The organism is Sinorhizobium fredii USDA 257, assembly GCF_000265205.3.
GTDB classification, from domain to species: Bacteria; Pseudomonadota; Alphaproteobacteria; order Rhizobiales; family Rhizobiaceae; genus Sinorhizobium; species Sinorhizobium fredii_B.
Window position 1 is genome coordinate 962,360 of record NC_018000.1, and the last position, 114,528, is coordinate 1,076,887.

Here is a 114,528-nt window from a genome sequence, read left to right on the forward strand (position 1 = left end):
TTGACCTCCACTTCCGTTGAGCCGCCGACGCGGATCACCGCAACGCCGCCGGCCAGCTTGGCGAGCCGCTCCTGCAGCTTCTCCCGGTCGTAATCGGAGGTTGTTTCGTCGATCTGCGCCTTCAGCTGGGCGACACGACCGCTGATATCCTGCTTCGTGCCGCCGCCGCCGACGATCGTGGTTGCGTCTTTCTCCACCATGACGCGCTTTGCCCGCCCGAGGCTTTCCATCGTCGTATTCTCGAGCTTGATGCCGAGCTCCTCCGAAACGACCGTGCCGCCGGTCAGAATGGCAATATCCTCCAGCATGGCCTTGCGTCGATCGCCGAAGCCAGGTGCTTTGACGGCGGAGATCTTCAACCCACCGCGCAGCTTGTTGACCACGAGCGTCGCAAGGGCTTCGCCCTCGACGTCTTCGGCGATGATCAGCAGCGGCTTGCCGGCCTGGATCACCGCTTCGAGAATCGGGATCATTGCCTGCAGGTTGGAGAGTTTCTTCTCGTGGATGAGGATGTAGACATCCTCCAGCTCCGCACGCATCTTGTCCTGATTGGTGATGAAGTAGGGCGAGAGATAGCCGCGATCGAATTGCATGCCCTCGACGACCTCGAGCTCGATCTCGGCGGTCTTGGCCTCTTCGACAGTGATGACGCCCTCGTTGCCGACCTTTTGCATCGCCTCGGCAAGATAGCGCCCGATCTCCGCATCGCCATTGGCCGAGATCGTCGCCACCTGTGCGATCTCCTCGTTCTTCGAGACCTGCCGGGCCCGACTCTTGAGTTCCTTGACGAGCGCATCGACGGCGAGGTCGATGCCACGCTTCAGATCCATCGGGTTCATGCCGGAAGCGACGGCCTTGGCACCTTCTTTGACGATCGCCTGGGCCAGAACCGTCGCGGTTGTCGTGCCGTCACCGGCGATTTCACTGGTTCTCGAGGCGACCTCCCGGACCATCTGCGCGCCCATGTTCTCGAACTTGTCCTCGAGCTCGATCTCCTTGGCGACGGAGACGCCGTCCTTGGTGATCCGCGGCGCGCCGAAAGACCTGTCTATGACCACGTTCCTCCCCTTGGGTCCAAGGGTGACCCGGACCGCGTTGGCCATTATGTCGACCCCGCGCAGCATTCGGTCGCGCGCATCGGCGCTGAACTTGACGTCTTTGGCAGCCATGGATCCCTCCCTCAACACAAAAAAATTCAGGTATTCATACGCCGGCCGGCAGCGGCAGGACCTTACGATTGCACCTTGCCGCCGACCCGAGAAGCAAGACGATAGCCGCCTCCAGGGGCGGACGTTTCGCAGTCATTCCTCATCGACGTCCGGCGTCAGGATGTCGATCAGGGCGGCAACCCGGCCGGCCGGAAGATGGCGGCCCTCGCCAATCAGCGCCTCGTCGTTGTTGACCCAAGCAATCGCTTCGGCAAGTTCACTCGCTGTCGCGCCCGTCGCAAGAAGTTCGGCCATCAGGGTTTCATCGACCGGGCCGAGAATGGCGGTGATATCCGAATGCTTCAGTCCCATTGCGTCCTCCTTCCGCTTTGCTTCGGTCAGGAATGCACAAACTGCCGGCAAACCATGTCGAGATAGATAGGCCGGCGCATGCGAGCATCAAGCGCCACATCATAACATCGCGATCACAGCGACAAGAAAAAAGCCCGGCGGGAGGTCCGCCAGGCTTGAATGCGAAAGCCGCACCGCGTCGCGGTCGGCAGCGGCGCTTCGTGAAGCGTCAGTCGTTCGCCGTCACCTTGACACCGAGGACCGAGGGGATGGTGTTCGGCGCGCCCATGGCGGCCCCCATGATCATCGGGAACGGCACAGGCTTTTCCGGTTCGGCGCTGATCGTCAGGCTCTTCGGCGCGTCGAGATAGGCGTTGACCGCGGCCGACACCTGGTTCTGCAACTCCGGCAGGTTGAGCTGCGCCATCATGATCGGCACCAGGCCCTTCAGCGACTGTGCCATCTGCTCGCCGGTGACGCCCTGCTGGCTGCCGGCGTAATCGAGTGCCTTCTTGGTGATCGAGGCATCGTCGAAACGGATCGAAGCGCTGTTGAAGGTCAACTGCTGCATGAGGCCGAGCATCGCGAGGCCCATTGCCTGGTTGGCCTCTTCCTTGTTCGGATTGGCTTGGGCGGCCTTGTTCGCCTCCTGCAGCGACTTCAGGAACTGGAGCGTGTAGCCGGAGAAATCCATGGCGATGTTCAGCCGTCCGACATCCTTGAAGTCGAGGGCATATTCCTCAACAGCGAGTTTGCCGCTCTCGAGCTCCCAACTTCCCTTCATCGTCACCTGGCCGTCGATCTGCTTCAGGCCGAGCTTGTCGATGGCGTCCTTTGCCTTGGCGTCCTCCACATCCGAGAGATCCGCATTCAGCCCGGCCATCGTCGCATCGAAGTCGAATCCGGCATCATTTTCCTGACGGCTCAGATTGCTCTCGATGCTGGCGATCTTGAAGACGTCCTTGCCCTTGACCTTGACCTCCATCGGGCCGGTGCCGAAGGACTCGTAGAGCAGAATGTCGTCGATGGTGCCGCCAGAGGCATTTCCGGGAATGGAAAGGCCGCCGATCGCTATGTCCTTGACGGATACGCTGTCTTCTTTTTCGCTGACGTTGACGTCCGCGAAGGAAACCGTTTCGGCATAATAGCCGCCATCGTCCGTTTCCTCGACGCCTTCGAACGTCACGTCGCCTATGGCGATCGACTCCCCGGGCGTTGTCGCGACTTGCAGCTTGACGCCGCTCGCCGTGACCACGTCCCCGTCCGTCTCCGCCTTGTCGAAGACAAGCGAGGTACCGTTCACCTCGAACGAGGCACTCAGTTTCTTCATCATGTCCGCGCCGTCCAGGGCGAAGGCCGGGCCGGCAAGCGTGAGGAGGGCGGCGCTGGCCATCATCAGGCGGATCTTGCGCGTATGCATCATTGCGTTGTTCCTTGTGAAAAATGATAGATTGTGCGGCTGTTTCCGAGGGGTGCTACAGGTGGTTCTTGGCGGTCGGCGCGGAATGCGTCACCAATGTCGCTGGGCGCCATAGGAAGGGCTGCGCGGTAGCAACCGCTGCGACGCGTCCGGTCGCCCGCCATGTCACTTGCATTGATTCCCATCCTCAACCGACCAAATCGCAGGTGCGACCCTAATACGAAACAGGGCAAATTTATATCGCCGAGTCGAATGACGGATGTTCCCCGCGGATCATGCTTTCCGGAAAATTACCCGGGGAATTTCGATGACTGCAACCCGAGGTATAGGCAAGTGGCTGTGAAGCGTTCTCCACAGAGCGATTGACGCGGATTCTTGCCGCGGCGCGCCTGTTGCGGTAGCAAGGATGCATGGGACAAAGCCTTTTGCCGCCTTCTGGCGGGGACGACAACATTCAGCCGGTTGACCTCAAGGCGGCGCTGGAAGAGCGCTATCTCGCCTATGCGCTGTCGACCATCATGCATCGCGCGCTGCCGGATGTCCGCGACGGATTGAAACCGGTCCACCGCCGCATCATCCACGCGATGAGCGAGATGGGGCTGCGGCCCAATACCTCGTTCAAGAAATGCGCGCGCATCGTCGGTGACGTCATCGGTAAGTTCCACCCGCACGGCGACCAGTCGGTCTACGATGCGCTGGTGAGACTCGCGCAGGACTTTTCGCAGCGCTACCCGGTCGTCGACGGACAGGGCAACTTCGGCAATATCGACGGCGACAACGCCGCCGCCTATCGTTACACCGAAGCGAAGATGACCGAGGTCGCGGCCCTCCTCCTCGAGGGCATCGACCAGGATGCCGTCGATTTCCGCCCGACCTACAACGAGGAGGACCAGGAGCCGGTCGTCCTTCCCGGCGCCTTCCCGAACCTCCTCGCCAACGGCGCGTCCGGCATCGCAGTCGGCATGGCGACGTCTATTCCGCCGCACAATGCGCATGAGCTTTGCGACGCGGCGCTCCATCTGATCCGCCATCCGAACGCGACGGTTGAAGAACTGCTGTTCGATCCGGCCAATCCGCAGCGCGGCGGTATCGAGGGGCCGGACTTTCCGACCGGCGGCATCATCGTCGAAAGTCGCGCCAGCATGCTCGAATCCTACCGCACCGGCCGCGGCGGCTTCCGCGTCCGGGCGCGTTGGACTGTCGAGGATCTGGGGCGCGGCGGCTATCAGATCGTCGTGACGGAAATTCCCTACCAGGTTCAGAAGTCGCGGCTGATCGAAAAGATCGCCGAGCTCCTCATTGCGCGCAAATTGCCGCTGCTCGAGGACATCCGCGACGAATCGGCCGAGGATGTCCGTGTCGTGCTCGTGCCGAAGAGCCGCTCGGTCGACGCCAATATCCTGATGGAATCGCTGTTCAAGCTGACCGAGCTCGAAAGCCGCATTCCGCTCAATATGAACGTGCTGTCGATGGGCCGCGTGCCGCGCGTCATGGCGCTGAACGAGGTGCTGAGCGAATGGCTGGCGCATCGCCGTGAGGTGTTGCAGCGGCGATCGCGCCACAGGCTTGCCGCCATCGATCGGCGGCTCGAGATCCTCGGCGGCTATCTGATTGCCTATCTCAACATCGACGAGGTCATCCGTATCATCCGCGAAGAGGATGAGCCGAAGGCGGTGATGATCGAGCGTTTCTCGCTGACCGATGTCCAGGCCGAAGCGATCCTCAACATGCGCCTGCGCTCGCTGCGCAAGCTCGAGGAGTTCGAGATCCGCACCGAATTCGACGCGCTGTCGAAGGAGAAGGCGGAGATCGAGGCGCTGCTCGCCTCCGACGACAAACAGTGGCAGGCAGTTGCCTGGGAAATCGGCGAGGTCAAGAAGAAGTTCGCCAAGGCGACCGAGCTCGGCAAGCGCCGCAGCACCTTCGCCGACGCTCCCGAGGCGGATGTCGAAGCCATTCAGCAGGCGATGATCGAGAAGGAGCCGATCACCGTCGTCATTTCGGAAAAGGGCTGGATCCGGGCGCTCAAGGGGCACATCTCGGACACGTCTTCGCTGCAGTTCAAGGACGGCGATGCGCTGAAGGTGGCGTTCCCCGCGCAGACGACGGACAAGATTCTCGTCTTCACCACTGGCGGCAAGGTGTACACACTCGGCGGCGACAAGCTGCCGGGCGGCCGCGGCCATGGTGAGCCGTTGCGAATCATGGTCGATATGGAAAACGACCAGGACGTGCTGACGGCGCTCGTCCACGATCCGGCGCGCAAGCTCCTTGTCTCGTCCGCTGCCGGCAACGGTTTCGTCGTCACCGAAAGCGACATTGTCGCCAATACCCGCAAGGGCAAGCAGGTGATGAACGTCGTGATGCCGGACGAAGCGAAGCTCGTCGTGCCGGTCAAGGGGGATCACGTTGCCGTCGTTGGCGATAACCGCAAGATGCTGGTCTTCCCGCTGCCGCAGATACCGGAGATGGCGCGCGGCAAGGGCGTGCGCCTGCAGCGCTACAAGGACGGCGGCATCTCCGACATCCGCTGCTTCACCATGGCCGAGGGCCTCACCTGGGAAGACAGTGCTGGCCGTGTCTTCACGAAGGTGAGGGATGAGCTGATCGAGTGGATAGGCGACCGCGCCGGCGCCGGTCGCACCGTGCCGAAGGGCTTTCCGCGAAGCGGCAGGTTCAATGGTTGATTGCCCGACCTAGACTCTGTCACCTGCTGCCGGCGGGTTGCCCCGAGGTTATCCACAGCTCCTGCGTCTTTTCCCGCTGCCGCCGCAACTCCTCGATGTTTCCTTAAATCGGCCGCGATTTGACGAATGATGCGCCGGAGAGAGGAACGCGATGATCCCGGCTCTTGACGATACATTGTTGGCGCTCGCCGATCCCACACGCCGCCGCATATTCGAAGTCCTATTTGCCGGCGAATCCGCCGTTGCGGACGTCGCCGTTGCGGTCGGTGCCGAACAGGACGAGCTGTCAGGTCACATGGTGATTCTGGAGGAGGCGGGGCTGATTACCCGGCGGCACCAGGACGATCGAGAGATGATCGCCGCCGATCCGGCCCCATTGGAAGTCGCGGCGGAATGGATCAACACCAATCGCGAGCTCTGGGCGATGCGCACGCAGATTGAGGAGACGGGGCCTGCTTCTACCACCCCGCAGTGACCGGTGGGCGAGCGGCCGTCAACCGGTAAATGGCAATTCGGCACAGGGTAGCTGCGCCTTTGCCGCCTTGCTGCGCATCTGCCACAGCGAATGACCAAGCAGGGCGATGATGAGGATCGTGCCGCCGACGAGCGTCTGGAAAGTGGGCGTCTCGGAAAAGACCATCCACACCCAGATCGGTGCCAGAATCGTCTCGAGCAGGTAGAACATCCCCACTTCCGGTGCCGAGAGATAACGCGGGCCCGTCGCCAGGCAAAAGAAGGCGACAGGGATCATCACCAGCCCATTGAAGAGAATATAGCCCGGTGCGGCAATGGCGATGCCGCTCGCCGGCAAAAGCGTGAGCGCCGCCAGGGCTGGAAAGATCGCAGTCGTTAGCGGCACCAGCGCCATGTCCCGTCCGCTGGCGCGGCTGATGGCGATGGCGCTCGCCAGCAGGAAAGCGGAGCAGGCGGCCATCGCGTCGCCAAACAGGTTCCCGCTTTCGAGCCCGTCCTGGACGATCACCCCGACGCCGAGAAGCATGATCGCCATCGTCAGCAGCGTGGCGTTGGAGGGGCGCTCCTTCAGGAAGATCCAGGAGAGAATTGCCGCGAACATCGAGGTGAAGGCGAGGATGAAAACGACGTTTGCTGTCGAGGTGTTGAACACCGCGAGCAGGAAGGTGAAGGAATTGATGCCGTAAAAGAGGCCGGCGATCAGCCCGGCCTTGCCGGGGATCAGCGCAATCTGGCGGCCCAGCACGCGATTGATAAAGAACCAGGCGGCGATCGCCACCGCAAAGGTCGACAGGCTGCGCACGGCGAGAATCGACCAGACTTCGCCGTCTGCCGAACGGATCAGCGGGATGTCGAAGGAAAGCGCAAGGCCGCCGAGGCCGGTGATGGCAAGGCCGCGCCGATGCCGGGCGGCGTCAGAGGAGGGGGTCAATCGTCAATCCGTGGCGGTTTCAGGAGAATCTTCCCCGCCAGCATAACGCTCCCAACCGCGGGCCATAAGGTGCTCCTGCGGCAAAAACTTTGTTTTGTACCCCATTTTGCGCGATCCCTTGACCCAGTAGCCGAGATAGACGTGCGGCAGGCCGCGTTCCTTTGCACGGCGGATATGGTCGAGGATCATGAAGGTGCCGAGGGACCGGTTTGCAAGGCCCGGATCGAAGAAGGAATAGACCATAGACAGCCCGTCGCACATCCGGTCGGTGAGTGCCGTGGCGATCAAGGGGCCTTTGGCCTTTTCGCTGATGCCGTCGCCCTCGGCCCTCAAGCGGTATTCGATGATTTTCGTGTGTACATGGGTGTCCTCGACCATCATTGCGTAGTCGAGCACTGACATGTCCGACATGCCCCCCCTCTGGTGCCGGCAATCCAGATAGCGGCGGAAGAGGTTGTACTGCTCGCTCGATGGTTCGGCCGGGTATTCGGTGGAGACCACGTCCTCGTTGGCCGCGAGCACGCGGCGCATCGAACGGGTGGGCAAGAATTCATTGGTCAGGATACGCACCGAGATGCAGGCGCGACAGGTCTCGCAGGCCGGGCGATAGGCAATGTTCTGCGAACGGCGGAAACCGCCCTGGGTCAGAAGATCGTTCAACTCGGGAGCGCGCTCGCCCACCATGTGGGTGAAGACCTTCCGTTCCATCTCGTTCGGCAGGTACGGACAGGCTGCCGGTGCGGTCAGGTAGAATTGCGGAGACGATGTGGTCTGCGTGTTCATCGAGCGTGGGGGTCACTCTTCGCGAAGTTACTCTGCAATAGGATGGCCGAAGAAATAAAAACGTCAACACACTCGTTCCGCAAGGAGCGAGCAAAGTGCCGGCAATTCTTCGTCTGGAGATGCTTCCGGTTTGACCCGGGTTCATCCGGGCCGCGGCACAGTCGTTTTCGACGGGCCGGGCGCCGTCAATACATGTCGCGCCGGACGGTGACGGTACCGATCAGAAGGTCGTGCAGCAGCCTGCCGCGATCCGTGAACAGTCCGATCAGCAAGATGAGCGGAGTCAACAGCGCATTGGCGATCCAGAAGATCGCCAGGTGGACGATTGCCGTCAGGAAATCCATGGGCCGGCCATCCGTCCGGGCGATCGCCACACCCATGATCCTCATCCCGGGCGACGCCTGCTCGCGGCCGCCGACCGTCAGTCCGAAATACAGCATCGCCACGAGAGCGAAGAGCACGGGATAGAGGAAGAATCCGAGGCCGAGCGTCAGGATGCCGAGAAAGAACACGACGACCGCAGCCGGAATCCACAGGAGCGCGACGATCAGGTAGTCGATAATGAAGGCAAACACCCGGCGCGACAGAACACCCTGGTAAGCGCGCCAGTCCTGGCTCGGAAGTCGGAGTTCTTGGTTGTGCATGCTCATGTCAGCCTCGCGTCGTTTCGATCACATATGGGGACCGAATTCGTCAAAACAATGCGTCTCTCGCGCGAACCGGCCGCTCACCGCTTCGCCAGGATCTTAGCCACCTCGACGGCGAAATAGCTGAGGATGCCGTCGCAGCCGGCTCGCTTGAAGGAGAGCAGCGTCTCGAGCATGACGCGCTCGCCGTCGATCCAGCCGTTGGCGGCCGCCGCCTTGATCTGCGTGTATTCGCCCGAGACCTGATAGGCGAAGACCGGCAGGCCGAAGGCTTCCTTCATCCGCCAGCAGATGTCGAGATACGGCAGGCCCGGTTTCACCATCAGCATGTCGGCGCCTTCCTCGACGTCGAGCGCGGCGTCGCGGATCGCTTCGGTGCCGTTGGCCGGATCTATATAGTAGGTCTTCTTGTCGCCCTTCAGCAGCCCGCCGGTGCCGATCGCCTCGCGATAGGGGCCGTAGAAGGCGGAGGCGAACTTCGTCGCATAGGACATGATGCCGACATTATGGTGGCCGCTGGCATCGAGCGCCTCGCGGATCGCGCCGATCCGCCCGTCCATCATCTCGGAAGGCGCAATGATGTCGGAGCCGGCATCCGCCTGGACGACTGCGGCGCGCGCCACCGCTTCCACCGTCTCGTCGTTGACGATCTCGCCATCGCGCAGGATGCCGTCATGGCCGTGGCTGGTGAAGGGGTCAAGCGCCACGTCGGTAATGACGCCGATATTCGGAACGGCTTTTTTGATCGCTTGCGTCGCCTGGTTGATGAGATTGTCGGCGGCAAGGCTGTTCGAGCCGGTCTGGTCGCGGAGCGCCATCTCGATATTCGGGAAGGTGGCGACGGCGGGAATGCCGAGGTCGGCCGCCTCCTTGACCGCCTCGACGGCCCTGTCGATGCTCATGCGGTTGACGCCGGGCATTGCTTCGATAGGCTGAGCGATGCCTTTGCCCGGCACGATGAAGATCGGCCAGATCAGGTCGTCCACGGCGAGCCGGTTCTCCTGCACCAAGCGGCGTGTCCAGTCCGCCTTGCGGTTGCGGCGCATGCGACGGTGCCCGGTGATCCTGTCCACAAGATTTGTGCTGTCGTTCATCGCGCCCGCGTCCTTCTTCCTTCATCTGCGTCGGTCAAAGGCGGTTTATCACGCGCCTCGGCAGATTGAAAACCGCATCACGCGATGAGGGGCTGCGGCATTTCCTCTCCGCGCGCAGCGGCTCGGGCGCGTGCTCTTGATTTGCGGCTGGTGGATTGCCGGCACTCGGCCTATCTTGCCGGCCATGCTTCACGATTCTGCTCATGTGCCGAAGCCATCGCTCACCGAAGTGCTGTTCGGCTGGTTCCTGCGCCTGGTCTCGGCCTCCTGCTTCTGGTTCGCGCTGAATTACTGGGCGATGCTGATCGGTTTTTCCCACGGCGGCGCCGGGCGTTTCGATCTGCTGGCAGCGGAGTGGCGCGCTGCGGCAACGGCGCTCGCCGTCCTCTATCCGGTCGCCGCCATTGGGCTCTGGTTGCTCGTCTCCTGGGGGCCGGTTGTCTGGGTGCTTGCGGCCGCGATCGAAGTCGCCATGGTCGAGTTCTATCCGGGCATGCTCGGTGCCCGTCCGCTGCTCCTCGTGCTCCATGGATCGGTCGCCGTCACCTTCGTACTTTTCCGTGCGGCGATCTTCTGGCAGCGCCTGCGCCAGGCGCGGCAGGTAAGAGTTGATTCACCCTGAGACAGTGTCGACGGATAGTAAGTACATGTTAAGGCTGCGGTTTAAGTAGAATTTTATACGTATTCGATAGGGTCTCACTCAAGGCGGGAAGACAAAGAAACACCGCCAAACGAAACAGTGAGGCACGAAAATGAACACGAAGATGAAGCCGCAGGTAGCTGCTCCCCGGGACCCGCAGGAAGAGACGATCCGTGGTCTCTATATGGAATCCCTTCACCTTGTCGAGCGTCTGCATCGCCGTCTGCTCGACGTCATCAAGGACGAATTCGACCGGCAGGGCCGCAGCGATGTCAACGCCGTTCAGGCGCTGCTGCTCTTCAACATCGGCAATTCAGAACTGACCGCCGGCGAACTTCGCTCCCGCGGCTACTATCTCGGTTCGAACGTCTCCTACAACGTCAAGAAGCTCGTCGATCTTGGCCTCATCAACCATCAGCGCTCCCGCATCGACCGTCGTTCGGTCCGCATCAGTCTGACGGAAGAAGGCCAGGAGATTGCCGAGACCGTCGCCAAGCTCTACGAGCGCCATGTCGGCTCGATCCATAAGGTCGGCGGCATCGGTTCGGATGAGTTCACCCAGATGAACAAGCTCCTGCAGCGCCTAGACCGCTTCTGGAACGACAGCATCATGTATCGCCTCTAAGTAAGGCGTACGCATCTCCAGCCTCAAGGGTCGGGCGCAATCCCTGCGTGTCCGACCTTTGCTGGTTTTCTCCATCGAGTTGTCGTCCAAGCCCTCGCCGCTCTATCCGCCCGGGTAGGCCGAGACACGAATTGGCCATATTACTATGACAGCGACGCTACCATGCGGCAGGTGCGCAATTGCGTCTGTGGCGGCGATTCGTTTCGTGGCCCGCCTGCCGATTGGCTCTCGCTCGCACGATCGTGAAAGCAACTTGAGAGCCGGGTGGGCACGCGGGTTTACCTTTGTTAACCACGTTTGTGCTAGGGCTCGGGCAGCGCGCGTATTGGCGCATTTGATGGTGGGACTATGTCGAAAAAGAACGGAATTGATGCTTTCTCGCGCCGCGCGTTTCTGCGCTCGGCCGCAACGCTCGGTGCCGCCGCATGGGCAGGCGCCGCCAGTGCCCAGGACGCACTGGGCGAACTCATCAATTCGCCGCGTCGCGGCTCCTGGGATGACCAGTTCGATGCCAAGGCCTCGCGCACCGCGACAGCAGTTCTTTCCAATACACCGGTTTTCGGCCCTCAGACGATCAGCCATGTGCAGCAGGCAATCTTCGATTACCAGCAGATCGTCGCCGGCGGCGGCTGGCCCCAGGTTCCGCAGACCGGTGTAAGGCTCGAGCTTGGCGTCACCGATCCCTCCGTCCAGCAGCTGCGTCAGCGCCTGATGGTCTCCGGCGACCTGCCGCGGTCCGCCGGTATTTCCTCTTCCTTCGATTCCTACGTCGACGGCGCGATCAAGCGCTTCCAGGCCCGCCACGGTCTGCCGGCGGACGGCGTGATCGGCGAATATACGTTCAAGGCACTGAACGTCGACGCCGCGACGCGGCTGGCCCAACTCGAGACCAACCTTGTGCGGCTTCAGTCGATGTCGGGCGATCTCGGCCGCCGCTATGTCATGGTCAACATTCCCGCCGCCTATATCGAGGCGGTAGAGAACGGCCGCGTCGTGTTGCGTCATGCCGCTGTCGTCGGCAAGATCGACCGCCAGTCGCCGATCCTCAATTCGAAGATCTACGAGGTCATCCTCAATCCCTACTGGACCGCGCCGCGCTCGATCGTCCAGAAGGACATCATGCCGCTGATGCGCAAGGACCCGACCTATCTCGAGCGCAACGCCATCCGCCTCTTCGACGGAAGCGGCAACGAAGTGTCGCCTGAAACGGTCGACTGGAATGCCGAAAAGGCGCCGAATCTGATGTTCCGGCAGGATCCCGGCAAGATCAACGCCATGTCCTCGACGAAGATCAACTTCCACAATGAGCATGCGGTCTACATGCACGACACGCCGCAGCAAGGCCTGTTCAACAAGCTGATGCGCTTCGAATCGTCGGGCTGTGTGCGCGTGCAGAACGTCCGCGACCTCTCGAACTGGCTGCTCAAGGAGACGCCCGGCTGGTCGCGCCAGCAGATCGAGGCGACCATCAAGACGGGCGTCAACACGCCGATCAAGCTTGCCGAAGAGGTGCCGGTCTATTTCACCTACGTCACCGCCTGGTCGGCGAAGGATCGCGTCGTCCAGTTCCGCGACGATATTTATCAGCGCGACGGCGCCGCGGAACTGGCCCTGCAGACGACGACCGGAGTCGAGCAATCGCCCGGCCCCATCGACGCCGACGCCTTGCCGCAATAAGCAAAAGTGCCGTATTTTTCGATCAAGGCCGCGTATTCCAGGATGCGCGGCTTTTTCATGTCTACTCGGCCGCGATATATGGGCGCGGCGGATGGTGGAAATGGCGCAAACCGCACAGCGGATATTGCTCTCGGCGTGCGAGGAAGCTAAAGAACAGCCACCCTTGAGAGGAGCCTCGCGCGATGCTTGCACAGACCAATGACGCCTTCTTCACCCGCTCTCTCGCCGACAGCGATCCGGAAATCTTCGGTGCGATCGAGAAGGAGCTGGGTCGCCAGCGCCATGAGATCGAGCTGATCGCCTCCGAGAACATCGTGTCCCGTGCCGTGCTCGAAGCCCAGGGCTCGATCATGACTAACAAATATGCCGAGGGTTACCCGGGCAAGCGCTATTACGGCGGCTGCCAATATGTCGACATCGCCGAGGAACTGGCGATCGACCGTGCCAAGAAGCTCTTCGGCGTCAATTTCGCCAACGTGCAGCCGAACTCCGGTTCGCAGATGAACCAGGCGGTGTTCCTGGCGCTCCTGCAGCCGGGCGATACCTTCATGGGCCTCGACCTCAATTCCGGCGGCCACCTGACCCACGGCTCCCCGGTGAACATGTCGGGCAAGTGGTTCAACGTCGTTTCCTACGGTGTGCGCGAAGACGATCACCTGCTCGACATGGACGATGTCGTCGAGAAGGCCCGCAAGCACAAGCCCAAGCTGATCATCGCCGGCGGCACCGCCTATTCGCGCATCTGGGACTGGAAGCGTTTCCGTGAGATCGCCGATGAAGTCGGCGCCTGGCTCATGGTCGATATGGCCCACATTGCCGGCCTTGTCGCCGGTGGCCAGCATCCGTCGCCGTTCCCGCATTGCCATGTCGCGACGACCACGACGCACAAGTCGCTGCGCGGCCCCCGTGGCGGTATGATCCTCACCAATGACGAGGATATCGCCAAGAAGATCAATTCGGCAGTCTTCCCAGGCCTCCAGGGCGGTCCGCTGATGCATGTGATCGCTGCCAAAGCCGTTGCGTTTGGCGAGGCGTTGCAGCCCTCTTTCAAGGACTATGCGGCCCAGATCGTCAAGAATGCCCGCACCCTTGCCGAAACGCTGAAGGCCAACGGCCTCGACATCGTTTCCGGCGGCACCGACAACCACCTGATGCTGGTCGATCTGCGCAAGAAGTACGCCACCGGCAAGCGCGCGGAGGCGGCGCTTGGCCGCGCCTACATCACCTGCAACAAGAACGGCATTCCCTTCGATCCGGAAAAGCCTTTCGTCACCTCCGGTGTTCGCCTCGGCGCACCGGCCGGCACGACGCGCGGCTTCAAGGAGGCGGAATTCAAGGAAATCGGCGAGCTGATCGTCGAGGTGCTCGATGGTCTGAAGGCGGCCAACTCCGACGAGGGCAATGCGGCCGTCGAAACCGCCGTTCGCGAAAAGGTGGTGAAGCTCACCGACCGTTTCCCGATGTACGGCTACATGTGATCGGAAGGTTGCATGCGCTGCCCCTATTGCAGTTCCGAAGACAGTCAAGTGAAGGATTCCCGTCCGGCTGAGGACGGGAATGCCATTCGCCGCCGCCGCATCTGCCCTGATTGCGGCGGCCGCTTCACGACCTTCGAGCGGGTGCAGTTGCGTGAGCTGATGATTATCAAGAAGACCGGTCGGAAGGTGCCCTTCGACCGGGACAAGCTCTTGCGCTCCTTCGAGATCGCCCTGCGCAAGCGCCCGGTCGATCGTGACCGTATCGAGCGGGCGGTGTCTGGTATCGTCCGCCGCCTGGAAAGCTCCGGCGAGACGGAGATTCCCTCGGAGGAAATCGGCCTACAGGTGCTTGAGGCCCTGAAGAGCCTCGACGATGTCGCCTTCGTGCGATACGCCTCCGTCTATCGGGATTTTTCCCACGCCGAGGATTTCGAGAAGGTCATTGCCGAGATCAGCGCCAAGATCGCGCGCGATCCCAGCGAATAGCTCTAGTTAGCGGAGGAGCGCATGGGCGGGCCGACGCGTGAGGACGAGAGATTCATGGCGGCGGCATTGCGCCTCGCCCGCCGCAATCTCGGTCTGACCTCCACCAATCCCTCCGTCGGCTGTCTTGTCGTCAAGGACGGAACGATTGTCGGCCGAGCGGTGACGGCGCCAAGCGGACGCCCGCATGCGGAATCGCAGGCTCTTGCCGACGCAGGTGAGAAGGCGAGGGGGGCGACCGTCTATGTCACCCTCGAACCCTGTTCGCATCATGGCAAGACGCCGCCCTGTGCCGACGCGCTTATCGCCTCGGGCGTCGCCCGCGTCGTCGTTTGCCTTCTGGACCCAGACGAGCGCGTGGCCGGTCGCGGGGTCGTGATGCTCCGCGACGCCGGCATCGGAGTCGACATCGGTGTCCTTCGCGACGAGGGCGAGAGGGTGCTGGAAGCTTATCTTATGCGCCAGCGGATGAAGCGGCCGCATGTCACCCTCAAGCTCGCCGTCTCGGCCGACGGCATGATCGGACGAAAGGGTGAAGGGCAGCTGAGGATCACCGGTGCGGTCTCGCGCGCCCAGGTCCAGGTGCTGCGTGCCGAGACGGATGCCATCCTCGTCGGGGCCGGTACGGCAAATGCCGACGATCCGGAACTCACCGTTCGGTTACCTGGGCTTGAAGCGCGTTCGCCAATCCGTATCGTCCTTGATCGACGTCTAGACTTGACGGTCGAATCGAAGCTCGTCCGCTCGGCCGGTGCGGTCCCATTGATCGCCGTCGCAGATTCGGTGCTCGATCGGGCCGCAACAGCGAGGCGCAGCGCGCTGGAAGAAGCCGGCGTCGAAGTGTTGAATGCCGATACCGTTGCCGATCTTTTGACGGCACTGGCCTCGCGCGGCATTTCCTCGCTTCTGGTCGAAGGCGGCGCGCGGGCGGCGCGCCAGTTTCTCGATGCGGGGCTGGTCGATCGAATTCTGCTGTACAACGGGCCGGCGACTATTGGCGCAGACGGCATCCGATCCCCATTTGGTCGGACGACCGTACCCGCCGGGTTTTCGCTCAAGCGTACGGCCCGTTACGGCGATGATATTTTCGACGATTACGAAAGAGATACCGGATGTTCACAGGCATAATCACCGATATCGGCACCGTGGAGAAGGTCACGGCGCTCCGGGAAGGCATCAAGCTTCGCGTCGCCACCAGCTATGATCCGAAGACGATCGACATGGGAGCCTCGATCGCCCATGCCGGGGTGTGCCTGACCGTAACGGGCCTGCCGGAGGCTGGCAGCAACGAGCGCTGGTTCGAAGTCGAGGCCTGGGAAGAGGCGTTGAGGCTGACGACCGTTTCCGGCTGGCAAGAGGGCACGCGCATCAATCTCGAGCGTTCGCTGAAGATCGGCGACGAGCTCGGCGGCCACATCGTTTCCGGCCATGTGGACGGCCAGGCGGAAATTCTCGCCGTCGACCCGGAAGGCGATGCGGTGCGCTTCCGGCTCCGCGCGCCGGAACATCTCGCCCGCTTTGTTGCGCCGAAGGGTTCCGTTGCGCTAGACGGCACTTCTCTGACCGTCAACCGGGTGGATGGCGCCGACTTCGACGTGCTGTTGATCCGCCATTCGCTCGAAGTCACCACCTGGGGTGAACGCCGGGCCGGCGACCACGTCAATTTCGAGGTCGATACCATGGCGCGCTATGCGGCCCGGCTCGCCGAGTTTCCCGTTTCCCAGGGAGAATGATGTCGATGGCGGCCGAAGGGTTTCGACGGCGGATGGCGGTATTTTGATCCTCTCCAGTCGGTGCGAAAGGTAACTAAGCGGTCAGTACATCCTCTATTCGGATCGGCAGGGTGCGCACGCGCTTGCCGGTCGCGTGGACGGCGCGTGGTAGGCCGGATAGGTGGCCGAGGCCACACGCATGCCGATCAGGAGACGACCGTCGCGCATGGAGCGCGGTTCGGAAGCCCGATGCGACCAACCGAAGCGCTCGGCGGCGAGGTCTTATCATTTCATCAGCGAGCGGCTGGAGAAGGGCTTGTTCTCGCTCTCATCGATCTCGGGTTCGTTCCGCCGCCGTAGTTCGACAGGATCGAGCCCGAGGGCGTAGGACAGTTCATCCAAGGCGCATTCGAGCGCGAAGATGCCACTCGCCTCGCCCGGTCCGCGCATATGGTTCGGCGTACCGATTTCGAGCTGCCGCAGTCTGTACTGCGTGCGCACGTTCGGGCAGGAATACATGTAGCCGCTAGCGCGAACTGCAGGCGAACTATACTTTGTCGATTGCGCTATTGAAACGCGCTTGGTGCAGTTGCAGTGGGCGAAATGCGGGGCGGCGTCCCCGATCGGGGACGCCGCCTTGAGGCGGGATGGGAAACCGCGCGGTTTCCCGTCCGGTACTGCTTTCGAGGAGGTCAGCGAACGTAGATTGTCAAACCACCGTCGGCGGCTTCCTCGGCGCCGGCGATGTTGTTCATCTCGACACGTTGCGCCTTCAGCTTGGATGCCAAGGGCTTGTTGGCATCGACTGCTGCGAGCAGGGCGGTGCGTTGTTCCGCCGTTGCCTCATCGATCCACATCCGGGTCTGGTTCTCCTGGTTCAACGTGTCGACGTCGACGACTCTGACATTGTCGCCCTTGAAGGCGCGAACGGTGTGGTCGATGTGACTCGGCCAGTTCATCTTGGCGTCCGTGGCATAGGTGATGCCGCCGAAGCTCAGTGTGGAGAGGGCGGCGATGACGGAAAAAGTCGCGATGCGGTTCATTGTCATGCTCCTTTGCTCGCGGTTGCGGCCCGGGCAGGCAATCGAACGCATGACTCGTTGCGATTGCTGAGCCGGTCGCGCGGCTCCGCTTTGGCCAGCACGGACCGTTTGCGGGTGGGGTCATCCGCAGCAAGTGGCGCTGGATTGTTTCGACTGGTTGGGGTGGCGTTTCCCCGTTGCTTCCGGTGTCGCGCCGTGCCAACGGTTACGAAACTGGGCCGGAATGTGGCCATTTCCGAGGCGTAAGTTCCTGAAAAATAGTTAAAAATCGTTCATGTTCGCGGATGCCAACAAGCCCGGCAAAATGGACGCCGGAGCCTGGCCTTGGCTCAGACTGCGCCCGTCGACCGGCGTTCGAACATGAGCATCGGTCTACCGTGATAGGTCGTGCGCCGGAATTCCCTAAAACCATACTTGAGCGCGACCCGGATCGAAGCCTCATTGCCGGGTTCGATGATGCAGGTCTTTCTAAGGGCGGGAAACTCGCGATCGCCCCAGGCGAGTGCGGCGGAGACCGCCTCCGTCGCAAAGCCGCGGCCATGGCACTTCGGCGAAAGTGCCCAGCCCATCTCCATCGTTCCCTCGAGCGATGGTGTGATCTCGCGGTGGGGATCATGGAATCCGGCCTCGCCGATGAACGCACCGCCGTCCTTCTCCTGGATCGCAAAGAAGCCGAAGCCGAAATAGTGCCACATCCCCACCTGGCGCAAGAACCGCGTCCAGGACTGTTCGCGCGTGTAGGGCACGCCACCCACGTGACGCGTCACTTCCCCGTCCGCGAAGAGTGCGCTGTAGCAGGGAAAATCGTCGCGCCGATAGGGGCGCAAGAGAAGCCGCTCGGTCTCGATTACGGGCACACGATGCATTTTCACTCCGGTTTGGCTGATGGGGCCGGTTTGGCTGATGGAGAAGGTGAAGTTAGGTCCTGAGCGCAGCCCGGCTCACCATCCCAATAGTCGGTTGCCGATTGAGGCCGGCCGATAAAGTCGAACGAAGCCTCGCGCGTGTCGGACCGCCGGGTTCTGGCCAGGAACTTGCCGGAGTCCGGATATTCGCAAATCTCGGTCGAGGCCATGGTCGATATCGACAGATACTTGAGCGGCAACGTTCCTGTGTTGATCAGGTGATGCGCCGTTTCAGGACCGCCAGCCGGTGCGCCGAGCACGTCGCCGGGCCCGACGGCATAGCGTTCGCCGCCGAAGCGGTATGTGCCCTCTCCCTCGAGAATGATGAACAATTCCTCCTCGACATGGTGGTTGTGAAAGGGGCAGCCGGATTTGCCCGGCGGCACCTCGCCATAGCTGATGCCGAGGTCTTTCAGGCCGAGAAGCGCACCGAACGAGGCGTCGCGCGATTCGAAGAACGAGCCGCGGCGCCAGTGGTCGAGGCCGAGCTGGTCGAGACTGACGATCGGTTTGCGGATTTCCGTCATGGCTTTCCTCCCGGCCGTGGCGGCCCTTCCGCAGCGTGAACAGCTTCACCTTGCAGAATCGGCCGCAATATACTTGAGGTTTTAAAGCTAGTATATGCCGGAACCGTCACCGGAGCAGCCTGAGGCGGAAGATGGCGCGGCAAATGGCCTCCGCATGCAGGAATTTGCTTGCCATTCTGCGCAGGCCGTGGTTTGACCGCCGCCTGCGCTGGCCGAGGCCGGCCCATATTTCAAGACAGGTGATCCATGGCGAATACCAAGCCGGTCCGCATCCTGATTGTGGAAGCGCGCTTCTATGACGATATGGCCGACGCAATGCTCGACGGGGCTAAGCATGCGCTCGACGCAGCCGGCGCGACCTATGATATCGTTACGGTTCCGGGCGCCCTGGAAATTCCCGCGGCACTGGCCATGGCGCTCGATGGTGCCGACGAAGGCGGAACCGACTACGACGGCTTCGTTGCGCTCGGCATGGTGATTCGCGGCGAGACCTATCATTTCGACATCGTGGCGAACGAGTCGGCGCGTGCTTTGATGGATCTCGCCGTGAGCGAGAGCCTGGCGCTCGGCAACGGCATCCTGACGGTGGAGAATGAGGAACAGGCGTGGGCGCGTGCCCGTCGCTCGGAGGGCGACAAGGGCGGCTTTGCCGCGCGTGCCGCGCTCACCATGATCGAACTGAAGAACAAGCTGAGTAAAGAACAGTGACGAACACCCCCTCGGATCAGCCGCTGAAGCAGGTCAACCAGCGTGGCGCCGCGCGCCTTGCGGCCGTTCAGGCCCTCTACCAGATGGAAGTCGGCGGAACCGGCGTGCTCGAGATCGTTGCCGAGTTCGAGGCGCATCGTCTTGGCCAGGAACTGGACGGCGAGACCTATCTCAAGGCGGACGCCTCCTGGTTCCGCTCGATCGTCTCCGGCGTCGTGCGCGACCAGCGCAAGCTCGACCCGTTGATCGGATACGCGCTTCAGGACGATTGGGCGCTTTCGCGACTCGATTCCACCGTCCGCGCCATCCTGCGCGCCGGCACTTTCGAACTGCTCGAGCGCAGGGACGTACCGGTTCCGGTGATCGTTACCGAATATGTCGAGATCGCCAAGGCCTTCTTCGAGGACGAGGAGCCGAAGCTCGTCAACGCTGTCCTCGACCGCATCGCCAAGCAGATCCGCGGCGAGCAGCGGACATAGCCCCTCATGCTTGTTGCGGCCGGGGACGACATCGGAACGGTTCTTCGCGAGGCCCGCCGCAACGTCCTTCTGCTGACTGTCGCCCAGGCGCTGCTCGGCGTCGTCGGGCCGATCAGCTTCGCCGTCGGCGGTATTGCGGGCCATCAATTGCTCGGCGACGACAAGTCGCTCGCGACCGCGCCGCTGACCGCATTCAATGTCGGAATGGCGCTTGGCGTCATCTTGGTGGCGATCCTGTCGCGATCGATTGGACGGCGCTTTGCCTTCATGGCTGGCGCGACGGTTGCCATGATCGGCGGCATGATCACGGCGGCCGCTCTTTTCCAGGCGAGTTTCTGGCTTTTTGCAGCCGGTCTGGCTATTCTCGGGTCCTCGAGCGGTTTCACCCAGAAGCTGCGTTTCGCCGCCGCGGATGCGTCGCCGTCCTTCTACAAAGCATCGGCAATTTCCTGGATTCTCGGCGGCGGCATCGTCTCGGCGGTCCTTGGTCCTCAGATCGTCATCTTGGCCGGCGACTTCTTCGCACCCGTATGGTTCGCCGGTGCCTTCGTCGCGCTGATACCCGTCTGCCTCTTCGCCCTTTTCTTCTTTATCCCCCTGCGGCTCCCGGAAGCCACGAAGGCGTCATCCGCAGAAGCGGGTCTACCCGCCCGTTCGCTCCGCGAGATCGCCGGCAGCCAGCGCTTTCTGACCGGGATGGTCTGCGGCATCTCCTCCTATGCGCTGATGACCTTCATGATGACCGGCGCCCCGGTCGCCATGGTCGTCGGCTGCGGTTTTTCGAGCGATCTCGCGACGCTTGGGATCCAATGGCACGTGCTTGCCATGTTCGCTCCGAGCTTCGCCACAGGTTGGCTGATAACCCGCTTCGGCGCGGAGCGCGTCGTCGCCTGCGGGCTCATGTTGCTCATGGGCTGTGCGGCCGTCGCCCATCTTGGCTTGGCGCTCTGGAACTTCTGGGGCGCTCTCGTTCTCCTCGGGCTCGGCTGGAACTTCGGCTTCATCGGCGCGACTTCAATCGTCGCCCAGAGCTACCGACCGCATGAGGCGGACAAGGTCCAGGGCTTCCACGACGTGGTGCTGTTTTCGACTGTTGCCGTCTCGTCCTTCGCCTCCGGCAAGGTTCTGGCCGCCTACGGCTGGGACATGCTCAACGCGGTCATCTGGCCGGTGGCGGGCCTCTGCCTTTTGCTCCTCGTCCTCCTGATGCGTTCGAGCAAGAGAGCGGCCGCCTGAAGCCACGCTCGCTTCCTGAAAGCCTGACCCTCAGAGGCCGGCATGCCGGCAATTTCAGGGGCTTGACGATCCACCATCGCAACCGCACTCTGGCCGCGCCGTGGGGGCATGCCGCTTGAGGAGGGGCATGCGATTCGCGGGACAGAGGGGCCGGCGGCAGGGAGTTGAGGCCGCGGGTTTAAACGGAGGAAAGTGCGAAATGACCATATTGTTGGGCGTTATCGCATGCGGGTTGCTTTCGGTGGCCTATGCCATCTGGGCGACACAGTCGGTGATGGCCGCCGACCAGGGGAATGCCCGCATGCAGGAGATCGCAGGTTTTATCAGAGAGGGGGCGCAGGCCTACCTCACGCGTCAGTACACAACCATTGCCATCGTCGGTGTCGTCGTATTCTTCGCTGCATGGGTTTTGCTTTCGGGTGCGGCCGCCATTGGATTCTTGATCGGCGCGGTGCTCTCGGGCGCGGCCGGCTTCATCGGCATGCATGTTTCGGTCAGGGCCAATGTCCGCACGGCCCAGGCCGCATCGGTCAGCCTCGCCTCCGGTCTCGATATCGCCTTCAAATCCGGTGCGATCACCGGTCTTCTGGTGGCAGGCCTCGCGCTCCTGGGCGTCTCGGTCTACTACTTCATTCTCACCGTCGGCCTCGGCCATGGACCGGCCGAACGCGAGGTCATCGATGCGCTTGTCGCACTCGGCTTCGGCGCCTCGCTGATCTCGATCTTCGCCCGCCTCGGCGGCGGCATCTTTACCAAGGGTGCCGATGTCGGCGGTGACCTCGTCGGCAAGGTGGAAGCCGGAATTCCGGAAGACGATCCGCGCAACCCGGCGACGATCGCCGACAATGTCGGCGACAATGTCGGCGACTGCGCCGGCATGGCCGCGGACCTCTTCGAGACCTATGCGGTCTCCGTGGTGGCAACCATGGTCCTCGCATCGATCTTCTTCGCCGGCGCGCCGATCCTCGCGACCGTCATGGTCTACCCACTGGCGATCTGCGCCGCTTGCATCATCACCTCGATCATCGGCACGTTCTTCGTTAAGCTGGGCACCAACGGCTCGATCATGGGCGCGCTCTATCGAGGCCTGATCGTCACGGGCGTGTTGTCGATCTTCGGTCTTGGCGCAGCGACGTCGTTGACGATCGGCTGGGGTTCGATCGGAACCGTTGCAGGGCAGGACGTCACCGGTTGGGCCCTGTTTCTTTGCGGCATCATCGGCCTCGTCGTCACCGCGCTCATCGTCGTGATCACCGAATACTATACGGGCACCAACAAGCGGCCGGTGAACTCGATCGCTCAGGCCTCGGTGACCGGCCACGGCACCAACGTGATCCAGGGCCTCGCCGTCTCGCTCGAATCGACCGCCTTGCCGGCGATCGTCATCGTCGGCGGCATCATCACGACCTATCAGCTCGCCGGTCTTTTCGGCACCGCGATCGCCGTCACCGCCATGTTGGGCCTCGCCGGCATGATCGTCGCCCTCGATGCCTTCGGCCCGGTCACCGACAATGCCGGCGGCATTGCCGAAATGTCGCACCTGCCGCCCGAGGTGCGCAAGTCGACCGACGCTCTGGATGCAGTGGGCAATACGACGAAGGCTGTGACCAAAGGCTACGCTATCGGCTCTGCGGGGCTCGGTGCATTGGTGCTGTTTGCGGCCTATTCGAACGACCTCACCTATTTCGCCGCGAATGGCGACAAGCACCCCTACTTCGCCGACGTGGGAACGATCTCGTTCGATCTCTCGAACCCCTATGTCGTCGCCGGCCTGATCTTCGGCGGTCTCATTCCCTATCTCTTCGGCGGCATTGCCATGACCGCCGTCGGAAGGGCTGGCGGCGCCGTCGTCGAGGAAGTGCGCCGACAGTTCAAGGAAAAGCCGGGCATCATGGAAGGCAAGGACCGGCCGGACTATGGCCGTGCCGTCGACATGCTGACCAAGGCGGCGATCCGCGAGATGATCATTCCCTCGCTCTTGCCGGTTCTCGCACCCATCGTCGTCTATTTCGGCGTGCTGCTGATTTCCGGCTCGAAGGCCTCGGCCTTCGCGGCACTCGGCGCCTCGTTGCTCGGCGTCATCGTCAACGGGCTTTTCGTGGCGATTTCGATGACCTCGGGCGGCGGGGCATGGGACAATGCGAAGAAAAGCTTCGAGGACGGTTTCGTCGACAAGAACGGCACGCGCCACATGAAAGGCTCGGAGGCGCACAAGGCGTCGGTCACCGGCGACACGGTCGGCGATCCTTACAAGGATACGGCTGGTCCGGCCGTCAATCCGGCAATCAAGATCACCAATATCGTGGCCCTGTTGCTGCTCGCCGTGCTCGCCTGACGCTACGCCCCTTCAACAGAAAAGCCCGCGGAACTCGGTTCCGCGGGCTTTGTTGTGAAAAGGCATTTCGTCAGTTGTTGCCGAAGTTCTTGAACAGGTTGCGCGCCGCAGCCTGTCCGGCACCGGGGCCGGTCAAGAGCTGGCCGAGGAAGCTCGTTTCCTTGCCGCCGGTCGGCGTCGTCCGCGTCAGCATGTCGAACACCTTGCCGTCCTTCATCGTATAGTGGGCAAGTTGGCTGACGACGCCCTCCTTGTCGAAATAGACGGCGAGGATCGACTGGTCGATCAGCTTCGGCTTCATGAAGGCGACCGGGCGCTTGCGCTTCTGCGAGATGTAGTAGAACACCTCGTTGTCGAACGTCGCGGTGGTCGATGGGGTGCCGAGCGACAGCATGACCTGTTCGCGGCTCGATCCGACGGGAACGAGGTTCAACGTTTCCTGATCGACGACATAGCCCTGGTGCAGGACTTCGCCGACATCCATTGCCTGGCAGCCGGCAAGCGCTGTAGTGCATAGGGAAGCCACGATCACGGCACGGCCAAGAACTTTCAGGTTTGTTGTCAGATACCGCTTCGTCAACGACTGCTCCCCTTGGAGTAACGATGGCATATGCGCCATTGCAATTCGTGCCTGCTTCGGTAAACCAGCTTCGGCTATCATGCAACAACGTCATGGGCGCGTGCCCATGAATTCGAGAAAGCCACGGTTGGGCTTTGTTATGATTTTTGGACTGTTCAAGAGAAAAAGCGGCAATATTGCGATTGTGGAGCGCCAGTATGCGCTTCTGACCGCGGCGGCGCGCCAGCCGTTTCTCTATACCGACCTCGATGTGCCCGATACGGTGATGGGCCGTTTCGAGATGTTGTCGGCGATCCTGATCCTTTATTTCCGCCGCACCCGGGCCTCGGCACGCACCGGCCAGGAAATCGCGCAGGAGATCGTCGATGCCTTCTTCGAGGATGTCGACCACTCGATCCGAGAGCTTGGCGTCGGCGATGTCAGCGTGCCGAAGAAGATGAAAAAGTTCGCCGGCATGTTCTATGGCCGCCTGGAATCCTATGCGGCTGCGCTCGAGAATGGCGACAGGCAGGCTCTTGCCGACGCGCTGCGGCGCAATTTTCATCCGCAGCAAGAGGACGCGCCGACGATGATAGGCTTGGCACGTTATCTCATTTCCGTCGAAGCCGGGCTCGCGGAAGTTCCGGAAGACCTGGTCGAAACGGGACAGTTGCGCGTTCCACCGGCGGTGAGCCAATAGGGCGCCCGGCAGCGCAGCGGCATTTGCGCAACGGGCTAAGGCGGGCGCTGCAGGAAGGATCTTTTCTCATGAAGCACGAAAGCAAACCGGCATTTTCTTATCCGGTAAAGGTGGGGCATATTTCGGCCAATCCGGTCGGGGTGCATCTGTCCGCCAACGAGGCCGAGCGGCGGGCGCTCGCTGCCCTTTGGAAGGTCAACGAGGTCCGCTCGCTTGCCGCCGATCTGCAGATCGGACGCTGGAAGAAGGATGGCGTGAAGATCAAGGGCGAGGTGCGGGCCGAGCTCGTCCAGACCTGCGTCGTCACGCTGGGCCCTGTCGAGGCGGAGATATCCGAGCCGGTCGAGGCGATCTTCGTGCCGGAGGGCTCCCGCCTGGCGCGGCAAGCCGACAATGACGGCGGCGAGATGATCCTCGATCCGAGCGGTCCGGACATTCCCGATACCTTTTCCGGCGATACGATCGACGTCGGCGTGGTCGTCAGCGAGCAGGTGGCGCTTGCGATCGATCCCTATCCCCGCAAGCAGGGCGCGGTCTTCGGCGAGCGCATCGAAAGCTCGGCGGCAGACGACAAGCGGCCCAATCCGTTCGCGGTCCTGAAGGATTTGAAAAAGGATTGAAACGGAATCGGCCGGGCTTACAATTCGGTTGTCACGCAGACGAAAAGCAGTATTTTGGCCCGACTTCAGCCGAGGGGGCCGTGGTGCCGACGCGCTGCCATTCTGGCCCAAGTGTCAGAAGGAGAGACGAATCGCCGTTGCGTATGGATTGCGCAGGGGCGGAATGCGTCGCGTGGCGGGAAAAAGGGATAAGACACGCGTGGTCAGAATTTCACTTGACGTTATGGGAGGCGACTATGGTCCGGAGGTCGTCATCCCCGGCGCAGCCAGAGCGCTCGAACGTCACCCGGACATAAAGTTCGTCCTGTTCGGCCAGGAAGCGCTCTGCGCCGAACTGCTGGCCAAGTACCCGAAGCTTCAGGCAAGCAGCACTTTTCAAGATTGCGAAATCGCCGTCGGCATGGACGAGAAGCCGAGCCAGGCGCTGCGGCGCGGCCGCGGCAAGTCGAGCATGTGGAACGCGATCGACGCCATCAATGCCGATGAAGCCGATGTCGTGGTCTCGGCGGGCAACACCGGCGCGCTGATGGCCATGTCGGTGTTCTGCCTTCGCACGATGCGAGGCATTCAGCGTCCGGCGATCGCGGCCATCTGGCCGACGCTCAAGGGCGAGAGCATCGTGCTCGATGTCGGTGCGACGATCGGCGCGGATGCGCAGCAGCTCATGGATTTCGCGCTGATGGGCGGCGCCATGGCCCGTGCGCTGTTCGAGGTCGAGCGTCCCTCCGTCGGGCTGCTGAATGTCGGCGTCGAGGAGATCAAGGGCCAGGAAGAGGTCAAGGAGGCCGGCCGGCTCATTCGCGAGGCCAATATCGAGGGGATCGACTACTACGGTTTCGTCGAGGGCGATGACATCGGCCGCGGCACGGTCGACGTGGTGGTGACCGAGGGCTTTTCCGGCAACATCGCGCTGAAGGCGGCCGAGGGCACCGCCCGCCAGATCGCCGAATATCTCCGTGCCGCCATGTCGCGCACGCTTCTAGCGAAGATAGGCTATGTCTTCGCCAAGGCTGCTTTCGACCGAGTGCGCGAGAAGATGGACCCGCGCAAGGTCAATGGCGGCGTATTCCTCGGGCTGAACGGCGTGGTCATCAAGAGCCACGGCGGCACGGATGCGGAAGGCTTCGCCGCCGCGATCGACGTCGGCTACGACATGGTGAAGAACGGCCTGAAGGCCAAGATCGAGGCCGACCTGGCACGCTACCACGGCGCCGAGCCGACCGAAGCCCTGCCGCCGGCATGATTGAAGAGGTTTGATTAGATGATCCGTTCTGTCGTTCGCGGCTTCGGTGCAGCGCTGCCGAAGCGAGTGATGACCAATAAGGAAATGGAATCCAAGGTCGAAACGTCCGACGAATGGATCGTGCAGCGGACCGGCATCCGCCAGCGCCACATCGCCGGCGAGGGCGAGACGACCGCCTCGCTCGGCGAGGGCGCGGCGCGCGCGGCGCTCGAGCGGGCCGGCATGACGGCAGATGATCTCGATCTCATCATCGTTGCGACCTCGACGCCCGACAACACCTTCCCGGCGACCGCAGTCAATATCCAGAACCGCCTCGGCATGCGCCATGGGGCGGCCTTCGACCTGCAGGCGGTCTGTTCCGGCTTCGTCTATGCAGTCGCCACGGCCGATGCCTATATTCGCGGTGGTCTCGCCAAGCGCGCCCTCGTTATCGGTGCCGAGACCTTTTCGCGCATTCTCGACTGGTCGGACCGCACCACCTGCGTGCTCTTCGGTGACGGCGCCGGCGCCATCATTCTCGAAGCACAGAAGGGCGACGGCACCAATGCCGATCGCGGTGTGCTGACGGCGCAATTGCGCTCCGACGGCATTCACGGCGACAAGCTCTATGTCGATGGCGGCCCCTCGACGACCGGTACGGTCGGTCATCTCCGCATGGAGGGGCGCGAGGTCTTCAAGCATGCCGTCGGCATGATCACCGACGTGATCGAGGCAGCCTTCGAAGCCACGGGAACGTCATCCGACGATGTCGACTGGCTGGTACCGCATCAGGCCAACCGCCGGATCATCGACGGTTCGGCGAAGAAGCTGGGCATTCCGAACGAAAAAGTTGTGGTGACCGTCGACCTCCATGGCAACACGTCGGCGGCCTCCATTCCGCTGGCGCTCGAGACAGCCGCCTCCGACGGCCGCATCAAGAAGGGTGATCTCGTGATGCTCGAAGCCATGGGCGGTGGCTTCACCTGGGGTTCCGTTCTCATCCGCTGGTAAAAAAATTGAATGACCGCAGGCGCTTGACCGAAAAAGGCAAGGGCAATAGTCTTCAATCGCTGATCGGCATGCCAGACATCGGTGGGGGAAGATGAGCGGAAAAACAGTAACGCGAGCAGACTTGGCTGAGTCGGTTTTTCGCAAGGTCGGTTTGTCTCGGACGGAGTCTGCCGAGCTGGTGGAGACCGTCATCGACGAGATCTGCAACGCAATCGTGCGTGGCGAGAGCGTGAAGCTGTCTTCTTTTGCAACCTTTCAGGTGCGCGACAAGAACGAGCGCATCGGTCGAAACCCCAAGACGGGCGAGGAGGTGCCGATCTCGCCGCGCCGGGTGATGACATTCAAGGCCTCCAACGTGCTGAAGCAACGGGTCCTGAAGGCGCATCTCAGCCGAAAGGCCAAGCAGAAGCAGACCGGAACGGCCTCCTGAGGCACAGCCGCAACCACAAATGTGGTTGAAAACCCATCCATAAGCCATTGAAATGGGCCTGATTCGTGCGATCATCGCGCAATAATCCAGTCATGCGGTCGCTAATTTAGTATCGCATGAACATGGAAATGGGGACGACATGGAAAAAAGCCCGGACGCCTTTCGTACCATCAGCGAGGTCGCAGACGAACTCGACCTGCCCCAGCATGTGTTGCGGTTCTGGGAAACGCGTTTCCAGCAGATCAAGCCGATGAAGCGTGGCGGCGGCCGGCGCTACTACCGGCCCGAGGACGTCGATCTGCTCAAGGGCATTCGCCACCTGCTCTACGATCACGGCTACACGATCAAGGGCGTGCAGAAGCTTCTGAAGGCCAATGGCAACAAATTCGTCGCCGCGATCGCGAGCGGCGATCTCGCCACCGTCGAGGCGCTTGCGGCGTCCAGCCACGAAGAACCGCCGGCGCCGAAGATCGGGGTCGCCGACGAGGATCAGATCGTCGGCCGCCCCAAGGCTCCGGCAAGCCGACGCTTCTTCTCGTTCGGCGCCGGCGGCGACGATGCGGAAATTTCGATCGGCAAAACCTCCGTCGGCAAGGAGGACCGGGCGCTCCTCCAGGAAGCGCTTTACGATCTCTTGGAGTGCAAGCGCCTGCTCGACCAGGTGCGGTAGCGGATCGTCCTCTCACCATTAGAGCCGTCCATGGGGAACTCGTTCGCCCCGGGGCGAACTGCAGCTGACGCGCCTGGTTCAACAGATTTGATGGCAGTTCCGCCGCCACGGCGATATCGCCGAAGAGCAGCTCGGTTTCCGCGATCATGCCCTCGTCCAGTGGGCCGGGTTCGCTCGGGTTGAAATCACCGAGCAGCACAAGCAACGTCTCGATTCATCGTCGTAGATCGTCGGCGAAGCCGAGGAGACGCCCGGTGATCCGGAGCCGCTTGCCAAACACGAATGGGCGAGGCTCAAGGCCAATGACAGCCTTGAATATCGCAACTGTCACTCGTCGGCGGCGATGGACCTTTCCAAGCAGACGCAGCGCGCTGCCGAGATACATACGCGCTACCTGCTGCCCGGGAGGGCCACCTGCATCGACTGCCAAAAGGGTATGCCCACGAACTACCGAACATGCAGGGTGTCGCGCCCGGCTGGAAGCTGCCGCCCGAACTCGAAGGAGAGACGCTGCCCTCGACATCCGCCATCGATGACCTGAAGCGGGCCATGAATGACATCCACAGGACAGTCCTTGCGAACTGAGGTCGTCAATCCCCCATCATGGTGTTCGCGTGGGCTCCGGTGACCTTTTCCAGGGTCCGCCGCGCTTGGCATGGGCTTTACCGCGATCACAACTTCCGGAGTCTGGACGAGCGCGACGTTGGTCGGCTTGCCCTTGCAAAATATACCGCCGTTTGAGTTGTATTCCGGACGGTGGTGGATCACCGAGGTGATAGCGGTTCCAGTCCCGTCGCATTGACAGGCGAGCCGCGGTCGCCACAGTCTGAGGAAATCCGCAAGATCTACCGCAAGACGCATCCTCCGACGATGCCGCGGATGGAGTATTTCCGCGCCCTCCTGGCGCTGCAGGCGGAACTGATCAAGCTCCAGGACTGGGTCGTCTATCACAAAGAGAAGGTCGTCGTGGTTTTCGAGGGCCGGGATGCCGCCGGCAAGGGGGGCGTCATCAAGCGCATTACGCAGCGGCTCAATCCGCGCGTCGCGAGGACCGTTGCGCTACCGGCGCCCTCCGATCGCGAGAAGACCCAATGGTATTTCCAACGTTATGTGCCGCATCTGCCCGCCGGCGGCGAGATCGTGCTTTTCGACCGCTCCTGGTACAATCGCTCCGGCGTCGAGCGCGTCATGGGTTTCGCGACAGAAGATGAGGTCGAGCAATTCTTCAACGACGTTCCCGCATTCGAGCGCATGTTGGTGCGCTCCGGCATTAGGCTTGTCAAATACTGGTTCTCGATCGCCGACGAGGAGCAGCAACTGCGCTTCCTGATGCGCATCCACGATCCGTTGAAACAGTGGAAGCTCTCGCCGATGGACCTGCAATCGCGTGTGCGCTGGGAAGCCTATACCAAGGCCAAGGAAGAGACCTTCGCCCGCACCAACATCCCGGAAGCGCCGTGGCACATCGTCGAGGCCAACGACAAGAAGCGGGCGCGGCTCAACTGCATCGACCACCTCTTGAAGCAGTTCCCTTATGAGGAGGTGCCGCACGAGGATATCAGCCTGCCGGAGCGGATATTCAATCCCAACTACGAGCGAATGGTGCTGCCGCCGGAGCTCTACGTACCGTCGAAATACTGATCGACCGGTGTGCGCCAGCGCGATGTCACGCCTGCGCCGACACGGGCTTGTCATCGATCTGTGAGAGACTTGGTGTCCCTGCCAGACACGGCTTTGCTATTGTGTTGCTTTTCAAAGAGATGGCGCGATGGACGTGGATCACCGCACAGATTTGCTCTCACTCTACCCGGACGAAATGCGCATGCTTCGCGAAATGTTCGATTGCGCCCTGGTCGAGCGCCAGTGGAGCAGCAATTGCGAGGCGGCGGAAGCGCTCGCCGCGCGGATCGCCGATCTCCATCAAACCGGTGTCCAGGATGCCGACGATCTCCTAGCGATGATCCGCCGGTTCTGAACCTGGTTCAGACTGCGCCTTGGTCAACGACAGCGGCCGTTACGAGTCCGGCAAACGGGGGCCCACGCCCTCCTTCGGCCAGCGACTTGCACCCCGCAGCCGGAGCCGCACTGGACCATCGACGCCTCTGTCGAGGATGTCTGGCGGGTGTTTAGCGCCCCCGAGACCTGGCCGGGCTGGTGGCCCTCGGTAAAGCAGGTCACGCTTGTGCGCCTAGGCGACGAGGCCGGCATCGGCGCCGTGCACCGGATGAAATGGTCCACGGCGTTGCCCTATGACTTGGCCTTCGACATGGAAACGACCAGGATCGAACCGATGTCGCTCATCGAGGGGAAAGCTTCGGGTGAACTCGAGGGTACCGGTCGATGGACGCTTCGGCGCGACGGCGCGAAATGCAATGTCCGCTACGACTGGATCGTCAAGGTGACGAAACCCTGGATGGTCAGACTTGCATTCATCCTGAAGCCTGTTTTCAGCTGGAACCATGCGATCGTCATGGAACGCGGTCGGCGAGGTCTGGTGCGTCGCCTGGCCGGTGATCGCTGAGACTCCCGGGCGGCTATTCCTGGGTTTTATCGGCATTTCCTACAGCGCCGTGCGTCCTTTCAGACGCACAAAGGACGCTGTAGCACCTTGAATTGCTGCGGCGGCGCTTCGCTCGGTGCTGCCAGCAAAAATCCTACGCGAATCCTATTTCTTTCCTCTTGAGGCTCTCTCGAACCTTTATGCGGTTCGGAGCCATATTCTCGCCAGGTTTCAACCACCCGCCGCATCGCCTCGATCTTGCGGCGGGGATGCGCACGCCATCGCGATCACCTGCCGGGTGGCCCGGCGCTGCCTCGGGGTGACCCACAGTCAGTAGAACAACACACAGGGATCATCGTCATGGACATTGTCGTTCTCGCAATAGCCATCGTGTTTTTCGCTTTATCGTTTGCCTATGTCAGGGCTTGCAGCAACCTCTAGTCGCGGAGCGGAAAGATGCTCGTTGAATACACCCTCGGGGGCGCAGTGACCGTATTCCTCCTCGTCTACCTGACCTACGCCCTCATTCGTCCGGAGCGGTTCTGATCGCCAAGGCATCATGTTCGGAAAGCCATACCCATGACTATCAACGGATGGATTCAGATCCTTGTTTTCTGCGGGATCGTCACCTTGCTGGTGAAGCCGCTCGGCGGCTACATGACGCGTATCTTCAGCGGCGAGCGCACGCTTATTTCATGGATCTTCGGTCCGCTCGAGCGCGGTCTCTACGCCGTCGCCGGTACGAGCGAGCGGGAGGAACAGCATTGGACGACCTATGCGGCCGCCCTACTGTTCTTCAATCTGGCAGGGTTCCTGCTGCTCTATTTTCTCCAGCGCTTTCAAGGCGCTCTGCCGTTCAATCCGGCCGGCATGGCCGCCGTCCCGCCGGAACTTGCCTTCAACACCGCTGCCAGCTTCATGACCAATACGAACTGGCAGAATTACGGCGGCGAGAGCACGATGTCCTATCTCGTGCAGATGGCCGGCCTCACCGTCCAGAACTTCGTCTCGGCGGCGACCGGTATCGCCATTGCCGTGGCTCTGATCCGCGGGTTTTCCCGGGCATCGGTCAAGTCGATCGGCAACTTCTGGGTCGACCTGACGAGAGCCACGCTCTACATCCTGCTGCCGCTCTGCGTGGTGCTGACACTCGTCTATGTCTACCTCGGCATGCCCCAGACGCTCGGCGCCTATCTCGAAGCGACGACGCTCGAAGGGGCGCAACAGACGATCGCCGTCGGCCCGGTCGCGTCACAGATCGCCATCAAGATGCTCGGCACCAATGGCGGCGGCTTCTTCAATGCCAACGCCGCCCATCCGTTCGAGAATCCGGACGCGATCTCCAATCTCATCCAGATGGTGTCGATCTTCGCGATCGGAGCGGCGCTCACCAACGTCTTCGGCCGCATGGTCGGCAACCAGCGTCAGGGCTGGGCGATCTTCGCGACCATGGGCGCCCTGTTTCTCGTCGGCGTCGTCGTCTGCTACTGGGCCGAGGCAGCCGGTAACCCGCTCGTCCACGCGCTTGGTCTTGAAGGCGGCAACATGGAAGGCAAGGAAGTCCGTTTCGGTATTTCCCTGTCTGCCCTCTTCGCCGTCATCACCACGGCGGCCTCCTGCGGCGCCGTCAACGCGATGCATGACAGCTTCACGGCGCTCGGCGGGCTCATCCCGCTGATCAACATGGAGCTCGGCGAGATCATCGTCGGCGGCGTTGGCGCGGGCTTCTACGGCATCCTGCTCTTCGTTGTGCTGGCGATCTTCGTGGCCGGCCTGATGGTGGGTCGCACGCCGGAATATCTCGGCAAGAAGATCGAGGCGAAGGAGGTCAAGATGGCGGTTCTTGCCATCCTGTGCCTTCCGCTCGCGATGCTGGTCTTCACGGCGATCTCGGTCGTGCTGCCGGACGCCGCGGCGTCGATCGCCAATCCCGGTCCGCACGGCTTTTCGGAGATCCTCTACGCCTACACGTCGGCGGCCGCGAACAACGGCTCTGCCTTCGGCGGCCTGACCGGCAATACGGTCTGGTACAACCTCACGCTCGGCGTCGCGATGCTGATGGGTCGCTTCCTGGTCATCATCCCAGCCCTGGCAATCGCCGGCTCGTTGGTGGTCAAGAAGACCGTACCCGCTTCCGCAGGGACGTTCCCGACCGACGGAGCGCTCTTCGTCGGCTTGCTCAGCGGTGTCATCCTGATCGTCGGCGGCCTGACGTTCTTCCCGGCTCTCGCGGTCGGCCCGATCGTCGAGCATCTCGCCATGCTCCTCGGGCAGACCTTCTGACGGTGGCGCCATGGCTCACGTAGTCCGCCATTCACGCAAACCGTTCCATCCCCGCGCCGAGCACCTGGCGCGGGGAGAAGCGCCACCGCCACGGGTCTCGACCATCCTCTGCCTGATCCTCGGCGGGATGACGCTGCTCGTGCTGATCGGCAAGGCGTTGACATATTTGTTCGCAGCAACCTGACCGATCGCGGTGCGTTCGAAACATCCAACTGGAGTCTCCAATGAGCCAGTCCAAATCCACGAGCATCATGGACGCTCGCATCCTCATACCCGCCATCGGCGATGCCTTCCGGAAGCTCAATCCGGAGGCGCTCGCCCGGAACCCGGTAATGTTCGTCGTCGCCGTCGTCTCCGCTTTGACCACCGTCCTGCTTCTCCGTGACCTGATCACGGGCGGCGGGAACATCGGCTTCTCGTTCCAGATCGTCGTCTGGCTTTGGTTCACCGTGCTTTTCGCCAATTTTGCCGAAGCGGTGGCCGAGGGACGCGGCAAGGCGCAAGCGGAATCGCTGCGGCGGACGCGCACGGAAACCCAGGCGAAGCTGCTGAAGGGCGATGATATCAGGAACTTCAAGATCGTGCCCGGCACGAGCCTGAAAGTCGGCGATGTCGTGCTTGTCGAGGCCGGGGACATTATCCCGTCGGACGGCGAAGTCGTCGAAGGCGTCGCCTCGGTCAACGAGGCGGCCATAACCGGCGAATCCGCGCCGGTGATCCGCGAATCGGGCGGTGACCGGTCCGCCGTCACCGGCGGCACGCAGGTGCTTTCCGACTGGATCCGAGTCCGGATCACCGCGGCGTCCGGCTCGACCTTCATCGACCGCATGATCGCGCTCGTCGAAGGCGCCGAGCGGCAAAAGACGCCCAACGAGATCGCGCTCAACATCCTGCTTGCCGGCATGACGCTGATCTTCGTTCTGGCGACGGCGACGATCCCGAGCTTCGCCACCTATGCCGGCGGCTACATTCCCGTGCTCATTCTCGTGGCGCTCTTCGTCACGCTGATACCCACGACGATCGGCGCGCTTCTGTCGGCGATCGGCATTGCCGGCATGGACCGGCTGGTGCGCTTCAACGTACTTGCCATGTCCGGCCGTGCCGTCGAGGCGGCAGGCGACGTCGATACGCTGCTGCTCGACAAGACCGGCACCATTACGCTCGGCAATCGCCAGGCCACGGAGTTCAAGCCGGTTCGAGGCGTCACCGAGCAGGAATTGGCGGATGCCGCACAGCTTGCGTCGCTCCCCGACGAGACTCCGGAGGGCCGCTCCATCGTCGTGCTCGCCAAGGAGAAATACGGCATCCGCGCCCGCGACATGGGAAGCCTGCATGCCCACTTCGTGCCGTTCACGGCGCAAAGCCGAATGAGTGGCGTCGATTTCGACGGCTCCAGCATCCGCAAGGGGGCGGTCGACGCAGTTCTTCATTATGTCGATCGTACCACTGTCGCGAGCATCGATGGTACTGCGCGGGTGGCCGTGCGTGAACCGCAGGCAGCCCGCGAGCTCCAGGCGATCGCCGACGAGATCGCCAAGGCGGGCGGTACGCCCCTTGCCGTGGTCAAGGACGGCCGACTACTCGGTACCGTCCATCTCAAGGACATCGTCAAAGGCGGCATCAAGGAGCGCTTCGCCGAATTGCGCCGCATGGGCATTCGCACCGTGATGATCACTGGCGACAATCCGATGACGGCTGCGGCGATCGCGGCGGAAGCGGGCGTCGACGATTTCCTGGCTCAGGCCACACCCGAGAACAAGCTCAGCCTCATCCGCGAGGAACAGGCGAAAGGCAAGCTCGTGGCGATGTGCGGCGACGGCACGAACGACGCGCCCGCGCTCGCCCAGGCGGATGTCGGCGTCGCCATGAACACCGGCACGGTGGCGGCGCGTGAAGCCGGCAACATGGTCGACCTCGATTCCGACCCGACGAAGCTCATCGAGATCGTCGAAATCGGCAAGCAATTGCTGATGACGCGCGGCGCCTTGACGACCTTCTCGATTGCCAACGACGTCGCCAAGTACTTCGCCATCATCCCGGCGATGTTCCTGGCTTTCTATCCGCAGCTCGGCGCGCTCAACGTCATGGGCCTGAAGACGCCCGAGAGCGCAATTCTCTCGGCGATCATCTTCAACGCGCTCATCATCGTCGCGTTGATACCGCTTTCGCTGAAGGGCGTGAAATATCGGCCGATCGGCGCAGGCGCGCTGCTCTCGCGCAACCTGCTGATCTACGGCCTCGGCGGCATCATCGTTCCCTTCATCGGCATCAAAGTGATTGACGTCGTCATCACGACGCTCGGCCTCGCATAAGGATCGATCCCATGTGGAAGCAAGTAAAACCCGCGATCGTCATGATCATTGCACTCACCATACTGACTGGACTGGTCTATCCGCTCGGAATGACCGGCATCGCCCAGGCCCTGTTCCCGCATCAGGCGAACGGAAGCCTGATCGAGAAGGACGGGAAAGTCGTCGGCTCTGAACTGATCGGTCAGGCCTTCACCAACGACCGGTATTTCCAAGGTCGGCCCTCCGCCGCCGGCGACGGCTACAACGCGGCCGGTTCCAGCGGCTCCAACCTCGGTCCGACCAACGCGAAGTTGATCGACCGCATCAAGGCCGACGCCGAGGCGCTGAAGGCGACGAACCCCGCTGAGCCGGTACCGATGGACCTGGTGACGACGTCGGGCAGCGGCCTCGATCCGCATATCTCGCCCGAGGCGGCCTATTTCCAGGTGCCCCGCGTCGCCAAGGCGCGCGGTCTCGACGAAACCGCGGTCAAGGCGCTGGTCGACGGCCATATCGAAGACCGGGAACTTGGCTTCATGGGCGAGCCAACGGTCAATGTCCTGGCATTGAACCTTGCGCTTGACAGCTCTGCTGCTCAATAACGGAATGGGCTGAGGCCGACACGGTCCCAGCTTCTGACCGCGAGGGGAATGCCAATCCATGCCCGACGAAAGACGCGACGTCGATAAAAGGCCATCGCCCGACGCTCTCCTCGAGAATGCCGAACGCGAGGCCCGCGGGCGCCTGAAGATCTTTCTGGGTGCTGCTCCGGGCGTGGGGAAGACCTACGAGATGCTGGTCTCAGGCCGGGCGCGGAAGTCCGACGGCATCGACGTCGTCATCGGCATCGTCGAGACCCATGGCCGCCAGGAGACCCAGTCACTTGTAGGCGGCTTCGAGTTCATTCCCCGCCGCAAGGTCGAGTACAAGGGCCGCATCCTCGATGAAATGGACCTCGATGCCATCCTCGCGCGACGTCCGCAACTGGTCCTCGTCGATGAGCTGGCGCACACCAATGCAGACGGGAGCCGCCACTCGAAGCGCTACCTGGATGTGGAGGAAATCCTCGCCCAGGGCATCGATGTCTATTCGACGCTGAATGTCCAGCATATCGAAAGCCTCAACGACATCGTCGCGCAGATTACCCGGATCCGGGTGCGTGAGACGGTGCCCGACTCGATCATCGACCGCGCCGACGACGTCGAGATCGTCGATCTAACCCCCGATGATCTCATCAAGCGCTTGCATGAGGGAAAGGTCTATCTGCCGACGACGGCAAAGCGGGCGATAGCCAATTACTTTTCTCCCGGCAATCTGACAGCTTTGCGCGAACTGGCGCTGCGACGCACCGCCGAGCGCGTCGACGACCAGCTTCTGAGCCACATGCAGGCGCATGCGATTCCCGGTCCCTGGGCGGCGGGAGACCGCGTGCTTGTCTGCATCGACCATGATCCGCGCGGCGCCGCCCTAGTCCGCTACGCAAAGCGGCAGGCGGACCGGTTGCGGGCACCCTGGGCCGCAATTCACGTCGAAACCTCCCGATCCATCAACATGCCCGACGCCGATAAGGACCGGCTGGCTTCGTATCTGCGGCTTGCCGAGCAATTGGGTGGCGAAGCCATGACCATTCCGGGACAGAGCGTGGCGCGCGACATTCTCCGGCATGCTGCGGCCCACAATTTCACGCATGTAGTAACGGGAAAACCGAACAAGCCGCGCTGGCGGGAGCTAATCGAAGGATCGGTATCGCATGACCTGATCCGGCACGCCGGCGAGATCAGCGTGCACGTGGTCTCCGGCGTGGAGCGCGCCCCGCCGCGCTCAAGGGGCGTGAAGACCGCGCCGCCGCCGCAACAGGTCAAGCTTCAGCCCTATCTGTTCAGCACGCTCTACATCTCGATCGCGCTTGCGTTCGGCGCGCTGCTCGACCAGGTTCTGGACGTCCGCAATCTGGCACTCGTGTTCCTGATTGCCGTTCTCACCTCGGCCGTGACGGCGGGCCTCGGCCCCGCGCTCTATGCCTGCGTTGTCAGCGCGCTGGCCTTCAACTTCTTCTTTCTGGAGCCGCGATACACGCTGACGATCCGCGACCCGGAGAGCGTGCTGGCGCTGGTCTTCTTCCTGGTCGTCGCGGTTACGGCGAGCAACCTGACGGCGCGTGTTCAACGGCAGGCGGCTGCGGCCCGGCAGCGTGCCAGGACGACCGAGGACCTTTATCTCTTCTCGAAGAAGCTCGCCAGCACCGGAACACTCGACGACGTGTTGTGGGCGACAGCGCATCAGATGGCGTCGATGCTCAAGGTTCGCGTGGTGATCCTTCTGCCCGAGGACGACTCGATTGCGGTCAAGGCAGGCTACCCGCCCGACGATACGCTCGTCGACGCAGACATCGCCGCGGCGCGTTGGGCATGGGAAAATGATCGGCCGGCGGGTCGCGGCGCCGACACGCTGCCGGGAGCCAAGCGCCTTTACCTGCCGCTGAGGACCGGTCGCACGGCCATCGGCGTCGTCGGTCTCGACAATGACAGGCAGGGACCACTTCTGACTCCGGAACAGCAGCGGCTGTTCGATGCCCTGGCAGACCAGGCTGCGCTGGCGATCGAGCGGGTGCAGTTGGTCGCCGACGTGGACCGGGCGCGTCTGGCCGCCGAAGCGGACAGGCTTCGTTCCGCTCTTCTCACGTCGATCTCCCACGACCTCAAGACGCCGCTGGCGGCCATCATGGGAGCGGCCGGTACGTTGCGCGACTACTTCGGCGCGATGCCGGAGGACGACCGCACGGACCTGCTTTCGACGGTCGTCGACGAGTCGGAGCGGCTCAACCGCTTCATCGCCAATCTGCTCGACATGACGAGGATCGAGTCCGGCGCGACCGAGCCGAACGCCTCCTTCCAGTATGTCGGAGATGTCGTCGGCACGGCGCTTCGCCGGGCCGGCAAGATGCTGGCGCGACACAAGACGGCGATCGACATCCCCGCCGACCTGCCGATGCTGAGGCTCGACTCCGTCCTCTTCGAGCAGGTGCTGTTCAACCTCCTGGACAATGCGGCCAAGTATGCCCCGCCAGGCTCGATCATCAGGATTCGCGCGTGGGTCGATGGAAGCGCCGTTACCCTTCAGGTCATGGACGAAGGTCCCGGTATTCCGAGCGGTGATCTCGAGCGTGTGTTCGACAGTTTCTATCGCGTCCGCAAGGGCGATCATGTGCGCGCCGGCACCGGTCTCGGGCTTTCGATCTGCAGGGGCTTCGTCGAGGCTCTGGGCGGAGCGATTTCGGCGGGCAAGAGAACGGATGGCTCGGGAGCGGTCTTTACCATCACGATGCCGATCCCGACCGACACGCCAAAGGTGGAAGATCTGACATGACGGTCTTAAACGTGAAAATACTCGTCGTGGATGACGAGCCCGCGATCCGAAAGCTGCTTAGGGTTGGGTTGACGAGCGAGGGCTATGCGGTGATCGAAGCGGTCAATGCCAAGGATGCGATAAGTCTGGTCGCTAAAGAGCAGCCGGATCTGATCCTTCTCGACCTCGGCTTGCCGGACATGGCCGGCCACGATCTCCTGGCGAAATGGCGGAGCGACGCAGTGGAACTGCCAATCGTCGTGCTTTCCAGCCGGACAGACGAAACCGGCATCGTCAAGGCGCTGGAAATTGGTGCCGACGACTATGTCACCAAGCCTTTCGGAATGAAGGAGCTTGCAGCGCGCATCCGCGTCGCCCTCCGGCACCGGCTGCAGCAGCAGGGCGAACGGGCCATTTTCAAGACCGGCGAGCTTTCCGTCGACCTGGTGAAGCGGATCGTCAAGGTGGCGGACAAGGAAGTCAAGCTGTCGCCCAAGGAATACGACATCCTGCGCATCCTCGTGCAGTATGCGGGCAAGGTCATCACGCACCAGCACCTCTTGAACCAGATCTGGGGCGGATCGACCGACGTTCAGTATCTGAGAGTTTATGTGCGCCAGCTTCGCCAGAAGATCGAGCGCATCCCGGACCAGCCCCAATACATCACCACGGAAACCGGCGTCGGCTATCGTCTTCGCGAAGCGGAACAGAATTGAGTTGCCGCTTGTCACCATCGTTCGGGACGCGAGTGCATCATGAACATATCTGAAATTCTCACGCCGGAGCGCATCGTCATCGATCTCGCCGCCGCGTCGAAAGTACAGCTCCTGCATCGCTTTTCGGAAAGCGCGAGCGGCGCGCTCGGTATCGACGAGAGCGAGATATTCCCGCGCGCTGAGCAACCGGGAAAGTCTTGGTTCGACGGGAATCGGCGAAGGAATTGCGATCCCGCATGCACCCATTCGCGGGATCGCGGCTCCGTTCATCCTCTTCGTTCGCCTCAAGAAACCGATCGATTTCGAATCCATCGATCACATCCCGGTCGACATCGTCTCCTTCCTGCTGACACCCACCGAAGGCAACGCCTCGCACTTGAATGTTCTGGCCGCGATCGCGAGAAAGCTGCGTTCGCCCAAGACGCTGAGATCAATACGAGCGGCATCGGAGCCGGAGGAAGTCTATCTCGCGCTCCTGGACGAGGGGCACGCTGCCGCTACAGAATGAAGCGGTGTCTATTTTCGGAGCTTGGAACATCTTTCTCGTGCTTCAGGGCAAACTTGACCCCGCCGGAACAGAAGACGCACTCGGCGTCGAAAACAAAGATGGGTCGCTCATCCGGAAAGGGCGGGAGCGCCGGGTCGTTCTTGTAGCTGTAGCGGTCCATCGCTCGCCATTCTGCGGTTATCGATCTTCCAGCCTGTATCATAGCTGGGGCTGCTTGCCACGCATTGACCTTCGAGTGTTGTCCACGACGTCGCTTTCACTTCGGCAACTGTTGCTCTATGACGACCGGACGGAAGCGCGGGGAGGAAGATGAGAAAACTTGTCGCTGGCAAGCTTCACGGAATTTACGTGACCGAGGCCAACCTCAACTATCATGGCTCGATCACCCTGGACCCGGATCACTGCGAGGCGGCGGGAATCCTGCCGATGGAATTCGTCGAGATCTGGAACAAGAATTCCGGCGCGCGCCTTTCGACCTACGTCATTCTCGGCGAGCGCGGCTCGCGCTGTTGCATTTTGAACGGCGCGGCGGCGCGGACCTGCCAGCCCGGCGATCAGGTCATCATCTGCAACTCGGTCTATCTCGACGAGAGCCGTATTACGGACTTGAAGCCGAAGGTGCTGACGTTCGATGAGAACAACCGCATTCGCGATCGCTTGACCTACTCGGTCGAATTCGATCAGCAGGGCCGATACACGTTCAGCATACTCGATGAAGATGATCGGAGGCAGCCGATTCCGCTTCCTGTCGCCGGCGCATAGTCGCTGCGGGGCATGTGCGGGCCTGCCTCAGGATGAGACCTCCACGGCAAGCCAGCTGCGGAATGCTTCCAGCGGCGGATAGTTGGCCCGCGACCGCGGCCACACCAGCCAATAGGTGCCGGAACCCGGAACCGACCGCTTCAGGAGCGGCACAAGGCGCTTCTCCTCTATCTCGATGTCAGCGAGATAGTCGGGAAGCAAGGCTATTCCGAGCCCTGAAATAGCGGCCTGCGTCATCGTCGCGAACTGATCGAGCAGCATTCCCGTTACGCTCGGCGCCTCGGCGCCTTGCGCGGCGAACCAGATTCCCCAGGCATTCGATCGTGTCTCCAGCTGCAAGAGCGGCAGGCCCGCCACGTCATGAACGGTGCGAACCGGGTGTTCGGCCAGGAGTGCCGGAGAAATGCAGGCGGTCAATCTTTCCTCAAACAATTTCATGTGCCCTGCATCGCGCCAATCGTCCGTGCCGAAATGAATGGCTGCGTCGAAACCCTCGGCGGAAAAATTGAATCGCTTGAGCCGTGTCGCGAGGTTGATCGTCACACCGGGATGCTTGGTGAGAAATTTGCCGAGCCGCGGCGCCAGCCACCGCGTGCCGAAGGCTGGCAGGATGGCGAGCGACAGGGCGCCGCCGCCCGGATTGGCTGAAAACTCCATGCTGCCGCGCTGAATGAGATCGAGCGCCCGGGTGACGTCCCGTCCATAGGCCTGGGCGGCTTCGGTCGGGATGAGCCGCTGCCTGTGGCGCTCGAACAGCGGCCTTCCCAACTGCTCCTCCAGGCTCTGGATGAGGCGGCTGACGGTGCTTTGCGTCAGACTGACCTCGCGTGCCGCCGCCGAAATCGAGCCGGTTCGCAACACAGCCTCGAAGGCCGACAGGAGGCTGATGGAGGGGAGAAAGCGGCGCGGGCGCATCTAGTTTATGTATTCGATGAATGATTCTTCGGCAAGGTACGGTTCTTTCTTCAGCAGGACAATCGTTATCTACATGGAAAGCCAATTCGATGTCGTTCTTCATCGAAACGGTGAACACCTACGAGGACATGCACGGCATCCATGCGCTGATCCTCGGCCGAGCCCAGACCGGCATTCAGGAATTCTTCTGATAGAGCGGGATGCGGAAATTGTGCACGGTTTTCCGCCCGCATCCCGCTCGAACTTCTCAAAGAGCGATCACGAGCGCGCGCGACTTCCGAAGCGGGCAAGCAGCAGCGAAAGCCGGGGTCAATGTGTGACGTGCGAAGCGGCCGACATCAATTCATCGGGGTTCAGCGCTCGGCATACGTTCCGGCCGTCGTCTTCAACTTCCGTGTAGCTCCAGCGCACTACCCCCTCTCGATCGAGCAGGAAGTGGCCGACTAGCTGGATATGGCCGGCGATGCTTACCTGCTGATCGGCTTCTGTGATTTCATAGCCATCCTTCTTGTTGAGAAGGTCGCCGGCTGCTACCGGGTTCATCGGTTCGGGCAGTTCTCCCGGCCCCTCGACCCTCATTGCCATGACCGCGTCCATTCCGACCTTGGATGGCCAGTCGGTTTCATCCTCGGTGAACTCGACGATGGGTAGGCCGAAGGCGCGGTGCGAGGCGCGTGCCGGATCGGATGCAGCAAGAAGACCGGCTATCGGATGGTAACGGAAGTAGAGACGTGCCCGTTCGACCGGGGTGTTTACCACCGCCAGGGTTTGCACGCCTTTCGCGCGCAGCGCCGGATTGAGCTGCGCCATCGCCGCGACATGGCGGCGGCAGAACGGACAATGCAGGCCTCGAAACAGACCGACCAGCAACGGGCTGCGGCCGCGAAAATCATCAAGTGCGATTTTCCCCTCCCGCAATATCGCATCCAAGACGACGTTTGGAGCTTGATCGCCCGGTTGCAACGGGTGATCGACATGATGCGTAGACATTGGACAACCTCCTCGCCCCAGGGATCGGCAGAGAAAAGACAGTACGGCAGGTGTTTCGAGGTCGCTGTAGGGGCCCGATCTCTCGTCTGCCGCAAAGCCAGGATCCGATCTCAGAATGGGCCCACATTGGTCGACGAGCAAGCGATAAACAACACCGCGTGGTCCGCGCCCTGATCTCCTTTCGAAGGTAAATCGTGACGAGCAAGGTCACTAACGGGGTGGATGTGTCCTAAATCGGCTACGATTTAAGGAAGCATGCAGCAGGCGGAACATTCCTGAACTGGCGTGGTTATCGAGACCGTCTGAGCGAGGATACCGCCAAATGGTCGATCTGCCGGGAAATCGCGGAAGCTGTTGGGTGGCCGGCGCCGGCCCGACGGGCTATGCTGCGCTCGATGGCTCGATCCATGCCGAAACGGTTGTCGTTGGAGGCGGGATCGTCGGGCTTACCGCAGCGCTTCGCCTTTGCGAGGCCGGACGATCCGTGATCCTTGTCGAGGCGCTTGAGATCGGCAGGCAGGTGACGGGCCGGTCGACGGCAAAAATCACGACGCAGCACGCTTTGATCTATCGCCATCTCATCGACACCCTGGATGTGGCGAGGGCGCGCAGCTATGCCGAGGCGAATTTGGCAGGAGCCGCGCTGATCAAGGACTGGGTTCGGGACTATGCCATCGCTTGCGATCTGGAACAAAAGGATGCCTATACCTATGCAACAAGCGCGGAGGCACGCGAAGCGATTGCCGCCGAGGCAGAGGCGGCGCGCCGGGTCGGGCTTGAAGCACAGGTGCTCGATCGCGCACCGCTGCCTTTTGAGACCACAGGCGCGCTTCGCTTTGCCGACCAGGCGCAATTCAACCCGGCGAAGTATCTCGTCGGGCTGGCACATGCCCTGGTGGACCGCGGCGGTCGCCTATTCGAACACAGCCGAACGGTATTGATAGGCGAGGCGAGCCGATGGCGCGTCGTTACCGCTGGCGGGACGGTTCATGCGGAACACGTGGTCGTCGCGACCAACATGACGGTCAAGAGCCCGGTGGGCATGGCGAACCGCACGCAGCCGCGATGCCATACCGCCATGGCCTTCCGCGTCGGTGAGCCGCTCGTCGTCGACGGCATGTTCATCGGCATCGACGATCCGACGCATTCGATACGGACCGGCTCGGATGGCACGGGTCCACTACTTGTCGTGCTGGGTTCGAAATTCAACACCGGCCAGGATGGGAACGTCGCGGCACGCTTCATCGAGTTGGAGGAATGGGCGCGTCAAAACCTGCCGGTCGGCGATGTCGCCTGGCGCTGGTGCAACGAGGACTACGACACTGCTGATCGGGTGCCCTTCGTCGGCGAACCCGATCCCGAGAAGGCTCCGGGCTTCCATATCGCCACCGGATTCAACGCCTGGGGCATCAGCAACGGAACCGCGGCCGGCATGATGATCGCGGACACGATCCTGGGCCGCGCCAGTCCCTGGCGGGGCCTATATGATCCCACCCGGCCCTACCCCAAGGAGTTTCACAAGAATGGCGACAGCCAGTCGATCGTCGGCAGCACGGACGACATACGGCCCGGTGAAGGCGGGGTCATCCTGAGGGGCGACGAGAAGATCGCGGTTTGCCGGGATAGTGATGGGTCGCTCAACGCTGTCTCCGCGTCCTGCACGCATAAGGGCTGCACGGTCACCTGGAACAATGCCGATCACACCTGGGATTGCCCCTGCCACGGCTCGATCTTCGCGTCGGATGGATCGGTGATCCATGGTCCTGCCCGCAAGCCGCTTGCTCCGGCGGAACTGTAGCGCGGCCTGCCGGCAGTCCTATCGGCCGGGCGGCGTCGCCGTATCCCTTCGCCGACAACGTCAGGCGCGGGCCGATCCTTTTGCACGACGATCGAGAATAATTCTAAGTCTGGCTTCGCTGTGGGCCGGGCCGGCGCGCTCGCCGGTCTTTCGTTCCTCCGGCCGCGGTCGCCAATCGGCATCCTCCCCCAGCGCGTCTTTCGCCTGCGGTCCATCCAGGCGATTAAGCAGCGCGATAATCATCTCCCGGTCGCTGACGCCGCTGTCGGAAGACAGATAGTCCCATAGGTCCCTTCGACAGTCCTCGATAAGCTTTCTCAATTTCTCCGGGTTCATCGGGTGCCTCAAAAGGAAAGCTAGGCAGGGACGTCCCGGAGCGGTGCAGAAGGGCGATTGGCAACCGCTCCGGGACTGTCGCACGGCGGCGGCGGGGGATAGCCGTGGTTCCGCGGGTGCTCATCTTTGAGTATGTATTGCGAGCAAACACTCGGCAACGGGTCTAAGACCTTTGATCCTCCGACCCGGACTAAGGTCCTAGTTTAAGGAGCCCATTGGTCGGCAGCGGGTGCTGATAGTTCCAGCTCGACGCGCATACGAAGATTTGACGATAAGGTGGGGTTATCGCCACAATCGGAAATTCCAACTTAAACTAATGGAGCCGCTTGGCTATGGTGCCGACAGATGGAACTGCTATCACGCGCGTCGGTGCAGCGGCTAGGTCTATCGTCCACCCTTCGGAACGAGTGACGTCTTGATGACTGACTCTTCTGGATAGCTAAATTCAAGAAGCCCAATGGAGAGAATAATGGATTCCAAGGTCGATAGTGCGGGCAAGTGTCCGGTAGTGCACACCCACACGGCCCATGGCGGAAGGTCTAACCGGGACTGGTGGCCGAACCAGTTGAACGTCAGGATCCTTCATCAGAACTCGTCCCTGTCCGATCCGATGGGCCAGGCTTTCAACTATGCCGAAGAATTCAAGAAGCTCGATCTGGACGCCTTGAAGAAGGATCTCCATGCGCTGATGACCGATTCGCAGGATTGGTGGCCGGCCGATTTCGGCCATTACGGACCGCTCTTCATCCGCATGGCCTGGCATAGCGCCGGTACCTACCGCACGGGCGACGGCCGTGGCGGTGCAGGCGCCGGTCAACAGCGCTTCGCGCCGCTCAACAGCTGGCCGGACAACGTCAATCTCGACAAGGCGCGCCGGCTGCTCTGGCCGATCAAGCAGAAATACGGCAACAGGATCTCCTGGGCCGACCTGATGATCCTCACCGGCAATGTTGCCCTGGAGTCGATGGGCTTCAAGACCTTCGGCTTCGCCGGCGGCCGCGCCGATGTCTGGGAGCCCGAGGAAGACGTCTATTGGGGCGCCGAGGATACGTGGCTTGCCGACAAGCGCTACACGGGCGAGCGCGACCTCGAAAAGCCCCTCGCTGCCGTGCAGATGGGGCTGATCTATGTGAACCCTGAGGGGCCGAACGGCAACCCGGATCCGCTTGCCGCCGCCCGCGACATCCGCGAGACCTTCGCGCGCATGGCGATGAACGACGAAGAAACCGTCGCCCTCATTGCCGGCGGCCATACCTTCGGCAAGACCCACGGCGCGGGCGACGCCGCACATGTCGGCGTCGAGCCCGAAGGGGCCGGTATTGAAGAGATGGGTTTCGGCTGGACAAGCAGCTTCGGAACCGGCAAGGGCGGTGACACGATCGGCAGCGGCCTCGAAGTCACCTGGACGACAACACCGACGAAGTGGAGCAACAACTTCTTCTGGAACCTGTTCGGCTACGAATGGGAACTGACGAAGAGCCCGGCCGGCGCCCATCAGTGGACGCCGAAACATGGCGCCGGCGCCGGTACTGTTCCGGATGCGCACGACGCGTCGAAGCGCCACGCGCCGGCCATGCTGACGACCGACCTTGCGCTGCGCTTCGACCCTGCCTACGAAAAGATCGCGCGGCGGTTCTTCGAAAACCCGGATCAATTCGCGGATGCATTTGCCCGCGCCTGGTTCAAGCTGACCCACCGCGACATGGGCCCGCGGGTGCGCTACCTCGGTCCGGAGGTCCCGGCAGAGGAACTGATCTGGCAGGATCCGGTCCCGGCCGTCGACCACCCGCTGATCGACGCCCAGGACATCGCCGATCTGAAGGAGAAGATTCTCGCGTCCGGACTGCCGGTCTCCCAGCTGGTCTCGACCGCCTGGGCGTCGGCGTCGACCTTCCGCGGCTCCGACAAGCGCGGCGGGGCGAACGGTGCCCGCATCCGCCTCGCACCGCAGAAGGATTGGGAGGTCAACCAGCCGGCCCAGCTCGCGACCGTGCTCGAAACGCTCGAAGGCATCCAGAAGGCGTTCAACGACGCCCAGTCTGGCGGCAAGAAGGTATCGCTTGCCGACCTGATCGTCCTTGGCGGCGCGGCGGCCATCGAGAAGGCCGCGATGAACGCTGGTCACGACATCGAGGTTCCCTTTGCGCCGGGCCGCACCGACGCCACGCAGGAACAGACCGATGCGGACTCCTTCGCGGTCCTGGAACCGATCTCCGAGGGCTTCCGCAACTATCAGAAGGGCGACTATTTGATTTCGCCCGAGGAGTTGCTGATCGACAGGGCGCAGCTTCTGACGCTGACCGCGCCGGAAATGACGGTTCTCGTCGGCGGCATGCGCGTGCTGAACGCCAATGTCGGACAGGTCCAGCACGGCGTCTTTACGACGCGCCCCGAGACGCTCACCAACGACTTCTTCGTCAATCTGCTCGATATGGGTACAGCCTGGAAGGTCTCTCCGGAATCGAAGTACGTCTTCGAGGGACGCGACCGCAATACGGACGAAATGAAGTGGACCGCGACCCGCGTCGACCTCGTCTTCGGTTCGAATTCCCAACTGAGAGCGCTTGCCGAGGTCTACGGCCAGAGCGATGCGCAGGAAAAGTTCGTGCGCGATTTCGTGGCGGCCTGGACGAAGGTAATGAACGCGGACCGCTTCGACCTCGTCTGATCGGAGCTGAAAATTCACTCGGGCACGGCTGCGTTCCAGCCGTGCCCGAGTAGCTGTTGGACCGTGCAGATCGTCGGCCCAAGCACTGTCAGACACCGAGCTTTTGCCGCTCCGCGATCCGCCAGGTCCGCGGCGTCATGCCGACGTGGCGGACGAAGAAGCGCGAGAAATAGGCCGCGTCGGAAAAGCCGAGGCGGAAGCTGATCTCTTGGATGCTGGCACGGGTGAAGACGAGTTCGCGCCGCGCTGCCTCCAGCAGCCGTCCGGCAATCACCTCGTGGACGCTCTGCCCGGCCATCGCCCGGACCACCCGGTTGAGATGGGTCGGGGACAAACCGAGCGCGCGTGCATAGAAGGCGGCCGGCCGGTGGGTCAGATAATGCTGCCTGAGCAGCGCATCGAAACGTTCCATACGCCGCTCGTTCTCGCTCTCCCCGGCTGACTCGTGGGCGCGCGGCGCTTCTGCGAGCCGCGCCGTTAGCCCCAGCACCGTCGTGAGATAGGCATCGAGCAGCCCAGTGCGGTGGCTGCCTCGCGCCTCCCATTCCTCGGCCAGGCGCTTCAACGTCTCGGCAACGTAGCGGCCGTCCTCGCTGCCGCCGAGCGGCGTCAGGCGAGCTGTCGCCAGCCAAGTGCCGAGCCGGCTGCGGCCGCCGGGCGCGACCGGCAGGTGCGAGGCGAGCACCGTGAAGACGAAACCGTCGATATCGGGGGAAAAGCGGAAGCCATGGCTGACGGCGGGCGGGACGGTGATTACCGCCGGCGGCGAAATCGGTTGCGGCGTCTCCCCGAACAGGGCATCGCCCGAACCCCTGGCGATGTACAGGATCTGAAAGAAGCTCTCGTGGCGATGCAGACCGATTTCCCAATGATGCAGGCGGCTGCGCGAAGGGATCGTCTCGCAATGCAGCCAGAAATCCGGTCGTTCTCCGGATTCCTCGCCGTAAAGCTCATAGGTCGGGACCGTTCGCTTCACTCCGCCTCCCCCAGTGCCAATGTTCGATAAGTCCAATTACTTGGCCGAAATGTCCATTGAGACAAGGGCCTCCAGCGCGCAAACTTCCTGACAAATGACAATTCTGGTGCAGGCGGACAATGCGGCTTGGCCGCCAGTGCGATGCTCCAGGTTAGGAAGTGCATGCGAACCCAAGTCGTCATCATCGGTTCCGGGCCGTCCGGTCTCCTGCTCGGACAATTGCTGACCCAGGCGGGGATCGACAATCTTGTCCTCGACCGCGCCAGCAAGGAGCACATCCTCGGCCGGGTGCGCGCCGGTGTTCTCGAGGAGGGCACCATGCGGCTGTTGGACGAGGCCCGGTCGGGGGCCCGCATGCATGCCGAAGGGTTGCCGCATGATGGATTCTCGCTCGCCTTCGACGGCCGCGACCATCGCATCGACCTCTTCGGGCTGACGGGCGGCAAGCGCGTGATGATCTATGGGCAGACGGAACTCACCCGCGACCTGATGGACCATCGCGAAGAGGCGGGGGCGTTATCGGTCTACGAGGCTGCCAACGTCACGCCCCATGATTTCGACGGCCGGGCGCCTTACGTCACCTATGAAAAGGACGGCGTTACACATCGCATCGACTGCGATTTCATCGCTGGCTGCGACGGCTTTCACGGGGTTAGCCGCAAGGCCGCGCCGGAGCGGGCGATCCGCGCCTTCGAGAAGGTCTATCCCTTCGGCTGGCTCGGCATCCTCGCCGACGTGCCGCCGGTCGAACACGAATTGGTTTATGCCAACCATCCGCGCGGCTTCGCGCTCTGTTCCATGCGGTCGCTGAGCCGCAGCCGTTACTATATCCAGTGCTCGCTCGACGAGAGGCTCGAGGAATGGGACGACCAGCGCTTCTGGGACGAACTGCGACGCCGCCTGCCGGCCCATCACGCAGAACGGGTGGTGACCGGGCCATCCTTCGAGAAGTCGATAGCACCGCTTCGATCTTTCGTCACCGAACCGATGCGATTTCACCGGCTGTTTCTTGTGGGCGATGCCGCCCATATCGTGCCGCCGACCGGCGCCAAGGGGCTGAACCTTGCAGCGAGCGACGTGCACTACCTGTTCGAGAGCCTGCTCGAGCATTATCAGGACCACTCCAATGCCGGCATCGACGCCTATTCGGCCCGGGCGCTCGCGCGTGTCTGGAAGGCGGTTCGCTTTTCCTGGTGGATGACGACGATAATGCACCGCTTTCCCGACACCAGCGATTTCGACCAGAAGATCCAGGAGGCCGAACTCGACTATCTCACCCATTCCCGGGCCGCCGCGACAGCGCTCGCCGAGAACTACGTGGGGCTGCCGTTTTGACCCGGCCAATGGCAATGCGTTCTGGGCATTGGTGCGTTAGCTTTCAAGGGAGGCCTTCGCCGTGTGGTGAATAAGTGGCATGATTCATAACTGGCAAGTTATGTGGGGCGGGTTATCTTTCATTATTCACCATTGCTTCACATGGCAAACTGACGGTGATCAAGTTTTGCAAGATCTTAGGAGGACGCCGGCCGGGAGTGAGCCGGGTGTCGTGGGGAGGTAAAATGAAACGGACTATTCTTGCCGTGCTGGCGGCACTTACAATTGGCGGTGCGGCTCAGGCCGACACGATCAAGATCGGCGTCATTGGGCCGTTTTCCGGTCCGTTTGCGCTGCAGGGTAAGAACTTCAAGGCTGGCATCGACGCCTATATGGCGCTGAACGGCAGCAAAGTCGGAGACGATGATATTGAAGTCATCTACCGGGACGTGCCGCAGCCGGATCCCGCCCAATCCAAGGCGCTGGCGCAGGAGCTCGTCGTCAAGGACGGCGTGCAGTATCTCGCCGGCTTCTACTTCACCCCGGACGCCATGGCAGTGACGCCGCTGCTCGAGCAGGCGAACGTGCCGCTCGTCATCATGAACGCCGCGACTTCAGCGATCGTCACCAAGAGCCCGCTGGTCGTGCGCACCTCCTTCACGCTCTGGCAGACCTCGACGCCGATCGCCAAGGTGGCGAAGGACGCCGGCGTCTCGAAGGTCATTTCGGTGGTCAGCGATTATGGACCTGGTGTCGATGCAGAGAACGCTTTCAAGAAAGGCTTCGAAGCCGTGGGTGGACAGGTCGTCGAGGCGATCCGCATGCCGCTCGCCACCAACGACTTCTCGCCGATCATGCAGCGAATCAAGGATTCGGGAGCCGAAGGGGTCTTCGCCTTTCTGCCGTCCGGTCCGACGACGCTGGGTTTCGTGAAGTCGTTCAACGAAAACGGCCTGAAGGAGTCTGGCATCAAGTTCTTCGCGCCGGGCGACCTGACGCAGGAGTCGGACCTGCCGGCACTCGGCGAAGCGGCGCTCGGGATCCAGACGACCTTCCACTACGCGGTCTCGCACGATTCGCCGGAGAACAAGACGTTCGTCGAGGCGGCCGGCAAGGCGATCGGCAATCCGGCCGAACTTTCGTTTCCCTCGGTCGGTGCCTATGACGGCATGCATGTCGTCTACAAGATGATCGAGGCGACCGGCGGCGAGCAGGACGCGCAGAAGGCGATCGATGCCGTCAAGGGGCTTTCCTGGACCAGCCCGCGCGGGCCCGTATCGATCGATGCGGAATCTCGCCATATCACCCAGAACATCTACCTGCGCGAAGTCGCCAAGGCCGAGGACGGCTCCTATTACAACAAGGAGATCGCAACCTTCGAGAAGCAGGGCGATCCCGGCCTTGCGGCGCTGAAGTAAGATCCACCGGCATGAATGCGGGCCCGAGGCTCCGCGCCACCGGAAATAGGATGAGCTCATGCAAACCGTCTTCAGCATAGCGGTCGACGCGCTCGCTTACGGCATGGTGCTGTTCGTGATCTCGATCGGTCTTTCCGTCACCATGGGTCTCATGCGGGTGGTCAACCTCGCCCATGGCGCCTTCGCCATGATCGGTGGATATATCGCCTCCTATGCAGCACGCGACCTGGGGCTCGGCTACGGCTTTGCGGTGCTGCTTGCCGTATTCGGAACGATCGTCATCGCCGTTCCGGTCGAGCGCCTGCTTTACCGGCGCATCTACGGAGCGCCGGAACTCACCCAGGTGTTGATGACGATCGGCATCACCTTCTGCATCATCGGCATTGCCAATTACGTCTTTGGCCCGACGCTGAAGACGGTTCCTCTGCCCCCGGGGCTTCAGGGATCGGTCGATCTCGGCTTCCGCTCGATCGCCACGCACCGGATTTTCGCGATCGCCTGCGGTCTCTCCGTCGCTGCTGCTCTCTGGTATCTGATCGAGAGAACTGGCTTCGGCGTGAAGCTGAGAGCGGCCGTCGACAACGCGGCCATGGCGGCCGCCCTCGGAGTTCGCACCGAAATCGTCTACGCGGTGAGCTTTGCCGTTGCCGTCGGTCTGGCGGGATTGGGAGGCGTGGTCGGCGCCGAACTGCTCCCGGTCGAGCCCTACTACGCCCTGCGTTACATGGTGACCTTCCTGGTCGTCGTGTCCGTCGGTGGGGCCGGATCGATACCGGGCGCGCTGATTGCCTGCCTGTTGCTCGGCGGCATCGACACGGCCGGGCGCTATCTGGTGCCGGAATTCGGCGAATTCTTCTTCTATCTCGCGGTCATCGCCATCGTCTGCGTCTTCCCACGCGGCCTTGCCGGAAGGATTAGAGAATGACCATGGCAACGATGAACGATGCACTGGCAGGCGCGCCCGGCAAAGGGCGAAAGTTCGGCCGCGACCTCGCCGGTCTGGCCGTGATCCTCGGGCTGGCCGTGATCGGCTATCTGTTGTTTCCAAACAACCTGGCGCTCCTCACCCGCATGACGGCGATCGCGCTCCTGGTTCTGTCCCTCGACCTCGTGACGGGTTATTGCGGCGTCGCGACGCTCGGCCATGCGGCGCTCTTCGGCACTGGTGCCTATGCCGCCGGCATTGCCGCGGTGCACTTCGGCCTCACCGATCCGCTGCTGATGCTCGCCTGCGGCATTCTCGGCGGTGCGCTTGCCGGCCTTGTCTGCGGCATTGTCATTCTTCGTGCCCATGGTCTTCCGCAACTCGTCCTGTCGATCGCGCTCATACATCTGTTTCACGAGTTTGCGAACAAGGCCTCCGTCTGGACGGGCGGCAGCGACGGCCTGGCCGGTATCGCGCCTGATCCGCTGCTCGGCTACTTCGAATTCGACCTCTGGGGCCGCACTGCATATGTCTTCGGCATCGTTCTTCTGGCGGCCGTCTTCACGCTCCTGCGGCTCGTCGTCCGTTCGCCCTTCGGCATGCTCTGCCGCGGCATCAAGGAAGACTCGGTCCGGGTTCGCGCCATGGGCGCCTCGCCGAAGCTGGCGCTGATGAAGATGTATGTGATTTCCGGCGCGGTTGCCGGCACGGGCGGCGCGCTCAATGCCATCTCGACGCAGGTGGTCGGACTCGACAGCCTCTCCTTCACGCTTTCGGCCGAGAGCCTTGTCATGCTGGTCCTTGGCGGCACGGGCTCTCTTTTCGGCGCGCTCACGGGCACGATCGTCTTCATGTTCTTCGAGGACATTGTCTCCGCCGCCAACCCGTTCCACTGGCTGACAATGGTCGGCGCCCTTTTGATCGCCGTCGTGCTCTTCGCGCCAAAGGGTCTCTACGGCACGGCTGCCGGTCTGGCGTCCAGATGGCGGGGGGCTGCCCGATGAGTCCTCTCTTCGAAGTCAGGAACCTCAAGCGCTCCTTTGGCGGCCTTGCCGTGACCAACGACGTCAGCCTCGTCATGGCTCCGGGCGATCGCGTCGCGCTGATCGGCCCGAACGGCGCCGGCAAGACGACCTTCGTCAATCTCGTCACCGGCAACCTGACGCCGGATTCCGGCGACGTGCTGATCGGCGGCGAAAGCGTCACACGATCCAATGCAGTCGGACGGGTACGGCAGGGACTCGTACGTTCTTTCCAGGTGACGCGCCTCTTCCAGGACATGACGCCGGCCGAACACGTGGCACTTGCGGTGCTGCAGCGTGATGGGAGGGCAGGGCGCATGTTCGGCCAATTCCTGTCGATGCCGGAGGTCATGGCCGAAGTGAGCGAGCTTCTCGGTAAGCTGGGTTTGCGCGAGCTGATGCACCGGCGCGTGAGCGAGATCGCCTATGGCCAGCAGCGACTTCTGGAGATCGCCGTGGCACTGGCGCTGAAGCCCAAGGTGCTGCTCCTCGACGAACCGGCTGCCGGCGTGCCGCAAAGCGATACTGGCCGCATCGAACAGGCGCTGGCAGACCTTCCGGCCGATCTCGCCGTGCTGATGATCGAACACGACATGGATCTCGTCTTCCGCTTTGCCAAGCGTGTCATCGTGCTCGCCGCCGGAACGATCATCTTCGACGGGTCGCCGTCGGAGGTCACCAAGGATCCGCGCGTGCGCGCGGCCTATCTCGGGAGCTATGCCAATGCCAGCCACGCCGCTTGAAGTCGAGAACCTCTCCGCAGGTTACGGGCCGACGCGGGTACTGGAAGGGATCTCGTTTTCGGTGCCCGCCGGCGCGCGGCTTGCGGTGCTCGGCCGCAACGGCATGGGCAAGACGACGCTGCTTGCCACCCTCGCCGGCCAAACGCGCCGCTATGAGGGAAGCATCCTGATCGGCGAGACGGATGTCACGGCGTTGCCGAGCGCGTCGCGGGCCTTGAAGGGCCTTGGCTTCGTGCCGCAGGCGCGCTGTGTCTTTCCGACCCTGACGGTCGAGGAAAACCTCTTCGTTGGCCTCAAAGGGCGCCCGAAAAGCGCGCTCAAGGAAGCCTACGAGATGTTTCCGCGACTTTACGAGCGGCGGAAGAACCTTGGCTCCCAACTTTCCGGCGGCGAGCAGCAGATGCTGTCGACCGCCCGGTCCATTCTCGGACGTCCCTCCGTTCTACTCCTCGACGAGCCGCTCGAAGGCCTGGCGCCGGTGATCTGCGAGGAATTGATGAAGGCCTTCGCCGAGCTCGCGAAGACCGGCGACATGACGATCCTGCTGGTCGAACAGCGCATCCAGAGTGCGCTCGATTTCGCCGACCACGTCATCATCCTGGAGCGGGGACGGCTTGCCTGGAGCGGAGCACCCGCAGACCTTACCAAGGATCACACGGCCGTCGATCGCCTGCTGGGGGTCGGAGGCCTGCACTAGTCTGGCGATCCACAGTCGGCAGGTGGCAGCAGAACCGCTTGGCCGCATTGCCTCCTGATGAGGCCGATTTTTCCAAGAAAATCCGGCGGAATGCCCTTGAAAATTTGAAAGTCTTTCGCATTCGGCGTCGAAATGGGCGGCTAGCGATGATGCGTGCAACGTCGCACAATTAAGCTGCTGCATGGGGTCCCCGTCCGGCGAGGCCGCATGGCCTGGATCGCAGACGCTTGTTGCGATCGAAATGGGAACAGCCGGGAGTTGGAGGAGCAGCTTTCCGGTCTCAGTCGTTCGGCCGCGTCGAGATGACTGCTGCCAGAGCGGGATCAGGAAAAATGTGAGCGGTTTTCCGTCTGGACCCGCTCCAATCTAGGAGGATCGATCACGGCCTTGGTTCATCCAGGGTCATCGTGATCTCAGGGAGGAATAATGTTTGAACGGCTTTTCAAACTGAAAGAGCATGACACGACGATCCGCACGGAGCTGGTCGCCGGCCTCACGACATTCCTGACGATGTCGTACATCATCTTCGTCAATCCGGACATCCTGTCGACCACCGGCATGGATCGCAACGCTATCTTCGTCGCGACCTGTCTCGCCGCGGCGCTCGGTTCAGCCGTCATGGCGCTCGTCGCCAATTGGCCGATCGGCATGGCGCCCGGCATGGGCCTCAATGCCTTCTTTGCCTTCACGGTCGTGGCCGCTCTCGGCTTCACCTGGCAACAGGCACTCGGCGCCGTGTTCATTTCCGGCCTCATCTTTCTGCTGCTGACCGTTACCGGGGTCAGAAGCTGGCTGATTGCCGGCATCCCGCATTCGCTGCGCAGCGCCATCGCGACCGGTATCGGCCTGTTCCTCGGCATCATCGCGCTGAAGAACGCCGGCATCGTCGTCGACAATCCGGCGACGCTCGTCGGCCTCGGCGACCTGAAGCAGACCGGTCCGCTGCTCGCCATCCTCGGCTTTTTCGTCATCGCCGTGCTCGACTCGCTGAAGGTCCGGGGTTCGATCCTGATCGGCATCCTCGTGGTCACGGTCCTGTCGATGTTCCTGGGCGTCTCCGAGTTCAAGGGCGTGGTCGCGGCGCCGCCGAGCATCGCTCCGACTTTCCTGCAGCTCGACATCATGGGCGCGCTGCATGGCGGTCTCGTTCATGTCATCCTGGTCTTCGTGCTCGTCGAGGTCTTCGATGCCACCGGCACGCTGATCGGCGTCGCCAAGCGGGCGAAACTTGTCGAAGAAGGCAAGCCGAACCGCCTCGGCCGGGCGCTGCTCGCCGATAGTTCGGCCATCATCGCCGGCTCGCTGATCGGCACCAGCAGCACCACGGCCTATGTCGAGAGCGCCTCCGGCGTGCAGGCGGGCGGCCGCACCGGTCTCACCGCGCTGACGATTTCGGTGCTGTTCCTTGCCGCACTCTTCATCTCGCCGCTTGCCGCCGCCGTTCCGTCCTATGCGACGGCGCCTGCGCTGCTCTACGTAGCGGGGCTGATGATGCGCGAGCTTACGGAAATCGAGTGGGATGACCTGACCGAGGCGGCACCGGCGGCCCTGACGGCGATCGCCATGCCTTTCACCTACTCGATCGCCAACGGCCTCGCCTTCGGCTTCGTGAGCTACGTGGTCCTCAAGGTCTGCACTGGCAAGTGGAATGTCGTCCATCCCGCCACGCAGATCGTCGCCGCCTTGTTTATCGTGCGCTTCGCTTTCTTCGGCGGCTGAGAAATCTATGTGAGGGGCGCCAGCGCCCCTCACATAGACAAAAGAAATCGGCCGGACCCGGGTACGGCCGATTTTCATTGAACGACTGACAGTCTCGATTAGTCCGGCAGCATATCGCGCAAGCGCAGCAGGGCGATCCGCTCCACCTGCCGGCAAGCCGTCTCCAACTCGGTCTCGCGGTCGTTGCCGATGCGGCTTTCGAAGGCGGCGAGGATGTCGTCCTTGCTGCGGCCCCTGACCGCAATGATGAAGGGGAAGCCGAACTTCTCGACATAGGCAGCGTTGAGCTCCGTGAAGCGCTCACGCTCCCGGTCCGTCAGGGCGTCGAGACCGGCCGAGGCCTGCTCGGTGGTCGAGCTCTCGGTCAGGCGTTTGGCCTGCGCGAGCTTGCCGGCAAGATCGGGGTGAGCGTTGAGGACAGCGAGCCGTTCCGCGTCGCCCGCCTCGCGAAAGACGGTGGTCAAGGCCGCGTGCAGGCCGGTCGCCGTGTCATTGGCCGGCGACAGTTCGCCCGCGAAAGCGCGCTTTGCGATCCAGTCCGAATGTTCGAAGATCCCGCCGAAGCGGGCGACGAAGACCTCTTCGGATAGCCGCGATGGTCGACCGTCGTTCGATTGGAACGGATAGGTCTCGGCCCAATAGCGGGCGATGTCGATGCGGCGGGCCAGCCAAACCCTGTCGTGGCTCTTCACATAGTCGATGAAGCGCGCAAGCGCCGCCGCCCGACCGGGCCGGCCGGCGAGGCGGCAGTGAAGGCCGATGCTCATCATCTTCGGCGATCCCGCTTTCCCTTCTGCATAGAGAACATCGAAGCTGTCCTTCAGATAGCTGAAGAATTGGTCGCCGCTGTTGAAGCCCTGCGCCGTCGCAAACCGCATGTCGTTGGCGTCGAGCGTATAGGGGATGACGAGCTGATGCCGGTTCTCGTGCTCGTGCCAGTAGGGCAGGTCGTCGGCGTAGGAGTCGGAAACGTAGTCGAAGCCACCAGCCTTGGTGACGAGATCGAGCGTGTTTTCCGAACAACGACCGGTATACCAGCCGCGTGGCGGCTCGCCGGTGACGATCGTGTGCAGCCGGATCGCCTCGGCGATCTCGGCGCGTTCCCGTTCGACGCTGAAATCCTTGTGCTCGATCCACTTGAGGCCGTGGGAGGCGATTTCCCACCCCGCATCTTGCATGGCGACGACCTGCGCCGGCGACCGCTTCAGCGCTGTCGCGACGCCGTAGACGGTGACCGGCACTTGCCTGTCGGTAAACAGCCGGTGCAGTCGCCAGAAGCCAGCGCGCGCGCCATATTCATAGATCGACTCCATGTTCCAGTGGCGCTTGCCGGGCCAGGCCTGAGAGCCGACGATTTCCGACAGGAACGCCTCCGACGCCGCGTCGCCGTGCAACACGCAGTTCTCGCCGCCCTCTTCATAATTGACGACGAACTGAACGGCGATCCGCGCCTCATCCGGCCAAGTGGCTTGCGGGTTCGGGCCGTAGCCCTGGAGATCTCGGGGATATCTCATGCAACTATTCCTCCTGATAGCGTCTCTGGATGACCAGTCGTAGCCAGAAATCTATAGGCTTATTCCCCCCGAAAAATTTGAAAGTCTCGAAGCTCGGGCCCGCTACACAAAGGTGCTGCGCCTTCGGATACTTCATTCATCGAGATTGAGTGGGAGGAGCGACACGCATGCAAACTCATGGCGCAAACGCCGGGCGTCTGACGACCCATGTGCTGGATACGGCAAGCGGCAAGCCAGCCGCGAACCTGCGCATCGAGCTTTACCGCCTCGATGGCGAGTGGCGGGAGCGTCTCGCTTCTGCCCGCACGAATGACGACGGCCGTTGCGACGAGCCGCTGCTCAGCGGGGAGTCGATGAAGTGCGGTGTCTATGAGCTACGCTTCCACGCCGGCGAATATCTGAGAGCCGAGGACGCCAACCCGTTCCTCGACGTTATCCCGATCCGCTTTGGTATCGCCGATAACGACGCGCATTACCACGTGCCGCTGCTGCTCTCGCCCTACAGCTATTCCACCTATCGCGGGAGCTGACCGGCCATGACGATCGAAATCCGCAACACCATCCGCTTCCTCTTGAACGACCGGCTGGTCGAGCTTGCCGATGTCTCGCCCGTCCAGACGCTGCTCGATTTTCTGCGCATCGGCCGCAATCTGCGCGGCACCAAGGAAGGCTGTGCGGAAGGGGACTGCGGTGCCTGTACGGTGCTTGTCGGCCGCCTTTACGACGGCGGGCTGAAATACGAATCCGTCAACGCCTGCATCCGATTCGTCGCCTCCCTCGATGGCTGTCATGTCGTCACGGTCGAGGCGCTCGCCCAATCCGGCGGGCCGCTCCATCCCGTGCAGCAGGCCATCGTCGACACGCACGCCTCGCAATGCGGCTTCTGCACGCCGGGTTTCGTCATGTCGCTTTACGGCCTCTGGATGGAAAACCCCAGGCCTTGCATCCAGGAAATCGAAAAGGCCCTGCAGGGCAATCTCTGTCGTTGCACCGGTTATGCCGCAATCATCCGCGCCGCTGAGGCGATTTCGTCGATCGGCGAGGTCGGCAAGGACCCGCTGGTGTCCGAACGCGAGAAGATCGTGCGCCAGCTCGCTGACCTCAGGGACGGCTACCGCGTCGAGCTCGGCAGCGAGGACGAACGCGTGGTGCTGCCGGCTTCGCTGGATGATTTCGCCGCAGTCCTCGACGCCAATCCAAAGGCAACGATCGTCGCAGGCTCCACCGATGTCGGGCTGTGGGTGACGAAGTTCATGCGCGACATCGCGCCGGTCGTTCACCTTTCCCACCTGGAGGAGCTGCGCCGGATTTCCGTCGATGATGGCGGCATCACGCTCGCCGCCGGGGTGAGCTACACCGAAGCCTATCCGGTGATCATCCGGCATTTCCCGCAACTGCGCGAGCTCTGGGACCGGATCGGCGGCGCGCAGGTGCGCAATATGGGGACCATCGGCGGCAATATCGCCAACGGCTCGCCGATCGGCGATACGCCCCCGGCGCTGATTGCGCTTGGAGCGTCTGTGACGTTGCGCAAGGGCGGGGAACGACGGACGCTGCCGCTCGAGTCCTTCTTCATCGCCTATGGAAGGCAGGATCGCCAGCCCGGCGAATTCGTCGAGTCCGTCCGGATTCCATTCTTGGGCAAGGCCGACCGTTTCGCCGTCTACAAGGTTTCGAAGCGGCTCGACGAGGATATTTCCTCCGTCTGCGGTGCTTTCCGTGTGAGGCTCGACGGCGAAGGCCGGGTCGCGGATACGACGATCGCCTTCGGCGGCATGGCCGGCACGCCGAAGCGCGCATCGAATGTCGAGGCCGTGCTCAAGGGGGCGGTCTGGAACGAAACGGCGGTCAGCGCTGCCGTCATCGTCTTCGAGCAGGATTTCACGCCTTTGAGCGACTGGCGCGCCTCGGCGGACTACCGGATGCTTGTCGCCAAGAACCTCCTGCGGCGGTTCCACTTGGAAACGCAGGACACAAGAAATGTCCGTGTCGACCGCACAGTCGCGGTGGCTGTCTAGAGGGGTGGACCGATGAATGTGATGCAGCCCATCGACCGCATCCGCGGCGGCGTCCACGAGAAGGAACGGCATGAGTCCGGCCACAAGCATGTGTCCGGCACGGCCGAATATATCGACGACATTCCGGAGCCGGCCGGCACGTTGCACGGCTATCTGGGGCTTTCGCAGCGCGCCCATGCGGAGATCCTGTCAATCGATTTCGAGGCGGTGAGCGCAAGCCCGGGGGTCGTCGGTATTCTGGCGGCCGATGACATTCCGGGCGTGAACGACATCAGCCCGGCCCACAAGCACGACGATCCTGTCTTTGCGACCGGCAAGGTCGAGTTCCATGGCCAGCCGATCTTTGCGGTGATCGCCACGTCGCGCGACGCCGCCCGGCGCGCTGCCGTGAAGGTCAAGATCGAATACCGCGATCTGCCGCATGTGACCGATGTCGTCGAGGCGGCGGCCGCCAATTATCCGATGGTGGTCGATCCCCTGAAGCTCGAGCGCGGCGATATCGATGCCGGTTTCGCCAGGGCGAGCAACCTCGTCCAGGGCGAAATGCGGATCGGCGGCCAGGATCATTTCTATCTCGAGGGCCATATCTCCTTCGCCATCCCCGGCGAGGACGACGAGGTGACCGTGATTTCCTCCACCCAGCATCCGAGCGAGACGCAGCACATGGTCGCCCAGGTGCTCGCCGTACCGTCGAGCGCGATCACCGTGAACGTCCGCCGCATGGGCGGGGCCTTCGGCGGCAAGGAGACGCAGGCGAATCTTTTCGCGGCGGTTGCGGCACTCGCCGCGAGGAGATACCGCCGCGCTGTCAAGGTGCGTCCCGACCGCGACGACGACATGACGGCGACCGGCAAGCGCCACGACTTTCATGTCGACTACAAAATCGGCTTTGACGACAACGGCCGCATTGAGGCGGTGGACGCCGTCTTCGCTGCCCGCTGCGGTTTTTCTGCCGATCTCTCCGGTCCGGTGACCGACCGTGCGCTCTTCCACGCTGACAATTGTTATTTCTACCCGAACGTGCGGCTGCGCTCGCGTCCGCTCAAGACGAATACCGTCTCGAATACCGCCTTCCGCGGCTTCGGCGGGCCGCAGGGCATGGTCGGCGGCGAGCGGATGATCGAGGACATCGCCTATACGCTCGGCAAGGATCCGCTGGAGATCCGCAAGCTCAATTTCTACGGCGGCGAGGGGCGCAATCTCACCCCCTACCACCAGACCGTGGAAGACAACATCATCGGCCGGATCATCGAGGAACTCGAAGCGTCGGCGGACTACTCCGTCCGGCGGCAGGCGGTGCTTGCCTTCAACCGGAAGAACCATTTCATCAAGCGCGGCATCGCGCTGACGCCGGTCAAGTTCGGCATCTCCTTCACCAAGACCGAATACAACCAGGCCGGCGCTCTCGTCCATGTCTACACGGATGGCTCGATCCACCTGAACCACGGCGGCACCGAGATGGGACAGGGGCTCTACACCAAGGTTGCCCAGGTCGTCGCGGACGAGTTCCAGGTCGATCTCGACCGGATCAAGGTGACGGCCACTTCGACCGGCAAGGTGCCGAACACGTCGGCGACGGCCGCGTCCTCGGGCTCCGACCTGAACGGCATGGCGGCCGCCAATGCGGCGCAGCAGATCAAGGCGCGGCTGGTGCGCTTCGCGGTCGAACGCTACGGCGTCGACGAAGCGGACGTTGCCTTCGAACCGAACATGGTGCGGATCGGCAGCGAGCGCATTGCCTTTGCCGACTTCATCAAATCTGCCTATGGAGCGCGCGTCCAGCTTTCGGCCGCCGGCTTCTACAAGACACCGAAGATCCATTGGGACCGTTCCGAGGGAAGGGGGCGTCCGTTCTACTACTATGCCTACGGCGCCTCATGCTCCGAGGTCAGCGTCGATACCCTGACCGGCGAATACCAGGTCGAGCGCACCGACATCCTCCATGACGTCGGCAAGTCGCTCAATCCTGCCCTCGACCTCGGCCAGGTGGAGGGCGCCTTCGTGCAGGGCATGGGGTGGCTGACGACGGAGGAATTGTGGTGGGACGCGAAGGGGCGCCTGCGCACCCATGCGCCTTCCACCTACAAGATCCCGCTCGCCTCCGACCGTCCGCGCGTCTTCAAGGTCCGCCTGGCGGAGTGGTCGGTCAATCGCGAGGAGACGATCCGCCGTTCGAAGGCGGTCGGGGAACCGCCCTTCATGCTGGGCATTTCCGTCCTTGAGGCGATATCCATGGCGGCGGCAAGCGTTGCGGAGTATCGTATTCCGCCGCGCATTGATGCCCCGGCAACACCGGAACGGGTGCTGATGGCGATCGAGCGGCTGCGCAGCGTGGCGTCGTATGACAAAGCGGATGGATGACCGGCATGACGAGCAGAGAGGACATTCGGCATTTCCTGAGCGGCGATGCGGCCTGCATCCTCGTCGAGGTGTCGGGAGCGGCCGGCTCGACGCCGCGCGACACGGATGCCTGGATGCTCGTCTCCAAGGATCGCACCTTCGCCACGATCGGCGGCGGTCAGCTGGAATACATGGCGATCGATCATGCCCGGCAACTGCTCAAAGGAGCAGCCACCGATGACCGGCTGACGATCCCGCTCGGACCGGAGATCGGCCAGTGCTGCGGCGGGCGGGTCGCGCTTGCGTTCAAGGCTGTTGATCCAGAAACCCGAGCCGCATTGATCGCGCGCCGCGACACCGAAATCGCGCACCGTCCGCATGTCTATGTCTTCGGGGCCGGCCATGTCGGCGGTGCGCTCGCCATGGCGCTGTCGCTCGCGCCGGTCAGGACCGTGCTTGTCGACACCCGCGAGCCGGAGCTTTCGGCTGTCGACGTGCCCGGTATCGAAACCTGCCTCACGGCGATGCCCGAGGCGGTCGTGCGCGACGCCCCGCCGGGAAGCGCCTTCGTCATTCTCACGCACGATCATGCTTTGGATTTCCTGATCGCCGCGGAAGCGCTTGGCCGCGGGGATTCCTGCTATGTCGGCATGATCGGTTCAAAGACGAAGCGCGCCACCTTCAAGAATTGGCTGTCGCGCGACATCGAACGGCCGGAGCTTTTTGGAAGGCTCGTCTGCCCCATCGGCGGCACTGCGGTGAAAGACAAGCGGCCTGCGGTCATCGCGGCCCTGGCCGCCGCCGAGATTCTTACGGCGGCGCTCACGCAGCAGCCAAGGGGCGCGGCGGCCAACGAGCGGAAATCGGTGAAGCCAAAAGCCGATTCGCCACTACCCCGGTGGTGAATATCCGATCCTTGTGGCCAAAACACCTTTTTCGGCGGACGGTCGCCACCGACTCAGCAGTTGCCAATCATGGATGGAGGCAAAGGGCCCATATTTGGCGTTTGATGATGGTATAATGGACTACTCTCGCTGTCTTAAGCCGTGCGGACGAATTTGATCAAGCATCGGCCTGCGAAACGACGACGGGCTGGCGCGGATTGTCCATTCAAACCTTACCATATGGCGAGGCATTACGGAGAGCCGCCGTCGAGAAGCGAGAAGGCACTGGCCGGCGTGGATGGCCATCGGGGTGAACCCATGGAGCGACGTGACAAGGAACAGGAGAATCTTTCCCGGCTCGAACGGGCCGCGCAGCAGACCGCTGATCCAAGGACTATGCAGCAGAAGGCGAAAAAGCCCAAGGAAAAGTTTCGCTTCCGCCTTCGCAAGCAAGACGTCTGGTGGACGGTTGGCTTCGCTGCCGCTGCCTTGCTGCTTTTTGGCATCCAAGTCCTGATCAATTGGCGCTTAGAATGGCTTGACGCGCCTTTGCGCGTTCGCGTGCTGAATTATGTCAAGGGCGGCCTTCTCATTTTCACTATGCTGACCGTGGCGAATGTCGTCGAAATTTTTCTCATTGGCCGAATTCCCAATCGTGTTTCGCGTTTCAACCTGAAACGCATTTTTCGATTGGTCGTTGTCGTCGCCATCATCTTCGTGGTCATTTCAGTGTTATTTGTGAACTGGTACGCTGCGGTTGTTTCGCTCGGCCTCGTTTCATTGATTCTCGGCTTTGCGTTGCAAATGCCGATCTCCAGTTTCATCGCGTGGATTTATATTCTCGCCAGGGCGCCTTATCGCGTTGGTGACCGCATTCGCATCGGCGATGCCCATGGCGATGTTGTTGATGTCAGCTATCTCGACACGACGTTATGGGAATTCGGCGGCGAACATCTTTGGACCGATCATCCGAGCGGACGCATCATCAAGTTTCCCAACTCCACCGTGTTCGACACACCGGTCTTCAACTATTCCTGGCCGCTGTTTCCCTATGTCTGGAACGAAATCAAGTTCCAGCTCGCCTATGAAAGCGATCTGGAATTCGTAGCGGTAACCATGAGAGAGGTCGTGGAAGAGCAGATCGGCGACATCATGAGCCAGAAGGTGAAGGTCTATAAGGACATCCTATCGAAAACGCCGGTCGACGAGCTCGAAGTGAAGGAGCATCCCGTGGTTCATTTTCGCGTCAGTGAGAACACCTGGCTTGAGGCCATCGTGCGGTACCTCGTGCCACCGAAGGAAGCGGGGCGCACCAAAACACGCTTGATCAAGGAAATGCTGGCGCGGATGAATGCAAAACCCGATCGCGTGCTGTTTCCGAAGAGCAATTTGAGGTGAATTTCCTTACGCCACGCCGTGCGATCTCCAAGGACTCTCGTTTCGACCGACCCACTCTACGTTACAGTCTCCTGCACCCGCGGCGCCACGGGCTCCGCCAGCATCTTGCCGATCAGCCGCTGGCAGCGCTCGGCCATGAAGTCGATGATCAGGCGCACCTTGGGATCCTGGAAACGCTTGTGCGGATAGATTGCCGCGAGCTGCGCGTCGAGCGGTGGCGTGTCGCCGAGGATCGGCACGAGTGTACCCTCGTTGATATATTGCTTCACCTCGAAAAGCGGCTTGTTGATGATGCCCCGGCCGTCGAGCGCCCATTCGGTCAGCACGTCGCCGTCGTCGGAATCATAGGGACCGCCCACGTCAAACTTGCGCACACCCTCCGGTGTCTGCAGCGTCCAGTAATATTCCTTCGAGCCGGGATAGCGCAGCAGCAGACAGTCGTGGCGCTCGGTAATGAGCTCGTCCGGCGTATTGGGAAGGCCGCGTTTTTCGAAATAGGTCGGCGAGCCGCAGATCACCCGATCGCAGTTCATGATGCCGCGCATGCGCAAGTTCGAATCCTCGAGGATACCAAGCCGGAAGGCGACATCGACGCCTTCGCTCAGGATATCGACATTGCGGTCGGAAAGACGGAGACGGACCTCGATGTCCGGATACCGGTCGTGGAACTCGGGCACGCCAGACGCAATCAACCTCCGACCCATGCCAAGCGGCGCGGTAATCCGCACCGCGCCCTTAGGATTGTGCGACAGATCGGCGATGGCGCTTTCCGCCTCGTTGACCGCCTCGAGGATCTTGACGGCACCGTCATAGAAGACGCGGCCATGCTCCGTTGGCGTCAGTTTGCGGGTGGTGCGGTTGAACAGGCGCACCCCCATATGCCGCTCCAACTCCTTGATTCTGTTGCTGGCAACAGCCGGCGTGACGCGCTGATCGCGGCCCGCGGCCGACAGCGTTCCAAGTTCCACGACGCGCACGAAGACGCGCACATTATCGAGATAGGACATGCTCCCGCCTCTGCTCCTCAGGGCCCAGATTACCGCCCCGACCGTCGTCTATTTTATAGTTTTTTTGAAAGACTTGGTGATCTCGCGGCATTTCTGGCCCCGTCAAGCAATGACACATAATGCAGCCCAGAGAAATGGGAGGCCTGAATGTACGAATATGCCATTGCCTGGGATTGGCTGACATTTGCGGTGCGGTGGCTGCATGTCATCACCGGCATTGCCTGGATCGGCTCATCCTTCTATTTCGTCGCGCTCGATCTGGGCTTGCGGCAGCGCCCAGACCTGCCGGCCGGCGCCTACGGCGAAGAGTGGCAGGTCCACGGCGGCGGCTTTTATCACATCCAGAAATATCTGGTCGCGCCTGAAAACATGCCGGAGCACCTGATCTGGTTCAAATGGGAATCCTACGTTACCTGGCTTTCCGGTTTCGGCATGCTGGCGCTCGTCTATTATGCCGGCGCCGATCTCTATCTGATCGATCCGGGCGTGCTCGACGTGTCGAAACCGACGGCGATTGCCATTTCGCTGGCATCGCTCGGCTTCGGCTGGCTTGCCTATGACACGATCTGTCGTTCGCCGCTCGGCAACGACAACACCCGCCTGATGGTGCTGCTCTATTTCATTCTCGTCGCGGTCGCCTGGGGCTACACCCAGCTCTTCACCGGCCGGGCCGCCTACCTGCATCTCGGCGCCTTCACCGCGACGATCATGTCGGCGAACGTGTTCTTCATCATCATTCCGAACCAGAAGAAGGTGGTCGCCGACCTGATCGCTGGCCGCACGCCCGATCCGGCGCTCGGCAAGCAGGCGAAGCAGCGTTCGACGCACAACAACTACCTGACGCTGCCCGTGCTGTTCCTGATGCTGTCGAACCACTACCCGCTCGCCTTCGGCACCGAGTACAACTGGATCATCGCCTCGCTCGTCTTCCTGATGGGCGTCACGATCCGCCACTGGTTCAACACCCAGCATGCCCGCAAGGGCAGGCCGACCTGGACCTGGCTGGTCACGGTGCTCCTCTTCATCGTCGTCATGTGGCTTTCGACGGTGCCCAAGGTTCTTTCCGAGGGCGGAGAGGCGAGGGCGGCCACCGCCGAGCAGGCCGTCGTCGCGGCGGCCGATTTCTCGAAAGTGCGCGACACGGTGCTTGGCCGTTGCTCCATGTGCCACGCGCGCGAGCCCGGCTGGGAGGGCATCATCGTGCCGCCGAAGGGCGTCATCCTGGAAAGCGACGGCGACATCGTCGAGCATGCGCGTGAAATCTATCTGCAGGCGGGGCGCACGCACGCCATGCCGCCCGCCAATGTCACTGGCATCACCGAAGAGGAACGGCAATCGCTGGCCTCCTGGTACGAGACGGCCATGAAAGAAGGAACGATTCAATGAGTGATCTGCTGATCCGCGGGCGCGTACTCACCTTCGTCAGGGAGCCCGAGGGTATCGATGATACCGGCGCCTATCGCTATTACGAAGACGGCGCCGTTCTCGTCGTCAACGGCAAGATCGGCGGTGTCGGTTCCTATAGCGACATCGCGAAACAGGCCGGCGAGCGCGTGCAGATCGCCGACCATCGTCCCAACCTCGTCCTGCCGGGGTTTATCGACACGCACCTGCATTTCCCGCAGACGCAGGCGATAGCCTCCTATGGCGCGCAGCTCCTGGAATGGCTGAACACCTATGTCTTCGTCGAAGAGCAGAAGTTTAAAGAGCCCCAACACGCCGCATTCATCGCCGGCCGCTTCATGGACGAGCTTCTCTCCAACGGCACGACCACGGCCGTTGCCTATTGCTCCGTGCATCCTGAAAGCGTCGACGCCTTCTTCACGGCCGCCGAAGAGCGAAACATGCTGATGATCGGCGGCAAGGTGATGATGGACCGCAACGCCCCCGATGCGCTGCGCGACACGCCCATGCAGGGTTATGAGGAAACGAAGCAGCTGATCGGCAAGTGGCACGGCCGGGGCCGGGCGCATTACGCGATCAGCCCGCGCTTCGCCATCACCTCGACGCCCGAGCAGATGGAGATGGGCCGTGCGCTCTTTGCCGAACATCCGGACTGCTACGTGCAGACGCATCTTTCCGAGAACAAGGACGAGATCGCCTTTGCCACGTCGCTCTACCCGGAAGCGAAAGACTATACCGACATCTACGCGCGCTACGGTCTTCTTGGCCGCAGGACATTGCTCGGTCATTGCATCCATATGAGCGACCGGGAGATCTCGGTGCTCGCCGAGACCGGTGCGGTCGGCGTATTTTGCCCGACCTCCAACCTGTTCCTCGGCAGCGGTCTGTTCGATCGCGACCGTTTCGACAAGCTCGGTGCCCGCCACTCGGTCGCGACCGATGTCGGCGCCGGAACGAGCTTCTCGATGCTGGAAACGATGGACGAGGCCTATAAGGTGCTGCACCTTCAGGGCCAACGGCTCTCGCCGCTCCGTTCCTTCTACATGATGACGCTCGGCAATGCCCGCGGCCTCGACCTCGAGCACCGCATCGGTTCGCTGCATGTCGGCGCGGACGCGGATATCGTCATCCTCGACAGCCGGGCCAAACCGGCGATGCAGCTCAGGATGCAGGTGGCCTCCTCACTCGCCGAAGAGCTCTTCGTCCTGCAGACGATGGGCGACGATCGCTGTGTTGCCGAAGTCTACGTTGCGGGACTACCGATGAAACACAGGCGAAGTGAGCCGACACAGGACCGCGCCGCAAGGGCTGCGGAACTGGCATAGGCGATGGAGACCGGCAGCTCCGGTCTCCATTGGGGAGTGAATAAAAGGCGATAGACAGTTGAAGTCATGCCGAATTCCCGCGCCTGGAACGACGCGGGAATGCTGTTCTGGATGATACCAAAGGCAGCCTTTACTGGCTATTGATCGCGATGCGCTTCGCCTTGGTTTGACCCTGTTCCGTCTTGGAAAGGGTGACGGTCAGCACGCCATTGCGGAACGTCGCGTTCACCTTGCTTTCGTCGATGTCATATCCAAGCGGGATGCGCCGCTCGAAGCGACCATAGAAACGTTCGGAGAACTGGTTCTCCTGATCTTCGGTCTCGGATCGCTTTTCACCGCGAAGCGTCAGCACGCCCTCAGACAGAAAAATCTCTACGTCCTTTTCCTCGAGGCCCGGCAGTTCCGCCGTCAGCTTGATTTCCTTGTCCCGGTCAGAGACTTCGACGCTCGGCCAACCGGCGCCGAACCCGGAATAACCGTGGGCCAGCGGCAGTCGGGTGTCGAAACCACGGAAGGCGTCGTCGAACAGGCGGTTCATTTCCCGGTGAAGCGCCAGGAACGGGTTGCGATCGCCCTCACGATAGGATGCGGGAAGTTGTCCCTGCCCGCGGCTCCAGGGGATGAGATCACGTACATTCATGTGTCAACTCCTTCTTGCCGACGGAGCAGGATGGGGAGAGCGTGGGTTCACCCCGCATCCTGCCCCTGATGGGCCGAAATGCCGGCAGAGCCGGCGCTTCGGTGCGTTTTGTGCCCGCGGTTCGCTAAGCAGCGTGTTTGCCGCCCTCGATGTGCTTTTGGGTATCGCTGGCAGGCAGCGCGTCGGCCTGCTGGATGTCGATACGACGCGGCTTCATCTGCTCGGGAATTTCGCGGACGAGATCGATGGTCAACAGACCATTCGCAAGATTCGCGCCCGTGACCATCACATAATCGGCGAGCTGGAAGCGGCGTTCGAAATTGCGGGCGGCAATGCCGCGGTAGAGAAATTCCGCATTGTCCTCACCCGCCTTCTCACCGCTCACGGTAAGCAGCTGCTGCTCATGCGTGATGCTGATTTCGTCCGGAGTGAAGCCGGCGACCGACATCGCTATGCGGTATTGGTTCTCACCGACACGCATGATGTCGTACGGGGGCCAGTTATCGGCCGGCGCCATGCGACTAGCCGAGTCGAGCAAGTCGAACAGGTGGTCGAAGCCCACGCTGGAGCGCGACAAGGGCGAGAAATCGAAGGTTGTTCTCATAGCCATATCCTCCTTGAGCAACATGGACGATGAGGAGCGCCGAAGAGTTTCGGAGCTCCTCGACTGTGGGCCCCTGAAAGGCGGCTCACACAGTTGATTTAGTTGCTGAAAACGCGGATTCAAGAGGCATTTCACGGCCTTTTGACCGCTTCCGACGCATTCCCCGGCAGCGCCTAGACGGACCTGGAGCCGCGGTCTGTTGGGGTTCTTGAAACTTCGTTCTCCACACCAAATATCTCTGGACGTGTGATCCATTGATGGCATGTGAAAGGAGGAAAAAATGCTTCTCAATGAGATTCCTTGGGCGATCCCTCTCACAGTGCGTCTTTCGAACGGTCTGGAGCGGACCTTCACCTCCGTTTACGAGGCTGTCGACTTCCTCGAGAACGAGTGGCCGCTGCGCAAAGGAGAGCGCTACGAGCGTGCGCTGCGCACCTGCCGGCGGGCGCTCAACAGGATGACGCCGGCGGCGGTGGCTCGTGAAGCCTTTATTGGCGCTTGCCTGGAGGCGGGCATGCCGCTGGTCATGGTGACGTCACGGCAGCAACCGCAAGGCGGCGAAACAAAGACGGCATTGTCCGCCTGATGCGAGGCCGCGGGTACTATGGGCCTAGCTCACCGCGCTTTGGACGCAGACGCTACTCGACAAAAACGCGCACGGTAGAAGCACGTCCGAGCGCGTCGATAACCGTTAGCGTCGAATAGCCGCCGCCGTCGGGCAGCCATTGGCTGACGCGGCGGCGCGTGACGTCCGGCAGCGGTCGACCGTTCGCCAGCCAGCGGAACGGTGCCCGGCCGCCTTGCAATTTGAGCGTCAAGGGCATCATCGACTGGCCGGCGGTGGCACCAAGATCGACGCGCGCGCCCTCGGGCGGGAAGACGATCTGCGGTGCGGCTTCACGGATCGAAGTGGATGGCAGGCCGTTTGCCGTCATGGCGAAGCGTCTTTGACCGATCGGCAGATCGGACTGGGCGAGGCGGATGGCGCCGGCCGGTGCGTCCGGCAGCGGGGTCATGGCGACGCCGGCCTTGGCAAAGCCTTCGAACAGGATCGGAGCCGCCGCTTCATAGCCGGTCAGCCCGGGTACAGCGCCATTGTCCGGCCGCCCGACCCAGACGCCGAGCACGTATCGACTGTCAAAGCCGACCGACCAGGCATCGCGGTAGCCGTAGCTGGTGCCGGTCTTGTAGGCGATGCCGCGCTGCCGGCTTCCGGCCGGCGGCAGCACGGCTGAGAGGATGTCGGCGACCTGCCAGGTGGCCACCGTCGAAAGCAGTGGTTCGCCGTCGATCAGCCCCGGCTCGCCCTCGATGCCATTGCCAAGCCGAACCGGCCAGCCGCGATTGGCAAGCCCCGCGTAAAGCTGGACGAGGTCGCGAAGCGTGATGCCGACGCCGCCAAGGCCGATCGCAAGCCCCGGCGCCTCGTTCGGCGGCAGCTTCGGCCGCACCTCGGCGCGGCGGAAGCGCACCATCAGGCGGGCTGGGCCGACCGCATCGAGCAGCCGGATTGCCGGCACGTTGAGCGACAGTTGCAGGGCCTGGCGAACGCTAACATCGCCTTGGTAGCTCATGTCGAAGTTGCGCGGGCGATAGCCGAAGAAATCCGCTGGCCGGTCTTCAATGATCGTCTCCTGGCTGACGAGGCCTTCCTCGAAGGCAAGACCGTAAATGAAGGGCTTCAGCGTCGACCCCGGCGACCGCGTGATCCGCGTCATGTCGATCCAGCCGGATCGGCTGGCGTCGAAATAGTCGGCCGAACCGACTTCACCGACGATCTCGCCGGTTCTGACATCGGCCATGAGCATCGCGACCGAGACCTTCGGCCCCAACCGCTGAGCGCCCTCCCGCGCGACCGTTTCGAGTGCCCGCTGGATGTCGCGGCGAAGCGTCGTGTGATGCTCAAAGGCCGTCGGTTCCTTGCGGAGGGCAATTTCCGCCAGATGCGCCGCATAGGCCGGCAGTTGCAGACGACGGCTTGGTATAGAAGCCATTGCGGCGCGTTCGGCTTCGCCTTCGCCGATAACACTCGCAACCGCCATTCGTGTCAGCACCCGTTGTCGGGCGGCCTCGGCCGCCGCCAGATTGCGGTCCGGGCGACGCCTTTCGGGCAATTGGGGGAGGGCAACGAGGAGCGCTGCTTCCGCGACTGAGAGACGGAGCGGTTCCTTCCCGAACCAGGCGAGACTCGCGGCCCGCACGCCCTCCAGATTGCCGCCATAGGGTGCGTGGGTGAGATAAAGCTCGAGAATCTCCTCCTTGCTGAGGCGTCGCTCGATCTGGATGGCACGGGCAACCTGCAGCAGCTTCGCCGTCAGCGACCGCCGCTCGCGCGGTTCGATCAGCCTTGCCACTTGCATGGAGAGCGTAGAGGCGCCGGAAACGATGCGGCCATTGGTGACAAATTGTAGCGCCGCGCGCGCGAGCGCCAGCGGATCGACGCCGTGATGCGCCCGGAAGCGTTGGTCCTCGTAGGCAATCAGCATCTCGACAAATCGCCGGTCGACATCGCCGACCGTCGTCTTCAATCGCCAGACGCCGTCCGGGGTGGCGAAGGCGCGCAGCAAGTGGCCATCCTTGTCGAGAACTTCTCGTGAAAAGACCTGGGCTCGCTCGAGCGGCGGCGGAAAGGATCTGTCCGCCCAATCCAGCCCGGCAAGTGCCGCAACGACCGCCACAAGGCCGATCGGCACGCCGATGAGGAGCTTTCGAAGGAGGGACATCGCGCGTTCTACGGGGCCGCCAGCACCTCCATGCGCCCGGTCGCTGTGCGGGCCGAGAACTGCGGCCGGTACATGTCCTCGACGCTTGCGGCCGGATGATCGTAGGTGCCGGGCGTTACCGCACGCACCACATAGGCAAGGGTGATTTCCCGGTTGTCGCCGGTCGACCGGTCGAATGCCGCGACGAAGCGGTCGCTGCGGAACTCGGTGTGAGCGGCCTGGACCTCGCCGATCCACTCGAAATTGGAGAGCTGGGCGCTGTCGACGAGGCTCGGATTGTCGATTTCGAAGCCGGCCGGCAGGAGATCGGAGATCAGCACGCGGGACGGCCAGTCGTTGGACTCGGTCACCTTGAGCACGACGACATAGCGTTCGTTCTGCCGCGCCTGGCTGACATTCGCCTCGCCACCGTCGAGCGTGTAGTAGGTCCGCTCGATGACAAAGCCGTCGCCGCCGGCCGAGAGCGGCTGGGCGGGCGCCGCCACGGTGGTCACCACAGCGGAAACCGCATCGGCACCGTTGTTGCGAATGACGACCGGATGCTCGATCAGCGCATCACCGGTGATCCGTGCAGCGTAGCTGCCGGTGCGCTGGGCGCCGTTGACCTCCAGCCTCATATCGTCGTCGCCGCCCTGGACGGCACGCGCGGCGAGCAGCATCCAGACCTGTTCCTGGGTGCTGGTATACTTGGCCTGCTCCCATTCCCTTGCGACGACCCTGGAAAGCTCCGGGATCATCGGTGGCACCGGCCGGCTTTCGGCGGCAAGCGCCAGCACCGCCGCGTCGTCGCGCAGCGACGAGCCATAGTCGGAGCGGGCGAGGCTGACATTGACGAGCCCGGTCGACATGTTGACGGCCGCCGCGAAGATGTCCTGCGACCGTCCGGCATCGCCGTAGAGCGCAAGCGCGGCGGCGATATGCGCCTTGGCGAGCGGCGTCGGGAAATCCCCGAGCAGCGTGTCCGCATAATAGCGCAGGTCGCTGATTGCGGCCTTGCGGTTGCGGGCGAGCACATAGAGCGCATAGGCGATCTGGTTGCCTTGATCCTTGACGTTCACCTCGTAGCTCAGCGCGTTCTGCAGGTTTTCGAGCGCCTGAACCATCGCCTGTTCCGGCACGTCGAATTTCTGCTCCCGCGCGCGGGTCAGGAAGTCGGTGACATAGGCGTCGAGCCAGAGATCGCCGGAGCCGGGGCTCCACAGGCCGAAGCTTCCCGAAGAGGACTGATAGGAGAGCACACGATAGATTGCCTCCTGCACCCGCTTCGCAACCTCGCCATCCTCGGCAAGCCCGGATTGCTTGGAGAGTTCGCTGAGATAGAGCAGCGGCAAGGCGCGGCTCGTCGTCTGCTCGGCGCAGCCATAGGGATAGCGGTCAAGCGTCATCAGCAGTGCCGGTATGTCGAAGGCGGCCGAGCGCGTCACGCTGACGCTGACCGAGGCACCCTGCAGAAGGCTGTCGGCGAGCAGTTGATTATCGACTGTCAGGCTGCTGCCGGCGGCGATGTTGACGACCTGGCGCTGGGTGATCAGCAATGCGGCCGGACGGACCGGGACATGCAGCGCCTGTTCCAGCGAAAGGCCGGCAGCGTTCGAGAGCGTGACGGTCACGAGGCCGCTACCCGAATACTGCCCGGTGAGCGGCAGCGTCACGGCGGATTTTCCGCCGGCTTCGAGTTGCACGGTCTGGGAAGGGCCTGTTTGCTCAACGGTGGCCGGACCATTCGTGGTTACCTGCAACTGATAGTCGCCGGCTGGCCCATCCGTGTTGGCGATGTCGAGCCTGAGTTCGGCCCGGTCTCCGGGCGCCAGGAATTTCGGCAGGCTGGCGGTGACGACGATCGGGTCGCGGATGACGACGTCCTTCACCGCATGGCCGACGCCGGCCTTCGTCCAGGCGACTGCCATGACGCGCGCCGTGCCGTTGAACTGCGGAATATCAAAACGGACATTCGCCGTGCCCTCGGCGTCGAGCTTCACCGGCCCGGAGAAGAAGGCAACCAGTTCTTCCGTCGGCGGGTTGCCCTGCAACGGCATCTGCCCGCCGTCGCCGCCGGTGCGCAGCCGTCCGGTCGCACCGAGCGAGCCGTCGATGAGACGGCCGTAGAGATCGCGGATTTCGAGGCCGAGCCGTCTTTGGCCGAAATACCAGCCGTCCGGATCGGGGGCTTCATAGCGCGTCAGGTTCAGAATGCCGACATCGACCGCGGCCACCGTGACGTAAGCGTCCTCGTTGGCGCCCGCACCACGTACCTGGAGGTTAACCTCGAGCGGCTGGCGCGGCTGCGTCTTATCGGGCGCATCCAGACTGACCGCAAGCTTGCGATCGGCCGGATCGACGGCAAGCCACTTGAGGCCGATCGCCCGCATGGGCATGCGGCTTTCCTGGGCGTCGCCGGGCCGATAAAGCGTCGCCGTCACATAGGCGCCGGCGCCCCAATCGGCGGTGACCGGCAGTTCCACTTCGCCGCCCGTCTCGGCGATCGTCGCCGTCTTCGTGGCGATCAGGTTTTCCGTGCCCACGGTCACCAGCAGTTCGCCGGCGAAACGTGGCGACACCTTGAGTTTCGCCGTCTCGCCGACCGTGTAATTCTCCTTGTCGAGTGCGATCTCAAGTCCGTCCGGCGATTCAGTCGAGGTGGCTTCGACATACCAGCCGGCATCGAACTCGACGCTGGAGGTCGGGCCATCGGCCGCAGCGGTCTCGATCTCCAAGCGATAGCGACCCCAGCCGACCGGCACAGCGATTGCGGCGCCATCCTCAGTCACGTCGACCGTGCCGTTCGCCACCTGTTTCGTGGAGATGACCGGCTCGTATTTCCAGGCGCTTCCGTCGCGATACCATTGATAGTTCCGCTCGACGCTGATCAGCTTCCAGAGGAGGCCGGGCATCGCCACCTTCGAGCCATTGGCATCAACGGCGATAACGTGGAACTTGCCGACCGAATTCTCCGCAAGATCGCCGGAAAACTCAGGCTTGATGCCGATCATCGGACCAAGCGGCTTCACCGGCAGCGTCAAGGCGCGCTCGACGGCCCGCCCGCCAGATTCGCGCATGCGCACCGTAACCGTGGCGTTGAGCAGTTGCGTCGTCGCGGGCACCTCGCCGAGATCGACTGCAAACACGGACTTCCCGTCCTGGTCGAGCGGCTCGAGGCCTTCGAGCGGCACGCGGGTATCCTCGCTTGCCTCCTCATCGGCGAGGCCGAAGAGATAGCCCCTGAAGGCTTCTTTCTCGCGGGTCGGCTTGACCGCCACCTCGCCTTCGAGCGTCAGGCCGGCGGCCGGCGCGCCATAGAGGAAGCGGCCGTCGACGGCAACGTCAACCGGGGTGCCGACCTCGAGCTCTTTCGCTTCGCTGGTCAGGTCGAACTCCGTGCGATCCGGCACGAAGTCATCGATGAGAAACTGCTTCTCCCCGATCGCCGAGCCCTTCGGATCGGTGAAGATCTGCATCGTCCAGGTGCCGCGCATGGCATTTTCGGGAACGGGCAGATCGAGTGTGTGGCCGCCGAGCTTGCCGCCATTGCTGACAAGTCGTCGATCCTCGACGCCGTCGGGGCGCAGGAACACGAAGGTGAGCGGCAGGTTCTCGATCGCCTGGCCGTTCACGTCTCGTGCAATGGCTGCGGCATGCACGGTCTCGCCGGCGCGGTAGATGCCGCGCTCGGTCCAGGCATAGATGTCGATCGCGCCGGGCGCCGCGCGGCCGGTGACGCCGCGGTCCGAGAGATCGAAGCCGGCGCGCGTCAGGTCGAGGAAGACGTAGTCGTCCTCGCCGCGCCGCGCCGTGATGACGGCCGGTGTCATGCTCGCCGTGCCGCGGATCAGACCGGCAGCGAAGGTCGCACGGCCCTCTGCGTCGGTCGTGGCGGTACCGAGCACCTCATTGTTCTTCGCCACCAGCTGCAGTTCAACATCGGCGAGCGGCTTGGCGCTGGCCAGCGAACGCGCAAAGACGGCGAGGCCATCCGTCCCGGCATAGGTCGAAATGCCGATATCTGAGACGACGAACCATTGCGTGGCGCGCGCATCCCACTCCTGGCTGAGGGCGGTGGCGGAAGCGGCCGTCAGCACATAGACGCCGGGTTTGCGCTTCGGCAGCGCCTCGTCGACCGGGAAGCTCGTCACCACTTCCTTGTTGAGCTCGGTCTTGATGTCGATGCTGCCTTGCCAGACGAGCTCGCCGCTCTCGTCTTCGATACGCTGTGCGCTATAGCCGTCGACCTGGGTGAGGAATTGCGAGCTCGTAAGCAACGATGAGATGCTGCGATCGCCGATGCGATAGAGCTTGAGGTTGGCGCTTTCCGTATTGACCGAGACGATCGGGATGCCGCGCCGTGCCGTCGACGGCAGCACGAAACTATCACCGGTGAAGCGCACCATCGGCGCGCGATCCTTGACATAGATATCCAGGCTGACCGGGGTTTCGATGACTTCGTCGACGGAGGAGGGCAGTCCCTGCCTCAGCACCAGCTTGTAACGCTTGCCGTGCGCCAGCCCTTCGACGCAGATCTCGCTGCCCTTGGCCTCGACCGCATTCGGAGCGACGCCGTCGAGCGTCACGAAGGAGGCATAATCGGGGCCGTTCTTCAGGAGCTGCTCCGAGAACTGTACGCAGGCGCGCGGGCTCGCGCCATCGGCATCGATCGTGTGGCCGGTGACGCGGAAACCCTGTCGTGCCTTGAGGTCGAGATAGGCCGTCTCGACAGTCTTTGCCTGCACGAGCTCGAGACTTGCCTTGTAGGCCTGGAGCGCGGCTCGATAGTTCTGCAAGTTATCGAGCGCCTGGGCGAGGATGGCGAGCGCATCGGCGCGGCTCTGCGTGGTCCTCGTCAGCTGATAGCCGTGGAGCGCGGCAAGGGCCGCCTCGCTCGCCAGATCCGTGCCGCTGCTGAACCGGTTTGCCGTTCTTGCCGTCTCCAGCCACAGGTCCCCGTCCTCCGGGGTGATCGCCAGCGCGCCGCGGAACGCCTTGAGCGCCGACACGAAGTTGCCAGCCGCCAGCTCACGACGTGCTGTTTCGATCAATCCGTTGACGCCGAAGCCTATTTGATCGTCGGCCAAGGCGAGGCCGGCCTTGACGTCGCGGGCCTGCTGCAGGAGATCGTCCGAGACGAAGGACAGGCGGGGAGGTGCGCCGAGATCCGGCTCGCCCGTGATGGTCTCGACGACTTTGCCGGCGATCGCGCCCTTGAACGTGTTCAGCTGGTTGAAATCAGACTTGAGGAAACACCACTTCACCTTTGGATTGTAGGTGAAGGCCTTGCAGGCACGGTCGGAAATGCAGGTGCTCTGGCACTCGTCCAGCGAGACATCTTGCTCGGTGCGCAGGTCGAAGCCGAAATAATCGGCATCGCTGGTGATCTCGATCTTGCGATCGGCTTCGGCCGCTGCAGCCGGTGTGCCAAGGGAAAAAAGCGTGAAGAGAAGGGTGGTAAGGCCGAGAAACGCGCGCATCGACAAAGTCCTCCCAACGCTGCCCGCTTCGATGGAGCACCACTCTTTCAACCTTCGCAGAGCAATGTCAACTGAGCATTGAGCAGAAGGATGCGGCACCAGCCGCACTCAGTTCTGCAACCGGAGGGAATCGTCGTCAGAGGTTCAGGCTGACGTTGGAGCGAACGCTTTCATAAGGCCCGTGTAGGCTTTCGGAAGTGGCGCGGCATAGGACCCGTGCTTGCTGGTTCTCAACCCTTGCGCGACCAGTGCTTCGGCCTGCTTCACCGCCGCCGAGACGCCGTCGATCACCGGCAAGCCATACTCACGTTGCAGCGACTTAGCGAGATCGGCCATGCCGGCGCAGCCGAGTACGATCGCCTCGGCGCCATCTTCGTCGAGCGCCCTTTCGATCTGGCGTTTGAGCTTGTTGAGGGCGCCGGACGCCTTGTCTTCGAGTTCGAGGACCGGAATATCGGCGGCACGGACCATCGCGCGGCCGCCCATGCCGTAGTGACGCACCAGATTCTCGATAAGGACGCGGGAGCGCCCGAGGGTGGTGACGACGGTGAAGCGCTGGGCGAGGAGGGCGGCGGTCATCACCGCGGATTCGCAAAGGCCGACCACGGGGATGTGGGCGAGCGCCCGGGCCGCTTCCAAGCCCGTATCGTCGAAGCAGGCGATGATCGCGGCGTCCGCTCCCGCCGCTTCTCCCTCGCGGATTTCCATGAGCAGACCGGGCACGGCGATCGCCCCGTCAAAGTACCCCTCGATCGACGCCGGTCCGGCCGTCGACGTGGCAGCGATGATTTCGGTGCCGGGCCCGGCGACCGCTCGTGCGGCTGCCGCTGCCTTCTCGGTCATCGAGTCGGTGGAGTTCGGATTGACGATCAGAATGCGCATGTTGTCACCTTATCCTTGCCTGGCGGCGCCTGAGTACGAGGATGATGGCGAGCGCCACGAGGATGACGGTGAAGGAGAAGAGCGTCGTCACCGTGCCGAGTGCATAGAGCACCGGCGTCGTGACGTTGGTGGTCATACCGTAGATTTCCAGCGGCAGCGTGTTGTAGGTGCCGGAGGTCATCAGCGTGCGGGCGAACTCGTCATAGGAGAGTGTGAAACCGAAAAGGCCGCCTCCGATCAGGCTCGGCGCGATCATCGGCAGGACGACATGGCGGAAGGTCTGCCAGGAGGTGGCGCCGAGATCGCGTGCGGCCTCCTCATAGGCGGGCGAGAAGCGATTGAAGACCGCGAACATGATGAGCACGCCGAAGGGCAGCGTCCAGGTGAGGTGCGCGCCGAAACCGGAGGAATACCAGGCGGGCTTCAGCCCGAATTGCTGGAAGACGACGCCAATGCCGAGCGAGATGATGATCGAGGGGACCACGAGGCTTGCGACGGTGATGTAGAAAAGCGCCGTCGAGCCGCGGAAACGATGCCGGAAGGCAAGGCCTGCCAGAAGCGCGACGACGACGTTCACCACCATCACCATCAGCCCGAGCGTGAAGGAGCGGCGGAACGAGGCGCCGAAATCGCCGACCGCCTGCTTCTCGAAGAGATTGTAGAACCAGTGCAGCGAAACGCCGTTCAGCGGGAAGGTGAGGCCGCCGTCCGGCCCCTGTAAGGAAAGGATCAGGACGGCCGACAGCGGCCCGTAAAGAAACAGCACGAACAGCGCGAAGAAGGCTGCGAGCACGTAGAATTCCTTGCCGCGACTTTCGTGGTTCATGTCAGAGCTCCTTACGGATATCGACGACCCGGAGGATCGCCGCGACCATCAGCAGCACCACGATGAGCAGTACGACCGCGTTGGCGGCCGCGGCCGGGTACTGCAGCAGCGACATCTGGTTCTTCATCAACAGCGCGACGGAGGCGCTCTGCCCGCCGGACATCACTTGAACGGTCGAGAAATCGGCCATGACCAGCGTCACGACGAAGATCGAGCCGATCGCCATCCCCGGCTTTGCGAGCGGCAGCACGACATTCCAGAGCACCTGCCAGCCGCTCGCGCCGCAATCGCGCGCCGCCTCGATCAGTGCGTGGTCGATGCGCATCAGCGTATTGAAGATCGGCGTCACCATGAAAAGCGTATTGAGATGTACCAAAGCGAGCACGACGGCGAAATCGGAATAGAGCAGCCACTCGATCGGCTGAGGAATGATGCCGAGTTCGATCAAGGTGGAGTTGACGAGGCCGTTGCGGCCGAGCACCGGAATCCAGGAAATCATCCGGATGATGTTCGAGGTGAGGAACGGCACGGTACAGATGAGGAAGAGCACCATCTGCATCGTCGTCGTGCGGATGTGGAAGGCCAGGAAATAGGCGACCCAGAAGCCAATGAAGAGCGTCAGCGCCCAGGTGAGCACGGTGAATTTCAGCGTGTTGAGATAGGTCTTCCAAGTAACCCAGGAGCCGAGCGTATCGGCATAGTTCATCGTCAGGAAGTCGGGGTAGAGGCCCGCGAAATCGTAGTCCCAGAAGCTGACGACGATGATGGTTAGGATCGGCAGGATGAAGAAGAAGCCGAGGATCAAGACGAGGGGCGTGGCCTGGAGGTAGGCGATCAGCCGCCGCGGCGTGGCGAGGGAGCACGACGCCTTGCGCGCTTTGATCTCTCCTGAGGTTGCGACTGCCGTCATTGTCTGTCCTTGCGAATTTCTGACGTCCGAGGCTGCCCCTCATCCGCCTGCCGGCACCTTCTCCCCGCACGCAGGGAGAAGGGAACTTGCCGCGACGTCTCCGTCCCCTCTCCCCGCATGCGGGGAGAGGGCTAGGGTGAGGGGCATTCGCCTCCGATGAGCTTCCCTTAAGCCGCGATGAACTCGTTCCAGCGGCGGACCATGTAGCGGTCCTCGTCCATGACCGAGTTCCAGCAGGCCACTTTGCCCATGCGCTCCTCGAACGAGCCGCCGTCGCGGACCGCACCGGCCTTTTCCATGACCTTTCCCTCGGGAGAGAGGATGTCACCCTTGGCCGGCTTGCCCTCGACCCAGAAACCCCATTCGTCTTCGGACATGTGGGTCTTCGCGGTCTCCATGGCTGCCGAGTAGTAGCCCTGGCGGTTGAGATAGGCGCCGACCCAGCCGGAGAGATACCAGTTGATATATTCATAGGCCGCGTCGAGCTGCGCCCCCTGGAGATGCGCGGCGAGGCCGAGGCCCCCGCCCCAGGCGCGATAGCCCTCCTTCAGCGGCTGGTACTTGCAGGCGATACCCTTGGAGCGCACGGCGGCGACGGCCGGCGACCACATGGACTGGATGACCACCTCGCCGGAGGCCATGAGGTTGACGCTCTCGTCGAAGGACTTCCAGAAGGCGCGGAACTGGCCGTCCTGCTTGGCCTTGATGAGGAAATCGATCGTCTGGTCGATCTCGTCCGTCGTCATGTTGCCCTTGTCGGCATATTTGATGTTGCCAAGGGCTTCCATGATCATCGCCGCATCCATGATGCCGATCGACGGAATGTTGAGGATCGCCGTCTTGCCCTTGAAGGCCGGGTCCATGATGTCGGCCCAGGTGGTGATTTCGCGGCCGACGAGGTCGGGGCGAATGCCGAGCGTGTCGGCATTGTAGATCGTCGGGATGAGCGTCATCCACTGCGTCGGCTCCTTGGCGAAGCTCTTGGAGCCTTGCGCATCGACGAAGCCGACGGTGTGCGGCGCCGTCCCCTGAGCGACCACGCTGTCGGGCTTCAGCTTGCCGTCGACGAAAAGCGGCACGATCTTGTCGTAATACTTGATCTTCGAAACATCCATCGGCTGCATGACACCGGTCGGGAAGACCTTCTTGGCGATCCAGTATTCGATGTCGGCGATGTCGTAGGAATCCGGCTGGGTGACGGCGCGCTGGGCGGCGGCATCGGAGTCCGTTGCGGTCATCTCCAGCGTGATGCCGAGGTCTTCCTTGCACTTCTCGGCGATCGCATTGATGTTCGAAACGCCGGTGCCGAATTGGCGCAGCGTGATCGGATTCTGTGCCCAGATCGTCGGGAAGCCGGTGATCGCGCCGGAGCCGACAACGGCGCCCACGGCGGCCGCGCCGGTCTTCAGCAAGGCGCGGCGCGAGATGCCCTTTGCGGGCTTAGCAGTCTTTGTTTCACTGGTCATGCTGTCGTTCCCCTTTTTGGTGATGCTTGATTGACGGTTCGTGCAGGAGCGGGCGGATGAATACTTCTTCTGGCCCGTTCAGGCTGAGAGGCGGCCGAGGGGGATCACGTCCTCCAGGGCCCAACTCAGCCACACCGCGTCGCCGGTCGATACGGGCTCCTTGAAGTAATCGGCGTCGGAGATGTTCACCGTGAAGTCGTCGCTGCCGGCGCCGATGACGGTGATCTTCACCGAGGCGCCGCGATATTCCACATTCGAGACAAGCCCATGGAAGCCAAGCGATTTGTCTGATGGCGGCTCGAGCCGCACCCGGTCGGTGCGGATGCCGATCTCGATCGGCTGCCCGACCTCCTGGACGATGTCGCGGACCGAGAATGTTTGGCCTTCCGGCACCGTCAGCGTGACGACACCGTCGTCGACCGATGTTACGCGGCCGGAAAGCACGTTATGGTCGCCCATGAAGCGGGCGACAAAGGCGGTCGCCGGTTTCTCGAAGACGGTGCGGGGCCTGCCGCCTGCTCGATGCGGCCGTTGTTCATGATGACGATCAGGTCGGCGAGCGCCATTGCCTCTTCCTGGCTGTGCGTCACATGGACGAAGGTGATGCCGAGCGTCTTCTGCAGCTTCTTGAGTTCGGCGCGCATGCGGATCTTCAGAAACGGATCGAGAGCGGAAAGCGGTTCGTCGAGCAGCAGCGCCTCCGGGCCGGTGATCAGCGCCCGGGCAAGCGCCACGCGCTGCTGTTGGCCGCCGGAAAGCTGGGCCGGCCGGCGTGTCGCATAGGCCTCCATCTGCATGAGCTTCAGCATTTCCAGCGCCTTGGCGCGGCGTTCGTCCTTGTCGATGCCCTTCATCTTCAGGCTGAAAGCAACGTTTTCGACGAGGTCGAGATGGGGAAACAGCGCATAGGACTGGAACATCATCGCTGTGCCGCGCTTTGCTGGCGGTAAGTCGGTGACCACGATGCTGCCGAGGCGGATATCGCCGGAGGAGATGCGTTCATGGCCGGCGATCATGCGCAGCGTCGAGGTCTTGCCGCATCCGGAGGGGCCGAGCAGGCAGCAGTAGCTGCCCGCCGGAATCTTCAGGCTGATGGCATGGACAGCGGTCGTCGCGCCATAGACCTTGGAAACGGAAGCGATATCGATCTCTGCTGCTTTGGACATGCCCGCTTTCTCCTTGCAGCTGAGATGAAGCATCAAGCGTGCCAGTTTGCTAAAGGCCTGAATCCGCGGCTATGTTTTCGTACGTCGCCAAACTGGGCAGCCGGCGGGCCATGTTGGATGCACATTTTGTAGGCGTTCGTGCTCAAAGATTGCCTATTATTGTATACAATATTGAGCTTTGATTGAGGGCAAAAAGCGGGTAACTTCCGCTGCACCCACTGTACCCACTGTAACGGCATCGTTCGGATTCCCTGCCTCATGACGCCAGTCAATCTAAGCCCGGCGGGAAGCGCCATGGATACCGGCGCCCAGCAGATCCGCGACGCGATCCGCGATGCGATCGTCGAGCGGCGCCTTGCGCCCGGAACGAAGCTCTCCGAAAGCGACGTCGGCAGCCTCTTCAATGTCAGCCGGACGCTGGTTCGCGCCGCCCTTCAGGCCCTTTCTTATGAGGGGCTCGTCAGTGTCGAGAAGAATCGCGGCGCCTTCGTCGCCTTTCCTTCCGTGATCGAGGCTCAGCAGATATTCGCGACCCGCCGGCTGTTGGAGCCGGTCATACTCCGCGAGACAGCGCCCCATATCGGCAAAACTGAGATCAAGGAACTCAGAAAGCTGCTTGCGGAAGAGCAGCGGTTGACGAACCAACGCGGCGCACCCGCCCGCCGCGCCGAGATCAAGGCTTCCGGCGATTTTCACCTGGCGGTCGCCGCCATGAGCGGCAATGCCATTCTCAAGCGTTTCATGGATGAGCTCGTTGCTCGCTCCTCGCTCGTGATCGCGCTTTATGGGCAATCGGTGATCTCAAGCTGCGGCCACAATGAACACCAGCAGATCGTCGATGCACTGGAAAAGAAGGATGTCGAAGCTGCCTGCGCGCTGATGCTGCAGCACATCGATCATATCGAGGCGGATATCGACCTTCGGCCAACAAAAAAGGGCGGAGGTTTGCGCGACGCTTTTCATTTGTGAGTGTCGCAACAGCGCTTCCGATCCAGGTTGTATTGCGCCGGACGACAACGCACAGCGCACTTGCGGTGACGATCACATTTGTGATATTTCTAACACAAATTGTTGGGCTGCAGCTCGTCGCGCCCCTGGTGTAAGCCTGCCCAGGGCCCGGACTCCGGATGGAAATGGCCAATCGCAAGACAACACGGATTGTCGCTTTGACAAATGCGCTTTCGGCGCGGCGCGTTCTGCATCTGAAAGACGCAGCCGCCTTGCTGGGCGTTTCGGAAATGACCGTTCGGCGCGACGTCGCCAACAACCCCGCCCTCTTCGGATATCTCGGCGGGCATATCGTTCCGGCCGCCGATATCGAGGCCGAGGCGCCTTACGATCTCGCGCGTGAGGCCGACAGTCACGCGGCGGCGAAGCGGGAGGCCTGCGTCCATGCCGCCCGACACATCCGTCCCGACGAGACGATCTTCATCGATTGCGGCACGACGCTTGAGTATCTCGTCGATCTCATCCCGGAAAATTATTCAATTACGGCCGTGTGTTATTCTCTGAATGTGGCCAATCGCCTGACCCGCAGGCCCAATGTTCGGATCGTCATGCTTGGTGGTGTCTACCACCCGTCCTCGGCTTCGTTCTCGGGCAACTCCGGGCTTGAGACGCTCAATCATCTCGGCATCAACGTAGCCTTCCTGTCGGCGGCCGGCGTCGACCCCGACCGTGGCGCGACATGCGTTCATTTTCATGAAGTGCCGGTAAAGCAGAAGGTGATTTCACTCGCGCGCGAGAATTACCTCGTGGTGGACAAGAGCAAGATCGGCAGGCTGAAGCCCGCCTTCTTTGCGCCGCTCACCACATTCCGGTCGGTGATCACGGAAGACGGAGAGGCGGCGCTTTCGGTGCATGAGGCGCGGACGGGATAAATGTGATAGTCTCGCCGCTTCGACCGTGTCATCGCTTGACACCCATCAGGCTTGATGAAATGATAACAAAAAGTAGATAAAAAAATAACAAGTCGGCGGCTGACCCGCAGGGGCCTGGTCCGGCAGGGAGAAATCGAGGAGTAGTCGCTTGGAAGACCTTGCTGTGAACGGGGTGTCGGCAGTTTCTGCCCAACCCGCTGGCGCCGGTCACAACTGGCCGCGCAACGACGGTGTCGATCTCGACCTTTCCTGGGTGCTCGATCAGCGCGTCAATCTTTCCGCCGCCGAGCGGCGGGTCGCGACGCTGCCGGGTCGCCGGACCGTGAAAAAGGATGCGCAGGCCGCTTGGCTCTTGAAGGCGGTCACCTGCATCGATCTGACGACGCTCAATGGCGACGATACGACGGAGCGCGTTAAACGCCTCTGCGCCAAGGCGCGCCGGCCGGTGCGCCAGGATCTTCTCGACGCGCTCGGCATGGGCGATCGCGACATCACCACCGGTGCCATCTGTGTCTATCACCGTTTCGTGTCGACGGCGGTCGACGCGCTCGAGGGGTCCGGAATTCCGGTGGCTGCGGTTTCCACCGGCTTCCCGGCAGGTCTCATTCGGCATGACGTCAAGCTGAAGGAAATCGAGGCTTCCGTCGCCGACGGCGCCAGGGAAATCGACATCGTCATTACGCGCGAGCATGTGCTGACCGGCAACTGGCAGGCGCTCTATGACGAGATGCGCGATTTCCGCGATGCCTGCGGCGATGCGCATGTGAAGGCGATCCTCGCGACCGGCGATCTCAAGACCTTGCGCAATGTCGCCCGCGCCTCGCTCGTCTGCATGATGGCCGGCGCCGACTTCATCAAGACCTCGACCGGCAAGGAGGGCGTCAACGCGACGCTGCTCGTCACCCTCGTCATGCTCAGGATGATCCGAGCCTACCAGGAGCGGACAGGCATCAAGGTCGGCTACAAGCCCGCCGGCGGTATTTCGGGGGCAAAAGACGTGCTGAACTACCAGTTCCTCATGAAGGAAGAGCTCGGCCGCGAATGGCTCGAGCCGGATCTCTTCCGCATCGGGGCGTCGAGCCTGTTGGCAGACATCGAACGCCAGCTCGAACATCACGTCAGCGGCGCCTACTCGGCCCTCAACAGACACCCGATAGGATAATCCGATGAGCGTCGCCAGGTTTTTCGACGAAATGTCATATGGCCCCGCACCTGAAGGCGATAACGAGGCGCGCCAATGGCTCGCCCGCCACAAGGGCGCGTTCGGGCACTTCATCAACGGCGGATTCGTCGCCTCTGTGTCAGGAAAGACATTCGACAGTTTCGAACCGGCGACCGGTGCTCTGCTGGCGAAGATCGCGCTCGGCGGTCGCGAGGATGTCAACGCCGCCGTGGCCGCGGCCCGCAAGGCGCAAGGTCCCTGGGCGAAGCTCTCCGGCCATACCCGGGCAAGGCATCTCTATGCGCTGGCGCGCATGATCCAGCGTCACGCCCGGCTGATCGCCGTGGTCGAAGCGCTCGACAACGGCAAGCCGATCCGCGAGACGCGCGATATCGACATTCCACTTGCCGCTCGTCATTTCTACCACCACGCCGGCTGGGCACAGCTCCAGGAAACAGAGTTCGCAGAACAGGTGCCGGTCGGCGTCGTCGGCCAGGTCATCCCCTGGAACTTCCCCTTCCTGATGCTCGCCTGGAAAGTGGCGCCGGCGCTGGCGCTTGGCAATACGGTCATTCTGAAGCCTGCGGAGTTCACGCCGCTGACGGCGCTTCTTTTCGCCGAGCTTGCCACTGCTGCCGGGCTGCCGCCGGGCGTCCTCAACGTGGTGACCGGGGAGGGCGAGACGGGTGCGCTGATCGTCGAGCACGACGACATAGACAAGATCGCCTTCACCGGCTCGACCGAGGTCGGCCGCCTGATCCGTGAAAAGACTGCAGGGACCGGCAAATCGCTGACGCTCGAACTCGGCGGCAAGTCGCCCTTCATTGTCTTCGACGACGCCGATATCGACGCGGCGGTAGAAGGCGTGGTGGATGCGATCTGGTTTAACCAGGGCCAGGTCTGCTGCGCCGGGTCGCGTGTGCTCGTCCAGGAAGGCGTGGCACCGCGGTTTCACGAACGCCTGAAGCGGCGCATGGGGACGTTGCGGGTCGGCCATCCGCTCGACAAGGCGATCGACATGGCTGCGATCGTCGCCCCGGTGCAATTGCAGCGGATCCAAAGCCTGGTCAGCCAGGGTGTGACGGAAGGGGCGGCACTTTACCAGCCGCCGATCGAGCTGCCCAAGGGCGGCAGCTTCTATCCGCCGACGCTTCTGACTGCAGTGCAGCCGACCTCCGTCGTCGCCACGGAGGAAATTTTTGGACCGGTCGCCGTGTCGATGACCTTCCGCACCCCGCAAGAGGCGATCCAACTCGCCAACCATTCCCGCTATGGCCTTGCAGCCAGCGTCTGGAGCGAGACGATCGGTCTCGCCCTGCATGTCGCGGCAAAGCTCGCCACCGGCGTCGTCTGGGTCAATGCCACCAATCTTTTCGACGCTTCGAGCGGCTTCGGCGGAAAACGCGAATCCGGCTTCGGCCGCGAAGGCGGCAGGGAAGGCTGCTACGAATATCTGAAGCCCAAGGCCTGGCTGGGACGCAAGCTCCGGGCGGAACCGAGTGCGCCGGTGCTCAAGCCGGTTGCGAGCGATTTCGCGCTGCCATCGCTCGACCGCACCGCCAAGCTCTTCATCGGCGGCAAGCAGGCCCGGCCCGATGGAAACTACTCGCGCCAAATCCTGTCGCCGAAGGGCAAGGTGCTCGGCGAGGTCGGCGAGGGCAACCGCAAGGACATCCGCAACGCCGTGGTCGCGGCGCAGGCGGCGTCGAGCTGGTCGTCGGCAACGACGCACAATCGCGCGCAGATCCTCTATTACATTGCCGAGAACCTGAGCGGCCGGGCGGCGGAATTTGCCGACCGCATCGGCGCAATGACCGGCGTCTCGGCGGCCAATGCGAAGGCCGAGGTCGAAGCTTCGATCGCCCGTCTCTTCAGCTATGGCGCCTGGGCGGACAAATACGAAGGCGTCGTGCACCAGCCGCCCTTGCGCGGCGTCGCACTTGCCATGCCGGAGCCGCAGGGCGTCGTCGGAGTGATCTGCCCGCCGGAGGCACCGCTGCTCGGTTTCCTCAGCCTCGTCGCGCCGCTGATTGCCGTTGGCAATCGCGTCGTTGCCGTTCCGAGCGAGCCGCATCCGCTTGCCGCCACGGATTTCTATTCGGTGCTGGAAACCTCCGACGTTCCAGCCGGCGTCGTCAACATCGTCACCGGCTCGGCGACGGAACTTGCCAAGACGCTCGCCGCCCATAACGACGTCGACGCACTCTGGGCCTTCGGCACGGCGGACCTGTCGACGCTGGTCGAGAAGCTGTCGGTCGGCAATCTGAAACGCACCTTCGTCGACTACGGCAAGGCCATCGACTGGTTGGACCGTTCGGCAGCCGAAGGGCAGCCGTTCCTGCGGCGGGCAATCGACGTCAAGAACATCTGGATCCCCTACGGCGAGTGAGGGATCCGCGCATACCGTCCGGCGGGGAGCCGGCCGGCGTAGAGGAAGCATTTGCATGAATGAGAGTCGCTGGCGGGATCACGCCGTCGGGCGGTCGTCGAATTGGTGCTTTGGAGGAAGACTGACATGCTCAAGAATATTGACCCGGCGCTCAATGCGGACGTGCTGCACGCGCTCCGATCTATGGGGCATGGTGACACGCTGGTGATCTCCGACACCAACTTCCCCTCCGACGCGATTGCCCGGCAGACGCGGCTCGGCAAACTCCTCCACATCGACAACGTCTCCGCCGCGCGCGCCGTCAAGGCGGTACTTTCGGTGCTGCCGCTAGACACGCCGCTCCAGCCATCGGCCGGACGCATGGAAATCATGGGTGCGCCGGACGAGATTCCGGCAGTTCAACGCGAGGTCCAGGCCGAGATCGATCGTGCCGAGGGCCGGCCGGCGCCAATGTACGGCATCGAACGCTTCGCTTTCTACGAGGAAGCAAAGAACGCCTATTGCGTCATCACCACCGGTGAGACGCGCTTCTACGGCTGCTTCCTGTTCACCAAGGGTGTCATTCCTCCGGAAACTGCCTGAAACACCAGCGGTTTTTTGAGGGAGGAGGCTCAGCATGAAGACAGGCGTTTCGATCCTCGGGATCTTCGTGGCGGATACGGCCTATCTGGCGTCCCGCATGCCGCGGATCGGAGAGACGATCACCGGCAGCGGCTTCTCCGTCGGACCCGGCGGCAAGGGCTCGAACCAGGCGGTGGCGGCGGCGCGGGCCGGCAGCCAGGTCTCGTTCATCTCGAGGCTCGGGCGCGACACGTTCGGCGAGATGGCGCTGAAAACCTATGCCGAGGCGGGCGTGACGCCGAAGATCCTCCAGATGGACAATCTGCCGACCGGTGCGGCCTTTATCTATGTCAACGACGAGAACGGCGAGAATGCCATCATCGTCTATCCAGGCGCTGCCGGCTCGATCGATGTCCAAGATGTGGAAGCCGCCCGTGAAACGATCGAGAATTCGCGCGTCTTCGTGACCCAGCTCGAACAGCCGGCGGCCGCCGCCGAAAATGCGCTTGGGATCGCCCATGCGGCAGGCGTCACGACCGTGTTCAACCCGGCGCCGGCCGAACCCTTTCCGGAAAGCATCTATCCGCTCTGCGACTACATCGTCCCGAACGAAACGGAAGCGGCAGCGCTTGTCGGCTTTGCGCTGCCGACGCCCGACGATGCCCGTCGCGCCGGGGACGTGCTTTTGAAAAAGGGTGCGAAGACGGCGCTGATCACGCTTGGCGAGCGTGGCGTGCTCTACCACACCGACAGTCAGTCGGTGCTCGTTCCCGCAGTCGCCAGCGGTCCGGTGATCGACACCACCGGTGCGGGGGACGCTTTCGTCGGCGGCTTTTCGGCCGCGCTGGCCCGAGGGCTCTCGCCAGTCGAGGCGGTGCGGTTCGGCTGCGCGACGGCCGGCATCGCGGTCACGCGCCGCGGAACGGCCCCGGCAATGCCGAAGCTTGAGGAAATCGAGGCGCTGCTCGCACGGGGAGCCGCGGCATGACCCGCAACGACCCGATCAAGCATTTCTTCATCTGGCCGGCACTGATCATCGTTCTGCTGATCTCGATCTTTCCGCTCGTCTATTCGCTGACGACGAGCTTCATGAGCATGCGGCTCGTGCCGCCGATGCCGGCTCGCTTCGTCGGCTTCGGCAACTATGCCGACCTGCTTTCCAACCCGCGCTTCTGGCACGTTGCCGGCACGACAACGCTGATCGCCATCGTTTCCGTCGGGCTGCAATATGTGATCGGCCTTTCCGTAGCGCTGGCGCTGAATTCCCGCGTGCCGGGCGAGGGGATTTTCCGGGTGGGCTTTCTGCTGCCGATGCTCGTTGCCCCGGTCGCCGTTGCGCTCGTCGCGCGCCAGATCCTCAATCCGACCATGGGGCCGTTGAATGAGTTCATGACGCTCTTCGGCTTTCCCAACCTCCCATTCCTGACCCGGACAAGCTGGGCGCTCGGCTCGATCATCGTGGTCGAGGTCTGGCAATGGACGCCCTTCGTCATCCTGATGCTGCTGGCAGGACTGCAAACCCTGCCTGACGATGTCTACGAGGCAGCGGCACTCGAGAACGCCACGCCCTGGCAGCAGTTCCGCGACATCACCTTTCCGATGCTGCTGCCGATCTCGGCCGCCGTCGTTTTCATCCGGCTTATCGAGAGCTACAAGATCATGGACACGGTCTTTGTCATGACCGGCGGCGGCCCGGGCGTGTCGACAGAGACACTGACGCTGTTCGCCTATCAGGAAGGCTTCAAGAAGTTCAACCTCGGCTACACGTCGGCCCTGTCCTTCCTCTTTCTGATCTTCATCACGGTGATCGGCCTCGTCTATCTGGCGGTGCTCAAGCCCTATCTGGAGAAGCACAAATGAGCGTGCGCACTCTCAAGGGAAAGCGGCGTTGGCTGGCACTCGGCGGCTGTTTGCTCTGGCTCGCCTTCACATTGTTTCCGCTCTATTGGGTGGCGATAACGTCGTTCAAGACGCCGCTTGCCGTTGTCGGGGGGCCGACCTATCTGCCGTTCGTCGATTTCGAACCGACGCTTACCGCCTGGAACGAGCTCGTCTCCGGCGCGCGCGGCGCCTTCTACAACACCTTCGTCGCCTCCCTGATCGTCAGCCTCTCGGCTGCGGTGCTTGCGACCGGCATCGGCGCCATGGCCGCCTACGCGCTCGTCCGCTTCACCTTTCGTTTTCGGCTGCTTTCTGCCCTCATCTTCGTGGTCGTCGCCTTCGGCGGTTTTCTGTTGGGGCAATACGCACTCGGCTTCGGCCAGGGAATTTCGCTGATCTATTCGTTCATCGCCGCGCTCGCTCTCGCGGTGATCTCCAGCCGCTTCCGCCTGCCGGGGCCCGAACTTGGCAACAACGACATCGTCTTCTGGTTCGTGAGCCAGCGCATGTTTCCGCCGATCGTCGCCGCCTTCGCGCTCTATCTCATGTACACGGAAGTCGGAAAGCTCGGCTTCAAGCTCGTCGACAGCTATATCGGGCTGACCTTCGCCTATATCGCCTTCTCGCTGCCGATCGTCGTCTGGCTGATGCGCGATTTCTTCGAGGCGCTGCCGATCGAGGTGGAGGAGGCGGCGATGGTCGACAACGTGCCGTCCTGGCGGATCTTCTTCGGCATCGTCTTGCCGATGTCGAAACCGGGCCTCATCGCGACCTTCATGATCACGCTCGCCTTCGTCTGGAACGAGTTCCTCTTCGCGCTCTTCCTGACGAGTTCGAAATGGCAGACGCTACCGATCCTGGTCGCCGGGCAAAACAGCCAGCGCGGCGACGAGTGGTGGTCCATATCGGCCGCCGCACTTGTCGCGATCATCCCGATGATGATCATGGCCGGAATCTTGAGCAGGTTAATGCGGTCGGGCCTGCTCCTGGGAGCGATCAAGTGACTGCGTGCTTTTTCTAGATTTTTGCAAGGTTCACTCAGAGGGAGGAAAAAATGAGGAAACTTCTGCTCGCATCGACTGCTGCCGGTCTCTTGACCGCGGCGGCCAACGGAACTGCCTTTGCCTGCGACCCGGACTTCAGCGGCGTGGAACTCACCGCCACCACGCAGACCGGTCCCTATATCGCTTCCGCGCTTCAGATTGCCGCCAAGGGTTGGGAGGAGAAGACCTGCGGCAAGGTAAAAGTCGTGGAGTTCCCCTGGTCCGAGCTCTATCCGAAGATCGTGACCTCGTTGACCGCTGGCGAGGACGCCTTCGACGTCATCGCCTTCGCGCCTGCCTGGGCGCCGGATTTCACCGATTTCCTCGCCGAAATGCCGGCGGAGTTGCGGCAGGGCTCCGCCTGGGAAGACATCGCGCCGGTTTACCGCGAACAGTTGATGGTCTGGAACGGCAAGGTCCTGTCGCAGACCATGGACGGCGATGCCCATACCTACACCTATCGCATCGACCTTTTCGAGAACGCCGACAACCAGAAGGCCTTCAAGGAGAAATACGGCTACGACCTGGCGCCGGCCAAGACCTGGAAGCAATATCTCGACATCGCCGAGTTCTTCAACCAGCCGGCGAACAACCTCTGGGGCACTGCGGAAGCCTTCCGCCGTGGCGGCCAGCAGTTCTGGTTCCTGTTCAGCCATGTGGCCGGCTATACCAGCCATCCGGATAACCCGGGCGGCATGTTCTTCGACCCGGATACGATGGATGCGCAGGTCAACAATCCCGGCTGGGTGCGCGGCCTGGAGGAATATATCCGCGCCTCGAAGCTCGCGCCGCCGAATGCGCTCAACTTCTCCTTCGGCGAGGTGAACGCCGCCTTTGCCGGCGGACAGGTCGCTGAATCGATCGGCTGGGGCGACACCGGCGTCATTGCCGCCGACCCAAAACAGTCGAAGGTTGCCGGAAAGGTGGGATCGGCGCCGCTGCCCGGCGCGGATGAGATCTATAATTACAAGACCAAGAAGTGGGACAAGTTTGATCAGGTCGTGCAGACGTCCTTCATGGCGTTCGGCGGGTGGCAGGCAGCCGTGCCGAGCTCCTCCACGAAGCAGGAAGCCGCCTGGAACTATATCCAGTATCTGACAAGCCCCGAGGTCTCGGCGCAGGCGGCCATTACCGGCGGTACGGGTGTCAATCCGTACCGACTTTCGCACACCACCAATCTCGAACTCTGGTCGAAGATCTTCTCGGAGCGCGAAGCGAAGGAGTATCTCGGCGCGCAGAAGGACGCGGTTACTGCCAAGAATATCGCTCTCGACATGCGGCTGCCCGGTTACTTCTCCTATACCGAGGTACTCGAGATCGAACTCTCCAAGGCACTTGCCGGTCAGGTGACGCCGCAGCAGGCGCTCGATACGGTGGCCGAGCAATGGAACAAGCTGACCGACGAGTTCGGTCGCGACAAGCAGCTTGCCGCCTATCGCTCGTCGATGGGCCTGCCGCAGAAATAAGTGATCGATGCCCGCTCCGGCCATCCGGAGCGGGCATCGCATAGGCGTCGGGCAGCCGGCGCCTCTCTTTCGCAGTGCATTCCCGGCTTTGGCCATGGGGTCTCGAGAAAGGCATTCGAATGTCGCAGGTCCGCCTGGAACAAGTTACCAAATCCTTCGGCAGCGTTGCGGTCATTCCGCCGCTCGATCTTTCGATCGCCGACCGCGAGTTCGTCGTTCTCGTCGGTCCGTCCGGCTGCGGCAAGACGACGACGCTGCGAATGATTGCCGGGTTGGAAACCGCGTCTTCCGGCACGATCCGGATTGGCGAGCGGGATGTCACCGATCTGCGTCCAGGCCTGCGCAACTGCTCGATGGTGTTCCAGAACTACGCCCTCTATCCGCATATGACGGTCGCCGAGAACATCGGCTACGGCATGAAGGTACGCGGCACGCCGAAGAGCGACATCGAAACATCCGTGGCGGAGGCCGCCCGCATCCTGAACCTCGGCGCCTATCTTAGCCGCAAGCCCAGCGCCCTTTCCGGTGGCCAAAGACAGCGCGTCGCGATCGGTCGGGCGATCGTCCGTCAGCCTGACGTGTTCCTCTTCGACGAGCCGCTTTCGAACCTCGACGCGAAGCTCAGGATCGAAATGCGAACCGAGATCAAGCTTCTGCATCGGCGGCTCCAGACCACTGCCGTCTATGTGACGCATGATCAGGTCGAAGCGATGACCATGGCGGACCGTGTCGTGGTGATGAACCAGGGGCGCATCGAACAGGCTGCCGATCCGATCACCCTTTATGAGGCGCCTGCCAATCTTTTCGTTGCCGCCTTCATCGGCGCACCAAGCATGAATTTCATCGAAGGCATTCTCGAACGCGGCGATGCAGGGCTCATGTTCCGGGCGCCCGGCGATGTCGCCTTTCAGCTTCCGGACGAGCGGGCCCAGAAACTTGGCGCCCATATCGGCGAGGCGGTCGTGCTCGGCATTCGGCCCGAACATACGATTGCGACCGATGCAGCTCTTCCGCGGATCAAGCTGCAGGTGCGCGATATCGAGCCGCTCGGTCCGCACACGCTGGTGATCGGAAAGGCGGGATCGGCATCGTTCACCGCGCAGGTGCACGCTGCGGCGCGCATTTCGCCGGACGACGTGATCGAAGTGCCGATCGACATGGCTAAGGTCCATTTCTTCCTGAAGAATACGGGAGAAGCCGTCGGGCGGTGAACGGTGCCCACACCCGACACGCCGTCCTCAGTTCGATCGTGCTCCATGGCCGAATCCCGAAAATGCTGAAATATTGCCTTCGCTACAGGTGATGAGGAAGCGCCCGATGGCCGAGTTTAGAGTGAAGACGAGGGAAGCGGGCGCGACGGCGGTCGGCGGGCGGACCGGGTTTCCGCGTGTGACCTCGGTCACCGGCGGTGCGCTCGACATCGTCACAAGCCCATCGCAAGCCGGATTTGGCCCGCTCGACCTTCTCTACGCGTCTCTGGCAAGCTGCTTGGTGCTCAGTGCGCGAATTGCCGCAAGCCGCTTCGGCGTGCTCGACAGGCTCGTCGAGATTTCCGCAAAGGTGACCGGCAAAAAGGCGCATGACGAGCCGTCACGGGTCGCCCGCTTCGATATCGAATTCGTCATCAGGGGCGACTTCGACGACGCGGTACGGCACGCTATTGCCGAAGCGGCGGAAGCCGAGATCTGCACGGTCAGCAATACGTTGCGCGGCCATCCGGAATTCGCAAGCAAGGTCTCCGGTTAACTTGGAGGGAACAGGTTCTCGATGACATCGCGTCCGGTCTACCATTTCAATTCCATCATCGCGCGCACCCCTTCGCGATCCGTCGTCGATGGCCTGCGCGCGGAGGATCGCGGCAGCCCGACCTATGAGGGCGTCAAGGCCGAGCACGATGCCTATCTGGAGGCAATGCGCCAAGCCGGCGTGAAGACAACGGTGCTACCGCCGCTCGAGGCCTTCCCGGATTCGATCTTCGTCGAAGACCCGGCGCTCGTCTTCACCGAGGGTGCGATTGTTCTGCGCCCGGGTGCGGCCACGCGCATAAAGGAAACCGAGGAAATCGCGCCGACGCTGCGCGAGATGTTCGACACGGTCCTCGATCTGCCGGTGGGCTACGCCGACGGTGGCGACGTGCTGACAACAGGGGAAAGCGTGATGATCGGCCTTTCGGCCCGCACCGACAGGGCAGGCGCCGAGGCGCTGCGGACCTGCCTCGACAGGCTCGGCCGCAAGAGCGAGGTGGTCGCCACACCTGACGGGGTTCTCCACTTCAAGACCGATTGCTCGCTGCTCGACGACGAAACGATCCTTTCCACCAGTCGTCTGGCGCGAGCCGGCGTCTTCCGGAAATTCAGGCAGATGATCATCCCGGAGGGCGAGGAGCCGGCCGCCAATGCGCTGCGGGTCAACGATGTGGTGATGGTCGGCGCCGATTTCCCGCGTACGATCGAGATGCTCGACAAGGCCGGCTACAAGGCCGTGCCCTTGAAGACGACGGAGATCGGCAAAATAGACGCCGGGCTTTCCTGCATGTCGCTGAGGTGGTTCAGCAGCGGAAAAGGCGAATGAATTCCGTGCCGCATAGGGCAACGAGCAGTGCCGGTCGTCGCGAGCGCAAAGTCTCGACAGTGCGACCTGCTTAATTGTCCGGGTGCACCCGATCTGTTATCATTTTAACGGCCGCCAATACGGCTGGAACAGCCGCAGGCCGATACCATGAGAACCAGGAACTCGATACGGGAGAACGGTCATGAAACGGGCTCTGACGGCCGCTGCCCTTTTGGCGGCGAGCAGTTTCGTTGCAACGGCAGAAGCCGCAGACGACGCGGCATTGATCAAGAGCGCTGAATCCGCGGCCCCCGCTGCAGTAGCAAGCGGCGCTGCGATCCACGCCATGGATGAGAAGGGTACCATGCGCACCGTGAGGGAGGGCACCAGTGGTTTCTGGTGCATGCCGGATAACCCGGTTACGCCAGGCCCCGACCCGATGTGCGGCGATGCCAATGCGATGGAATGGGCTATGGCATGGATCCAGAAAAAGGAGCCTCCGAAAGGCAAGATAGGCTTTCTGTACATGCTTGCCGGCGGCACCGACGCAAGCAACACCGATCCCTATGCGACAAAGCCCGAAGAGGGCAACAACTGGGTGGAAACCGGCCCGCATGTCATGATCGTCAATGCGATGGACATGATGCAAGGCTATCCGACGGACCCCAAGCCGGACACGTCGAAGCCGTATGTGATGTGGGCGGGCACTCCCTACGCCCACCTCATGATACCCGTGAAATAGCGAAAGCGAAAACGTCGAGCGCATCGCCGAAGATCCACAAATCGCCTGCCCCGGGAACAGGTCCGACAGCACGAACTAAACCAAACGTGCGGCCGGCCAAGAGCTTGTTTTCAGTGCTGACATATCGACAGCTGGGTCCGGGTGCGGCATCGTTTCGATAGCTTGCAGTTTTGAGAGAGCACGCCCCGATTGCGCCGAACGCGCGGAACAAGCCCGATCCATGTTCCGTTTACCTGCGGACCTGAGGGCACATGAACACGGCCCTGTGAGCGACCAAGGCCTCCGTGTCAGTGCACACGCGAGGCTTCGTTATGTGCGATGGCTAAACGAATCATGTGCGGAGCCTCCTATGGAAGACTTCCTACTGTTCGCGGCGGTCGGGTTTCTGGCCCAGGCGGTCGATGGCGCTCTCGGAATGGCCTATGGCGTGATCTCTTCGACGGTGCTCCTCACCTTCGGCGTGCCGCCGGCGCAAGCATCGGCTTCAGCTCATGCCGCGGAATTGTTCACCACTGCCGCCTCCGGCTCGGCCCATCTCTATCATCGCAACATCGACTGGAAGTTGTTTCGGCGGCTCGTCCCCTTTGGCGTCGGTGGTGGGATCCTGGGCGCCTTCGTACTCACCTCGTTTGACGGAGATCAGGTCAAGCCATTCGTCACAGCCTATCTCGCAATTATTGGGAGCTGGCTGTTATATCGGTCGTTTCATCGAATTCCGACGAATCCAGTGAAAATGAGAGTTGTCGCGCCCCTGGGCGCAACCGCCGGCTTTCTGGATGCCGCAGGTGGAGGCGGCTGGGGTCCTGTTGCCACCACCGGCCTGCTCGGCGCGGGCGGACAGCCGCGTTTTGTGATCGGCACCGTCAATGCGAGCGAGTTCCTGATTGCACTTTCGGTGTCGCTGAGCTTCCTCGCCACGATTGTAACCGGCCACTGGGAGGAAGCCGGCGAATTCGGCGATCACCTGACATCCGTCGGCGGTCTGATCATCGGAGGCGTTTTGGCGGCGCCGCTGGCGGGATGGATGGTCAAAGCCTTAAAGGAAAAGACACTCCTGCGGCTTGTCGGATCGCTGATCACGCTTCTGGCCGGCTACCAGACGCTCGAGCTGACTGGATTGCTGTGAGAAGTGTAGACAAGGACAGTCCTCGAACTACGTCGCAGGCGTAAGATCTCCAAAGACTGTCGGGATCAGTTCCGAAACCGTCGGATGAATATGCATGGCGCGGCTGATCGTCGTATAGGGTCTCTTCGCATACATCACGTCGAGGATGCTCTGGATGGCCTCGTCGCCGCCCGTGCCGAGGATCGAGGCGCCGAGTATGTCCTTCGTATCGGCGTCAACGAGCACCTTCATGAAGCCTAGCGTCTCGCCCTTCTCGACGGCGCGGCCGACGCGCGTCATCGGCCTTGTGCCGATCAGCAGCTTGCGGCCGCTCTTGCGCGCCTCGGTCTCGGTCATGCCGGCGCGACCGAGCGGCGGATCGATATAGAGCGCATAGGTCTGGATGCGGTCGCTGACCCGGCGCGGGTCATTGTCGATGAGGTTCGCGGCAACAATTTCGAAATCATTGTAGGACGTATGGGTGAAGGCACCCCGGCCGTTGCAGTCGCCCATGGCGAAAATGTGCGGCACGTTGGTGCGCAGGAAATCATCGACCTCCACGTAGCCGCGCGCGTCGGTCTTCACGCCGGCCCTGCTGAGCCCGAGATCGTCCGTGTTAGGTCGCCGTCCGGTGGCAAGCAGCACATCGGAGCCGATGACCTCCGGGGCTCCCGACGTGCAGTCGACGCCCGCTGCGACGCCATCGGCATGCTTGGCGAAGCGGATGCATTCAGCGTTGAGGCGTATATGAATGCCTTCCTTCTCGAGGATGGCACGGATTGCATCGGAGACGTCGGGGTCTTCCCGCGCGATCAGGCGCGGCCCCTTTTCAATGACGGTGACCTCGGAACCGAAGCGACGGAATATCTGCGCGAATTCGAGCCCGATATAGCTGCCGCCGACGATGAGCAGATGCCTGGGCAGGTGGTCGAGATCCATGATCGAGCTATTGGTGAGATAGGGCACCTCGCTGACACCCGGAAAATCGGGGATCGCCGCGCGCCCGCCCACGTTGAGAAAGATCTGCTCGCCGGAAATCAGCTGTTCGCCGACGCGGATGTCGGTCGGGCCCTCGAAGCGCGCATGGCCCTCCAGCACGGTGCAGTTCTTCATGCCCTTAAGCCAGGACTCGACGCCCGCACGAGAATCGAGCGTCACCTTTTGCTTGCGCGCCATCACCCGGGCGAAATCGACGGAAATGGGGCCGGTCGTCATGCCGTATTCGGCGCCGCGGCGCGCCGTGTGGATGGCGTAGGCGCTCGCGACCATGGCCTTGGTCGGCATGCAGCCGGTGTTGACGCAGGTGCCGCCGAAGAGCTTACGCTCGACGAGCGCTACGGATTTGCCGGCATCCGTCAACCGTCCGGCGAGCGACGGTCCGGCCTGGCCGGCGCCGATGATGATCGTGTCGAAATGCTTGCTCATGATGACACCACCCAGAGCGCCAGCAGAATGGCAACAAGGTCTTCGAGGAGGGCGATCGGCAGGTCCTTGCCGCCGATCGCCGTAACGAGCCGCTTGCGCCCTTCATAACCGCCGAGCGTACCGATGATCGCACCTATGCCTCCGGCAACGGCGCCGCCGACCAAAGAGCCACTTGCAGTGCCGATCACCGCGCCGCAGAAACCGCCGCTGACGATACGCGCGCCGAATTGCTGCGGAACCTTGCGGCTCGGCGTGCTCGGCAGTTGGTCGGTGACGTATTCTACGAGCGCCAACACGCCGAAAATGTAAGGCGTGAAGCGGTAACCCACAAAGGCGGCCCAACTGTTGGCAGCGGGCAACCAGCCGGCCGCCGCGGCGAAGCTGACGGCCGCCGGCGCGGTCATCACCCGCAAGCCCGCTACCACGCCGATCAGAAGCGCAAGAATATAGACGGACATCCCACCCCCCGAACGGCATTTCAAGGACTGCGCGGGCGGCTGCCGCGAAAACGCGACTGGCTTGCGGCCGCCTCGGATATGCTGGCATTCTAAAATGAAATAGTGGCGATCGACTATCGTGGGCCCTGAGGACTGCGCGCTGTGAGGCGGACCCAACGGAAGAGTGGCCGACTTCCGCTTTGATTGCAACCCGGTAGTACGTAGCTTGACCTCAGGCATCCCGAAGTTCAACCATAAGTTCCTACGAGTCCGTTGCTCTGTTCTTTGCTGAACCCTGACATATATGGATGCTCTAACCGGACGCAGCGGAGAGCCGTGACGGCCGCGGGATCAATTGAGGGAGACAATCATGCGCCTGACCCTGATGAAGACACTTATCGGCACCGCTCTTGCCTTTGCGCTGACCTCCGCGGCGGCGAAGGCCGACGTCGTGGTTTCCTCCAAGATCGACACGGAGGGCGGCGTTCTCGGCAACATCATTCTCGCCGTGCTGAATGCCAATAACATCAAGACCACGGACCGGGTCCAGCTAGGCGCCACTCCCGTCGTTCGCAAGGCGATCACTGCCGGCGAAATCGACATCTATCCCGAATATACCGGCAACGCCGCTTTCTTCTTCGAGAAGGCCGACGATCCGGCCTGGAAGGATGCCGCCAAGGGCTATGAACTGGCAAAGAAGCTCGACTACGACGCCAACAAGATCGTTTGGCTGACAGCATCGCCGGCCAACAACACCTGGGCGATCGCGCTGCGCAAGGAGGTGGTCGAGAAGAATAGCCTCAAGACGCTTTCCGACTTCGGGAAATATGTCAGTGGCGGCGGCGAGGTCATCCTGGCGGCGTCCTCCGAGTTCGTGAATTCCGCCGCTGCCTTGCCCGCATTCCAGACCGCCTACGCCTTCACCCTCAAGCCGGAGCAACTGATCACGCTCTCAGGCGGCGATACGGCTGCGACGATTGCGGCGGCTGCGAACCAGACGAATGGCGCCAATGCGGCGATGGTCTACGGTACAGACGGCGGCATCGCACCCTCCGGTCTCGTCGTTCTCGAGGACGACAAGAACGTGCAGCCGGTCTATCAGCCGACGCCGATCATCCGGGAAGCGGCGCTGAAGGAGAATCCGACGATCGAGAGCCTTTTGAAGCCCGTCTTCGAAAAGCTCGATCTCGTCACGCTGCAGGAATTGAATGGCCGCGTGCAGGTCGGCGGCGAACCGGCGAAAGCGGTCGCCGAGGACTTTTTGAAGAAGAACGGCTTTCTGAAGTAAGCTGACAAGGAAGCGTTGTCCGATACCGGATCGGGCAACGCGGATAATGCGTCGAGCGGATCATTTCATGGCGATCGGTGTCATCCGAGAAACAGAGCGCAGGACCCTCCCTTTCGACAAACTCGGCGTGATCATTGCGGCTCTGGCGGTTTACGGCGCGTTTTTTGCGCCCTTCGCGACCTTCCGGGCAAACCGCATCGTCCAGGGCGAGGGAAAAGCGATCCTCGAGGCCTTGCCGCCATCGTTCGGCTACGGGCTTCTCGCCCTTGTGGCGTTCGGTACGGTCGTTGCGCTTTTCAAGACATCCGTCCTCGTCCGCATGGCCGCGGCCTTTGCTATCCTCGTTGCGCTGTGCTTTCTGATCGGCAGTGCCGCCGGCAATTTGGTCCCGGCGGACAATGCCTATGCCCGCGTCTCACCGGCTTCCGGCTTCTGGATTCTTGTCTTTGCGTTCGCGCTTCTGGTTGCCGATGCGTTGACGCGGCTGAGCCCCGGACCCGGCCTGCGGCTTCTTTTCCTGGCCGGAGCCCTGGCGCTCGTCGGGGCAATGCTCGTCACGGGCCGATGGGACGGACTTTCGATACTCAAGGAATATGCGAGCCGGGCCGACACGTTCTGGGCGGAGGGCGGCCGCCACCTGACGCTAGCGCTCGGATCACTCGCTGCGGCAACGCTCGTCGGACTGCCGCTCGGCGTCCTCTGCCATCGCGTCGACCGACTGCGTGCGGCCGTGTTGAATGTGCTGAACGCCATCCAGACGGTTCCGTCAATTGCTCTCTTCGGAATTCTGATCGCGCCGCTCGGCTGGGTTGCGGCGCATGTGCCGGGTGCCGAGGCGATCGGCGTGCGTGGTATCGGCGTCGCTCCCGCCTTCGTTGCGCTCTTTCTTTATTCGCTGCTGCCAGTGGTCGCCAATACCGTCGTCGGGCTCGCCGGCGTGCCGCGCGCCGCAAACGATGCTGCACGCGGCCTCGGCATGACCGAATGGCAGCGGCTCGTGGCCGTCGAGTTCCCCTTGGCCTTTCCGGTCATCCTTACCGGTATCCGCATCGTGCTCGTCCAGAATATCGGGCTTGCGACCATCGCGGCCCTCATCGGCGGCGGCGGCTTCGGCGTCTTCGTCTTCCAGGGCATAGGCCAGACGGCCATGGATCTCGTGCTGCTTGGCGCGGTTCCGACCGTCGTGCTCGCCTTCACCGCCGCGATAGTGCTTGACGCGCTGATCGAAGTGGCGGGTCCGAAACACAGCCGGGGCAAGGCCGCATGATCGAATTCGACGGCGTTACCAAGCGTTACGACGAAACCGTGGTGGTGAGCGACGTCTCGCTGACCGTCATGCCGCATACGATCACCGTTATCGTCGGTACATCGGGCTCGGGGAAGACCACGCTGATCCGGATGGTAAACCGTCTGGTCGAGCCGACCTCCGGCGCGATCCGCATCGATGGCGAGGACAATCGCTCAGTGCCGGAATTCGAACTGCGCCGCCGGATCGGCTATGCGATCCAGGGCCACGGGCTCTTCCCGCATCGCACAGTGGCACAGAACATCGCCACCGTGCCGACGCTGCTCGGCTGGGAGAGGGCGCGGATAAAGGCGAAGGTGGAAGAGTTGCTGACGCTCTTCCAACTCGATCCGGATTTCTTCGGACCGCGTTATCCGCATGAACTCTCCGGCGGTCAACAGCAGCGCGTCGGCGTTTCGCGGGCGCTTGCGGCGGAACCGAACCTGCTCCTGATGGATGAACCCTTCGGCGCCCTCGACCCAATCATCCGCACCAAGGCCCAGGACGATCTTCTCGCCATCCAGAAGCATTTCGGCACGACGATCATCCTCGTCACCCACGACATGGAGGAGGCCTTCCGTCTCGCCGACCGGATCGCCGTCATGGACAAGGGCGAGGTGGTGCAACACGGAACGCCGGCCGAGATGCTCGTGCGCCCCGCCACGCCCTTCGTCGAGGAACTGATCGGCGCCCCTGAACGGCCGTTCCGCTTGCTTGCCATCGAGACGGCCGGCGATGCCGTCGAGCCCGGTGCGGCCGAAGGCACGCCGATACCGGAGGCGCTCAGCCAACGCGAGGCGCTTTCCGAACTCTTGTGGTCCGGGCGGTCCGCATTGCCGGTCGCAGCCGCGAATGGCGCCATCATCGGCAAGGTCAGCCTCAATGGCCTGGTGAAACGCGCGGCGAGGCCGCAGTGATGGCGTCGCTGCCCACGCTCCTGCGACTGGCAGTGTTCCTTCTGTTGCTGGCTTTTCTGCTGCAGCCCGGCTGGTTCGAGCCGCTGCTCAAGCCGCTGGTGCAGGAGAACGCCCCGGCGGTCTACAACCGAGGCAGCCTTTTCTGGCTGACGCTCCTCCATCTTCGCACCGTGCTCGTTGCGACATTCGCCGCGACCGTCGTTGCCGTGTCGCTGGCGATCCTCGTGACACGAGAGGCCGGCGCGGAATTCCTGCCGCTGTCGCGCAGCCTCGTGAATATCGGCCAGACCTTCCCGCCGGTGGCGGTGCTGGCGCTCTCGGTTCCGATCTTCGGCTTCGGCGAGAAGCCGACGCTGATTGCGCTTTTTCTCTATGGATTGCTGCCGATCTTCGAGAATGCCCTGACGGGGCTCACGACCTTACCGCCGGCGGTGATTGAGGCGGCCCGCGGCGCCGGCATGACCGAGCGCCAACGGCTCGTCCAGATCGAGCTTCCCTTGGCTTTGCCGGTGATCCTCACTGGCATTCGGCTGTCGGTGGTGATCAGCCTTGCAACGGCAACGATCGGCTCGACGGTGGCGGCCAAGACGCTCGGCGAGGTCATTATCGCCGGGTTGCAGTCGAACAATCTCGCCTTTGTTCTGCAGGGGGGGCTTATCGTCGCGGCGCTGGCGGTTCTCATCCACGACGCGCTACAAGCCTTGGAGCGTGCGCTCGCGGGACGCACGCACGCATAGCGCAGCCTCACTTGGACGCGTCGCCCCATGCGGAAAGCCGCTCGACGGGCCATGATGAAAATGAATTTCACATTCTCTCTAAACATTCGAATTTTTGTTGACGTAAGGAGAATTCTATCCCAGTCTACGAAAAATAATTACGAAATGGGAACGGCATCAGCATGAAAGTCGGGATAATCGGACTCGGATTCCGTCTCGGATATCTGGGCTATGTCTTCAAGGCGATCGACGAAAGCTTCGAGATCGCGGGCTATGTCGACCCGGCCCCTGCGGGCCTTGCAACGCTTGCGGAAAATGGCATTTCGGCGGGAAGAGCGTATGCCACGCCGGAGGAACTGATTGCCGGCGAGAAACTCGACCTCCTGATGATCGGCTCGCCGAACCACATGCATCTCGACCATATCCGCATCGGTCTCGAAGCGGGTCTCAAGGTTTTTTGCGAAAAGCCGATCGTCAGCACGATCGAGCAAAGCGTCGCACTCGCGGCGCTTCTGGGGAAGCACGGCCACGACCGGTTGATGGTGGGCCTCGTGCTGCGTTATGCGCCGATGTACCGCGATCTTCGCGCCGCCCAGGCTGCGGGAGCGCTTGGCCAGATTGTTTCGATCGAGGCGGCCGAGCATATCGAGCCCTATCACGGCGCATTCTTCATGCGGGACTGGCGCCGCTACGGACGCTATGCCGGCAGCTTCATGCTCGAGAAATGCTGCCATGATCTCGATCTCTACAACGGCGTGGTCGGCGCCCGGCCGGAGCGCGTGGCGAGTTTTGGCGGACGCAAGAGCTTCGTTCCCGCCAATGATCCTGCCCGCGACGGCATCAACGACCTGCAGCTATTCCATAGCAAGCCGAGCGGCTGGCTGGGCTCCGACAAGGTCTTCGACAGCGACGGCGACATCATCGACTATCAGGTGGCGATCATCGAATACGCCAACGGCGTGGCGATGAACTTCCACACGAACCTCAACGTCCCGGACCAGTTCCGCCGTTTCTGCGTGATGGGATCTCGCGGCATGGCGGAGGGCGACTTCATCCGCGGCTATCTCGACGTGCACGAGGTGCTCTCCGGCAAGAAGGTGGTCGAGAAGAAATATGCCAAGGAGACGGCGCTCTCGCAGCACTATGGTGCGGATGAGCAGATGGCGGCCGAGATCATCGCCCATATCCGGGACAGTGGCCCGCTTCCGGTCTCGCCGCTCGATGCGCTGGAAGCCGGTATCCTGGCACTCTCCATGGACGATGCGCGGATGAAGAGAACGGTCGTGGACCTGCGGCCGCTCTGGGACCGCTTCGACGAAGCCCTGCACGCCCGTGCGGCCTGAGAGGGAAGCGGGATGAGTGTTCGCCGCAGCACCGTCATCTTCGCCTGGATCCTGCTGCTTCCGGCTGCTCTCTACGTGACGGTGATCGTCGCCTATCCACTCGTCGATACGTTCATCCTGTCCTTCACGGATGCCTCGCTCAAGAAGACGACCAAATGGGTCGGCACCGCCAATTACGACAAGATTTTCAACGCTACCTTTGCGGAAGTGATCGTCCGTACCTTCGTCTGGACCGCCTTTTCCGTGGCGATCAAGATGATCATCGGCACTTTCGGCGCGGTCATGCTGAATGCCGCGGTGCCGGGACGAGCGCTGTTCCGAGTGCTTACCATGCCGCCCTGGATCGTGCCGATGGCGATCGGCATCTTCATGTGGGGCTGGATGTATAACGGCCAGTTCGGGATGATCTCCGGCATGCTGCAGAACTGGGGGCTGGTGGATGGCCCGGTCGCCTTCCTCGCCCATGGCTCCACAGCCTTCTGGGCGACGATCATTACCGATGTCTGGATCGGCGTGCCGCTGGTGACGCTCTACATGCTCGCCTCGATGCAGGCGATCCCGCAGGACCTTTACGAGGCGGCCTGGACGGACGGAGCAGGGCGCTTCTACCGGTTCCGGCGCATCACCCTGCCGCTGCTCGTGCCGTCGATGATCACCATGTCGATGCTGTCGCTGATCGCCACTTTCAACTCGTTCGACATCATCTGGATCCTGACGCAGGGCGGGCCGAACGGCGATACGACGACGATGATCATCGACACCTACCGCACCGCGATCGGCTCGAAGAAATACGGGGAGGGGGCAGCACGCGCCGTGCTGATCTGCATCTTCCTGTCGATCTTCTGCATCGCCTATTTCCGCGTCACGCATCGTCTTGCCTCGGGAGAAAGCCGATGAGCCAGCCCGCCATGATCAACCGCTACCGCTGGTACGAACTCGTCGGCATCTATACGGGCATCTTCGTCTTCCTGACCTTCATTCTTTCGCCCTTTGTCGAAGGCTTCCTTGTATCGCTAAAGCCGCTCGGGCTGCTGTTTTCCTCGCCCTATCGGTTCTGGCCGAAGAACGGGTCCTTCGAAGCCTATCGCAGCATGTGGGTGAGCGTGCCGGGCTTCGCCCGCTACATTTTCAACTCCTTCTTCATTTCCATCATCGTCACAACGGTCGTGCTGGCGCTGGTGGTGCCGGCGGCCTACGCCTTTGCGCGCTTCAAGTTCCGCGGCAACGGAGCGTTGCTTGGTGCTTTCCTGGCGGTCAACATGTTCTCCGGTGCCGTGCTGCTGATCCCGCTCTTCCGGCTGATGCGCAGCTTCGGCGTGCTCAACACCTATTTCGCGATGATCGTGCCGGGTGTGGCCTTCCTCATTCCCTCGGCGATCTGGCTCCTGCGCACCTATATGCTGCGCATCCCGCGCGAATTGGACGAAGCAGCTTTCGTCGATGGCGCCAGCCATTTCTACACGCTTCGTCGCGTGATCCTGCCGATCGCCATGCCCGGCATCACTGTCGTCGCGATTACCACTTTCATCGGCTCCTATGCCCAGCAGTTCATCTTTGCGCTGACCTTCAACTCAAAGACCGAATACATGCCGCTGCCGGTGGGGCTCTTCGCCTATTTCGGCCGGCAGGAGGTGGTCTGGAACGAGCTGATGGCCGCAAGCTTCGTCGGCATCGCGCCGGCCGTGATCGTGATCTTCTTCCTTCAACGCTATCTCGTCAGCGGTCTGACCGCCGGCGCGGTGAAACAATAAGCAACCACCAGAGAACGGGAGTCCTATCAGTGACCATCGCTTACAAAACCGCGTTTTTTGCGCTTGCCCTGCTCGGATCGACCGCGCTCGGCAGCGTTGCCGCACAGGCCGCCGACCAGGAGATCAGCTGGATCTATTGCGGCGACAAGATCGATCCAATCCACGAGAAATACATCAAGGAATGGGAAGGCAAGAACCCCGGCTGGAAGGTGACGCCGGAAGTCGTCGGCTGGGCCCAGTGCCAGGACAAGGCAACGACGCTCGCCGCGGCCGGCACGCCGGTCGGCATGGCCTATGTCGGATCCCGCACGCTCAAGGAATTCGCCGAGAACGACCTGATCGTCCCGGTGCCGATGACCGAGGAAGAGAAGAAGAGCTATTATCCAAACATCGTCGACACGGTGACCTTCGAGGACAACCAGTGGGGCGTGCCGATCGCCTTCTCGACCAAGGCACTCTACTGGAACAAGGACCTCTTCAAGCAGGCCGGCCTCGACCCGGAGATACCGCCGAAGAACTGGGCCGATGAAATCGCCTTCGCCAAGCAGATCAAGGAAAAGACTGGTATTCCGGGCTACGGTTTGCCGGCCAAAACCTTCGACAACACCATGCACCAGTTCATGCACTGGGTTTACACCAACAACGGCAAGGTTATCGACGGCGACAAGATCGTCATCGACAGCCCCGAAGTGCTCGCGGCGCTGCAGGCCTACAAGGACATCACACCCTATTCCGTGGAAGGGGCAACGGCTTACGAGCAAAACGAAATCCGCGCCATCTTCCTTGACGGCAAGGTCGGCATGATCCAGGCCGGCTCCGGCGCAGCCGCGCGCCTGAAGGAAACGAAAATCAACTGGGGTATCGCGCCGCTTCCGCTCGGCCCCTCGGCCAAGGGCGAAGGCACGCTTCTGATCACCGACAGCCTGGCGATCTTCAAGGACACGGGCGTCGAGGAAAAGGCGATCGAATTCGCCAAGTTCATCACCTCTCCCGGTCCGCAGGGCGAGTACGAACTGCAGGGCGGCGCAGGGTTGACGCCGCTGCGCCCGTCCCCGAAGGTCGATGAATTCGTCAAGGCCGATGCATCCTGGAAGCCTTTGATCGACGGGATCGCCTATGGAGGCCCAGAGCCGCTCTTCAAGGACTATAAAGGTTTCCAGAACACGATGATCGAGATGGTTCAGGCGGTGGTCACCGGCAAGGCCGAGCCGGCCGATGCCCTGAAGAAGGCGGCCGCCGACCTCGAGCAGTACAAGTAAGCCGACGGGGACCGCGGGGCTTGGCCCCGCGGTACCTACTTCAATCTTCGCGGAAGAGCCGCTTCTCGTCGGCGACCGGAGACAGATACTTGGGACAGCTCAATCTCAACAAGGTTCAGAAATTCTACGGCACCTACGAGGTGCTGAAGAGCATAGAACTCGATGTGAGGAACGGCGAATTCGTCGTCTTCGTCGGCCCCTCCGGCTGCGGCAAGTCCACGCTTCTTCGAATGATCGCGGGCCTCGACGAGACGACGGCCGGCGACATCGTCATCGACGGCAAGCGGGTCAACGACCTGCCGCCGGTCAAGCGCGGCATCGCCATGGTCTTCCAGTCCTATGCGCTCTATCCGCATATGACAGTGTTCGAGAACATCGCCTTTCCGCTGCGGGTCGAGAAGATGCCCGAGGAGAAGCTCAAGGCGAAGGTCGAGCATGCGGCGCGAATTCTCCATCTCGACCAGCGACTGCAGCAGAAGCCGGGCATGCTGTCGGGCGGCCAGCGCCAGCGCGTCGCCATCGGCCGGGCGATCGTGCGTGAACCGAAGATCTTCCTCTTCGACGAGCCGCTCTCGAACCTCGACGCGGCGCTGCGCGCCGACATGCGCATAGAGCTGGCCAAGCTCCACCGGCAATTGAAAGCGACGATGATCTACGTCACGCACGACCAGATCGAAGCGATGACGATGGCGGACCGGATCGTCGTGCTGAATGCCGGTCAGATCGCGCAGACCGGCGCGCCGCTTGAGCTCTATCACAAACCGGCAAACACCTTCGTCGCCGGCTTCATCGGCCATCCGAAGATGAACTTCCTGCCGGTCACCTGCACGGGCGTGAGCGAGGCTGGGGTGGAGATAGACTATAAAGGGCAGACGGCGCTTATTCCGGTCACGCCGCGCAGCGGCATGGCTGGCCGCACGCTGACGCTTGGCGTGCGCCCGGAACATATCCAGACGGGCTCCGGTGATCTGACGCTGACGGTCAATCCCTCGGTCATCGAGCACCTCGGAGCACACACGGTCGCCTATGCGGCACTCGGCGGCGAGGGCGAGAATTATTGCGCCATGTTGCCTGGCACCGCCGCCATCCGGGCGGAAGAACAGGTGAAAACCGGCATCCGAGGCGCCGATTGCCACCTGTTCGACGAAAAAGGCATCGCTTTCGAGCGCCGGGTGGAGATGACCGACATCGATCTTGCCCTATTCGATCCGGCGGCCTGAGCGTGACCGTATCGATACGACTGCTCGGCCCAGAGGATGTCGAAACCTTTCGGCGCATTCGGATCGAGGCGCTACGTGCGGAGCCCGATTCTTTCGCCAGCAGTGCTGAGGATTGGGAGAGCTTGCCGGACGACGAGTGGCGCCGACGGCTGACCGACAATCCCGTCTTCGTTGCCTTCCGCGCTAACGATCCGGTGGGCATCATGGGCTTGCTGCGCCAGCACGCCAGCAAGATGGCGCATCGCGCCACCGTCGTCATGGTCTATGTGCATCGCAGCCTGTGCGGCAGCGGCGTTGCACGGCTGCTTCTCGCGGCACTGATCGACTATGCACGGAACGAAGGCATCCGGCAGCTGGAGCTCTCGGTCAGTGCCGAGAACGCGGCGGCGATCGCCTTCTATCACCGGGAGCGGTTCGAAGCGGTCGGCCGCATTCCCGGCGGCTGCATCCGCAACGGCCGGGAAGTCGACGACATCATCATGGTTCGACGCATCGGCGATTGAACCGAGGAGACCGTGCGCCTCAGAGCGTCGAATTGAGCGCGCCGCCGTCGAGCAGCAGGTTCTGCCCGACGATATAGCCGGCATATTGGCTGCACAGGAACGCCGCCGCAGCGCCGAAGTCACTCGGCGTGCCGACGCGCCCCGTCGGATTCTGCGCATACTCCTCGGCGCGCGCCTCTTCGAGTGAAATCCCCCTTGCCCTGGCGGATTTTTCGAGCAGCTTTTCCAGTCGTTCGGTCTGGTGGGATCCGGGCAGCAGGTTGTTGATGATGACTCCGTGGCGTGCGACCTGGCGGGCCGTGCCGGCAACAAAGCCGGTAAGGCCGGTGCGGGCGCCATTGGAGAGACAGAGTTCCGGGATCGGCGATTTGACCGAGGCGGAGGTGATGTTGACGATCCGTCCCCATTTCCGGTCGACCATGCCGGGAATGACCGCCTTCATCAGCAGGATTGGCGCCAGCATATTGGATCTGATCGCTTCAAGCCAGTTCTCTTCGGTCACGCTCGACCAGTCACCAGGCGGCGGACCACCGGCATTGGTGATCAGGATATCCGGCCGTGGCTCCGCCCGCAGCAGCGCATTGCGGCCCTCCTCCGTCGTCACGTCGGCGGCGACGATCTCCACCTCAACGCCATAGTCCTTGCTGATGGCGCGTGCCGTCTCCCGAAGCTGTTTCGGCTCGCGGGCGTTGAGCGTCAGGATGACGCCAGCCTCCGCGAGTTTCTCCGCAACGCCGCGGCCCAGCCCCTTCGAGCCGGCGCAAACCAGCGCCCGCTTCCCTTTGATTCCCAAATCCATAACATGCTCCGACAATTGTGTTCTGACTTACCTGTTTGACAGACTGCCCGAGGAAGAGGGCAACCTCATGCTGACCGTGCGATATTCGCTACCGCTTCCGATAGACGGGCAATCTCCGGCACGGTGTTGAGATAGCTTACCGAAGCCCTGGCGATCTGGTCGAGCCCTCGCGCGACCATATCGAGCGGCGTATACGGAACACCATTCGCGCCGATCGCGATTTGCCTTTCGGCCAAGGCTGCGCGGACTTCCGTTGCCGCAATGCCCTCGACGGTGAATGAGACGATACCGGAGAGTTCGGCTCCGAGGTCCCGTACCGTCACATTGGGTATGCTGCGCAGATTGGCGCGCAGCTCATTCGCGAGCGGGCCGATCCTGTCGCGGATCGCCGCGATTCCGAGTGTCCTTGCCTGGCGAACCGCAGTGCCCAGCCCGAAAATCAGCGCTGGCGCAATCTCGCCGGCTTCGAAGCACCGCGCGTCGTTGCGGATCTTGGCAGCCCCGTCGACGATCGGACCCGAAAGCACATCGAGATAGCGCGGTGTCAGCCGTGGCAGGAATTCCTGCCTGACATAAAGGATCGCCGTGCCGCGCGGTCCCCGGAGGAATTTCCGGCCCGCTGCCTTCAACACGTCACAACCGAGGAAGGCGACGTCGATCGGGATCTGGCCGAGGGCCTGGCCCGCATCGATGAAATAGGGAATGCCGGCCGCCTGGGTCACGCGTCCCACCGCCGCCGCGTCATTGATCAAGCCACCATTCGCCGGCAGCCATGTGAGCGACACGAGCCGCACGCGCTTATCGATCATCGACGCGAGAGCGCCGGCGTCGATGCCCCCGTCGTCGCGGACGGGAATGATTTCGACACGCGCTCCGGCTCGCGCTGCGGCGTCCTGCATCGTGGCGAGATTGCCGCCCCATTCCTGGCGCCCGACCAAGATGCGGTCGCCTGCGCCAAGGGGCGGCAGGGCCGAAAAAGCCGCGCCCCAGGCGATCGATCCGCTGCTAAGGAATGCAATCTCGCTCGGCCTGGCGCCGATCAGTGCCGCTGTATCGGCTCGGACCTCCTCAAGAAGCGTGCTCGCCCTGTTCGCCGCCTCCATCGGGCCCTCGGTCGCTTCCTTGCGCAGGTAGTCCCAGACCGCCCCGAGTACCGCTTGCGAGGGCAGCGAGGCGCCGGAGTGATTGAAATGCACGCCAGCCGCGCAGCCAGGCGTCTCCGAACGAAGCTGCTCCACGTCCAGTGCGTCACTCATGCGGCCGGCTCCAGTTCTACCAGGGCGTCGATCTCGACGGTGGCGCCGGCTGGCAGCGCGGCCACGCCCACTGCGGCCCGCGCATGCCGACCCGCTTCGCCAAATACCTCGACGAACAGGTCGGAGGCGCCATTGGCGGCCTGCGACTGTTCCGCGAAGCCCGGCGTCGAGGCGATGAAGACGCCGAGCCGAACGACGCGTCGGACGGCCGCCAAAGAACCATCGGTCGCAGCGGCGATCTGCGATAGGACACTGATTGCCGCGTATTTGGCGGCCAGTCGGCCTTCCTCGACAGAAATCCCGGCCCCGAGCGTCCCCATGAGGACGTCGCCGTTTCGAACGCTGATCTGGCCCGAGACGACCAGAAGGTTGCCGGCTCGAACCGTGGAGACGTAATTCGCCGCTGGCGCTGAGGCTTCCGGCAAGCGATGACCGAGAGTGGAAAGTCTGGATGCGATGGTCTCTGACATGGTGGTCTCTCCTGGAACGGTCGGGAGAATGCAGGGCGTCTCCAATTGCTTCCAATTCAAACTTGCCTATGGTGCGATCGATCTGACTAATGCCTTGGCTTGAGTTGAGGGGGAATCATGCGCACATCCACAACCATGCCGCCGCTGCAGGCGTTGCGCGCATTCGAGGCGGTTGGGCGTTTGCTCAGTTTCCGCCGCGCAGGCGAAGAGCTGCTCATCACCCAGAGCGCGGTCAGTCATCACATCAAGCAGCTTGAGGAGATGCTTGGCGTGCGGTTGTTCATCCGTAAGGCGAAGAGCATCGAATTGACCCCGGAGGGGGCGGCCTATCTGGAAAGGACGGTCGAAGCATTCCGCATCATTGCCGGCGCCACGTCCGAGATGCGCCGACAGACGGCACGGCAAAGGGTGCGTGTCAGCGTTTTGCCCTCCTTCGCCGCCAACTGGCTGGTTTCGCGCCTTGCCGACTTCATGCTGAAGCATCCGGAGATAGAAGTCGAACTCGAGCCGACATTGCGTCTCGAGGACTTCGCATCGGACTATGCGGATCTCGCGATCCGCTTCGGCACGGGACGATGGGAAGGCGTGAGGGCAGAGTGGTTGATGAATGAAGAGATGAGCCCGGTCGTGAGCCCGGCGCTCTATGATGACGGTACGCGTTTCGCCGAACCGAAGGAGCTGCTCCTTCAGACCTTGCTCGAGTCCTGGAACCCGGTGGGGTGGGAACTATGGCTTGGCGAAGTTGGTGTCGATATTCGCCGCGCGCGCGTGCTGCAACTCACCGACTACAATATCGTCCTCCAGGCCGCCCTGAACGGGCAGGGCGTTGCGATCGGACGCATGCATATGGTTCGCGATCATCTCGCCGCCGGTCGGCTGCTCCAGCCGTTCCCGCAGATCGTCCGGTCCGAAAAGATTGCCTATTGGCTCGTCATGCCGCAAAACCGCCGGCTCCGCCCCGGCGCCGAGGCCTTTGCCTCATGGCTGAAAGAAGAGGCGGCATCGCCACCTTCGCCGGTTTGCTGATAAAGCAGAAGAGCTCATTTGGCTGCATTGATAGCTGCGTCGACATCCGTCTGCGCAAAATCCTGGCCGACGTAGAGCAAGCGGCACCCGTGCTCCTTGGCGATTTCGTAGGCGAAGCAATCTCCGAAATTCAGGGAGGCGGGATGGACCCCTTTCCCCCAGCACTCGTAAGCCTGCGCGATCCGCTTTGCGGACGCCGGAGTAACGCTGACGATCTCAAAACCGAGCCCATCAATGAGCCGAGCCACCTCCTCGCCAACATTGCGGCGGGCGGCGACGATCAGCGCTTCCGCGACCGTACCGGCAGATATCAGCAAGTTCCCTTCCGCTTCGAGCGTGGCAATGCAGACATCAGCTTCCGGTTCATCGAGAACAATCGCCATGAGGGCCGACGTATCGACGGCGATCATTTCGGCAGCCCATCATCACCATAGAGAAAGTCCTGACTACGCGCCGCACCCGGTCCGGACGTGGCCTTGCTGGCGGTGGATTTGCGTATCGACTCGAGAAGTTCGCGCCGGGATTTTTGGTCGGGCACCGCCTTAACCGGCACGAGTCGTACGGCAGCGTGGCCGTGCCGGGTCAAGATGATCTCGTCCCCCGCTTCGGCACGCCGAACCAGTTCCGTCAATTGGCCCTTCGCCTCGGTTACTGACACTTGCATTTGAATACTCCAGTCTGGACCATTGGAAAGTCCAATATCCGGATCAATCTAGACTATTAAATGGTCCATCTCAAGGGCTGCGGCCCTGCCATCAAGCCGCGCCGCGTTCCGGAGCGTGAGGATTGCTGATGATGGGCCAGATGTCGCGTCGCGCCCGCCGATAGGGCGTTACCGCCGGGTCATTGGGGTAGGGCGTTCCGGCCGAGCAATAGAGGATCTGCGAGGCGATCTTCGAGAACGAGGCGTAGAAATGGTTCGTCGATTTGACCACCAGGATCTTCTTCGCGCCCGGATCGATACCCA

106 protein-coding genes and 4 pseudogenes (2 of these 110 only partly in view) are annotated in these 114,528 nt (G+C 62.4%); 74 read left to right on the forward strand and 36 right to left on the reverse strand.

The features are described from left to right. The 3 genes from groL to USDA257_RS04485 form a co-directional block, all read right to left on the reverse strand. A protein-coding gene (gene groL / locus USDA257_RS04475) for a chaperonin GroEL (protein WP_014761694.1) crosses the window boundary here: on the reverse strand, positions 1-1,169 show its 5' portion. It extends 460 nt beyond the left edge of the window; the window shows 1,169 of its 1,629 coding nt (coding positions 1-1,169); the start codon lies at positions 1,167-1,169; the stop codon falls past the left edge of the window. 132 nt (positions 1,170-1,301) lie between these two features. Next, a complete protein-coding gene (locus tag USDA257_RS04480) occupies positions 1,302-1,520 on the reverse strand; it encodes a hypothetical protein (protein ID WP_011975002.1) in 219 nt (72 codons plus the stop codon). 208 nt (positions 1,521-1,728) lie between these two features. Beyond that, positions 1,729-2,922 (reverse strand): hypothetical protein, encoded by a 1,194-nt coding sequence (locus tag USDA257_RS04485; protein ID WP_014761695.1) that lies wholly within the window; start codon positions 2,920-2,922, stop codon positions 1,729-1,731. Positions 2,923-3,329: 407 nt separating this feature from the next. Here USDA257_RS04485 and parC point away from each other — a divergent pair, with 407 nt between their 5' ends. After that, a complete protein-coding gene (parC, locus tag USDA257_RS04490) occupies positions 3,330-5,606 on the forward strand; it encodes a DNA topoisomerase IV subunit A (protein ID WP_041413913.1) in 2,277 nt (758 codons plus the stop codon). A 151-nt stretch (positions 5,607-5,757) separates the two neighbouring features. Further along, a complete protein-coding gene (locus USDA257_RS04495; protein ID WP_014761698.1) occupies positions 5,758-6,081 on the forward strand; it encodes a helix-turn-helix domain-containing protein in 324 nt (107 codons plus the stop codon). Positions 6,082-6,099: 18 nt separating this feature from the next. Here USDA257_RS04495 and USDA257_RS04500 read toward each other — a convergent pair whose 3' ends face one another. The 4 genes from USDA257_RS04500 to hemB form a co-directional block, all read right to left on the reverse strand. Beyond that, complete coding sequence (locus USDA257_RS04500; RefSeq protein WP_014761699.1) at positions 6,100-7,011, reverse strand: DMT family transporter; 912 nt, start codon at positions 7,009-7,011, stop codon at positions 6,100-6,102. 3 nt (positions 7,012-7,014) lie between these two features. Further along, entirely contained in the window at positions 7,015-7,794 is a 780-nt protein-coding gene (locus USDA257_RS04505; protein WP_014761700.1) for an arginyltransferase, read from the reverse strand. Between the two features lie 185 nt (positions 7,795-7,979). Continuing rightward, positions 7,980-8,444: an RDD family protein gene (locus tag USDA257_RS04510; RefSeq protein ID WP_014761701.1), complete on the reverse strand. Its 465-nt coding sequence runs from the start codon at positions 8,442-8,444 to the stop codon at positions 7,980-7,982. 77 nt (positions 8,445-8,521) lie between these two features. Further along, on the reverse strand, positions 8,522-9,535 hold the full coding sequence (hemB, locus tag USDA257_RS04515; RefSeq protein WP_014761702.1) for a porphobilinogen synthase: 1,014 nt from the start codon (positions 9,533-9,535) through the stop codon (positions 8,522-8,524). Positions 9,536-9,719: 184 nt separating this feature from the next. Between hemB and USDA257_RS04520 the strand changes: the two genes are divergently transcribed. The 7 genes from USDA257_RS04520 (at position 9,720) to USDA257_RS04550 (ending at position 16,171) form a co-directional block, all read left to right on the forward strand. After that, a complete protein-coding gene (locus USDA257_RS04520; RefSeq protein ID WP_014761703.1) occupies positions 9,720-10,157 on the forward strand; it encodes a DUF6163 family protein in 438 nt (145 codons plus the stop codon). Positions 10,158-10,287: 130 nt separating this feature from the next. Next, complete coding sequence (gene ldtR, locus USDA257_RS04525; protein ID WP_014761704.1) at positions 10,288-10,800, forward strand: transcriptional regulator LdtR; 513 nt, start codon at positions 10,288-10,290, stop codon at positions 10,798-10,800. 348 nt (positions 10,801-11,148) lie between these two features. Then, on the forward strand, positions 11,149-12,477 hold the full coding sequence (locus USDA257_RS04530; protein ID WP_014761706.1) for a L,D-transpeptidase family protein: 1,329 nt from the start codon (positions 11,149-11,151) through the stop codon (positions 12,475-12,477). 182 nt (positions 12,478-12,659) lie between these two features. Beyond that, positions 12,660-13,955: a serine hydroxymethyltransferase gene (gene glyA, locus USDA257_RS04535; protein WP_014761708.1), complete on the forward strand. Its 1,296-nt coding sequence runs from the start codon at positions 12,660-12,662 to the stop codon at positions 13,953-13,955. A 12-nt stretch (positions 13,956-13,967) separates the two neighbouring features. Beyond that, entirely contained in the window at positions 13,968-14,441 is a 474-nt protein-coding gene (gene nrdR / locus USDA257_RS04540) for a transcriptional regulator NrdR (protein ID WP_012707532.1), read from the forward strand. A gap of 21 nt (positions 14,442-14,462) precedes the next feature. Further along, positions 14,463-15,566 carry a bifunctional diaminohydroxyphosphoribosylaminopyrimidine deaminase/5-amino-6-(5-phosphoribosylamino)uracil reductase RibD gene (gene ribD / locus USDA257_RS04545; RefSeq protein ID WP_014761709.1) on the forward strand — a complete coding sequence of 368 codons (1,104 nt, stop codon included), beginning with the start codon at positions 14,463-14,465 and terminating at the stop codon, positions 15,564-15,566. Next, a complete protein-coding gene (locus tag USDA257_RS04550) occupies positions 15,551-16,171 on the forward strand; it encodes a riboflavin synthase (protein ID WP_014761710.1) in 621 nt (206 codons plus the stop codon). Before ribD ends, USDA257_RS04550 begins: the two co-directional genes overlap by 16 nt. Positions 16,172-16,435: 264 nt before the next feature. Here the strand turns inward: USDA257_RS04550 and USDA257_RS37580 are convergent, their stop codons facing one another. The 4 genes from USDA257_RS37580 to USDA257_RS04570 all read right to left on the reverse strand — a co-directional run bounded on the left by USDA257_RS37580 (position 16,436) and on the right by USDA257_RS04570 (position 18,625). Further along, a complete protein-coding gene (locus USDA257_RS37580; protein ID WP_014761711.1) occupies positions 16,436-16,669 on the reverse strand; it encodes a molybdopterin cofactor-binding domain-containing protein in 234 nt (77 codons plus the stop codon). A 173-nt stretch (positions 16,670-16,842) separates the two neighbouring features. Continuing rightward, positions 16,843-17,193, reverse strand: a complete 351-nt coding sequence (locus tag USDA257_RS04560) for a hypothetical protein (protein WP_014761712.1) — start codon at positions 17,191-17,193, stop codon at positions 16,843-16,845. A gap of 329 nt (positions 17,194-17,522) precedes the next feature. Continuing rightward, on the reverse strand, positions 17,523-18,059 hold the full coding sequence (locus USDA257_RS04565; RefSeq protein WP_014761713.1) for a GNAT family N-acetyltransferase: 537 nt from the start codon (positions 18,057-18,059) through the stop codon (positions 17,523-17,525). Between the two features lie 2 nt (positions 18,060-18,061). Further along, positions 18,062-18,625 carry a cupin domain-containing protein gene (locus USDA257_RS04570; protein ID WP_014761714.1) on the reverse strand — a complete coding sequence of 188 codons (564 nt, stop codon included), beginning with the start codon at positions 18,623-18,625 and terminating at the stop codon, positions 18,062-18,064. Between the two features lie 246 nt (positions 18,626-18,871). Here USDA257_RS04570 and ribH point away from each other — a divergent pair, with 246 nt between their 5' ends. The 4 genes from ribH to USDA257_RS04590 all read left to right on the forward strand — a co-directional run bounded on the left by ribH (position 18,872) and on the right by USDA257_RS04590 (position 23,383). Further along, on the forward strand, positions 18,872-19,333 hold the full coding sequence (gene ribH / locus USDA257_RS04575; protein WP_014761715.1) for a 6,7-dimethyl-8-ribityllumazine synthase: 462 nt from the start codon (positions 18,872-18,874) through the stop codon (positions 19,331-19,333). Next, a complete protein-coding gene (gene nusB, locus USDA257_RS04580) occupies positions 19,330-19,812 on the forward strand; it encodes a transcription antitermination factor NusB (RefSeq protein ID WP_014761716.1) in 483 nt (160 codons plus the stop codon). The genes ribH and nusB overlap by 4 nt, the downstream gene beginning before the upstream one ends. A gap of 6 nt (positions 19,813-19,818) precedes the next feature. Then, positions 19,819-21,048, forward strand: coding sequence for an MFS transporter (locus USDA257_RS04585; RefSeq protein WP_014761717.1), 1,230 nt, complete (start codon positions 19,819-19,821; stop codon positions 21,046-21,048). A 199-nt stretch (positions 21,049-21,247) separates the two neighbouring features. Continuing rightward, a complete protein-coding gene (locus USDA257_RS04590; protein ID WP_014761718.1) occupies positions 21,248-23,383 on the forward strand; it encodes a sodium-translocating pyrophosphatase in 2,136 nt (711 codons plus the stop codon). 70 nt (positions 23,384-23,453) lie between these two features. On the opposite strand, the gene USDA257_RS04595 is transcribed toward USDA257_RS04590, so the two are convergent. Further along, positions 23,454-23,963: an outer membrane protein assembly factor BamE gene (locus tag USDA257_RS04595; RefSeq protein ID WP_014761719.1), complete on the reverse strand. Its 510-nt coding sequence runs from the start codon at positions 23,961-23,963 to the stop codon at positions 23,454-23,456. 139 nt (positions 23,964-24,102) lie between these two features. On the opposite strand from USDA257_RS04595, the gene USDA257_RS04600 reads away from it, so the two are divergent. The 18 genes and pseudogenes from USDA257_RS04600 to USDA257_RS33495 all read left to right on the forward strand — a co-directional run bounded on the left by USDA257_RS04600 (position 24,103) and on the right by USDA257_RS33495 (position 40,238). Further along, positions 24,103-24,642 (forward strand): ubiquinol-cytochrome C chaperone family protein, encoded by a 540-nt coding sequence (locus USDA257_RS04600; protein ID WP_041413914.1) that lies wholly within the window; start codon positions 24,103-24,105, stop codon positions 24,640-24,642. Positions 24,643-24,710: 68 nt separating this feature from the next. Then, on the forward strand, positions 24,711-25,262 hold the full coding sequence (locus USDA257_RS04605; RefSeq protein ID WP_014761721.1) for a YceD family protein: 552 nt from the start codon (positions 24,711-24,713) through the stop codon (positions 25,260-25,262). A gap of 199 nt (positions 25,263-25,461) precedes the next feature. After that, positions 25,462-26,505, forward strand: coding sequence for a phosphate acyltransferase PlsX (gene plsX / locus USDA257_RS04610; RefSeq protein ID WP_041413915.1), 1,044 nt, complete (start codon positions 25,462-25,464; stop codon positions 26,503-26,505). 18 nt (positions 26,506-26,523) lie between these two features. Continuing rightward, positions 26,524-27,495, forward strand: coding sequence for a beta-ketoacyl-ACP synthase III (locus USDA257_RS04615; protein ID WP_014761723.1), 972 nt, complete (start codon positions 26,524-26,526; stop codon positions 27,493-27,495). Between the two features lie 91 nt (positions 27,496-27,586). After that, a complete protein-coding gene (locus USDA257_RS04620; protein ID WP_014761724.1) occupies positions 27,587-27,925 on the forward strand; it encodes an integration host factor subunit alpha in 339 nt (112 codons plus the stop codon). A 139-nt stretch (positions 27,926-28,064) separates the two neighbouring features. Beyond that, entirely contained in the window at positions 28,065-28,595 is a 531-nt protein-coding gene (locus USDA257_RS04625) for a MerR family transcriptional regulator (protein ID WP_014761725.1), read from the forward strand. A 268-nt stretch (positions 28,596-28,863) separates the two neighbouring features. After that, positions 28,864-29,180 (forward strand): annotated as a pseudogene (locus tag USDA257_RS04630) (NapC/NirT family cytochrome c); the annotation flags it as partial. A gap of 213 nt (positions 29,181-29,393) precedes the next feature. Then, complete coding sequence (ppk2, locus tag USDA257_RS04635) at positions 29,394-30,236, forward strand: polyphosphate kinase 2 (protein WP_080605519.1); 843 nt, start codon at positions 29,394-29,396, stop codon at positions 30,234-30,236. 127 nt (positions 30,237-30,363) lie between these two features. Further along, positions 30,364-30,570, forward strand: a complete 207-nt coding sequence (locus tag USDA257_RS04640) for a hypothetical protein (protein ID WP_014761728.1) — start codon at positions 30,364-30,366, stop codon at positions 30,568-30,570. 147 nt (positions 30,571-30,717) lie between these two features. Then, a complete protein-coding gene (locus USDA257_RS04645) occupies positions 30,718-31,116 on the forward strand; it encodes an SRPBCC family protein (protein WP_014761729.1) in 399 nt (132 codons plus the stop codon). Between the two features lie 435 nt (positions 31,117-31,551). Next, positions 31,552-31,641 carry a K(+)-transporting ATPase subunit F gene (locus USDA257_RS04650; protein WP_037430321.1) on the forward strand — a complete coding sequence of 30 codons (90 nt, stop codon included), beginning with the start codon at positions 31,552-31,554 and terminating at the stop codon, positions 31,639-31,641. 33 nt (positions 31,642-31,674) lie between these two features. Next, positions 31,675-33,378, forward strand: coding sequence for a potassium-transporting ATPase subunit KdpA (kdpA, locus tag USDA257_RS04655; protein WP_014761730.1), 1,704 nt, complete (start codon positions 31,675-31,677; stop codon positions 33,376-33,378). Positions 33,379-33,388: 10 nt separating this feature from the next. Beyond that, on the forward strand, positions 33,389-33,562 hold the full coding sequence (locus tag USDA257_RS37025; protein ID WP_014761731.1) for a hypothetical protein: 174 nt from the start codon (positions 33,389-33,391) through the stop codon (positions 33,560-33,562). Between the two features lie 40 nt (positions 33,563-33,602). Further along, positions 33,603-35,690, forward strand: a complete 2,088-nt coding sequence (gene kdpB / locus USDA257_RS04660; protein WP_014761732.1) for a potassium-transporting ATPase subunit KdpB — start codon at positions 33,603-33,605, stop codon at positions 35,688-35,690. Positions 35,691-35,701: 11 nt separating this feature from the next. Next, complete coding sequence (gene kdpC / locus USDA257_RS04665; protein WP_014761733.1) at positions 35,702-36,271, forward strand: potassium-transporting ATPase subunit KdpC; 570 nt, start codon at positions 35,702-35,704, stop codon at positions 36,269-36,271. 58 nt (positions 36,272-36,329) lie between these two features. After that, the gene (locus tag USDA257_RS04670) at positions 36,330-39,035 is read left to right on the forward strand and encodes a sensor histidine kinase (protein ID WP_014761734.1); all 2,706 of its coding nucleotides are present in this window, start codon (positions 36,330-36,332) and stop codon (positions 39,033-39,035) included. Continuing rightward, positions 39,032-39,730, forward strand: coding sequence for a response regulator transcription factor (locus USDA257_RS04675; RefSeq protein WP_014761735.1), 699 nt, complete (start codon positions 39,032-39,034; stop codon positions 39,728-39,730). Before USDA257_RS04670 ends, USDA257_RS04675 begins: the two co-directional genes overlap by 4 nt. A gap of 178 nt (positions 39,731-39,908) precedes the next feature. After that, positions 39,909-40,238 (forward strand): PTS sugar transporter subunit IIA, encoded by a 330-nt coding sequence (locus tag USDA257_RS33495; protein ID WP_228676916.1) that lies wholly within the window; start codon positions 39,909-39,911, stop codon positions 40,236-40,238. Here the strand turns inward: USDA257_RS33495 and USDA257_RS37585 are convergent. Beyond that, positions 40,234-40,398: pseudogene (locus USDA257_RS37585) on the reverse strand (thiol-disulfide oxidoreductase DCC family protein); the annotation flags it as partial. The gene USDA257_RS33495 and the pseudogene USDA257_RS37585 overlap by 5 nt on opposite strands. Positions 40,399-40,547: 149 nt before the next feature. Here USDA257_RS37585 and panD point away from each other — a divergent pair. Beyond that, positions 40,548-41,000: an aspartate 1-decarboxylase gene (panD, locus tag USDA257_RS04680; RefSeq protein ID WP_014761738.1), complete on the forward strand. Its 453-nt coding sequence runs from the start codon at positions 40,548-40,550 to the stop codon at positions 40,998-41,000. Positions 41,001-41,027: 27 nt separating this feature from the next. On the opposite strand, the gene USDA257_RS04685 is transcribed toward panD, so the two are convergent. Beyond that, complete coding sequence (locus USDA257_RS04685) at positions 41,028-41,915, reverse strand: LysR family transcriptional regulator (protein ID WP_014761739.1); 888 nt, start codon at positions 41,913-41,915, stop codon at positions 41,028-41,030. A 309-nt stretch (positions 41,916-42,224) separates the two neighbouring features. Next, positions 42,225-42,905, reverse strand: a complete 681-nt coding sequence (locus USDA257_RS04690) for a redoxin domain-containing protein (RefSeq protein WP_014761741.1) — start codon at positions 42,903-42,905, stop codon at positions 42,225-42,227. A 322-nt stretch (positions 42,906-43,227) separates the two neighbouring features. On the opposite strand from USDA257_RS04690, the gene USDA257_RS04695 reads away from it, so the two are divergent. Next, positions 43,228-44,703, forward strand: coding sequence for an FAD-dependent oxidoreductase (locus USDA257_RS04695; protein WP_014761742.1), 1,476 nt, complete (start codon positions 43,228-43,230; stop codon positions 44,701-44,703). A gap of 60 nt (positions 44,704-44,763) precedes the next feature. On the opposite strand, the gene USDA257_RS04700 is transcribed toward USDA257_RS04695, so the two are convergent. Further along, complete coding sequence (locus tag USDA257_RS04700) at positions 44,764-45,039, reverse strand: hypothetical protein (RefSeq protein WP_014761743.1); 276 nt, start codon at positions 45,037-45,039, stop codon at positions 44,764-44,766. Positions 45,040-45,508: 469 nt separating this feature from the next. Between USDA257_RS04700 and katG the strand changes: the two genes are divergently transcribed. Continuing rightward, positions 45,509-47,707 carry a catalase/peroxidase HPI gene (gene katG / locus USDA257_RS04705; RefSeq protein ID WP_014761744.1) on the forward strand — a complete coding sequence of 733 codons (2,199 nt, stop codon included), beginning with the start codon at positions 45,509-45,511 and terminating at the stop codon, positions 47,705-47,707. An 88-nt stretch (positions 47,708-47,795) separates the two neighbouring features. Here the strand turns inward: katG and USDA257_RS04710 are convergent, their stop codons facing one another. Next, complete coding sequence (locus USDA257_RS04710; RefSeq protein ID WP_014761745.1) at positions 47,796-48,683, reverse strand: helix-turn-helix domain-containing protein; 888 nt, start codon at positions 48,681-48,683, stop codon at positions 47,796-47,798. 162 nt (positions 48,684-48,845) lie between these two features. Between USDA257_RS04710 and pobA the strand changes: the two genes are divergently transcribed. The 7 genes from pobA to USDA257_RS04745 all read left to right on the forward strand — a co-directional run bounded on the left by pobA (position 48,846) and on the right by USDA257_RS04745 (position 56,521). Then, positions 48,846-50,018, forward strand: a complete 1,173-nt coding sequence (gene pobA / locus USDA257_RS04715; RefSeq protein WP_014761746.1) for a 4-hydroxybenzoate 3-monooxygenase — start codon at positions 48,846-48,848, stop codon at positions 50,016-50,018. Positions 50,019-50,242: 224 nt separating this feature from the next. Then, positions 50,243-51,415: an ABC transporter substrate-binding protein gene (locus USDA257_RS04720; protein ID WP_014761747.1), complete on the forward strand. Its 1,173-nt coding sequence runs from the start codon at positions 50,243-50,245 to the stop codon at positions 51,413-51,415. Between the two features lie 58 nt (positions 51,416-51,473). Further along, entirely contained in the window at positions 51,474-52,340 is an 867-nt protein-coding gene (locus tag USDA257_RS04725; protein ID WP_014761748.1) for a branched-chain amino acid ABC transporter permease, read from the forward strand. Between the two features lie 2 nt (positions 52,341-52,342). Beyond that, on the forward strand, positions 52,343-53,344 hold the full coding sequence (locus USDA257_RS04730; protein WP_041414949.1) for a branched-chain amino acid ABC transporter permease: 1,002 nt from the start codon (positions 52,343-52,345) through the stop codon (positions 53,342-53,344). Then, complete coding sequence (locus USDA257_RS04735; protein WP_014761750.1) at positions 53,341-54,105, forward strand: ABC transporter ATP-binding protein; 765 nt, start codon at positions 53,341-53,343, stop codon at positions 54,103-54,105. Before USDA257_RS04730 ends, USDA257_RS04735 begins: the two co-directional genes overlap by 4 nt. Beyond that, positions 54,086-54,802 (forward strand): ABC transporter ATP-binding protein, encoded by a 717-nt coding sequence (locus USDA257_RS04740; RefSeq protein ID WP_014761751.1) that lies wholly within the window; start codon positions 54,086-54,088, stop codon positions 54,800-54,802. The genes USDA257_RS04735 and USDA257_RS04740 overlap by 20 nt, the downstream gene beginning before the upstream one ends. A 426-nt stretch (positions 54,803-55,228) precedes the next feature. Next, positions 55,229-56,521, forward strand: a complete 1,293-nt coding sequence (locus tag USDA257_RS04745; protein ID WP_014761753.1) for an NCS2 family permease — start codon at positions 55,229-55,231, stop codon at positions 56,519-56,521. Between the two features lie 98 nt (positions 56,522-56,619). Here USDA257_RS04745 and puuE read toward each other — a convergent pair whose 3' ends face one another. After that, on the reverse strand, positions 56,620-58,035 hold the full coding sequence (gene puuE, locus USDA257_RS04750; protein WP_014761754.1) for an allantoinase PuuE: 1,416 nt from the start codon (positions 58,033-58,035) through the stop codon (positions 56,620-56,622). Positions 58,036-58,202: 167 nt separating this feature from the next. Between puuE and uraH the strand changes: the two genes are divergently transcribed. From uraH to USDA257_RS04775, 5 genes are all read left to right on the forward strand, one after another. Continuing rightward, positions 58,203-58,565 (forward strand): hydroxyisourate hydrolase, encoded by a 363-nt coding sequence (gene uraH, locus USDA257_RS04755; RefSeq protein WP_014761755.1) that lies wholly within the window; start codon positions 58,203-58,205, stop codon positions 58,563-58,565. Between the two features lie 6 nt (positions 58,566-58,571). After that, positions 58,572-60,053, forward strand: a complete 1,482-nt coding sequence (gene xdhA, locus USDA257_RS04760) for a xanthine dehydrogenase small subunit (RefSeq protein ID WP_014761756.1) — start codon at positions 58,572-58,574, stop codon at positions 60,051-60,053. Positions 60,054-60,065: 12 nt separating this feature from the next. Next, positions 60,066-62,414: a xanthine dehydrogenase molybdopterin binding subunit gene (gene xdhB / locus USDA257_RS04765; RefSeq protein WP_014761757.1), complete on the forward strand. Its 2,349-nt coding sequence runs from the start codon at positions 60,066-60,068 to the stop codon at positions 62,412-62,414. A 5-nt stretch (positions 62,415-62,419) separates the two neighbouring features. Continuing rightward, on the forward strand, positions 62,420-63,298 hold the full coding sequence (gene xdhC / locus USDA257_RS04770; RefSeq protein ID WP_041414951.1) for a xanthine dehydrogenase accessory protein XdhC: 879 nt from the start codon (positions 62,420-62,422) through the stop codon (positions 63,296-63,298). A 297-nt stretch (positions 63,299-63,595) separates the two neighbouring features. Further along, the gene (locus tag USDA257_RS04775) at positions 63,596-64,675 is read left to right on the forward strand and encodes a mechanosensitive ion channel family protein (RefSeq protein WP_041414953.1); all 1,080 of its coding nucleotides are present in this window, start codon (positions 63,596-63,598) and stop codon (positions 64,673-64,675) included. 56 nt (positions 64,676-64,731) lie between these two features. Here USDA257_RS04775 and USDA257_RS04780 read toward each other — a convergent pair whose 3' ends face one another. Then, entirely contained in the window at positions 64,732-65,682 is a 951-nt protein-coding gene (locus USDA257_RS04780) for a LysR family transcriptional regulator (protein ID WP_014761760.1), read from the reverse strand. Between the two features lie 147 nt (positions 65,683-65,829). On the opposite strand from USDA257_RS04780, the gene USDA257_RS04785 reads away from it, so the two are divergent. Continuing rightward, a complete protein-coding gene (locus tag USDA257_RS04785; RefSeq protein ID WP_014761761.1) occupies positions 65,830-67,068 on the forward strand; it encodes a urate hydroxylase PuuD in 1,239 nt (412 codons plus the stop codon). Further along, a complete protein-coding gene (guaD, locus tag USDA257_RS04790) occupies positions 67,065-68,411 on the forward strand; it encodes a guanine deaminase (RefSeq protein ID WP_014761762.1) in 1,347 nt (448 codons plus the stop codon). The genes USDA257_RS04785 and guaD overlap by 4 nt, the downstream gene beginning before the upstream one ends. A 130-nt stretch (positions 68,412-68,541) precedes the next feature. On the opposite strand, the gene USDA257_RS04795 is transcribed toward guaD, so the two are convergent. Then, positions 68,542-69,051 (reverse strand): Hsp20/alpha crystallin family protein, encoded by a 510-nt coding sequence (locus USDA257_RS04795; protein WP_014761763.1) that lies wholly within the window; start codon positions 69,049-69,051, stop codon positions 68,542-68,544. 124 nt (positions 69,052-69,175) lie between these two features. Beyond that, on the reverse strand, positions 69,176-69,655 hold the full coding sequence (locus USDA257_RS04800; RefSeq protein WP_041414954.1) for an Hsp20 family protein: 480 nt from the start codon (positions 69,653-69,655) through the stop codon (positions 69,176-69,178). Between the two features lie 280 nt (positions 69,656-69,935). Here USDA257_RS04800 and USDA257_RS04805 point away from each other — a divergent pair, with 280 nt between their 5' ends. Continuing rightward, a complete protein-coding gene (locus USDA257_RS04805) occupies positions 69,936-70,241 on the forward strand; it encodes a DUF982 domain-containing protein (RefSeq protein WP_014761765.1) in 306 nt (101 codons plus the stop codon). A 52-nt stretch (positions 70,242-70,293) separates the two neighbouring features. Here USDA257_RS04805 and pbpC read toward each other — a convergent pair whose 3' ends face one another. From pbpC to USDA257_RS04840, 7 genes and pseudogenes are all read right to left on the reverse strand, one after another. Beyond that, positions 70,294-72,378: a penicillin-binding protein 1C gene (gene pbpC / locus USDA257_RS04810; protein ID WP_014761766.1), complete on the reverse strand. Its 2,085-nt coding sequence runs from the start codon at positions 72,376-72,378 to the stop codon at positions 70,294-70,296. An 8-nt stretch (positions 72,379-72,386) separates the two neighbouring features. Then, positions 72,387-77,837, reverse strand: coding sequence for an alpha-2-macroglobulin family protein (locus tag USDA257_RS04815; RefSeq protein WP_014761767.1), 5,451 nt, complete (start codon positions 77,835-77,837; stop codon positions 72,387-72,389). 144 nt (positions 77,838-77,981) lie between these two features. Continuing rightward, positions 77,982-78,719, reverse strand: a complete 738-nt coding sequence (locus tag USDA257_RS04820; RefSeq protein WP_014761768.1) for an aspartate/glutamate racemase family protein — start codon at positions 78,717-78,719, stop codon at positions 77,982-77,984. Between the two features lie 4 nt (positions 78,720-78,723). Continuing rightward, on the reverse strand, positions 78,724-79,545 hold the full coding sequence (locus USDA257_RS04825) for an ABC transporter permease (protein WP_014761769.1): 822 nt from the start codon (positions 79,543-79,545) through the stop codon (positions 78,724-78,726). A gap of 1 nt (position 79,546) precedes the next feature. Further along, a pseudogene (locus USDA257_RS04830) lies at positions 79,547-80,380 on the reverse strand (ABC transporter permease); the annotation flags it as partial. 242 nt (positions 80,381-80,622) lie between these two features. Continuing rightward, positions 80,623-81,921, reverse strand: coding sequence for an ABC transporter substrate-binding protein (locus USDA257_RS04835; protein ID WP_014761771.1), 1,299 nt, complete (start codon positions 81,919-81,921; stop codon positions 80,623-80,625). Between the two features lie 78 nt (positions 81,922-81,999). Further along, positions 82,000-83,087, reverse strand: a pseudogene (locus USDA257_RS04840) (ABC transporter ATP-binding protein). A 258-nt stretch (positions 83,088-83,345) separates the two neighbouring features. On the opposite strand from USDA257_RS04840, the gene USDA257_RS04845 reads away from it, so the two are divergent. The 14 genes from USDA257_RS04845 to USDA257_RS04910 all read left to right on the forward strand — a co-directional run bounded on the left by USDA257_RS04845 (position 83,346) and on the right by USDA257_RS04910 (position 97,887). Further along, positions 83,346-84,056 carry a GntR family transcriptional regulator gene (locus tag USDA257_RS04845; RefSeq protein ID WP_041413917.1) on the forward strand — a complete coding sequence of 237 codons (711 nt, stop codon included), beginning with the start codon at positions 83,346-83,348 and terminating at the stop codon, positions 84,054-84,056. A gap of 164 nt (positions 84,057-84,220) precedes the next feature. Beyond that, positions 84,221-84,967, forward strand: coding sequence for a DeoR family transcriptional regulator (locus USDA257_RS04850; protein ID WP_041414956.1), 747 nt, complete (start codon positions 84,221-84,223; stop codon positions 84,965-84,967). Between the two features lie 148 nt (positions 84,968-85,115). Beyond that, a complete protein-coding gene (gene deoC, locus USDA257_RS04855) occupies positions 85,116-86,129 on the forward strand; it encodes a deoxyribose-phosphate aldolase (protein ID WP_014761774.1) in 1,014 nt (337 codons plus the stop codon). Positions 86,130-86,133: 4 nt separating this feature from the next. Continuing rightward, complete coding sequence (locus USDA257_RS04860; RefSeq protein ID WP_014761775.1) at positions 86,134-88,518, forward strand: aldehyde dehydrogenase family protein; 2,385 nt, start codon at positions 86,134-86,136, stop codon at positions 88,516-88,518. A gap of 126 nt (positions 88,519-88,644) precedes the next feature. Further along, positions 88,645-89,100, forward strand: a complete 456-nt coding sequence (locus tag USDA257_RS04865) for an RbsD/FucU family protein (RefSeq protein ID WP_014761776.1) — start codon at positions 88,645-88,647, stop codon at positions 89,098-89,100. A 34-nt stretch (positions 89,101-89,134) separates the two neighbouring features. Beyond that, on the forward strand, positions 89,135-90,067 hold the full coding sequence (gene rbsK / locus USDA257_RS04870; RefSeq protein ID WP_014761777.1) for a ribokinase: 933 nt from the start codon (positions 89,135-89,137) through the stop codon (positions 90,065-90,067). Continuing rightward, a complete protein-coding gene (locus USDA257_RS04875; protein WP_014761778.1) occupies positions 90,064-90,939 on the forward strand; it encodes a carbohydrate ABC transporter permease in 876 nt (291 codons plus the stop codon). Before rbsK ends, USDA257_RS04875 begins: the two co-directional genes overlap by 4 nt. Beyond that, complete coding sequence (locus USDA257_RS04880; RefSeq protein WP_014761779.1) at positions 90,936-91,964, forward strand: carbohydrate ABC transporter permease; 1,029 nt, start codon at positions 90,936-90,938, stop codon at positions 91,962-91,964. Before USDA257_RS04875 ends, USDA257_RS04880 begins: the two co-directional genes overlap by 4 nt. 50 nt (positions 91,965-92,014) lie before the next feature. Next, entirely contained in the window at positions 92,015-93,469 is a 1,455-nt protein-coding gene (locus USDA257_RS04885; RefSeq protein ID WP_014761780.1) for an extracellular solute-binding protein, read from the forward strand. Between the two features lie 119 nt (positions 93,470-93,588). Continuing rightward, positions 93,589-94,680, forward strand: coding sequence for an ABC transporter ATP-binding protein (locus USDA257_RS04890; RefSeq protein ID WP_041413918.1), 1,092 nt, complete (start codon positions 93,589-93,591; stop codon positions 94,678-94,680). 106 nt (positions 94,681-94,786) lie between these two features. Further along, positions 94,787-95,215, forward strand: a complete 429-nt coding sequence (locus USDA257_RS04895) for an OsmC family protein (protein ID WP_014761782.1) — start codon at positions 94,787-94,789, stop codon at positions 95,213-95,215. Between the two features lie 21 nt (positions 95,216-95,236). After that, entirely contained in the window at positions 95,237-96,040 is an 804-nt protein-coding gene (locus USDA257_RS04900) for an arginine deiminase family protein (RefSeq protein ID WP_014761783.1), read from the forward strand. A 181-nt stretch (positions 96,041-96,221) separates the two neighbouring features. Then, positions 96,222-96,761 carry a hypothetical protein gene (locus USDA257_RS04905; protein WP_014761784.1) on the forward strand — a complete coding sequence of 180 codons (540 nt, stop codon included), beginning with the start codon at positions 96,222-96,224 and terminating at the stop codon, positions 96,759-96,761. A gap of 349 nt (positions 96,762-97,110) precedes the next feature. After that, positions 97,111-97,887: a sulfite exporter TauE/SafE family protein gene (locus USDA257_RS04910; RefSeq protein WP_014761785.1), complete on the forward strand. Its 777-nt coding sequence runs from the start codon at positions 97,111-97,113 to the stop codon at positions 97,885-97,887. Positions 97,888-97,914: 27 nt separating this feature from the next. Here the strand turns inward: USDA257_RS04910 and USDA257_RS04915 are convergent, their stop codons facing one another. Both USDA257_RS04915 and USDA257_RS04920 read right to left on the reverse strand, forming a co-directional pair. Continuing rightward, positions 97,915-99,291, reverse strand: coding sequence for an FAD-containing oxidoreductase (locus tag USDA257_RS04915; RefSeq protein WP_014761786.1), 1,377 nt, complete (start codon positions 99,289-99,291; stop codon positions 97,915-97,917). Further along, positions 99,288-99,749: a membrane protein gene (locus USDA257_RS04920; protein WP_014761787.1), complete on the reverse strand. Its 462-nt coding sequence runs from the start codon at positions 99,747-99,749 to the stop codon at positions 99,288-99,290. The genes USDA257_RS04915 and USDA257_RS04920 overlap by 4 nt, the downstream gene beginning before the upstream one ends. A 349-nt stretch (positions 99,750-100,098) precedes the next feature. Between USDA257_RS04920 and osmF the strand changes: the two genes are divergently transcribed. The 10 genes from osmF (at position 100,099) to USDA257_RS04970 (ending at position 110,010) form a co-directional block, all read left to right on the forward strand. Beyond that, positions 100,099-101,016: a glycine betaine ABC transporter substrate-binding protein OsmF gene (gene osmF / locus USDA257_RS04925; RefSeq protein ID WP_014761788.1), complete on the forward strand. Its 918-nt coding sequence runs from the start codon at positions 100,099-100,101 to the stop codon at positions 101,014-101,016. 67 nt (positions 101,017-101,083) lie between these two features. Continuing rightward, on the forward strand, positions 101,084-102,283 hold the full coding sequence (locus USDA257_RS04930; RefSeq protein WP_041414957.1) for an ABC transporter permease: 1,200 nt from the start codon (positions 101,084-101,086) through the stop codon (positions 102,281-102,283). Beyond that, positions 102,280-103,218: an ABC transporter ATP-binding protein gene (locus tag USDA257_RS04935; RefSeq protein WP_014761790.1), complete on the forward strand. Its 939-nt coding sequence runs from the start codon at positions 102,280-102,282 to the stop codon at positions 103,216-103,218. Before USDA257_RS04930 ends, USDA257_RS04935 begins: the two co-directional genes overlap by 4 nt. Then, complete coding sequence (locus USDA257_RS04940) at positions 103,218-103,955, forward strand: ABC transporter permease (RefSeq protein WP_014761791.1); 738 nt, start codon at positions 103,218-103,220, stop codon at positions 103,953-103,955. The genes USDA257_RS04935 and USDA257_RS04940 overlap by 1 nt, the downstream gene beginning before the upstream one ends. Before the next feature lie 161 nt (positions 103,956-104,116). Next, positions 104,117-105,277, forward strand: coding sequence for a Gfo/Idh/MocA family protein (locus USDA257_RS04945; RefSeq protein WP_014761792.1), 1,161 nt, complete (start codon positions 104,117-104,119; stop codon positions 105,275-105,277). A gap of 12 nt (positions 105,278-105,289) precedes the next feature. Then, positions 105,290-106,174, forward strand: coding sequence for a carbohydrate ABC transporter permease (locus tag USDA257_RS04950; RefSeq protein WP_014761793.1), 885 nt, complete (start codon positions 105,290-105,292; stop codon positions 106,172-106,174). Beyond that, entirely contained in the window at positions 106,171-107,028 is an 858-nt protein-coding gene (locus USDA257_RS04955) for a carbohydrate ABC transporter permease (RefSeq protein WP_014761794.1), read from the forward strand. The genes USDA257_RS04950 and USDA257_RS04955 overlap by 4 nt, the downstream gene beginning before the upstream one ends. A gap of 29 nt (positions 107,029-107,057) precedes the next feature. Further along, positions 107,058-108,287, forward strand: coding sequence for an ABC transporter substrate-binding protein (locus USDA257_RS04960; RefSeq protein WP_014761795.1), 1,230 nt, complete (start codon positions 107,058-107,060; stop codon positions 108,285-108,287). An 89-nt stretch (positions 108,288-108,376) separates the two neighbouring features. Further along, the gene (locus USDA257_RS04965) at positions 108,377-109,507 is read left to right on the forward strand and encodes an ABC transporter ATP-binding protein (RefSeq protein ID WP_041413920.1); all 1,131 of its coding nucleotides are present in this window, start codon (positions 108,377-108,379) and stop codon (positions 109,505-109,507) included. A gap of 2 nt (positions 109,508-109,509) precedes the next feature. Next, positions 109,510-110,010 carry a GNAT family N-acetyltransferase gene (locus tag USDA257_RS04970; RefSeq protein ID WP_014761797.1) on the forward strand — a complete coding sequence of 167 codons (501 nt, stop codon included), beginning with the start codon at positions 109,510-109,512 and terminating at the stop codon, positions 110,008-110,010. Between the two features lie 19 nt (positions 110,011-110,029). On the opposite strand, the gene USDA257_RS04975 is transcribed toward USDA257_RS04970, so the two are convergent. The 3 genes from USDA257_RS04975 to USDA257_RS04985 all read right to left on the reverse strand — a co-directional run bounded on the left by USDA257_RS04975 (position 110,030) and on the right by USDA257_RS04985 (position 112,535). Next, positions 110,030-110,809: an SDR family oxidoreductase gene (locus tag USDA257_RS04975; RefSeq protein ID WP_014761798.1), complete on the reverse strand. Its 780-nt coding sequence runs from the start codon at positions 110,807-110,809 to the stop codon at positions 110,030-110,032. Between the two features lie 65 nt (positions 110,810-110,874). Continuing rightward, complete coding sequence (locus USDA257_RS04980) at positions 110,875-112,065, reverse strand: aminotransferase class V-fold PLP-dependent enzyme (RefSeq protein WP_014761799.1); 1,191 nt, start codon at positions 112,063-112,065, stop codon at positions 110,875-110,877. Beyond that, on the reverse strand, positions 112,062-112,535 hold the full coding sequence (locus tag USDA257_RS04985; protein WP_014761800.1) for a RidA family protein: 474 nt from the start codon (positions 112,533-112,535) through the stop codon (positions 112,062-112,064). The genes USDA257_RS04980 and USDA257_RS04985 overlap by 4 nt, the downstream gene beginning before the upstream one ends. Positions 112,536-112,652: 117 nt before the next feature. Between USDA257_RS04985 and gcvA the strand changes: the two genes are divergently transcribed. Beyond that, the gene (gene gcvA / locus USDA257_RS04990; protein ID WP_014761801.1) at positions 112,653-113,561 is read left to right on the forward strand and encodes a transcriptional regulator GcvA; all 909 of its coding nucleotides are present in this window, start codon (positions 112,653-112,655) and stop codon (positions 113,559-113,561) included. A gap of 14 nt (positions 113,562-113,575) precedes the next feature. Here gcvA and USDA257_RS04995 read toward each other — a convergent pair whose 3' ends face one another. The 3 genes from USDA257_RS04995 to USDA257_RS05005 form a co-directional block, all read right to left on the reverse strand. Next, positions 113,576-113,971, reverse strand: coding sequence for a type II toxin-antitoxin system VapC family toxin (locus tag USDA257_RS04995; RefSeq protein WP_014761802.1), 396 nt, complete (start codon positions 113,969-113,971; stop codon positions 113,576-113,578). Beyond that, positions 113,968-114,225: a type II toxin-antitoxin system Phd/YefM family antitoxin gene (locus USDA257_RS05000; RefSeq protein WP_014761803.1), complete on the reverse strand. Its 258-nt coding sequence runs from the start codon at positions 114,223-114,225 to the stop codon at positions 113,968-113,970. The genes USDA257_RS04995 and USDA257_RS05000 overlap by 4 nt, the downstream gene beginning before the upstream one ends. Before the next feature lie 91 nt (positions 114,226-114,316). Next, positions 114,317-114,528 carry the 3' end of a M81 family metallopeptidase gene (locus tag USDA257_RS05005; protein WP_041414958.1) on the reverse strand. The gene runs 1,264 nt beyond the window's last position, so only the last 212 of its 1,476 coding nucleotides appear in the window; its start codon lies off the right edge, out of view; its stop codon occupies positions 114,317-114,319.

Excerpts from the sequence above, each read along its gene's own strand:
- USDA257_RS04605 (WP_014761721.1), top strand. The coding sequence starts at position 24,711 with ATGAAGCACGAAAGCAAACCGGCATTTTCTTATCCGGTAAAGGTGGGG.
- USDA257_RS04600 (WP_041413914.1), top strand. The coding sequence starts at position 24,103 with ATGATTTTTGGACTGTTCAAGAGAAAAAGCGGCAATATTGCGATTGTG.
- gcvA (WP_014761801.1), top strand. The coding sequence starts at position 112,653 with ATGCGCACATCCACAACCATGCCGCCGCTGCAGGCGTTGCGCGCATTC.
- USDA257_RS04930 (WP_041414957.1), top strand. The coding sequence starts at position 101,084 with ATGGCGATCGGTGTCATCCGAGAAACAGAGCGCAGGACCCTCCCTTTC.
- USDA257_RS04815 (WP_014761767.1), bottom strand. The coding sequence starts at position 77,837 with ATGCGCGCGTTTCTCGGCCTTACCACCCTTCTCTTCACGCTTTTTTCC.
- USDA257_RS04590 (WP_014761718.1), top strand. The coding sequence starts at position 21,248 with ATGACCATATTGTTGGGCGTTATCGCATGCGGGTTGCTTTCGGTGGCC.
- uraH (WP_014761755.1), top strand. The coding sequence starts at position 58,203 with ATGCAAACTCATGGCGCAAACGCCGGGCGTCTGACGACCCATGTGCTG.
- pobA (WP_014761746.1), top strand. The coding sequence starts at position 48,846 with ATGCGAACCCAAGTCGTCATCATCGGTTCCGGGCCGTCCGGTCTCCTG.
- panD (WP_014761738.1), top strand. The coding sequence starts at position 40,548 with ATGAGAAAACTTGTCGCTGGCAAGCTTCACGGAATTTACGTGACCGAG.
- kdpA (WP_014761730.1), top strand. The coding sequence starts at position 31,675 with ATGACTATCAACGGATGGATTCAGATCCTTGTTTTCTGCGGGATCGTC.
- USDA257_RS04895 (WP_014761782.1), top strand. The coding sequence starts at position 94,787 with ATGGCCGAGTTTAGAGTGAAGACGAGGGAAGCGGGCGCGACGGCGGTC.
- osmF (WP_014761788.1), top strand. The coding sequence starts at position 100,099 with ATGCGCCTGACCCTGATGAAGACACTTATCGGCACCGCTCTTGCCTTT.
- USDA257_RS04730 (WP_041414949.1), top strand. The coding sequence starts at position 52,343 with ATGGCAACGATGAACGATGCACTGGCAGGCGCGCCCGGCAAAGGGCGA.
- ribH (WP_014761715.1), top strand. The coding sequence starts at position 18,872 with ATGGCGAATACCAAGCCGGTCCGCATCCTGATTGTGGAAGCGCGCTTC.
- USDA257_RS04860 (WP_014761775.1), top strand. The coding sequence starts at position 86,134 with ATGAGCGTCGCCAGGTTTTTCGACGAAATGTCATATGGCCCCGCACCT.
- USDA257_RS04505 (WP_014761700.1), bottom strand. The coding sequence starts at position 7,794 with ATGAACACGCAGACCACATCGTCTCCGCAATTCTACCTGACCGCACCG.
- USDA257_RS04735 (WP_014761750.1), top strand. The coding sequence starts at position 53,341 with ATGAGTCCTCTCTTCGAAGTCAGGAACCTCAAGCGCTCCTTTGGCGGC.
- USDA257_RS04995 (WP_014761802.1), bottom strand. The coding sequence starts at position 113,971 with ATGATCGCCGTCGATACGTCGGCCCTCATGGCGATTGTTCTCGATGAA.
- USDA257_RS04640 (WP_014761728.1), top strand. The coding sequence starts at position 30,364 with ATGGACGTGGATCACCGCACAGATTTGCTCTCACTCTACCCGGACGAA.
- rbsK (WP_014761777.1), top strand. The coding sequence starts at position 89,135 with ATGAAGACAGGCGTTTCGATCCTCGGGATCTTCGTGGCGGATACGGCC.
- USDA257_RS04955 (WP_014761794.1), top strand. The coding sequence starts at position 106,171 with ATGAGCCAGCCCGCCATGATCAACCGCTACCGCTGGTACGAACTCGTC.
- USDA257_RS04565 (WP_014761713.1), bottom strand. The coding sequence starts at position 18,059 with ATGCATCGTGTGCCCGTAATCGAGACCGAGCGGCTTCTCTTGCGCCCC.
- USDA257_RS04885 (WP_014761780.1), top strand. The coding sequence starts at position 92,015 with ATGAGGAAACTTCTGCTCGCATCGACTGCTGCCGGTCTCTTGACCGCG.
- xdhC (WP_041414951.1), top strand. The coding sequence starts at position 62,420 with ATGACGAGCAGAGAGGACATTCGGCATTTCCTGAGCGGCGATGCGGCC.
- guaD (WP_014761762.1), top strand. The coding sequence starts at position 67,065 with ATGAGTGATCTGCTGATCCGCGGGCGCGTACTCACCTTCGTCAGGGAG.
- USDA257_RS04890 (WP_041413918.1), top strand. The coding sequence starts at position 93,589 with ATGTCGCAGGTCCGCCTGGAACAAGTTACCAAATCCTTCGGCAGCGTT.
- USDA257_RS04805 (WP_014761765.1), top strand. The coding sequence starts at position 69,936 with ATGCTTCTCAATGAGATTCCTTGGGCGATCCCTCTCACAGTGCGTCTT.
- kdpB (WP_014761732.1), top strand. The coding sequence starts at position 33,603 with ATGAGCCAGTCCAAATCCACGAGCATCATGGACGCTCGCATCCTCATA.
- USDA257_RS04725 (WP_014761748.1), top strand. The coding sequence starts at position 51,474 with ATGCAAACCGTCTTCAGCATAGCGGTCGACGCGCTCGCTTACGGCATG.
- USDA257_RS04675 (WP_014761735.1), top strand. The coding sequence starts at position 39,032 with ATGACGGTCTTAAACGTGAAAATACTCGTCGTGGATGACGAGCCCGCG.
- USDA257_RS04905 (WP_014761784.1), top strand. The coding sequence starts at position 96,222 with ATGAAACGGGCTCTGACGGCCGCTGCCCTTTTGGCGGCGAGCAGTTTC.
- USDA257_RS04880 (WP_014761779.1), top strand. The coding sequence starts at position 90,936 with ATGAGCGTGCGCACTCTCAAGGGAAAGCGGCGTTGGCTGGCACTCGGC.
- USDA257_RS04915 (WP_014761786.1), bottom strand. The coding sequence starts at position 99,291 with ATGAGCAAGCATTTCGACACGATCATCATCGGCGCCGGCCAGGCCGGA.
- USDA257_RS04495 (WP_014761698.1), top strand. The coding sequence starts at position 5,758 with ATGATCCCGGCTCTTGACGATACATTGTTGGCGCTCGCCGATCCCACA.
- USDA257_RS04900 (WP_014761783.1), top strand. The coding sequence starts at position 95,237 with ATGACATCGCGTCCGGTCTACCATTTCAATTCCATCATCGCGCGCACC.
- USDA257_RS04845 (WP_041413917.1), top strand. The coding sequence starts at position 83,346 with ATGACGCCAGTCAATCTAAGCCCGGCGGGAAGCGCCATGGATACCGGC.
- USDA257_RS04910 (WP_014761785.1), top strand. The coding sequence starts at position 97,111 with ATGGAAGACTTCCTACTGTTCGCGGCGGTCGGGTTTCTGGCCCAGGCG.
- USDA257_RS04520 (WP_014761703.1), top strand. The coding sequence starts at position 9,720 with ATGCTTCACGATTCTGCTCATGTGCCGAAGCCATCGCTCACCGAAGTG.
- USDA257_RS04775 (WP_041414953.1), top strand. The coding sequence starts at position 63,596 with ATGGAGCGACGTGACAAGGAACAGGAGAATCTTTCCCGGCTCGAACGG.
- USDA257_RS04820 (WP_014761768.1), bottom strand. The coding sequence starts at position 78,719 with ATGCGCATTCTGATCGTCAATCCGAACTCCACCGACTCGATGACCGAG.
- USDA257_RS04695 (WP_014761742.1), top strand. The coding sequence starts at position 43,228 with ATGGTCGATCTGCCGGGAAATCGCGGAAGCTGTTGGGTGGCCGGCGCC.
- USDA257_RS04560 (WP_014761712.1), bottom strand. The coding sequence starts at position 17,193 with ATGAACCGCATCGCGACTTTTTCCGTCATCGCCGCCCTCTCCACACTG.
- USDA257_RS04985 (WP_014761800.1), bottom strand. The coding sequence starts at position 112,535 with ATGTCAGAGACCATCGCATCCAGACTTTCCACTCTCGGTCATCGCTTG.
- USDA257_RS04650 (WP_037430321.1), top strand. The coding sequence starts at position 31,552 with ATGCTCGTTGAATACACCCTCGGGGGCGCAGTGACCGTATTCCTCCTC.
- USDA257_RS05000 (WP_014761803.1), bottom strand. The coding sequence starts at position 114,225 with ATGCAAGTGTCAGTAACCGAGGCGAAGGGCCAATTGACGGAACTGGTT.
- USDA257_RS04835 (WP_014761771.1), bottom strand. The coding sequence starts at position 81,921 with ATGACCAGTGAAACAAAGACTGCTAAGCCCGCAAAGGGCATCTCGCGC.
- USDA257_RS04945 (WP_014761792.1), top strand. The coding sequence starts at position 104,117 with ATGAAAGTCGGGATAATCGGACTCGGATTCCGTCTCGGATATCTGGGC.
- nrdR (WP_012707532.1), top strand. The coding sequence starts at position 13,968 with ATGCGCTGCCCCTATTGCAGTTCCGAAGACAGTCAAGTGAAGGATTCC.
- USDA257_RS04585 (WP_014761717.1), top strand. The coding sequence starts at position 19,819 with ATGCTTGTTGCGGCCGGGGACGACATCGGAACGGTTCTTCGCGAGGCC.
- USDA257_RS04510 (WP_014761701.1), bottom strand. The coding sequence starts at position 8,444 with ATGAGCATGCACAACCAAGAACTCCGACTTCCGAGCCAGGACTGGCGC.
- USDA257_RS04670 (WP_014761734.1), top strand. The coding sequence starts at position 36,330 with ATGCCCGACGAAAGACGCGACGTCGATAAAAGGCCATCGCCCGACGCT.
- USDA257_RS04685 (WP_014761739.1), bottom strand. The coding sequence starts at position 41,915 with ATGCGCCCGCGCCGCTTTCTCCCCTCCATCAGCCTCCTGTCGGCCTTC.
- puuE (WP_014761754.1), bottom strand. The coding sequence starts at position 58,035 with ATGAGATATCCCCGAGATCTCCAGGGCTACGGCCCGAACCCGCAAGCC.
- USDA257_RS04940 (WP_014761791.1), top strand. The coding sequence starts at position 103,218 with ATGGCGTCGCTGCCCACGCTCCTGCGACTGGCAGTGTTCCTTCTGTTG.
- USDA257_RS04720 (WP_014761747.1), top strand. The coding sequence starts at position 50,243 with ATGAAACGGACTATTCTTGCCGTGCTGGCGGCACTTACAATTGGCGGT.
- hemB (WP_014761702.1), bottom strand. The coding sequence starts at position 9,535 with ATGAACGACAGCACAAATCTTGTGGACAGGATCACCGGGCACCGTCGC.
- USDA257_RS04690 (WP_014761741.1), bottom strand. The coding sequence starts at position 42,905 with ATGTCTACGCATCATGTCGATCACCCGTTGCAACCGGGCGATCAAGCT.
- USDA257_RS04920 (WP_014761787.1), bottom strand. The coding sequence starts at position 99,749 with ATGTCCGTCTATATTCTTGCGCTTCTGATCGGCGTGGTAGCGGGCTTG.
- USDA257_RS04875 (WP_014761778.1), top strand. The coding sequence starts at position 90,064 with ATGACCCGCAACGACCCGATCAAGCATTTCTTCATCTGGCCGGCACTG.
- USDA257_RS04550 (WP_014761710.1), top strand. The coding sequence starts at position 15,551 with ATGTTCACAGGCATAATCACCGATATCGGCACCGTGGAGAAGGTCACG.
- ribD (WP_014761709.1), top strand. The coding sequence starts at position 14,463 with ATGGGCGGGCCGACGCGTGAGGACGAGAGATTCATGGCGGCGGCATTG.
- xdhA (WP_014761756.1), top strand. The coding sequence starts at position 58,572 with ATGACGATCGAAATCCGCAACACCATCCGCTTCCTCTTGAACGACCGG.
- USDA257_RS04780 (WP_014761760.1), bottom strand. The coding sequence starts at position 65,682 with ATGTCCTATCTCGATAATGTGCGCGTCTTCGTGCGCGTCGTGGAACTT.
- USDA257_RS04485 (WP_014761695.1), bottom strand. The coding sequence starts at position 2,922 with ATGATGCATACGCGCAAGATCCGCCTGATGATGGCCAGCGCCGCCCTC.
- USDA257_RS04795 (WP_014761763.1), bottom strand. The coding sequence starts at position 69,051 with ATGAATGTACGTGATCTCATCCCCTGGAGCCGCGGGCAGGGACAACTT.
- USDA257_RS04980 (WP_014761799.1), bottom strand. The coding sequence starts at position 112,065 with ATGAGTGACGCACTGGACGTGGAGCAGCTTCGTTCGGAGACGCCTGGC.
- katG (WP_014761744.1), top strand. The coding sequence starts at position 45,509 with ATGGATTCCAAGGTCGATAGTGCGGGCAAGTGTCCGGTAGTGCACACC.
- USDA257_RS04480 (WP_011975002.1), bottom strand. The coding sequence starts at position 1,520 with ATGGGACTGAAGCATTCGGATATCACCGCCATTCTCGGCCCGGTCGAT.
- USDA257_RS04865 (WP_014761776.1), top strand. The coding sequence starts at position 88,645 with ATGCTCAAGAATATTGACCCGGCGCTCAATGCGGACGTGCTGCACGCG.
- USDA257_RS04800 (WP_041414954.1), bottom strand. The coding sequence starts at position 69,655 with ATGAGAACAACCTTCGATTTCTCGCCCTTGTCGCGCTCCAGCGTGGGC.
- USDA257_RS04740 (WP_014761751.1), top strand. The coding sequence starts at position 54,086 with ATGCCAGCCACGCCGCTTGAAGTCGAGAACCTCTCCGCAGGTTACGGG.
- USDA257_RS04530 (WP_014761706.1), top strand. The coding sequence starts at position 11,149 with ATGTCGAAAAAGAACGGAATTGATGCTTTCTCGCGCCGCGCGTTTCTG.
- USDA257_RS04850 (WP_041414956.1), top strand. The coding sequence starts at position 84,221 with ATGGCCAATCGCAAGACAACACGGATTGTCGCTTTGACAAATGCGCTT.
- USDA257_RS04620 (WP_014761724.1), top strand. The coding sequence starts at position 27,587 with ATGAGCGGAAAAACAGTAACGCGAGCAGACTTGGCTGAGTCGGTTTTT.
- glyA (WP_014761708.1), top strand. The coding sequence starts at position 12,660 with ATGCTTGCACAGACCAATGACGCCTTCTTCACCCGCTCTCTCGCCGAC.
- ldtR (WP_014761704.1), top strand. The coding sequence starts at position 10,288 with ATGAACACGAAGATGAAGCCGCAGGTAGCTGCTCCCCGGGACCCGCAG.
- USDA257_RS04950 (WP_014761793.1), top strand. The coding sequence starts at position 105,290 with ATGAGTGTTCGCCGCAGCACCGTCATCTTCGCCTGGATCCTGCTGCTT.
- pbpC (WP_014761766.1), bottom strand. The coding sequence starts at position 72,378 with ATGTCCCTCCTTCGAAAGCTCCTCATCGGCGTGCCGATCGGCCTTGTG.
- USDA257_RS37025 (WP_014761731.1), top strand. The coding sequence starts at position 33,389 with ATGGCTCACGTAGTCCGCCATTCACGCAAACCGTTCCATCCCCGCGCC.
- USDA257_RS04570 (WP_014761714.1), bottom strand. The coding sequence starts at position 18,625 with ATGACGGAAATCCGCAAACCGATCGTCAGTCTCGACCAGCTCGGCCTC.
- USDA257_RS04625 (WP_014761725.1), top strand. The coding sequence starts at position 28,065 with ATGGAAAAAAGCCCGGACGCCTTTCGTACCATCAGCGAGGTCGCAGAC.
- USDA257_RS04825 (WP_014761769.1), bottom strand. The coding sequence starts at position 79,545 with ATGAACCACGAAAGTCGCGGCAAGGAATTCTACGTGCTCGCAGCCTTC.
- USDA257_RS04785 (WP_014761761.1), top strand. The coding sequence starts at position 65,830 with ATGTACGAATATGCCATTGCCTGGGATTGGCTGACATTTGCGGTGCGG.
- USDA257_RS04745 (WP_014761753.1), top strand. The coding sequence starts at position 55,229 with ATGTTTGAACGGCTTTTCAAACTGAAAGAGCATGACACGACGATCCGC.
- USDA257_RS04615 (WP_014761723.1), top strand. The coding sequence starts at position 26,524 with ATGATCCGTTCTGTCGTTCGCGGCTTCGGTGCAGCGCTGCCGAAGCGA.
- xdhB (WP_014761757.1), top strand. The coding sequence starts at position 60,066 with ATGAATGTGATGCAGCCCATCGACCGCATCCGCGGCGGCGTCCACGAG.
- USDA257_RS04935 (WP_014761790.1), top strand. The coding sequence starts at position 102,280 with ATGATCGAATTCGACGGCGTTACCAAGCGTTACGACGAAACCGTGGTG.
- USDA257_RS04700 (WP_014761743.1), bottom strand. The coding sequence starts at position 45,039 with ATGAACCCGGAGAAATTGAGAAAGCTTATCGAGGACTGTCGAAGGGAC.
- USDA257_RS37580 (WP_014761711.1), bottom strand. The coding sequence starts at position 16,669 with ATGTATTCCTGCCCGAACGTGCGCACGCAGTACAGACTGCGGCAGCTC.
- USDA257_RS04975 (WP_014761798.1), bottom strand. The coding sequence starts at position 110,809 with ATGGATTTGGGAATCAAAGGGAAGCGGGCGCTGGTTTGCGCCGGCTCG.
- parC (WP_041413913.1), top strand. The coding sequence starts at position 3,330 with ATGGGACAAAGCCTTTTGCCGCCTTCTGGCGGGGACGACAACATTCAG.
- kdpC (WP_014761733.1), top strand. The coding sequence starts at position 35,702 with ATGTGGAAGCAAGTAAAACCCGCGATCGTCATGATCATTGCACTCACC.